Here is a 113,582-nt window from a genome sequence, read left to right as displayed (position 1 = left end):
TGAGGGCATAGAAACGGGCCTGAGCCTGTGCAGCGGCCTTCTGGAAGGCCCTGCGACGGTATGGGCTGCCCTTTCTGCCCCCGGAATGAAGGCGCTGCGCCTGCCCGAACGCCCAGGCCGGTTGATCGTCGCAACAGACGGTGATGACGCGGGCGAGAACGCGGGCCGGGTGCTGGCGAGTGCCGCCCATGCGCTGGGCTGGGATGTGTCGCTTCTGCCCGCGCCGCAGGGTCTGGACTGGAATGACGTATTGCAGGGGAGGGCCGCCGCATGACTGCGATCACCCCTCAGCCTGTCACCTTCATTCCAACCGGTGCGCCGGAACCGATCAAGGCGACCCCGTTTGTCTGGCGTGACCCTGCCGCCCTCGCGCGCAGGGAATGGCTCTATGGGCGGCATCTGATCCGCCGCTTTGTCAGCGTCACCGTCGCCCCTGGTGGCGTGGGAAAATCCTCCCTGACCATCTGCGAGGCAGTCGCAATGGCCTCGGGCCGCAACCTTCTGGGAGAATGGGTTTCGGGGCCGCTTCGGGTTTGGGTGGTGAACCTCGAAGATCCAAGGGACGAGCTTGAGCGCCGGGTGTCGGCTACCATGATTCACCACGGCATAGACGCAGAGGCGCTGGGTGGACGCCTCTTTCTGGACAGCGGGCGCGAGCGTGGGCTTTGCACCGCCACCCAGGCGCGGGACGGCGCGACCATCAACGCGCCCGAGGTTGCCGCCATCATCGCGGAAATCGAGGCACTCCAAATCGACGTGCTGATTGTAGACCCCTTCGTGTCCTCGCACCGGGTGAATGAGAACGACAACGGCGCAATTGACCTTGTGGCGAAGGAGTGGGGCCGCGTGGCCGAGCGGTGCAACTGCGCGATTGAGTTGGTCCACCACACCCGCAAGCTGGGGGGCGAGGAAGCGTCCTCGGAAAGCAGCCGGGGCGCGGTGGCGTTGCTGGGTGCTGCCCGGTCTGCCCGTGTCCTGAACCGCATGAGCGATGCGCAGAAGGCCGATGCCGGGGTTTCCTCGGACCCAAATACCTACTTCAGCATCGACCGTGACAAGGCAAACCTTGCCCCACCGGGCAAACGCGAATGGCGGCGCATGGTGTCGGTTGACCTGCCGAACGGCGATAGCGTGGGTGTGACGGAAGCCTGGGAATGGCCCGACGATTTCGAGGGGCTGAGTGCCGCCGACCTTCTGGCGGTGCAGCGCGCCATTCAGGACGCATGGAAGGCGGGCAATCCACCCCGTGCCAGCAATCAAGCCAAGAGCGATTGGGCGGGCGAAATCGTGGCCTCGGTGCTGGGGATGGATGCCGCGAAGGACAAGGCCCGGATTACCCGGATGCTGAAAACCTGGCTAGCAAGCGGGGCGCTGCGAGAGGTGCAGCACGAAGACGCCAAGAGGAACCTGCGGCCCTGCCTAGAGGTGGGCGAATGGGCAACCGAATGAACCCCACCACCCCTGAAACCGAGGTGGGGCAAGGTGAGGCAGTGGGGCACGATTCCCGACCTGCCGCACTGCCCCACCACCCCACCCCTAAAGGGGGGTGGGTGGTAGTGAGGCAAGATGCGGCTGGCCAGTCGGGTGCCCGAGGTGGGGCAATCCGCGACCGCTTGATCATCACGATTTCAACCTTCCCAACACGCCTGGAGGCAATCCTTTGACCGATGACGAAAAGCAGAATGGGGCCAATCTGCCTGTGCAGGATGAGCGAGAAATTCCGTCGGTTGCGTTCAAGCTTGAGGGCAAGAACCTGGAAATTGCCATTTCCGGCGACTACTCGCGCATCAAGGCCGGTGCGGGCAGCAGGCATGTTTCGACGGGTGTCTTGCAGCAGCTCACAAACCTTGGCTCTCACGGCAAGCGTTTTGACGAGGAAGCCACCAACTTCGCGCTTGGCTTCGTGGACTCAATGCAGCCAAGAGATGCGGCGGAAATGCTGATCCTCGCCCAGATGGCGGCAACTCATCAAGCAGTGATGATGTTTGCCCGTCGCCTGAACCATGTTGAGACCATTACTCAGCAAGACGCCGCAGAACGGGCCTACAACAAGCTCCTGCGCAGTTACGCCGCGCAAATGGACACGCTGAAGCGCTACCGCTCGAAGGGGCAGCAAGTGGTCCGGGTGGAGCGCGTCACGGTCGAAAATGGCGGGCAGGCAGTCGTCGGCAATGTGCAGCATGGTGGGAGGGCCACGGATGAAAGGTGACGACAACCCCATGAGCAAGGCCCACGCGGCCCCCAGGTGCACGGCAACATCAAAGCGGACGGGCGAGAGGTGCAAAGGGCCTTCGGTGAAAGGGTGGAGCGTGTGCCGGTTTCACGGAGCGGGCGGCGGGCATCGTTCCGGCAAGGATCACCCGACCTGGAAGCACGGAATGCGGTCGGGCGATTGGACAGAGGAACGGCAAATGCTGAGCGAGCTTGTGCGGGAGGCGAGGGAAATCGAGCAGCTATTGCGCGATTAGCCTTCAACCCATGCAAGCCGACCAATCAGAGAGTTGCAGGCCTCCTGTGCCTTAGTCATTAGCACGGTCCTTCTTGGGCATGGAGCGCAAGCCAAGCCGAAGACATTAAGGAAAAAGCCCACCAAATGTGGGTGGGCGATACAGTGACGCAGCGTGTTAAGATTAGCTTCAGAGTCAGAGGTTTGGAACCGAGTAAATCAGCCCACGCGGAACCTGCTTACCATCGACGCTGTTCAAGCAAACAGCATCAAGTCTCGCGTATTCAAGCGATTGCTTCCATTCGTCGGGCATACTTTCTTGGAAGTAAACCCGTTCTTCCTCGGTTGGCGCTTTGCAAAACGACCAAGCATCCCGAAGCCAAGGCGCTACTTCGAAAGGCACCCCAAGATACCTTCTGTCGGGGTTGGCATTCCTTAGGCGACGAAAATGCCTTGGAACGTTTGCATACAAAGGGTCGGACACCTCAGGATCTATTACCACAGCCCTGAAGCCGTCCCTGAAATCGATGAGATATGCATTGTCTGGTATTCCCGGCAGACTGAAGTAACCACCCCTGTAAAAATCATAGGTGGCAAGCCCTAGGACGCCAATCACGCCAACTGCAAAAATTCTGAAAAGCCATCTTGCCATGATCAAGTATCTGCCCTCGGTCTCTTCTGAGCCTTGTTGTCTTAGGAGTCGTGAGATGAAGTCAAGCAATCGCGGCGCGCATCACGCGTCAGCCTAAAGGCCGACGATTAATCTTACGATTCCACCCGTTAGCTCACCAAGCTCTTCATCCACCTCGTTTATCGAGGCCAGGGCAAGCGTAAAGTTATAGGCGGGCTTTATGGCGGGTAACACGTCTTAATCTACACTTTTTTCAATTATTTCAATGCCATATGGCGGATGACGGGGCCGCCATTTACTTTCTAGACGATACTGAAGGTAAGCGAAGAACTCACTCGACAGCCAAACTCGCCCCACATTTCAGCCAACACCAGCTGTCGAAGCTCGCCCGGCGCTGAACTGCGGCAAGGCCAAGTCCTGAGCGGTGCCCCCTTCGCGCAGAGGGGGGGCGTGTTTCTGTACCGGGGGTGCCTTTGGCAGGGGAGAAATCGCGCGCGCCGGTATCTCTACTCACCCCCCACGCGGGCGGGTTTCAAGATTTTTTAATCGTGGTCAGCGCCTCGCACGTAACGTGCCTAACCTTGTCGGCGGAGCGATGGGCGGGAAGCGGTCGTTCGCCCCAAGGGACATCAACATCTTCAATGCGGACCGGGCGGACGCTCAGTTCTCCCGCTCCGAGATGTTGAACTCGTGCCGCTCCCCTCTCCACCGGCGAGGTTGGGCCGTCCGCCACGAACGGCCCAGTGAGAGGACCCGCGCCCTGGCGGCGACCCGGTCGCCCTGCGGAAGCGTTCAAGCGATCAGCTCTTCCAAAGTCCTGCGCATCGGTGTCGTGGGGCGGCCGATCAGGCGGGCCAAGTCTCGGCTCTCTGTCGCCAGCGCACCCTCTGCGGCCTTCGCGTCGCTGTCGGCCAGGAGGGCGGCAAACCCTTCCGGAAGCCCGGCACCCACGAGCGCCGAGCGGTACGCGTCTTCGTCCAGGTTCACATAGGCCACGTCCTTGCCCGACAACTCGCTCAGCAGGGTCGCGTATTCGGCCATCGTGAAGGGGCTGTCGCCGCCGAGTTCGTAGGTCTTGCCTTCGTGCCCCTCTCCGGCCAGCACATTGGCCGCGGCCTCTGCGAAGTCCTGACGCGACGCGGTGGCGAAACGCCCACCGCTGGAGGCGCCAAACTGCCGTCCAAGGCTCAGTGCCTGGGTTGCCGTGCCGGCGATGTTTTCCGAATACCAGCCGTTGCGCAGGATGGCATGGGGAAGGCCGCTTTCCTTCAGCGCCGCCTCGGTCGCGATGTGTTCCTCGGCCAGTGCCATGCCGCTGCGGTCGGCGTTCAAGAGCGAGGTGTAGACAACAAAGCCAACGCCCACCGCCTTCGCCGCGTCGATGACATTCCGGTGCTGCGCCGCTCGCTTGCCGATCTCGGACGACGAGATCAGCAGCACCCGGTCGATGCCTTCAAGCGCGGCCCGCAGGCTTTGGGGGTCGTCGTAGTCGCCCCGGCGTGTCGCCACGCCCTTCGCCTCATAGATCTTGCGCGCCGCGTCGGAGCGCACGAGCGCGATGATTTCGTCCGCCGGGACGAGGGTTTTCAGGTGGTCCACGACAAGCTGGCCGAGTTGGCCGGAGGCTCCGGTCACGAGATAGGTCGCCATTTCCATTCCTTTCAGGTCTCGAATCGTTTATAGGTCTCAATTAGAGACTTAATGGTGAGCGCGAAAGGAGGCAGGTTTTTGGAACAAGGTCACATAAAGGGAACCACCCCGTGAGAGACATGTCCGACAGCAGGCTCGAGCAGTGGAGGGCACAGGGCTTCGATCCGTCCAACTGCCCGGTGCGGCAGATCCTTGACCATGTCTCGGCCAAATGGCCCGTGTTGATCCTGCTGGAGCTGGGCGACGGCCCCCGCCGGTTCAACGCGCTGTTGCGCGCGCTGCCCGATATTTCGAAGCGGATGCTCACCCAGTCCCTGCGGGACCTGGAGCGCGACGGCATCATCCTGCGCGAGGTCTTCGACACCAAGCCGCCAAGCGTCAGCTACAGCCTTACGGACATCGGGCAGGGATTTCTGCCGCGCTTGCAGGCGCTCATCGAATGGGCGGAGGGCAACATGCCCGCCATCATCACCGCACGCGCCCTGCACGACCAGGAATGACGCGTCGGCCCAGCGGACAGGGTAAGAGTCCATGGCGGTCGGATTGGTGGCCGATAAACCTGCGAAGATGATAGCCATAAGTCGCGTAAATCAAACGACTTGCCACGCTGCAAAAGTGACTTTTCGACGCCATCAGCGGAAAAGCAGCGTCTCGCCGCAGCGCACATCAACGTCAGCGATGCGAACAGGGCAATCACTGGCCAAAGAAGTCCTGGGCAAGACTTGCAGCCTTGGCTCGAGCCCAGGCCATGGATTGGCCCTTCTGCCTGCCGGGCGCATTTGATCAGGTTGCTTTACCGCGATCTGCGGCCGCCCGATAACTCGCGAACAGGTACGGCATTTGCGGCGGTTCCCTCTGCCTCCGCCTCCCCGTGAATCCACTGCGAGAACTCTCGCACCATGGGATCGTCCTTTCGAGATGCAGCATATGCAACCGAATAGATGACGAATGGCATGGTGACCGTATCAAAAAGTCGGACAAGCGCGCCGCTTTCAAGCGTGGATCGGACGACCGCATCATATGCCAGTGCGACACCCTGCCCTTGTTCGGCAGCCGTCGTCGCAAGCTCGCAGTTCGGAAATGTCGGGCCGCGTGGAAATATCGGAGGATCGATGCCGGCGGCCTCAAACCATTCGCCCCAGGCATCCATCGTCTCATCGTGCATCAGAGTCGTGCGGCAAAGGTCCCCAGACTCGTGCAACCCTTCGGATCGTATGAAGGAGGGGCTGGCCACGGGATACCGGGCAGATCGCATGAGCGGTTCGGTGACCACACCCGAGACCGCCTGGTCTGCCCATTGAATGACCACGTCCGCCGCATTCGAAGTGAAATCGGTTGATGGCGCGCCGTTTGAGACCGAGATCCGCACCCGATTCCCGAATGCCAGGCGATCAAGCCGGGGAACAAGCCAGCGGGCGGCAAAGCCAGGGGTGCAATGAACGCGAAAGGGCTTTCGTCCGACCTCTTTCACGGACCTGCTCGTCTCGTCAAAGGCATCGAGGAGGGTCGTCAGCTTCCCCGCGTAGGCGCGCCCGGTCAAGGTGAGGTCAACCCGGTTTCCGGCGCGCCGAAAGAGCGACGTGTCCAGATATTCTTCGAGGGCACGAACCTGATGGCTGACGGCAGATGCCGTGAGACAAAGCTCCTCTGAGGCCTTCTTGATACTGCCAAGTCGAGCAGCAGCCTCGAAGGCCCGCACAGCTGCGAAAGGAGGAAGCTTTCGCATCAAAGCCCGAGTTTCCGGGTCAAACCTGGTAACCACATGCGGGAAAGAGTACATGGCGGGAGCCCCACGTTCAAATACAAGTGTTGATCGCCGCAAGAGGCCCCCGCTTCCACCGGCCTCAAAACCCGGCGATACCGGGTTAGACGCCCCACCCGATTGACGAGATCGCCCCATGCCGGTGCGCCGCGCGCCCTCGGTTCTAACTTGCGGGTTTGATGTCGCAGACCAGGGCCGATGCCGGTGCATCCCCACGATTGAAGAACCAGTGCACCGTCTCGGCATCCTCGATGAAGGTCTCGCCCGCCACATGTGACGTTTCGCTACCGTCGCGCCCCTCTGTCCAGGTGCCCGTTTCCATATAGACCACGCCAGGCACCTCGGCAGCACTGTGGCGCGCGATTTGACCGCCCGGTTCGATCGTGATCCGCCGCAGGAGCAGTATGTGGCCACCGAGGCCCACCTGACGCTGCACAGAGTCCGCGGGAACGGCCCCAAGCTGTTCGACGGTAAGGCCCTTATGTTCGGTGGGAAAATGTGCATCGGCAAGGACGGGCCCGCTGCCTGCCGCCATCGCACAAATCAACGCGACCGGAATGGCTTTGATCGGATCTACGCAAGGCAAGACGCTCGTGAGCCGGAACATGTGACATCTCCTTCAATGGCTCGGTTCAACAACGTCAAAATCATCGTCTGTTACCACTGCTGCGGACAAACGTTACTTTTTCAGCCAAGCGTGAAGAAGATTCAGCCACTTTCCGGCCTGAGGCGCCGCACCTGCAGCCGGAGGCCGTTTCCGAGGTCAAGGCAGCCGCTGGCCGCATGTCGCGTCGATGGCGGCCCTGGTCCGATTGCTTGCACATGCCCTGGAGAATTCAGCGAGTTTCCGGTCGCACGCGCCGGTCAATCCTCCCGGCGAAGACGTTCGACCATCTCTGTAAAGCCGCGCGCCTCGGCGTGCTGAAGCGGTGTGACGCCATCGCGGTCGGCAAGGGTTCGGTCGGCCCCGGCAGAGAGGAGCGCATCGAGCACCGCCTGGTGATCCGGGCCGCCGTCCCCCAGCAAGACGGCTTCCATGACGGCCGTCCAGTGCAGGTTGTTTACATGATCGAGCGGTGCACCCGCGTCGATCAGGCGCCGCACCACTTCGGCATGCCCGAGATGCGCCGCAGCGATCAGCGCGGTGCCAAGATAGGGGCTCGTCACCAAGCCCGGATCGTTGCCCAGTTCGATGGCGAGCGACATCAGGTCGGGGTCGCCCGCAACCGCGGCGATCGTCACGACGTCGTAGGCCCGGTATTCGAGGGCGTTCATGTCGGCACCGGCTTTGGCCAAGGCACGCAGCGCTTCGTCTTCGGAGGCGAAGGCCGCCACATGCACGGGCGTCCGGCCCCTGGAGTCGCGGGCATCAACGTCAGCACCTTGCGCCACCAGTCGTTCAATCTCGGCGACATCGCCCTCATGGGCGGCCCGGAAGAGACCGTCATAGTCCGCGACTTCGCTCGTCGAGGGAGCGGTTTGCGCCGAGAGCGGCCCGGCAAGTCCGATGAGAAGTGCAACGATCGCAGGACGGCGCATGGGTCTGTCTTTCCTGGGGGATGAAGACGGGCCCGCGCATGACGCGCGGACCCCGTTGGCTTCACTCGGCGCCGATCGCGTCGAGACCAGCACGGGCGCAATCCGCGTCGATCGCGCCCGACGGTGCGCCGCCGACGCCGATGCCGCCAAGGAGCGCCTCACCGATCCGGATCGGCAGACCGCCGGCCTGGATCACGAGGCGCGGGTCCATGTCGCGCAGACCATCGTTGGCCGCGTTTCCGGAAATGAATTCGGCAAGTCCGGCGGTGTCCCGACCGAGACCGGCCGAGGTAAAGGCTTTGCCGGTCGCGCTTGACGCCGTGTGCGGGCCGGAATTGTCCGCCTTCAGAAGCACCTTGGTATTGCCGTCGCGGGCGACGATGGCGACGCTGACGCTGTGGCCTTCGGCGGCGCAGGCTTCGAGAGCCGCATTCGCAGCGTCACTCGCCATGGCGAGCGGCAGATAGGGGTTGGTCGGCAGGTCCTGAGCCACCGCGCCCACGGGGGCGGCAAGTGCGGCGAGCAAAGCGGTCGTTCTGAGCATGTCGGTTCTCCTTTGCTGGTGACAGGATACCACCTACGCCATCGCGGGCGCCCGCCCCATTCGTAGGTCACCCCCACGGCTCCGTAGAACTACGGAGCGCTCTCGGCCTCGATCCAAAGGCGCGTCATCTCGGCGGGCGAGGTCGTGCCCAGTTTGGCCCCGATTGCCGCACGATGGCTTTCGACCGTCCGCGGCGAGACATCGAGCGCTGCGGCGATGTCACGGGTTGCGAACCCGCGTGCCACCAGTGACAGCACTTCGCGCTCGCGTGGCGTCAGCCCAGCCAACAGCGCCATCGTTTCGCGACGCTCGGCATCGGCTTCGGCGGCGCGGTCAAGTGCGGCCTGCCCCTTCTGAATGGCATCGATGAGGTCCTGTTCGTCCACCGGTTTCGAGAGAAAGTCGATTGCTCCATTGCGGAACGCCTTTCGGCAGGCCTCGATGTCGCCGTGCCCGGAAATCACGACGGTCGGCCAGGCCACACCACTTGCCGTCAGGCGTTCCTGCAGCTTCAATCCCGAGATCGCCGGCATCCGGATATCGAGGATCAGGCAGCCCGGATCGAGCTTTGGGAGCGCCGACAGGAAATCCTCTGGGCCCGGAAAGGTCCTGACATCGATCCCCACCGTGGACAGCAGCAGAGAGAGCGCATCCCGAACCCCCGCATCGTCATCTACGAGATAGACCGGCGCGGTCATTCCGCAGCCTCCCGCGCGGTAGGGGCCAGCGGCAGGCTGATCCTGAACCGCGCGCCCTGGCGGGCATCGACCACCGTCAGATCGCCACCGGCCCGCTCGACCAGGCGATGGCTGAGCGTGAGGCCGAGCCCAGTTCCGTTCTCCCGCGTCGTCACGAAGGGCGTGAACAGCCGGACCCGAATGTCCGGCCGAATGCCGGGACCGGTGTCGCTCACCTCGGTCACTGCCATCTCGCCGTCCAGGAACGCGACGACGACGACCTCTCGCGCGCCGGCACTCTCGGCGACTGCGTCCAGGGCATTCCGCATCAGGTTGAACAGTACCTGTTCGAGTTCCACGCGATCGCCTTCGACCATCACAGGCTCCGAAGGCATCGTCAGGGAAAGGCGGGCGCCAATCTCTGCGGCTTGTCCCGCGAGAAGGGTTTCGGCCACGCGGATGCAGTTTCTGAGATCGATGAGTTCCGCTTTGCGTTCCCGCGGCCGCGTCCACGTCCGCAGGCGCTCGAGGATCGCGGAGGCGCGCCGCGTCTGTCCGACAACATCCTCGAGGATTCCCGCGACGCGTTCCACGTCGCCCCGTGCGGCCAGATGCCGGGCCGCCTGCGCCTGCGCCAGGATCGCCGTCAGAGGCTGGGTCAGTTCATGCGCAATGCCACTTGCCATTTCGCCGAGCGCGTTCACCCGGGATGCGTGGCTGAGACGGGTCTCGAGACCGCTCAATTCGGCCCGCTCTTCCGCGGCGCGGACCTTGGCACGTTGCCGCCCGATCGTGCGCAGCGCTATGGCACTCAATGCGATCAGCGCAAGGACCAAGGCCATCCGGCCCGTCGGAAGGATGTCCGAGACAGTCATGCGGATGCCGGTCCTCAGCTCAAGCGGCTGCGTACCGCTGGAAAGGGCGCGTGCGAACTGCGGCGCGCGCCCATCCCCCGCATCACCAATCAGCGGCGTGCCATCGGGAAGCGACAGCCAGCGCGTCGCCTCCGCCCGCGCCCAATAGGCGGAATCCCCGTCAAGCAGCGCCGCCGCGTCGATCACCAGAGCGAGCCCGTAGCGCGCCGCGTCGGTGTTGGGGCTGCGTTTGACGATCAGATAGTACGGGCGGTCAGAGGGATACCGCATCAGGACCGGGGCGCCGGTCGAGCGTTCGGCTGCCGCGCGGATGAGTTCCCGAAGCTCAGCCTCGCGGATACCGATTTCCAGCGCGCCGTCCCGGCCGTCGAGCGGCACGAGAGAGACGCTCACGATGCGGGGGTAGAAGCGCATGATCGCGCCCGCGACCTCGCGAAAGAGGTCGGGACGCTGCGCTGCTCCGGCCACCGCGATGGCCGAAAGCGCCGTCAGGTGCGCGTCGTGCTGGTCAACGCGTTGCGAGGCGACCGCGTGAAGACGCTCGCTCTCTGCCGTCAGCTCGGACAGTCGCGCGCTGCGCTCGACACCCGCAAGTGCCGCCAGGGCAAATCCGGACAGCAGAAGCCAAGCCATCCCTTTTGCCAGAGGGTGGCGCAAAAGGTCTCTGACAGGTTGCATTACTTCTACCAAGTATCCGATCCCGGTGCGAGCGATGCGGCCGGCGCATCATGACTTGGGACCAGCTTAACCTTTTGGCGCGGGTTTGAAATCCGTAGGACTACAGAGCCGGGTCAAAGGAGTGGCGGTATTCTGGGGGTTTGGCTCCCAGAGCGAATGTCAGCAATGCGGGGTGCAGACGAAACATTCCGGACCATGGTCGAGCGACCGCTTTGGGCCGCTCGCGAAAGGCTTCGTCGGAGCACGAGCGCGAACTACCCGTGGCTGCCCCTGCATCCGCCGTTTAGGCCATTATTGGCAATCTGTACGCATGTCCAAGCTCGTCGCCTTCGCGCCTCGCCCGTCCCGCATCTCGCCCCGTGTCCGCGCTGCCGTGAAATGCGCTAGACTAATTTGGAACGATGTGGCTGCAAGGCCCAGTGAATACGGGGGAAATCCGGAAATGTCGGGAATACCTCGAAATTGAGTATGGCTGCTGACGGAGCCGCCATACTTCAGGCCGAAACGAAAAAGACGGCACCTTTCAGGATGCCGCCCCAATTCCTGATGGTCGATTGACGATTTTCAGCCGAACTCGACCGCGCGGTCGCCGTTGGCGTCCTTGACCCGCGTGGGCAGTCCGATGCGGTTCAGAAGGCTGATGAAGGGCTTGGGATCCAGATCCTCGACGTTCGCCATCTTCCTGACGTCCCAGGTGCCGTTCGCGATCAGGATCGCGGCGGCGACGGGCGGCACGCCCGCGGTGTAGGAAATGCCCTGGCTGCCCACTTCCTCGTAGGCCTCCTTGTGGTCCGCGACGTTGTATATGAAGACCTCGGCCGGCTTGCCGTCCTTGGTCCCCTTCACGAAATCGCCGATGCAGGTCTTGCCAGTGTAGTTCGGCGCAAGGCTCGCCGGATCCGGCAGCACGGCCTTGACAACCTTCAGCGGCACGACCTCCTGCCCCTCGGCGGTCTTGACCGGCTGTTCGGACAGAAGCCCAAGGTTCTTCAGCACCGTGAAGACATTGATGTAGTGGTCACCGAACCCCATCCAGAAGCGCACGTCCGCCTGCGGATAGCGCGCGGACAGCGAATGCACCTCGTCATGGCCGGTCATGTAGGCCTTCTGCTTGCCGACCACGGGCAGGTCCCATTCCTTGCCCACCTCGAACATGGTGTTCGACTGCCACTGGCCGTTCTGCCAGGAATAGACGGTGCCGGTGAACTCGCGGAAGTTGATCTCCGGGTCGAAGTTCGTGGCAAACCACTTGCCATGCGACCCGGCGTTGATGTCCACGATGTCGATCGAGGTGATCGTGTCGAGGTATTCGTCCTCGGCCAGGCGGGCGTAGGCATTCACGACGCCGGGGTCGAAGCCCACGCCGAGGATCGCGGTGACACCGGCCTTTTCGCAAGCCTCGCGCTTCTTCCATTCGTAGTTGCCGTACCAGGGCGGCGTTTCGCAGATCTTTTCCGGATCCTCGTGGATCGCGGTGTCCATGTAGGCCACGCCCGTCTCGATGCAGGCGTCCAGCACATACATGTTCACGAAGGCAGAGCCGACGTTGATGACGATCTGGGCGCCGGTCTTGCGGATCAGATCGGCCACCGCGGCGGTGTCCATCGCGTTGACGGCATGCGCTTCGAACGTGCCCGGCACCTTCATCGCGCCCTTTTGGTGGACGCTTTCGATGATGGAGTCGCATTTCGACTTCGTGCGGCTCGCGATATGCAGATCGCCCAGCAGGTCGTTATGCTGCGCGCATTTGTGCGCAACGACCTGCGCGACGCCGCCGCCGCCGATGATAAGCACGTTCTTTTTCACTTCGGCTGTCTCCTTGTTCCCAGAGGCCAGTGGAAGGGGGGCGCGTAACACGCTCACGACAGGCTCGAGGCGTAGTCCTCGTAGCCGAATTCGCGCACCAGACGGATCTGACCGTCCAGTTCCTTGATCGCAATGGACGGCATGGTCACGCCGTTGAACCAGTTCTTCTTCACCATCGTATAGCCCGCGGCATCCGCGACCGAAATGCGGTCGCCGACCGACAGCGGCTGCTCAAAGCGCGCATCGCCGAAGATGTCGCCCGCAAGGCAAGATTTCCCGCAGACCTGGTATTCATGATCCCCCGACTGCGGCAGCTTGGCCTTTTCGCGGTAGATCAGCAGGTCCAGCATATGCGCCTCGATCGAGCTGTCGACGATGGCAAGGTCCTTGCCGTTGTTCAACAGGTCAAGCACCGTGACCTCAAGCGAGGTGGAATTGGTGATCGCCGCCTCACCCGGCTCCAGATAGACCTGAACGCCGAACTTCTCGGAAAACGCCTTCAGCCGGGCGGCAAGGTCATCGACCGGATAGCCCTCGCCGGTGAAGTGGATGCCACCGCCCAGGCTGACCCACTTCACCTTTTCCAGAAGCGGGCCGAACTCGGCCTCGATCCGCCCAAGCTGCTGATCGAACAGATCGAAGTCGCGGTTTTCGCAGTTGTAGTGGATCATGAAGCCGGAAATGCGGTCGATCACCTGCTCGATCCTGACCGGATCCCATTCGCCAAGACGCGAGAACGGCCGCGCCGGATCGGCAAGGTCGAAACCCGAGGTCGAAAAGCGCGGATTCAGTCGCAGCCCTCGCTGAATCCCGGACGACTGGTTGTCGAAGCGCTCAAGCTGGCCGACCGAGTTGAAGATGATCTTGTCGGCGTATCCGACGGCTTCCTGGATCTCGTGATCGGCCCAGGCCACGGAATAGGCATGGGTTTCCTTGCCGAACTTTTCCTTGCCGAGGCGAAGCTCGTAAAGCGACGACGACGTGGTGCCGTCCATGTGCTCCCGCATCGTGTCGAAGACCGACCAGGTCGCAAAGCACTTCAGCGCCAGAAGCGCCTTGGCCCCCGACCCCGCGCGCAGGCGGTCGATGATCTCCATGTTGCGAAGAAGCTTCGCCTTGTCGATGAGATAGAAGGGTGTCTGAATCACGGTCATCCCCCCATGCCGGCAAACGAGGCGTCGGTATAGGACCCCCCGCCTCCCGACGCAAGGCCCAGCGGCTTTGCGCCGCGACTCAAGCCCTACCGGCGCAAGGGAAAATCAGATCATCCGAATCGCGTCCTTGTTGACCGCAAGCATGTAGCCGCGGCGCGCGATGTTCTTGACCAGAAGCTCGGACACGATCTGGTTTCCAAGCGCGTCGCGCAGACGCTTGATGCGGACCGCGCCCGCGGCCTCATCGCAGTCGACGGACTTGCGGCCCGTGATCACCGCCTCGATCTCGGCCCCCGACAGCACGTCGTCGTCCATCCGCGCCTCGGCCAGTACGGCAAGCGTTTCGATCGCCGCATCGGTCAGCTTGAACTCAAGATCGTTCAGCACCACGGCCTTTTCGGTCCGGCTGATCAGAAGCGAGGACACCTGGATTCCCTGGCGCTGGATTTCCACCATGCGGCGGTTCAGCGCGACGATCATGACCAGGAAGACCAGCGCCGCGATCAGAAGCGCGGCCGCAAAGATCATCAGGATGAAAATCACGACCCGGTAGCTTGTCAGCACCTCGGAAAAGGTCGTGCCCGACTGCGCGAGGATTTCCAGAAGCCTGATCTGCTCGCCGGTCGTCAGCGCGTCGTTCTCGATGAAGATGCGTTCGACCCGCGCGTTGAAGGCGTTCGCATCAGGCAGGGAAAAGAACAGGAAGCCCGCCGCCAGCACAAGCGTGGCGACGATGCCCGCGATGCCCCAGACGACGACGCGGTTCCCCGCCTTGAGCGCCACCTGCGCGGTGTTGGGATAATCGGACACGGGGGTTGGTTCCCTGGCTAGAAATGCGTCATCCAAGGATGGCGACAATCGCCAGAAGGGTCCAGCCTTCCTTTGCCAGTTTCGGGGCCAGCGCGGCGGCCGCGGCGGACTCGGACCCGCAGGCGCTGTCGGGCAGGGTCGCCTCGCCCGCCTTCAGTTGAAGCGGATTGTCCTGCTTGGCCTTGTACTTGACCGTGCAGTCCGCGAAGGCCGGCGCCGCCGCGGTCAGGGCGGCCAGTGTGGCGAGGGAGAGTAGCGTGCGTTTCATCGGTTCGGGCCAGGTGCTGGGGTCTGTTGCGCTCAAACTGCTCTTGCGGGCGCGGTTAATCAATATCAAAGCCCGGTCATGGTTTTGTTATCGCATATCGGGCAGGCGTAATTGCCTGATCCCTTCGATCTGCGGCATCCCATCCCCATCAGCCGCGGCCACTGCGCCGCACGAGCAACGAGCATGGAGAGAGAGATGATAAATCGCATCACCACCGCCATCGCCGCCGCAGCAATTGCCATGACCTCGGCCGCCCCGGTTCACGCCGACAACAATGACGTCCTGAAACTTGCCATCGGCGCCTTGGGCGTCGGGCTTCTTGTCCACGAACTGGACAAGAAGAACAGGAAGGAAATCGAGAACGCCTCGGGCGACGAGTGGGAAAACTGGGCGCACGACGACCGCTGGCGGCACGATCGCAAGTACTTCGGCCACAGACAGCGCGGCAGGATCATTCCCGCGCAATGCATCTTTGACGGCAAGATCCGGGGGCGCTGGCGCGAAGTGGTGTCGCCGTACTGCATGCGCGAATTCGGTGCGGACCGCCGACTGCCCCGTGAATGCCGCGTCGAGGTCAAGTCGCGCGGCCAACGGCACCAGGCCTATGGGCTGCATTGTCTTGAAAAGAATGGGTACCGCGTCGCGCGATGGCGCCGCTGATCCCGACGACGAAAAAATCGAGCAGCCGGCGCGTCCCCCTTCGCGCGCAGGAACCTGGGCGGATGTTTCGGCATCCGCCCCCTTTTTTTTCGCCCCGGCTTTTTCACCCCGGCCGATTTGGGCGGGGGTGCGTTCCGTGCTATAAGACTCTGGCACATTCCGGAGGCCCGCGATGACGACGGAAATGCCACCGCGCCTTGCGGGCCGCTTCTACCTGACCGAGGGCGGCGCAGAAACGGAGCTCCTGTACAAATGGGGCTTCGATCTTCCCGAATTCGCGATGTTCACGCTCCTGGACAATTCCGGCGCCGACGCTGTGGTGCACGCGATGTACCGCCGCTACTTCGAGGTCGCGGCGCACCATGGCACCGGCATGCTGGTCGCCGCGCACGATTACAGGGCAAGCCCGGACTGGTCGGCAAAGCTTGGCTACAATCTTGATCAGCTTGCCGATTTCGAACGCCGGACGATCGCGTTCCTGGATGCCATGCGCCGCGAATACGCGGACCGCGTCAGCGACGTCTACATCGCCGGCTGCATCGGCCCGCGTGGCGACGCCTACGGAACCGGCGGCGAGATCACCGAAGACGAGGCGGAGGAATATCACGCGACCCAGCTTGCCACGCTGAAGGAAACGGTCGCCGACATGGCGGTCGCGATGACCTTCAACAACGTGCCCGAAGCGGTCGGCGTGATCCGCGCGGCCGGCCGCATCGGCATGCCGGTCGGTGTCAGCCTGACCCTGACCACCGAAGGGCGGCTGCGGTCCGGACCGACACTTGCCGAGGCGATCAAGGCCATCGACGCGCGCACGGATGGCGCGGCGCAGTGGTTCGGAATCAATTGCTCCCACCCGCTGGAGTTCGAACCCGCGATCGCCGAGCCCGGCCCCTGGCAGGATCGTCTGCGCTTTGTTCGTCCCAATGCCGCCCGCATGGAAAAAGTCGCCCTTTGCAAGCTTGGCCACCTTGAAGACGGTGATCCGGTCGAACTGGGGATGCAGATGGGCGATGTGGCGCGCCGCCTGCCCAAGGCCGACATCCTTGGTGGATGTTGCGGGACCGATGACCGGCATCTGCACGAAATCGGCCTGAACGCCGCGCCGCTGTTCAGGTCGGCCTGAGCTTTTTGCGGTTGCGCCCGCGTCAGGGAACGGCAAGTTGGGGCCATGTCGAATACCCCGGACTTTTCCTTCGAGATCGCCGCGCTTAGGCGCGGCATTGCCCGAGTCGCGGGCGTGGACGAGGCCGGGCGCGGTCCGCTTTGCGGCCCGGTGGTCGCCGCCGCGGTCCGTCTGGACCCCCGCCGAATCCCGGACGGCCTGAACGATTCGAAGGCGCTGAGCGCGGCCAGGCGCATGGCGCTTTTCGCCCGGCTCGGCGAGGTGGCAGAAGTCGCATGGGCCGAGGCCAGCGTGGCCGAAATCGACGAACTGAACATCCTGCGCGCAAGCCACCTGGCAATGGTCCGCGCGATCGCGGCCCTGCCCGGCGGGGTGGATCATGTCCTCATCGACGGCAACATGATCCCCAGGGGGCTGACGCTTGGCGCAGAAGCCGTCGTCAAGGGCGACGCACGTTCGCTTTCGATCGCCGCGGCCTCGATCGTGGCCAAGGTGGTGCGCGACCGCATCATGGTGGATTTGGCGCAACAGCACCCCGGCTACGGCTGGGAACGCAACGCCGGATACCCGACCAAGGACCACCTGGAGGCGCTCCGAGATTTAGGGGCCACCCCACACCATAGGCGTTCCTTCCGGCCCGTGCACAATATCTTGTATCAAGTGAAATCTATAACCCCTTGATTCAAAAAAGAATTTGACGGCGAATCGGTCCTGAATCATCTTCGGTAGAAAGAGAACCGGCACAAGAACGGCCGGACAACGAACGGCGAAACGCCGAAGACGAGGCAGAGATGACGATGACAAAGGCCAAGGGCGCGCAGGCGGCGCTGCCCCTCAATCAGATACTTGCGGGCGACTGCATCGAGGTGATGCGGTCCCTGCCGGAGGCGAGCGTGGATCTGATCTTCGCGGATCCGCCCTACAATCTCCAGCTTCGCGGCGACCTGCACCGGCCGGACAACTCCAAGGTCGATGCCGTGGATGACCACTGGGACCAGTTCGACAGCTTCAAGGCTTACGACAGCTTCACCCGTGAGTGGCTGGCCGCGGCACGGCGGCTTCTGAAGCCCAACGGCGCGATCTGGGTCATCGGTTCCTATCACAACGTCTTTCGCATGGGCGCGGAACTTCAGAACCAGGGCTACTGGATCCTGAACGACGTCGTCTGGCGCAAGTCGAACCCGATGCCGAACTTCCGTGGCAAACGGCTGACCAACGCACACGAGACGCTGATCTGGGCTTCGAAGTCCGAGGGCGGCAAGTACACCTTCAACTACGAGGCGCTCAAGGCGCTGAACGAAGGCGTGCAGATGCGATCGGACTGGGTCATCCCGCTGTGCACCGGCGGCGAGCGTCTCAAGGACGAACACGGAGACAAGGCGCATCCGACGCAGAAGCCCGAGGCGTTGCTTCACCGCGTCCTGGTCGGCACGACCAACCCCGGCGACGTCGTCCTGGACCCGTTCTTCGGAACCGGCACGACCGGCGCGGTGGCCAAGATGCTGGGCCGCGACTTCATCGGCATCGAGCGTGAGGCCGCCTATCGCGAGGCCGCCGAAAAGCGCATCGCCAAGATCCGCAAGTTCGACAAGGAGTCGCTTGAGACCGCGACCTCGAAGCGCGCCGAACCCCGCGTGCCCTTCGGTCAGGTCGTCGAGCGCGGCATGCTGCGCCCGGGCGAGGAGCTTTATTCCATCGGCAACCGCTTCAAGGCCAAGGTACGTGCGGACGGCACGCTGATAGGCAATGACGTCAAGGGATCCATTCATCAGGTCGGCGCGCATCTGGAAGGGGCGCCGTCGTGCAACGGCTGGACCTACTGGCACTTCAAGCGCGACGGCAAGCTCGTGCCGATCGACCTGCTGCGCCAGCAGATCCGCGCCGAGATGGACAGCACCCAGGCGCACTGACCCCGCCCCGCAGCTTCAATCCTTACCGCCGGTGCCTGTGGCCTGACCCACGGCACGATACTGCCCCGCCCGTTCACGGCGGGGCTTTTTTTGCGATCGGGAACGGGACAGGATGGCACTGATCGCCATCGTTCATCCAGGTCCGCAGATGCACATATCGACACGACATCCCGCAGCCGTCCGGGCGCTTGAGGCCGACGCGGAGGCGCTGGCCCTTGAACTGGCAGAAAAGTTGATGGCACCGCCGGTCGGGCGGCGGGCAATGACGGCCGGGATCGACCAACTCGACCGGCTGATGGCGATGGCGCGGGCGGCGCTGTCCGTCAAGCAGCGCAGGCTTGGCCAGGCGCCCTACGCCCGCGGATCCGCCGAAGCCGCCGAGGCGCAATACTGCAAGGAACTGCGCAAGCGGCTGCGCCTCTGGAAGGCGGTGCAGGACACGCTTCGCCAGATCGAAAAGCGGCGCAGCTTTCCCCTGCTTCCCGCGGAACGCAGGATCCTGGACCCCCGCGCCGCGATCGAGTCAATCACGGATGTCGCCTTTACCAGGGCCCATCGGGCGGTCAACCGGACGCCGCAGGCGCAGGCATCCGCGACGCACGGGTGCTTTGCGGACATTCCCACGCGGGTGTCGCTGTTTCTGGAAATCGCGCAGCTGGCCTACCGGCTTCTTCTGGCGCAACGTCACCCGGGCCCCGCGCGCTTTCTGGACGTCGGCTGCGGGGGCGGGATCAAGGTGGCGCTGGCGGCCCAGATGTTTCCGGTGGCGGACGGGATCGAATACGATCCGGGTTACGCCGAAAGCGCCCGACGGACGCTTCCCATACTTCGCGCCGCGCAAAGCCGCGTCTTCGAGGGCGATGCCCTGCGTTTTGAGGATTACGGCAGCTACGATGTCATCTACCTCTACCGGCCGATGCAGGACGATGACCTGCTGCGCCAGCTCGAGGAACGCATCCTGGAACAGGCACGTCCGGGCGCGATCCTGCTTGCGCCCTATGCAACGATCGAAGCCCATGGGTCGCGCTTCCAGAAGATCGCGGGCTGCGTCTATGCCGTCGGGCTGACCAGGGCCCAGGCAGAAGACCTGAAGCGGCAGACCCGGCGGATCGGCCCCCATATCGTCACGCCGGGCACGCCGCTGCCCAAGCAGATCGGCTGGCTCGCCCCCCTTTGGCGGTCGTGCGAGGCAAACGGGTTCAGCCCCGTGCATTGGGAATGATCCGGGTGCTTCAGCTTGCGCCCCTGGGCATCGGCAGCCGCCCGCGATTGTAGTCGGACCAGTCGTTGATCCCGGGGTAGAAGGCCCTGCGCCAGGCGCGCACGCGCGGGTTCATGCGCCGCCGCCATAGCGGCGGAATCATCGCCAGCGCCGTCATCGCCGGAAAGCCGAGCGGCAGTTGCGGCGCCTTTTCCGCGCCGTAGGTCTGAAGCAGGGGGAAGCGCCGGTCCGGCCTGCAGTGGTGGTCCGAGTGCCGCTGCAGGTTGATCAGCATCCAGTTCGATGCGGCATGGTCGGCGTTCCAGGAATGGTGCGGACCTACGGGTTCGTACCGGCCCTCGCCCAGATGTTCGCGCGTCAGCCCGTAATGTTCGACGTAGTTGACCAGCTCCAGCTGCCAGATCGCGACGAAAGCCTGCCACAGGAACAGCCCGAGCCCGGCCCAGCCGCCGACCAGCCACGCCGCCAGCAATGCCACCGCCTGCAGCAGGCCATAGCGCCAGAACGGGTTCGAACGGTGCCAGGTCGCGCGGTTGGCGCGGGCCAGCATCTGCCGCTCGGCCCGCCAGGCCGATGCCGGCCCTTCGCGCAGCACGCGGGGAAAGAAGCGGTGGAAGCCTTCGTTGTAGCGTGCAGTGACCGCATCGCGCGGTGTTCCGACGTAGCGGTGATGCACCAGCAAATGTTCGGTGCGGAAATGGCTGTACAGCACCAGGGCCAGCAGCAGATCGCCCAACCAGCGTTCGAGCCGGTTTTTCTGGTGCAAGAGCTCATGCGCATAGGTGATGCCGATCGAGCCGGATATCACGCCCAGACCGAAGAACAGCACGATCCGTTCCCAGATCGCCAGCGTGTCATGATGCGTGACCCACCAGATGCAGCCATAGATCGCGGCAGCTTCCATCGGAAACCACATGAGCGTGATGAGCCGATACCAGAACAGATCCCGGTCCGGCGTCTGCGTGTCGGGATTGGCGGTGTTGTGGCCAACGAAGGCGTCCAGAAGCGTGATCCCGATCCAGCCGTAGAGCGGCAGCAACACCACGGTCCAGCCGCCATGAACGGCGCCGATGGCGGCAAGCGGCAGCAGGACAAGCGATATCCAGAACGGCAGGGCGGACAAGAGGCGCGGCATGAGAGGAATCCCTGAACTTGGCGAGAGCCTAGTCGCCCCCGCGCCCGCCCTCAACTGCGGCCATCGCAGCTTGCGCAAGATCGTGGACCTTGCGCATCACCGTGGGCAAATCGGCGGGGCGGAAGTGCTCCGCGGCTACGAAATGTCCCGCAGCGGGGGCCGCGGCTGTGTCCAGCAGGGCCGAGCGCACCTCAAGCACAAGGTGAAAGTGCGTGAATGTGTGGCGCACCTCGCCCACGCGGCGCCAGTCCCCGGCGGCGGGCGGCGGGGCCTCGGCCGGGGCACGCTCAGACCAAGCGCCACCGGGCCAGCCCAGCATGCCGCCCAGAAGGCCGCGTTCGGGCCGCCGCTCAAGCAGTGCCGCACCATCGCGGCGAAACCCGGCAAAGGCGATGCCGTGGCGCGTGGGCTTAACGGGCTTGGGCGACTTGGCAGGCAGGTCGGCCGCGATTCCCAAGGCCCGCGCGCGGCACGCGGACGACAGCGGGCAGATGCTGCAGGCGGGGTTTCGCGGCGTGCAGATCGTCGCGCCCAGGTCCATCATCGCCTGCGCGTGATCCCCCGGGCGCGCCATGGGCGTCAGGTCGGCCGCGCGTTCGGTCAGTTCGCGCTTGGCTGCGGGCAGCGGTGTCGTGACCGCGAACAGGCGCGCGACCACGCGTTCCACGTTGCCGTCCACCACCGTCGCGGGCTCATCGAAAGCGATCGCCGCGATCGCAGCGGCGGTGTAGGGCCCTATTCCCGGAAGGCTGAGAAGCGCTTCGGCGGTCGCGGGAAAACGTCCGCCGTGATCGGCGGCGATGACGCGTGCGCATTTCAGCAGGTTCCGCGCCCGCGCGTAATAGCCAAGCCCCGCCCATTCGGCCATCACCTTCGCATCCTCGGCCGCGGCCAGATCCCGGACCGTGGGCCATCGATCGGTGAAGCGGCGGAAATAGTCGCGCACCGCCGCGACCGTCGTCTGCTGCAGCATGACCTCGGACAGCCAGACGCGGTAGGGATCGGGCCGCTGTCCCAGGCGTATGTCTTCGGGGCTCACGCGCCAGGGCATCACGCGGGCGTTCGCGTCGTACCAGCGCAAAAGCGCCACGCTCAACTCCTCATCACGCAAGTGTTTGCTCTCCGGCGTCGTGGGTTGTGGGCATTGCCCGGATTTCCGCCTAACATAGACCCGAGATGCCGGAAGGACAGGTATGACGGAAGCAGAAAGTACATCGCACCGACGCCGCCGCGGGTTCGAAACCGCGGGCTCCCTGCTTTCGGGCAAGATCCGCAAGCTGGGCGAAGCCCGCGGCTTTGCCGTGTCGCGGCTCCTGACGCACTGGGCAGAGATCGTCGGCCAGGATGTCGCGGCCATCGCCCTGCCGGTCAAGATCAGCTATCCGCGCGACGGGTTCGGCGCCACGCTGACGGTCCTGACCACGGGCGCCTCGGCGCCGCTTCTGCAGATGCAGCTTCCGGCGATCCGTGAAAAGGTCAACGCCTGCTACGGCTACAACGCCATTTCCCGCGTCGCGATCACCCAGACGGCCCCGACGGGTTTCGCCGAGGGGCAGGTCGCGTTCCGCCCCAAGGCAGCGGCGGCCCCCCGCCCGCCCGACCCCAAGCTTGTCGCGACCGCGCGATCGATTTCCGCCGCTGTCGGCGATGAAGGCCTGAGGGCCGCCCTTGAAGCGCTGGGAGAAAAGGTCTTATCTCGCAGCGGGAAACAGAAAGGCTGATTTCATGTCGAAAAAGATCAAGCTGGCCGCCATCGTGGCCGCGGGTGTCGCCGCCGGCGGGTGGTGGGCCATGCAGCCCGAAGCCAACCTGCCTCCGGCATTGTCCGCTGCCGCCGAGGCCCAGACGGCAACCGCCGAGTCGGAAGCCGCGCAGATCCCGGACATGGTCTTGGGTCAGGAAGATGCGCCCGTGACCGTGATCGAGTACGCCTCGTTCACCTGTCCGCACTGCCAGCACTTCCATGAAACGGCGTTTGACCAGCTGAAGACGGACTACATCGACACCGGGAAGGTCAAGTTCGTCTACCGCGAAGTCTATTTCGACAAGTTCGGCCTTTGGGCGGCGATGGTCGCGCGGTGCGGTGGCGCCGAAAAGTACTTCGGCATCTCGGACATGATCTACGACACCCAGAAGGAATGGCTGAAGGCCGAGAACGAGGCGGGCATCGCGGACAACCTGCGCAAGATCGGGCTCAAGGCGGGCATCGCGCCTGACGCACTGGACGCCTGCTTGAAGGACAACGACATGGCGCGGGCCATGGTCGCCAATTACCAGACCAACGCGACCAAAGACGACATATCCGGCACGCCGAGCTTCATCATCAACGGGCAGAAGTATTCCAACATGCCCTACGATGAGTTCAAGCAGATCCTGGACGAAAAGCTCGCGAACTGAAGATGACACCACTTGCCGGGCTGAAGGTCGTCGAGCTTGCCCGCATCCTGGCCGGTCCCTGGGCCGGCCAGACGCTTGCGGATCTGGGCGCGGACGTGATCAAGGTCGAGGCGCCCGAAGGCGACGACACGCGCCGCTGGGGCCCGCCTTTCATCGAACGGGACGGCGACCGGAGCGCCGCCTATTTCCACGCCTGCAACCGCGGCAAGCGGTCGGTCATCGCGGATTTCCGCACCGAGGAAGGCCAGGCCTTCGTCCGCGACCTGGTGCGTGACGCCGATATCGTGATCGAGAATTTCAAGGTCGGCGGCCTGAAGAAATACGGACTCGACTACGAAAGCCTGCGGGACGTGAATCCGCGGCTGATCTACTGCTCGATCACCGGGTTCGGGCAGGATGGACCCTACGCGCCCCGCGCGGGCTACGACTACATCATCCAGGGCATGGGCGGATTGATGAGCGTGACCGGCGATCCCTCGGGCCAGCCGCAGAAGGTCGGGGTCGCGGTTTCAGACATCTTCACCGGCGTCTATGCCGCGACCGCGATCCTGGCCGCGGTCCATCAGCGCACGACGACCGGAACGGGCCAGCAGATCGACATGGCGCTTCTGGACGTGACGGTCGCGATCATGGCGAACCAGGCGATGAACTACCTTGCCACCGGCAATGCGCCGGGAAGGATCGGCAACGCGCACCAGAACCTCGTGCCCTACGCGGTCTTCGACTGCGCCGACGGCTGGATCATCCTTGCGACGGGCAACGACGCGCAATACCGGCGGCTTTGCGCGATCCTGGGCGTCGCGGACCTTGCAGAGCACCCGGACTACCTGACCAACGCGGATCGCATCGCCAACCGCGCCGTGCTGACCGAGAAGCTGACCGAACGCACGAAGACATGGAACAAGGCCGATCTTCTGGCGGCTTGCGAGGCTCAGGGCGTGCCGGCCGGTCCCATAAACGACCTGTCCGAGGTCTTCGAAGACCCGCAGGTCGTGGCGCGCGGAATGCGGATCGAGCGCGATGGCGTGCCCGGCGTACGATCGCCCTTCCGGTTCTCTGGCGCGGAGCTTGCGCTGGAGCGATCTTCGCCCAAGCTTGGCGAACATGATGCCGACGTGAAGGTCAAGGGGCGCTGACGGTCGTGCGCGCCGGAAACGCGCCGCGGTCAAAGGCCCAGGGCGTCGAACCGCCGGTCGATTTCCGGCCAATCCTCGACCTCAAGCCGAACCGGCAGGGTCACGACACCGCGCCGGAAATCCTCTGGCAGCCGGACGGCATCCTTTTCCGTGGTGACCAGTTGCAGGCCACGCGCCAGTGCCTCACCCGCGAGTCGTCGCAACAGCGGCGGAGTGAAGGCCTGATGATCCTCGAGCGCCTCGGCGCGGACGATGTCCGCGCCAAGCGCGCGAAGCGTGGCGAAGAACTTTTCCGGGTATCCGATTCCGGCAAAGGCCAGGACGCGTAGCCCCTCCCAATCCATCCCCGTCGCAAGCGGCCGAAGTTGCGCGCGCACGACCGGACAGGGCGTCGCCCAGCCCCAGCGGACCCGGAACTGCGCTTGCGCGTCCGCGTCGCCGATCGAAACCACGATATCGGCGCGGCCCAGTCCGACCGGCACAGGTTCGCGAAGCGGGCCGGCGGGCAGGCAGCGGCCGTTGCCGAAGCCCCTTTGGGCGTCCACCACCACGATCGACAGGTCCTTTGCCAGCGCGGGGTTCTGCAGCCCGTCGTCCAGAAGGACAGCCTGCGCACCTGCCGCGACAGCCGCGCGCGCGCCCTCGGCCCGGTCCCGCGCGACCCAGGTCGGCACGAAGGCGGACAGAAGCAGGGGTTCGTCGCCGGTGTCGGCGGCGTTGTGGCGGCGTTCGTCCACGCGGACCGGGCCACTCAACCGCCCGCCGTATCCGCGGCTGACGACATGCGCCTGCACCCCGCGTTCGGCAAGCTTCTGCGCCAAGGCGATCACGGTCGGCGTCTTCCCGGTGCCGCCCGCATTCAGGTTACCGACACATAGCACGGGAACGCCCACGCGCGCGAAGGGGCCGCCCGACAGCCTGCGCGCGGTGGCAAGGGCGTAAAGGCGACCCAGCGGCCCCAGCAGGCGCGCGCGCCAGTCGGGCTTGTCGGGGTCGCTGAACCAGAAATCGGGCGCGGGCATCAGGCGGCCTCCTGCGCCGGGGTCCGCCTGGCGGCCAGCGTTTCCAGGATCGCCTGCGCCACGCGCTCTGTCACCTCGGCCCCGCCCGAGGTCACGGCCCAGGCGTTGTGCGCCAGAAGCGCCGCGCGGTCGGGCGACATCAGTTCGGCGATCGTGGATGTCAGGGCCTCGGGCGTCGCGGCGCAGCGCGTCGCGCGCGCCTCGGCCAGCCGTCCGTAGGCATCGGGATAGGGCGCCAGATGCGGCCCATGCACGATGGCGGAGCCAAGGGCCGCCGGCTCGAACGGGTTGCGGCCCGAGCCACCGGGCAGAAGCGTGCCGCCCATGAAGGTGAGGGGCGCCAGCCGATACCACAACCCCATTTCCCCTTCGGTGTCGGCCACATAGGCATGCACCCCCGGATCCGGCTCCTCGTCCGCCGAGCGCAGGGTCGCGACCCAACCTTCGCGGCTCAGACGCTCGACCAGGGCCGGCCCGCGCGCGGGATTTGCCGGCGAGACGATCAGGAGCATGCGATGGGCAAGGCGCAGCACATGGGCATGCGCGCCGATCACCGCCTCCTCCTCGGCTTCGGGGCAGGCGGCGGCGAACCAGACCGGCCGCGCGTTCAAGAGTTCGGCCAATACCTCGCGCTCGGCCTCGTTGCAGCTTAGGGGCTCGCTGGTTTCCTCGATCCGGCCCGCGACCTCGATCCGGCCCACCGGCGCCCCCCGCAGCCCAAGCCCCCGCGCGCTGCTGGGATCCCGCGCAAGCAGGCGCGAAAAGCGGGCAAGCAGGGATCCCGTCATGCCGCGCCGAAACCGTTGCCCCCAGGATATCTTCGGCGCCACGCTGGCGTCGACCAGCAAGAGCGGCACGCCGCGATCGTGGGTCTGAACGATCAACGCCGGCGGCAGGTCCGCCCCCGCGATCACCGCCACATCGGGCGACCAATGGTCCAGAAAGCGGCGCACATCGGGAAGCCTGTCGGGCGGCAGGAAATCGGCTGATGTGCCCTTCGGAAAGCCCTGAAGCGTGGGCGCGGCACCTTCCGCCGTCACCAGCAGGTTCAGTTTTCTGTGCTCTCGCACCAACCGAAGCGCCAGCTGTCCGAGGCTGGCCAGCGATGCCCCGTTGCCGGAATGAATCCATATCAGCGGGCCCTTTGGCCGGGCGGATCGCGACGGCCGGCTTGCTGTGTCGGCCCGCTGCGCCGCCAGCAGATAGGCCCAAAGCACGATCGAACGCCCCATTCCCGGTCCCTATGCCGCGGGTTCCGCCGGCATGACGCCGGTCCGCGACACATCGATCGGCGGGCGCGGACGCGCGGCATGACCGTGATCCGGGCAAAGGGGAACGATCACTGCCAGCGTCACCGGCTCCTGTGCGGAAACAGGGTGAAGGCCCTGGGTCATCCGGTTCTCCCTTCGGATCGGTCGCAGGCCAAACTAGAACATGCGCCTTCTGGGCTCAAGCCAAAGGCATGCCGCGAAAATCCGGCGGCGACCGCATCCAGCCTTGTTCCTTCCGAGTCCGACCCACGGAGGGCCTCAGCGGCCCCTCCAGACCGGATCGCGCTTTTCCGCGAACGCGCGCGCGCCCTCCAGTTGGTCCTCGGACGAATACAGACGGTCCACGGTCGGCATCTGCCGCTTGGTGATCCGGTTCAGCGCGTCCTGGAAGCGCATGTTCTCCGCTTCGCGGACCACTTCCTTGATCGCGGCGTAGACCAGCGGCGGGCCACTTTCCAGCAGCCTTGCCAGATCCCAGGCCTTGGTCAGAAGCGTATCGGGCGACGTGATCTCTTTCACGATGCCCCACTGCTTCGCCTCTGCCGCGTCGAACCAGCGCCCGGTCAGCAACAGGTCCATCGCCACATGATAGGGTATGCGCTTGGGCAGCTTGACCGAGGCAGCATCCGCCACGGTTCCCGACCGGATCTCGGGTAGCGCGAAGGTCGCGTTGTCTGAACACAGGATCAGGTCTGCCGACAGCGCCAGTTCAAGCCCGCCGCCGCAGCAGATGCCGTTGACCGCCGCGATCACCGGCTTGTTCAGGTTCGGCAGTTCCTGCAAGCCGCCAAAGCCACCGACGCCGTAGTCGCCATCGACCGCATCGCCATCTGCTGCCGCCTTCAGGTCCCATCCGGGACAGAAGAACTTCTCGCCCTCGGCCCGGATGATCGCCACGCGCAGGCTGTCGTCGTCGCGGAAATCCCGGAAGGTCAATCCCATGATGCGGCTTGTGGCAAGGTCGATCGCATTGGCCTTGGGACGGTCAAGCGTGACCTCAAGAATGCCGCCTTCGCGCCGTGTCCGTATCGGACCCTCCATCCGCATCTGCATCTCTGTCATCAGATCGCCTCCCTTATCAATGCGTCAACCGCCACCGCGCCCTCTTCCCGGACCAGGATGGGGTTGATTTCGATTTCCTCAAGCTCGGACCGCGCCAGCATCAGCGTGCCAAGTGCGACGGCGACATCGGCGACCGCCTCCATGTCGGCACGCGCCCTGCCCCGATAGCCGTCAAGCAGCGGCCAGAGCCGGAGCCGGCGCATCGAGGCCAGGATCTCGTCCCGACCCGCGGGAAGGACCAGCGTGACGGTGTCGGCCAGAACCTCTGCCGTCACCCCGCCAAGTCCCAGCGTAAGCGTAACGCCATAGACCGGATCGCGCCGCAGACCCAGCAGGATCTCCGCCACCGCTCCCGTCACCATTTCCTCGACCAGGTAGCCGGCCGCGCCCGGCATCTCTGGCTGATCATCCAGCGTGGCCAGGCCCAGTCTCACGGCTCCGGCCTCGGTCTTGTGTGCAAAACCGAGCCCCTTGAGCGCGTAGGGCGCAGTCAGACCCCGCGCACGGTCCCGGACCTCGGCCAGGGTCTCGCCACTGACCGAACGGGGCACCGCGATGCCGGCCCCCGCCAACAACGCCTTGCCATCGGCCTCACTCAGCATCCGGGTTTCCCGCGGTGCCGAAGCCGGCGCGGGACGCCATCCGGGGCTGCCCGCCGGCGTCATCGCCGCCTTCAATGCGCCCAAAGCTGTCTCAAGCCCCATGAGCGTTGCGACCCCGTCCTCCATCAGCGCGATCGCGCGCTCCTCGTCGAAATTCTCGGGCAAGGATGCGACCGGGAAGGCGGGCTTTCCGGTCGCCTTTCCCGCAGCGACGATGGCGTCCACCGCGGGCTGGAAAGATGACGGGTCGCAGCGGTCTGGGCGCGGCGGATCGATGATGTAGATCCCCGCATCATAGCCTTCGAGCATGGCGGTGAACACCGCCTCGGTCCGCGGGCCGTCGCCCCATATGAAGGTGTGATAGTCAAGCGGGTTCGCGATGGTCACGATCGGCCCGAGGATTTCGCCAAGGCGCTGGCGCTGTGCGTCGGTGGGCGGTTCGAACGCGTGGCCGAAGGGCGCGGCCAGATCGGCGACCAGCCCCGCCTCGCCGCCCGAGCAGGAACAGGAACAAAGCCGCGGCCCGATCTGCGGCCCGTGGACGTGGAAGATCTTCAGCACTTCCAGCAGTTCGGAAAGCGTGCTGACCTCCGCCACCCCCGCCTGCCGCAGGAAGGCCGAGGACGCGGCCCCGCCGCCGGCCAGCGAGGCCGTATGAGACGCGGCCGCGGTGCGCGAAGCCTCGGTCTTGCCCGACTTGACGCAAACGATGCCCTTCCCGGCCAGGCGTGCCGCCTCGGCCAGCGCGGCGAAGGCGGGCGCATCGTCGATGCCCTCGACATACATGCCGATCGCCGTGACCCGCTCATCCGCCAAAAGCGCGCCTGCAAGCTCTGCAAGACCGATCTGCGCAGCGTTGCCAAGGCATGCCACATAGGCGATCGGCAACCCCCGCGCCTGCATGGTGAGGTTGATCACGATGTTCGACGACTGGGACAGAAGCGCGACGCCCCGCTCCACCCGCCGTCCGCCATGCTGGTCAGGCCAAAGCAGCGCCCCGTCGAGGTAGTTGATGACGCCGTAGCAGTTCGGCCCCAGAACCGGCATGTCGCCGGCGGCCGCCACCAGCCTTTGCTGAAGCTCGGGTTCCCCCGCCTCGGTCCAGCCCGAGGCGAAGCAGATCGCGCCGCCCGCGCCGCGCGACGCCAGATCGGTCACGACCTCGACCGTCGCGTGGCGGTTGACGCCGATGAAGGTTGCGTCCGGCGCGTCGGGAAGGGCCGCGATCGACGGATATGCCCTGAGCCCGCCAATCTCGGCCTTCGTCGGGTGGATGGGCCAAACAGGCCCTTCGAAACCCATCTTCCGGCACTGGTCTATGACGTTGACGGCCCAGCCCGAGCCCAGCACGGCGATGTGGCGGGGGCGCAGAAGCCGGCTCAGATCGCGGCTCATGCCATGCGTCCCGAAAGGTGCCCGGCGCCGGGGGCCCTGCCCCCGGACCCCCGGAATATTGTTGAAAGGAAGACAAAAGAAACGCTCCGCCCCTGAAGGAGCGGAGCGCCTTCTCCTTTTGCGATCATCGGCGTCCCCGCCTGTACCGCGACCTCAGAATTGCGTGACGAGGTTAACATTCTGTTTCTTCTTCTTTTCTCAAATATCCTTGGGGGGAGCTCCGGGCGTGCCCGGAGCCGGGGGGCAAACAGCCCCCCGCCTCAGGCGCCGAAGGGACGCAGCAGTTCCCGGCTGATGATGTGGCGCTGTATCTCCGAGGTGCCTTCCCAGATCCGCTCGACGCGCGCGTCGCGCCAGATCCGCTCAAGGGGCAGTTCATCCATGAGGCCCATGCCGCCATGGATCTGGATCGCCTCGTCCGCGATATGGGCCAGGACCTCGGTCGCCTTCAGCTTGGCCATCGACATGTCGGCTTCGGTCACGGTGCCCTGATCGTATTTCCAGGCGGCTTCCCGCGTCAGCAGTTCCGCCGCCTTCAGTTCCATCGCCATGTCGGCAAGCTTGAAGGATATACCCTGGAACTTGCCGATCTTCTGGCCGAACTGTTCACGTTCGGCGGCATAGGAAATCGCGTGTCCCAGCGCGCGTTCCGCGCGCCCAAGGCAGGTCGAGGCGACCTGCAGCCGCGTGGCGCCGAGCCAGCTGTTGGCCACCTCGAACCCCTTGTGCACCTCGCCCAGGATCTGACGCTTGTTCAAGCGGCAGTCGTCGAACTCAAGCACCGCGTTCGTGTAACCCCTGTGCGAGACGTTCCGGTAGCCTTCGCGCACGGTAAAGCCCTTGGTCCCCTTGTCCACGAAGAAGGCGGTGATCTTCTTCTTCGGGCCGCGCGGCGTCTGTTCCTCGCCGGTCGCCATGAAGACGATGGCGAAGCCGGCGATGTCGGCATGACTGATGAAGTGCTTGGTCCCGTTCAGGATCCAGTCGTCGCCGTCCTGCCGCGCGGATGCCTTCATGCCGCGCAGGTCCGATCCCGCGCCGGGTTCGGTCATGGCAAGGCAGTCCCATGTCTCGCCACGGATGCAGGGATAGAGGTACTGCTCCCGCTGTTCGTCGTTGCCCGCCAGAAGGATGTTCGAAGGGCGCGCCACGCAGGTCCAGTGCAGAGCGTAGTTCGCCCGACCCAGCTCCTTTTCGTAGAGCAGCCAGGTCAGGGTATCGAGGCCCGCGCCGCCGACCTCTTCGGGCATGTTGGCGGCATAAAGTCCCGCCGCCATCGCCTTGGCCTGCAGATCCTTGACAAGTTCCATCGGCAGGTGGCCGGTGCGTTCGATCGTCAATTCGTGCGGGTAGAGTTCGTTTTCGACGAAGGCACGCGTGGTGTCGACGATCATCTGCTGTTCTTCGGTCAGGCCGAAATGCATGGGCAGTCCTTCCGGGATGGGGCGCTGGAATATCGCTAGCAGGGATTGCCCGCGGTTTTCGTGCAGCTTATGACTTCAATCATGCCGATCTGGACAAAAAACGCAGACCGTAGCCACAGGGTCCTGTTGTGGCTTTTCGAGCGTTTCTCGATGCACTGTCTGGCCAATGTGGTCGAACCGTTGCGCGCGGCCAACACGATCGCGCGGCGGCAGGTCTTCGACTGGCGCTTCGTGACCTTGGACGGGGCGGGCGTCACGTCATCCTCGGGTCTGCCGGTCCTGCCGCATTCTTCGCTGGCCGAGGCCGATCGGGCCGATGTGCTTTTCATCATGCCCAGCTACGATGCCCGTGCGCATGCGACGCCGCGTTGCCTGTCGGCGCTCCGCGAAGCGGCGGGACGGCACGGCGCCATCGCGGGGATGGACATGGGCAGCTGGCTGATGGCGCGGGCAGGGCTGCTGAAGGGTCGCCGTGCCACCATCCACTGGGACGAGATCGATGCCTTCGCCGAAACCTTTCCCGAGGTCGAGGTCGAACATCGCCGTTACGTCATCGACGGAACGCTCATGTCGTCGGGCGGGGCCATGACGGCCTTCGACCTGACCACGCGGCTTGTCGGCGACCTTCTGGGCGAGGGGATGCGGCTGGAGGTTTCGGCGCTGTTCATGTCCGCCGACGTGGAGCGCCCCGAAGAACCGCTGCGCCGCAGGCCGCGCGGGCGTCTTGTGGAATCGGCGATCGCGCTGATGCGCAAGCATGTCGAGGACCCCCTTCCCCTGCCCGAGGTCGCGCGAAAGCTGGGTGTTGGCCTGCGCGAGCTCGAGTCGCGTTTCGCTGCCGAACTTGGTGCGGGCCCGCGCAGCGTCTATCGCAGTCTGCGCCTGTCGGCGGCGCGTCGCTATGTCGAGCAGTCGACCTACCCCGTGTCCGAAATCGCACTGCGATGCGGCTACAGGGATGCCTCTGCCATGACCCGGGCCTTCTCGGCCGAGTTCGGCGTCACGCCGCGCGACCTGCGTCAGGGGCGCGGCGCCTGATCCGCCGGCCGGGCACGCGGCGTGAAGATCGCGGTGGCCGGGTCACAGTCATAGAACGCAAGCTGATGTTCCGCGTCCCGCGCCAGGCCGAGCACCGCGGCGATGATCCTGTCAGCCTCCTGATCCGAAAGGAGGTAGCTGAAGTTCAGCCGCACGAAGCCGGGCTTCAGCGTCTCCTGCCCGGACAGGATCGCCAGGCGCAGGGCTTCGGATTCTGCCTTGCCGATCCCCAGAAGGCGGTGGACATAGGGGCCCGCGCAGGCGCAGCCGCCGCGCGCCTGGATCCCGTGCAGGTCCGACAGCATCCGCGTTGCGAGTTGCTGATGGATATGGCCGCCGCGACCGTCCCGGATGCGGAACGAAAAGATCGGAAGGCGTTCGGTCATGCAATTGCCCAGGATCTCGATCCGGTCACAGCCTTTCCAGGCCGACAGCGCGCGGTCGCGCAGGGCGGCGTTGCGGGCATTGATGAAGGATTGGCCTATCGCGTCCTTCACGATGAAGGCCAGCGCGGCGCGGATGTCACCGACGACGTTCGGCGTTCCCGCCTCCTCCCGCGCTTCGACATTGCGGGCATAGTCATGCGTCTCGGGCGAGACGAAGCGAACGGTGCCGCCACCGGGCAAGGTCGGAACCGAAGCCGCGACCGCGGCGCGGCGCATCAGCAGAATGCCCGAGGCCTGCGGACCACCGATGAACTTGTGCGGCGAGGTGACGATGGCGTCGATCGCGGCATCGGCGGCGGGCGTCATCCGGATCGGCAGATAGGGCCCGCCGCCGGCATAGTCCCACACCGCCAGCGCACCGGCGGCCTTGAGTTGCCGGGTGATGCCCACGACGTCGGACAGGATGCCCGTCACGTTGGACGCAGCGGAAAAGCTGCCCACGACAAGCCCTCTGCCCGCTGCGCCCTCCAGGGCCCGCGCAAGCGCGCGCCGATCCGGGCCCCCATCCGCGTCTTCGGGAATCTCGATCACCTCGGCCCCGCTTTCGCGCCAGGGAAGGATGTTTGAGTGATGCTCATAGGGTCCGATGATCACCAACGGGCGTTCGCCGCGCCGTGCGGCGGCCGCGACACCCAGCAGATGCACCAGGCGGTTGATCCCCGCGGTCGCGCCTGACCCGGCGAAGATAACGGCCGTTTCCTCGCCCGCCCCACATAGCGCGCGGATGACCAAGCGCGCCTCGCGCCGGAGCCGGGTCATGACGCCACCGCAGTGGGACGCCTCGGTGTGGCTGTTCGAGTACCACGGCAGGACCTCTTCCATCACGAAGGTTTCCACCTGCCGGATCGCACGCCCCGAGGCGACATAGTCCGCGTAAAGCATCGCCCTGGCGCCAAAGGGGCCGTCGATCACCGTGTCCTTGCCGATGACCGCGTCATGGATCCGTGCGGGAATGGCCTCGGTGCCAAGGGTTGCGCGAAAGCGGTCGAAAGCGGTCATCGTCATGGCGGTCTCCTGTCCTGCGGCGCAATGATGCTTGCAGGGGATCGCCAAATCATCACTTGTTTGATAGGAATCCTACCTAATTTTGGGTCATATGAACGGCTTTTGGATGAAAATCGACAAGATCGACCAATCCATCCTGACCTGCATCCAGGCGGACGGTTCCCTGTCGCAACGAGAAATCGCGGATCGGGTCGGGCTGTCGCAGAATGCCTGCTGGCGGCGGATGCAGCGTCTGACGCAGGACGGGATCATCAGCGGGACCTCGGCCCGGCTGAACGCGCGGACCCTGGGGCTTGACCTGACGGTCATGGTCTTCGTCAAGACGCGAAACCATTCGCCCGAGTGGTCAAGCCGTTTTCGCGCGAAGATCGAGTCCATCCCGGAAATCGCCGAGTTTCACAGGATCGGCGGCGAGTGGGATTACTTCCTCAAGGTCGTGACGACCTCGATGGCCGGATACGATGCGGTCTACCAGCAGATGATCTCTGTCGGCGATCTCGAGACCGTAACGGGCCATTTCTCGATGGAGACAATCTTCGAGGGCCGCCCCTTGCGCATCCGCGTGACAGCCTAGCAATCGCGGTAGACATGGGCCACGGCGCGCCCGCCAGGGCCGAACCCGCGACCGGATCGCGGTTTCATGCCGCTTTCCATTGTGACGGACGTCCTGAAAGGCTAAATCGCTATCCATGAGATCCATTCGCGACATCTTCCGACCCAGGCCGCGCGTTTCCGTCATCCGGCTTCAGGGCATCATCGCCGCAGGCGCCCGTGGCAGCCTGTCGGATCACGCGCTTGCGCCCATCATCGAGCGCGCATTCCGCCGCGGCAAGCCCAGGGCGGTGGCCCTTGTCATCAACTCGCCGGGCGGCTCGCCGGTGCAATCCGCCCTGATCGCCGCACGCATCCGCCGTCTGGCGGACGAGCGCAAGATCCCCGTCCACGCCTTCGTCGAAGACGTGGCAGCCTCGGGCGGCTACTGGCTGGCAACGGCGGCCGATGACATCTGGCTGGACGCGAACTCTGTCACCGGCTCGATCGGTGTCATCTCTTCCAGCTTCGGCTTTCCAGAATTCCTGGCCCGCCACGGGATCGAGCGCCGCGTGCACACCGCCGGCGCTTCGAAAAGCTTCCTTGATCCCTTCAGCCCGGAAAAGCCCGAAGACGTGGCGCGGCTGCAAGCGATCCTTGAACCGATCCACGACGCATTCAAGGCCCAGGTGGCCAGCCGCCGGGGCGCACGGCTGCGCGAAGGGCGCGACCTGTTCACCGGGGACATCTGGGTGGGTCAGGGCGCGGTCGACGTGGGCCTGGCCGATGGGATTGCGCATGTCGTGCCGAAGCTGAAGTCGATCTACGGCGACAAGGTCAAGTTGATCCCCTACGGCGTAAAGCGCTCGATCTTTCAGCGCTTCACGGGTCAAATTGTCGGATCCGTCCTGGACGCGGCCGAGGAACGCGCGCTCTGGTCGCGCTACGGGCTTTAGGTCATGGTCAAGGTTGTCACGCTCTTCCTGATTGCGATGGCGGTCCTGGCGCTGTTCGGCCGTTTCAGGGTTCCAGGCATCCGGTCGGGCAGGGCCGGGATGCGGCGGTGCAAGGCATGCGGGCGGCCCCTGGTTGGCAAGGCCGACTGCGACTGCGGAAGGGGCACGTCATGACGATGATCGCTGGACGCGCGCTGGTGACCGGCGGGGCAAGGCGGCTGGGGCGCGACATGGCGCTTTACCTGGCCAGCCGCGGGCTGGATGTCGCCATCCACTACGCAAGTTCTGCCGCGGACGCGCAGGCCACGGCAGAGGAGGCGCGAACCTGCGGCGTCCGGGCCGAGGTCCTGCAGGCGGATCTTCTGGACGAGGCGCAGACCGAAACGCTGGTGTCCCGCGCCGTCGCCGCACTCGGGGGCGAACTCACGGTCCTGATCAACAACGCCTCGATCTTCGAATATGACAACATCCGTTCCGCGACCCGCGAAAGCTGGGACCGGCACATGGAATCGAACCTGCGGGCCCCGTTCGTCCTGACACAGCACTTTGCCAGCCAGGCGCCGCGCGCGACCGAGGGGCCGGGGGGCCGCCGGTCGGAAGCGCTGGTCGTCAACATGGTGGACCAGCGCGTCCGCAAGCTGACGCCAGAGTTCATGAGCTACACGATCGCCAAGATGGGCCTGTGGGCCTTCACCCAGACCGCGGCCAGGGCGCTGGCGCCCGATATCCGCGTGAATGCGATCGGTCCCGGATCGACGCTGCGGGGCGAACGCCAGCCGCAGGAGCAGTTCGACGGCCAGCGCGCCGCCTCGTGCCTGGAGCGCGGCGCGAACCCAGACGACATCTGCGCGGCGCTTGGATATTTCCTCGATGCGCCGGCCGTGACGGGCCAACTTCTGTGCGTGGACGGCGGGCAGCACCTTGGCTGGAAGACCCCGGACATTCGCGGAATCGGCTGAATAAACGCTGCCTGTGACCACCAGGACCCTTGACTTGTGCACGTCGCGATCCGCGGTCACACAATTGTTACGATTCTCTCAATATTTTCAGTCATTTGCATACCATTGATATTTTTATCAATATATTTCAAAGACTTAGCTTATCGCTCAAAAAATAGGCAAATAGCCGAACGGGTAACAAACTAAGGAGAATTTCCGGGTGCCGGATTATTATCACCAGACTTATCCACAGAAACCGTGGACAGGTTTTCTCTTGCACCCAAGTACGTAACATTGCAGCCGGCTAACGGAATCATGACAGATGACTGACGACCTCGACCAAGCCGCGGAGTCCCCACTGCGGGGCCATGCGGTCATCCAGTCCTACATCAAGACCCTGACGGCACAGCCGGGGGTCTATCGCATGCTGGATGCCGAGGGGCGCGTTCTTTACGTCGGCAAGGCCAGGAACCTGAAGGCGCGGGTTTCGAACTATGCGCGCCCGACCTGCCATTCCGCCCGCATCGCGCGCATGGTCCACGCCACTGCCTCGATGATGTTCCTGACCACGCGCACGGAGACCGAGGCGCTGCTGCTTGAACAGAACCTGATCAAGCAGCTGAAGCCCTACTTCAACGTGCTCTTGCGCGACGACAAGTCGTTTCCCAACATCCTCGTGTCCAAGGAAACCGACTTTTCGCAAATCAAGAAGCACCGCGGCGCGAAAAAGGAAAAGGGCAACTACTACGGCCCCTTCGCCAGCGCGGGGGCGGTGAACCGGACGCTGAACCAGCTGCAGAAGGTCTTTCTGCTGCGCAACTGTTCGGACGCCATGTTCGCCAGCCGCTCCCGGCCGTGCCTGCTTTACCAGATCAAGCGCTGTTCCGCGCCCTGCGTCGGACGCATCGGCAAGGAAGACTACGCAAACCTTGTCGCCGATGCCGAACGTTTCTTGCAGGGCAAGACAACGCAGGTCCAGGCGAAGCTCGCCGAAGAGATGGCCGCCGCGTCCCAGGAGATGGAGTTCGAACGCGCGGCGGCGCTGCGCGACCGCATCCGCGCGCTGACGCAGGTCCAGTCCGCACAGGGCATCAACCCGCGCGGCGTGGCCGAAGCCGACGTGGTCGCCCTTCACATGGAGGGGGGGCAAGCCTGCGTCCAGGTCTTCTTCATCCGGGCGAACCAGAGCTGGGGCAACCGCGACTTCTATCCCAGGACGGGATCGGGCGCGGACGAGGCCGAGGTGCTGGAAGCCTTCCTTGGCCAGTTCTACGCGGACAAGCTGCCGCCCCGGCTGATCCTGTTGTCGCATCCGATCGAGAACGCGGACCTGATGACCGAACTGCTTGGGGATCGCGCGGGACGCAAGGTGGAAATCGCCGTGCCCCAACGTGGCGAAAAGGCGGAGCTTGTCGAAAATGCCGCCCGCAACGCCCGCGAAAGCCTGGGCCGCAAGCTGAGCGAAAGCGCGGCGCAGTCGAAGCTTCTGGACGGCTTGGCAGAGGCGTTCGATCTGGATGGCCCACCCCGCCGGATCGAGGTCTACGACAACTCCCACATCCAGGGCACGAACGCCGTCGGCGGCATGATCGTCGCCGGGCCGGACGGGTTCGACAAGGGCCAGTACCGCAAGTTCAACATCAAGGGGACGGAGCTGACACCCGGGGACGACTTCGGGATGATGAAGGAGGTCCTGACCCGCCGCTTCCAGCGCCTGCTGAAAGAGGATCCCGACCGCGAGACGCCAGCCTGGCCCGACCTGATCCTGATCGACGGCGGCGCGGGCCAGGTGTCCGCGGTCCAGGAGATCATGGAGGAACTTGGCGTGGAGGATGTGCCAATGCTGGGCGTCGCCAAGGGCGTTGACCGCGACGCGGGCAAGGAAGAATTCCACCGTCCCGGAAAGCCGCCCTTCGCGCTGCCCCACAATTCGCCCGTGCTCTACTTCGTCCAGAGGCTGCGCGACGAGGCGCACCGCTGGGCCATCGGCGCGCACCGCGCCAAGCGCGCCAAGGCGGTGGGCGCGACGCCCTTGGACGAGGTTCCGGGCGTCGGCGCGACCCGCAAGCGCGCGCTGTTGCAGCATTTCGGATCGGCCAAGGCCGTCAGCCGCGCCGGCCTCGACGACCTGAAGGCCGTCGAGGGGATTTCGGAGAAGGTCGCGCAGACGGTCTACGATTTCTTCCACGCGGGGGGCTGACGGCGCCTAGCCCTGCATGTGGTCGCAGGTCACGTTCGGATTGAAGGGCATGTCCACGCCGCTGGGGTTGTCCCGGAAGATCCACACATGCTTATCGAAGTGCGGCATGAATCCATGCGCCTCGTCCCCTGCTGTCGCAGGGTCGTCTGACATGTGGTCCCAGCTCCGTCCGTTGAAAACGGGCGCCACGGTATTGCCGGCATCGGCCCATGCCTTTTCGAACACGAGGTTCTCGATCCCGACCAGCTCCAGCGACCCGTCCTCCTGCGGTTCGTAAAGCAGGATCGCGGGTGTCATGAAGTCGGTGTGCGTGCTGCCGCCATCCACCCTGTCTCCTCCTTGCGCGATCAGAAGAAGGTCGGGGCGCAGGTAGTGGATTCCCATGCTGCCAAGTTCCGCGGGCAGACCTTCATGGGCAGCGCTGATGCAGTGGCCCGACGGGTCCGGTATGAACCCTTCGGCCAGCGCGACATTCACGTCCTTGTACTTTTCCGTGGCAGCCTTGAGCGCATCGAGGTCATAGTCGTCCGCCATCACGGCCGCGGGCAGACAGGCGGCGGCCAAAGCGGCGCCGAGAAGCGTATTCGTCTTCATGGGTCCCTCCCTTTTCGGACCGCGGTCAGGCCACGGTCACGCGTCCGCATGATAACACCGACCGGTCCGGGCCAGATGCGTCGCAACGGGACGAATACGGATAATTCCGCCGATAGCATGGCAGGATTTCTACCGGGGCGGGGATCGGCGCGGCGCATTTCGCGCCCCGCGCTAAAGGTGCGTCAGGCCAGCCAATCGCGGAATTCGGAAACGACTCGCTCATAGACCGCGCGCTTGAAGGGCACGATTGCGGCGATCATCTCTTCCGCCGTCACCCAGCGCCATTCGGAAAACTCTGGATGTTCGGTTGCGATGTCGATCTGATCGTCGCGGCCCAGGTAGCGAAACAGGAACCAGCGCTGCTTCTGTCCCCGGTACTTCCCGCCCCAGACCTTGCCCAGCAGCTCTGACGGAAGTTCGTAGGTAAGCCAGTCGGCGGACTTGGCGACGAACTCCACCAGCTCGGGCGCGATGCCGGTTTCCTCCCCCAGCTCGCGAAGCGCCGCATTTCGCGGTTTTTCACCCGCGTCGATCCCGCCCTGAGGCATCTGCCAGGCGGCAATGGGGCTGTCGAAACGTTGGCCAGCAAAGATCCGACCTGCGTCGTTGATCAGCATCACCCCCACGCAGGGGCGATAGGGCAGGTTTTCGGCTTTCACGGCCTAGTTCGCCTCGGCGATGGCCGAAAGGCCCTTGAGGATGTCGATGGCGTAGGCCAGCTGATAGTCCTCCTGCCGCAGCTTCGCGGCCTGTTCGGCGTGAGCCTGTTCCTCTTCCAGAACGCGCTTTTCATCCTCGCTGACGGAATCGTTCGTCAGGCTGCCTCGAAGCGTGGCCTCGGAGCGCGAGCGGTTGGCGGTCGTGTCTTCCTCTTCCTCCGCGTTCGGCGCGACCCGGGGCTGCGCGACCAGGATGTCGGGTGCGATGCCAAGCGCCTGGATCGAGCGGCCCGAAGGCGTGTAGTAGCGGGCCGTGGTCAGACGCATCGCGCCGCTTCCACGCAGCGGGATGATCGTCTGCACCGACCCCTTGCCGAAGCTCTTGGTGCCGACGACGATGGCGCGGTGGTGGTCCTGCAGCGCGCCGGTCACGATCTCGGACGCCGAGGCGGACCCCTCGTTGATCAGCACCACGATCGGCTTGCCCTCGGCCAGGTCTCCGGGCTGGGCATTGAACCTTTCGCTGTCTTCGGGGTTGCGGCCGCGCGTCGAGACGATCTCGCCCTTGTCGAGGAACGCGTCGGACACCTCGATGGCCTGGGTCAGAAGCCCGCCCGGGTTGTTGCGCAGGTCGATGACGAAGCCGTTCACCTTGTCCATGCCGCCCGCGTCGGCGACGGATTTCTTCAGGCCCTCTTCAAGATTGGCGTAGGTCTGATCGTTGAACGTGGTCACCCGGATGACGACGGTATCGCCCTCAAGACGCGCCCTTGCGGCGGTCAGCTTGATGGTGTCGCGGATGATCGACACGTCGAACGGTTCTTCGACCTCGTCCCGAACGACGGTGATCACGATTTCCGAGCCAACCGGACCGCGCATCATGTCGACCGCATCGTCCAGCGACAGGCCCAGAACGCTTTCGCCATTCACATGTGTGATGTAGTCGCCCGCCAGGATTCCGGCTTCCGCCGCGGGGGTTCCATCCATCGGCGCCACGACCTTGATGAAGCCTTCCTCTTGCGTGACCTCGATGCCAAGGCCGCCGAACTCGCCCCTGGTCTGCACCCGCATGTCGGTAAATTCGTCTGGTGGCAGATAGCTGGAGTGGGGATCAAGCGAGGTCAGCATGCCGTTGATCGCCGCCTCGACCAGCTCGCCCGGATCGACGTCCTCGACGTATTGCGAACGGATCCGTTCGAAGATGTCGCCGAACAGGTCCAGCTGCTGATAGACCGATCCGCCCTTTTCGGCTTCCTGCGCGAAGATCGGGCCCGCGACCTGCGTGGTGAAGAGTACCCCGGCCAGCGTGCCACCCGCGACGCCCAACAGATATTTCTTCATCGGCTACTCTTCCCTTGTTTGCTCGAACCATGGCGCGGGGTCGATCGGCTCCGCATCCCGTCTCAACTCTATATAGAGCGTTTCCGGCCGCTCTGCGCCAGCCCCTTGCGCAAGGGCCGTTTCGTCTCCGCCCATCAGACCGACCGGCGCGCCCGCGTCCAGAACATCGCCGGTCTCACCATAGACCGTCGCCAATCCGGCCAGAACCAGAAGATAGCCTGCCGCGGGTTCGACTATCATCACATTTCCGTAGTCAAGCAGCGGGCCGCGATAGCGGATCGTCGCAGGCCAGGGCGTCGTGACCAGCGCGGCGGGGCGCGTGGCAATCAGCATGCCGGGACGGACGATCCCGGCGGCATCCGCCTCGCCAGCGCGGCGCAGCAGCGTTCCGACGACCGGCAATGGCAGGGTGCCCTCGGCGCTTGCGAAATCCTCCATCGGCGGGCCGATGTCGGATTGCAGCCGCGCCACGCCGCGCGCGAAACCCTCAAGCGTCTCAGCGTTCGCGACGAGGGCCTGCAACTCTTCCGGGTCCTCCAGGAAGCGCTGCGGCAGGTCCGTCCGGTCCTGCACCGCCTGGCTCAGCGCAGTCCGCGCAGCCTGCGCGGCCGACAGCCCTTCCTGCAGGGCGGAGTGCGCGCTGACCTGCAGCGCGCGCATCCTGGCGATTTCCTGCAGGTCGGCCCTCAGCTTTGCCGCTTCCGCCTCCAGCGCCGGCTGCACCGAGGTCAGGATCATGCCCGTGCGGGCCGCGGCCTCGGGCCCGTCGGGATGCAACAGCACCAGCGGACCCGGTGCCGCCTCCATCGCGGCCATCGCCGCGAGAAGCTGACCGATCGTGTCGCGCTGCGCCTCGAACGAGGCGCGGATTTCGTCTTCCCTGATCGCGGAACTGCGAAGCCCCTCGCGCAGGGCCGTCAACCCAAGCTCGTATGCACGGATGGTCTGCGTCAGCGCGGCGATTCGGTTGCGCGCGCCCTCCGCCTGATCAAGCGTCGCGATCGCCTCGCGCAGGTCTGCCGCAGCCCTTTCGGCCGTCTCGGTTGCGGTATCCGCCCACGCGGGGTGCGCCAGAAAGACGGCCGCGGCAAGGGCCCTGAGTGCAGGCATCATCTTTCGATCAGCGTCCGTCCCGTCATTTCCGGCGGCAGGGGCAGCTCCATGAGGTCCAACAGCGTCGGCGCCAGGTCTGCCAGCCGCCCGCTGCGAAGCCGCGCCCCCTTGGGGCCGCCAACCAGGATGACCGGCACGGGGTTCGTGGTGTGCGCCGTGTGCGGCCCGCCGGTTTCAGGGTCGATCATGGTTTCGCAATTGCCGTGATCGGCTGTCACGATCATCGCCCCGCCGGCCTTTTCCAGCGCGTCCAGCGCCTTGCCAAGTCCCTGGTCCACTGCCTCGACGGCCTTGATAGCGGCCTCGAGCACGCCGGTGTGACCGACCATGTCGGGGTTGGCGAAGTTGACCACGATCAGGTCGTAGCCCGCGCCGATGGCCTCTGACAGCTTGTCGGCGACTTCGGGTTCGGACATCTCGGGTTTCAGATCGTAGGTCGCGACCTTGGGCGACGGCGCCATGAAGCGTTCTTCGCCCGCCTCCGGGGCCTCCTTCCCGCCGTTCAAGAAGAAGGTCACATGGGGATATTTCTCGGTCTCGGCCAGGCGGAACTGGCGAAGGCCCTTCGCAGCGACCCAGGAGCCCAGCGTGTTGACGACCGGGCGCTTGGGATAGGCCGCGGCCATGAAGGCATCGTGCGTCCTGGAATAGTCGACCATGCCCAGCAGCGTGGCCCAATGCGGCCTTTGGCTGCGATCGAAGCCGGTGAAGTCATCCTCGCCGATGGCCAGCAGGATCTCGCGCGCGCGGTCGGCACGGAAGTTGAGGCAAAAGAAGCCGTCGCCGTCACGTGCGCCTTCGTAGCCGCCGATCACGGTCGGCTGGATGAATTCGTCCGTTTCGCTGCGCGCATAGGCGGACGCGACGGCATCGGCTGGCGTTGGTGCGGTCAGCCCGGTTGCCGCGACCATCGCCTCATAGGCGCGTTGGACACGGTCCCAGCGGTTATCGCGGTCCATCGCGAAGTAGCGCCCCGTCACAGATGCGACGCGCACCCCGGCGGGCAGCCGCGGCATCAGGTATTCGACGAAGCCGCCGGCAGAGGATGGCGCCACATCGCGACCATCGGTCACGGCGTGAAGCGCGACCGGAACCCCCGCCCCCGCCACAAGCTCGCAGGCAGCGATGACGTGGTCGATGTGACCATGCACCCCACCGTCCGATATCACGCCCATCAGATGCGCGGTTCCGCCGGTCCCCTTCAGGGTCTGCACGAACGCGCCGATCGCCGCGTTGGTGAAAAAACTGCGGTCTTCGATCGCCAGATCGATCTGGCCCAGGTCCATCGCCACGACGCGCCCCGCGCCGATATTGGTGTGGCCGACCTCGGAGTTGCCCATCTGCCCCGTCGGAAGCCCAACGTCCGGCCCGTGCGTGACAAGACGCGCATGGGGACAGGTGGCCATGATGCGGTCGAAGGCGGGCTTGCGCGCCAGGGCCACGGCATTCGCCTCGGTCTCGGCCCGAAGGCCCCAGCCATCAAGAATGCACAGCACCACGGGCTTCGGCGGGGTCATCCTGGACTCCTTCTTTCATCCTGCGCCCTTCTAGGCCGCTTGCGCGCGACGGGCAACCGCGCTTGGCGGGCGGCGGCGGCGCGAAGGTCGCCCAAGTCCACTTGCCTGTGGCCAGCGGGCGGGATTCGGCGCATGATCGCGATTTACCGGGCAAAGGAGGATGGGATGCAGGTTCTGTCTGCACGCGCCACATCATCGGCCGACGCCATCAGGACGGTCTTCGACTTCTTCAGCAAGTATCGCGAGGGCGTCGATGACAAGGACGTGCGCGCCGATCTGACCTTCGGCAACCCGCACGAAATGCCGCTGCCAGACATGGTGCGGGCGATCAAGGCGCGGATGGACCCGCAGCGCCCCGACTGGTTCGCCTACAAGACCAGCGAGGAGGAGCCGCGCGAAGTCATCGCAAAGGCGCTTGGGCAGGAAACCGGGCTGCCGTTCGAATCCGACGATATCGCGATGACCCCCGGCGCCTTCGGCGCCATCGCGCTTGCGTTTTCGCTGCTGCTCGACCCCGGCGACGAATGCATCATCCCGCTGCCCGGCTGGTTCTGCTACGCGACGACCCTGCGCGCCCGGAACGCCGTTCCGGTTCAGGTGCCGCTTGCGGAAGACACGTTCGATCTTGACATCGGGCCGATCGAGGCCGCGATATCGCGCCGGACGCGGCTGGTGGTGGTCAATACGCCCCACAACCCGACCGGCGTCATCTACAGCCGAGAGCGCCTGGCCGAGCTTGCTGCGATGCTGTCCCGCAAGTCCGCCGAACTGGGCCGGCCGATCTTCATCCTTTCGGACGAACCCTATCGGCGCATCCGCTTCGACGGGGCGGCATTCACCAGTCCGGCCGCAGTCTACCCGCATACGCTGATCGACTACAGCTACGGCAAGATCCTGCTGTCGCCGGGCCTGCGGCTGGGGTACCTGGCGATCTGTCCGACCATGCCCGAGCCCGACAGGACCACACTGCGCGAGGCCTGCGCCACGTCACAGGTAGCGGGCGGATGGTGTTTTCCCGACGCGCCGCTGCAATACGCGGTGCGAGATCTGGAGAGCATGGGCATCGACATGGACGAGCTTCAGCGCAAGCGCGACCGGATGCACGGGGCGCTGACGCAATGGGGATACCAGATGACGAAGCCCGCCGGCACGTTCTACCTCTGGGGGCGCGCGCCAAAAGGGGATGCGGCCGGATTCGCCCGCGATCTTGCTGGGCATGGCGTTTTCGTCATGCCGGGAACGCTGTTCGACCGTCCGACCGATTTCCGCATCAGCCTGACCGGCACCTTCGAGATGATCGAGGCAAGCCTTCCCGCGTTTCAGGCGGCTGCACCGGCCTGACGTTCAGACGCGGTGGTAGGGCGCGCCGGCAAGGATCGTCGCGGCGCGGTAGAGTTGTTCGGCCAGCATCACGCGCACCAGCATGTGCGGCCAGACCATCTTGCCGAAGGACAGGGAAAAATCCGCACGGTCCCGCAGGTCGGGGGCGATGCCGTCGGCGCCCCCGATGACGAAGGCCACGTCCTGCCGCCCCGCGTCGCGCCACCCCGCAAGCCGGTCGGCGAAATCCGGCGAGGTGATGGTCTGCCCGCGCTCGTCCAGAATGGCGATCACCGCGCCCTGGGGAATCGCGCGCGCCAGAAGCGCCGCTTCGGCGGCCATTCCGCCGCCTTTCCTGTCCTCGACCTCATGTTCGGCTACGGGGCCCAGGCCAAGTGGCCGCCCCGTCCGGTCGAAACGCTTGAGATAATCGTCGACAAGGTCGCGCTCGGCCCCTGACCTCAGGCGGCCGACCGCGCACAGATGCAGCCGCATCAGGCGTTGCGGGTCGCGAACCCGGCGCCAGCGGGCATCCACATCTTTTCAAGTTGATAGAACTCACGCACCTCGGGGCGGAAGACATGGACGATCACGTCCGAGGCGTCGATCAGGACCCAGTCGCCCTGCTCCTTGCCTTCGACCCGGCAGAGCCGGCCGTAATCTTCCTTGAGCCGCTCGGTCAGCTTCTCTGCGATCGCGCCGACCTGACGCGACGACCGGCCCGAGCAGATGACCATGTAATCGGCAACGCTCGACCGCCCGCGGAGATCGATCGTCACCACGTCCTCGGCCTTGTCATCATCAAGGGAAGCGAGAATCCGAGCGAGCAGTTCGTCGCTGGAAACTTCTTTGGGCAACGCCGTCATCGGCACCGCCCTTGCAGCCATACCGCCGGCTGCCGGCACTTCGGAAAACAGGACATCGTCCTCCTGGGTTGCGCGCCTGTGACGAGCCCCGGCGCCGGGCCACACTACAAAAGTAGCATCTGCAAGTTGAAATCTCAATGACACGCGGCTGATTGGCGGCAGGTTGTCACCCAGCTGCCGCAGCGCAGCGTCCGCATGCGGACGAATACTGCGCCGCCGAAGGCCAGGGGCCATCACAGGGCCTCAGCCGGCCGTGTCGGCGGCCTGGGCGGGATCGTTCAGCAGCCGGACCTCCCGCTGCGGGAAGGGGATCGAGATGCCGTGCTCCTTGAATGCATCCCACAACGCGAGATACACCGCGCCGCGGACGTTCATCAGCCCTTCGACCGGATCGGTGATCCAGAAGCGGAGCACGTAGTCCACCGAACTGTCCCCGAACCCCGTGATGTGGCAAACCGCCGGGCGGCTTGGGAGCACCCGCGCCACGCTTCTGGCGGCCTCGACGGCCAGCTTGCGGACAATGTGGGGATCGTCGCCGTAGGATGTGCCGAAGGTGATGTCGATGCGAACGAAATCGTTTGAGTGCGACCAGTTGACCACCTGTCCGGTGATCAGATCCTCGTTCGGGATCAGGAATTCCTTGCCGTCCCGCGTGACCACGCTGACATAGCGTGCGCCCAGACGCTCGATCCAGCCGAACGTATCCCCGAGCGAGATCACGTCACCCGGCTTGACCGACTTGTCCAAAAGGATGATGACGCCCGAAACCAGGTTCGAAACCACCTTCTGCAAGCCGAAGCCCAGACCGACACCGATGGCACCCGACAGGACCGCAAGGCCGGTCAGGTCGAAGCCAACTGCCTTCAACCCGATGAAGAACGCGGCACCGTAAAGCGCGATCTGAAGGAACTTTACCGCCAGCACTTGCATCGAGGGCGAGATTTCCTGGTTCCCCTCGATCCGCTTCTGCGCCTGTTCCGCCACGGCGCGGGCGCCCAGGAAGAGGACGCCGGTGACGACAAGCGCCTTGATCACCGAGAGCGCCGAGATGCGGAAATCGGCGAAGTTGACCGCGACGCTGTCGAGAAAGGTGGAAAAGCCGCCGGACAGGTCCAGGAAATAGATGACCACGAAGGCCCACATGCCCCAGGTGGCCAGACGGCGCAGGAACGGGGACCGGATCAGCCGTGCGGCAATGCTGACACCCAGCAGTGCGGTTGCAATCGTCGCGCCCAGGGCCACAAGGTAACGGTGCGAGGTGAAGATGGTCATGGATGCGATGACGGCGTTGGCGGACCAGGCCAGCAGCACGAAGAAGATCAGCTGGAGCCGCTTCTGCAGGACCAGCGCCAGCCGCAGCCGCCATTTCGGCCATCCCTCGCGGGTGCGCAACCAGTCATTGAGCCGAGGGGACGCCCATCGCCTGCCCCCCCACGCCACGAGCGCGCAGACCAAAAGGATCGCCAACTGGTTGAGCCGCGAGGGCAGCAACAGATTGCGAAACGATGCCAGAACGCCATCACGCAAGTCCGTCAGGGCCGCGATCAGGGCTTGAATCTCTGTTTCCATTCACCTCCCCCTTGCGAAAAGCATCGCACAGGGCCGGGCGCCGGGGCAAGGACGCCCCTTCACCCTTGCGGGAATTGGGACCAGGGAGTATCTGGACCCCATGAACCGTTTCTTCGACATGGATGACCGCGCGCGCCTGCCCTGGCGCTTCTACGGGTCCACCGTATCGATCCTCGCACGCGCCTGATCGGCCGTCGCGCGCGTCACCCCCTGTTTGCCCCTCGCAATGAGAGAATGCCATGTCCGGCCCGAAAACACTCTACGACAAGATCTGGGATGCCCACGTCGTCCACGAAGACGCTGACGGCACCTGCCTGCTCTACATCGACCGCCACCTCGTCCACGAGGTGACCAGCCCCCAGGCCTTCGAGGGCCTGCGGATGACAGGCCGCAATGTCCGCGCGCCGGAAAAGACGATCGCCGTGCCCGATCACAACGTCCCCACGACGCTCGACCGCGAAAAGGGGATCGAGAACGAGGAAAGCCGAATCCAGGTCGAGGCACTCGACAAGAATGCGCGTGATTTCGGCATCAACTATTACCCGGTCAACGATGTCCGCCAGGGCATTGTCCACATCGTCGGTCCCGAACAGGGCTGGACCCTGCCGGGCATGACCGTCGTCTGCGGTGACAGCCACACGGCGACCCACGGCGCCTTCGGCGCACTGGCCCACGGCATCGGCACGTCCGAGGTCGAACACGTTCTGGCGACCCAGACGCTGATCCAGAAGAAGTCGAAGAACATGAAGGTGGAGATCACGGGCAAGCTGCGCCCGGGCGTCACCGCCAAGGACATCACGCTTTCGGTGATCGGCGCGACCGGCACCGCGGGCGGAACCGGCTATGTCATCGAGTACTGCGGCGAGGCGATCCGCGACCTTTCCATGGAAGGCCGCATGACCGTCTGCAACATGGCGATCGAGGGCGGCGCGCGCGCCGGCCTGATCGCGCCGGACGAGAAGACCTTTGAATATGTCATGGGCCGTCCGCATGCACCCAAGGGCGCCCAGTGGGAAGCGGCGCTTGCCTGGTGGAAAACGCTCTTCACGGACGAGGGCGCGCATTTCGACAAGGTCGTCACGATCCGCGGCGAGGATATCGCCCCTGTCGTGACCTGGGGCACCAGCCCCGAGGACGTGCTGCCCATCACCGGCACCGTGCCCGCTGCGGAAAGCTTCACCGGCGGCAAGGTCGGCGCGGCGCAACGCAGCCTTGACTACATGGGCCTCACGCCCGGCATGAAGCTGACCGACATCAAGATCGATACCGTCTTCATCGGGTCCTGCACAAACGGCCGGATCGAGGATCTGCGCGCCGCGGCCGCGATCCTGAAGGGCAAGAAGGTCAAGGACGGCATGCGCGCCATGGTCGTGCCGGGCTCCGGCCTGGTCCGGGCGCAGGCCGAGGAAGAGGGCCTGGCCCAGATCTTCATCGACGCGGGCTTCGAATGGCGGCTTGCGGGCTGCTCGATGTGCCTGGCCATGAACCCCGACCAGCTGTCGCCGGGCGAACGCTGCGCCGCGACCTCCAACCGCAACTTCGAAGGCCGCCAGGGCCGGGGCGGTCGCACCCACCTGATGAGCCCCGCCATGGCCGCCGCCGCCGCGGTCACCGGCCACCTCACCGACGTCCGGGAGATGATGTAATGGACAAGTTCACCACGCTGACCGGCATCGCGGCGCCCATGCCGCTGGTCAACATCGACACCGACATGATCATTCCCAAGCAGTTTCTGAAGACGATCAAGCGTTCAGGACTGGGCAAGAACCTGTTCGACGAGATGCGCTACAACTCGGACGGCAGCGAGATCGCGGACTTCATCCTGAACCAGCCCGCCTACCGTGACGCCGAGATTCTGGTCGCCGGCGACAACTTCGGCTGTGGCTCGTCGCGCGAACACGCCCCGTGGGCGCTGCTGGATTTCGGGATCCGCTGTGTGGTCTCAACCAGCTTTGCCGACATTTTCTACAACAACTGCTTCAAGAACGGCATCTTGCCGGTGGTCCTGCCGCAAGAGGCAGTCGATGCGCTGATGGAAGACGCGCGCAAGGGCGCCAACGCCCGGATGACCGTCGACCTCGAGTCGCAGACGGTGACGACGTCGGACGGCCAGGCATTCGGTTTCGACATCGACCCGTTCAAGAAGCATTGCCTTCTGAACGGACTGGACGACATCGGCCTGACGCTGGAAAAGTCGGCTTCGATCGACGCCTACGAAAAGACGGCCGCGCAGTCGCGCCCCTGGGTCTGATCCCTGTTTCAAGCCGACACGAAGACCAGGGCCGCCCCACCCGGGGCGGCCTTTTTTGTGCAGACGGCCAGATTCTCGAACGCAAAATGATGCAATGCCGCACCAGTTCGGACAAGAAAAGGCCGCATTATGATCGCTATTCTGGCGTGAAGATTGCGAGCGGAGCTGAAAGTGGGCAGAAATGTGTCAATAATGAGGCAGCCCGCCACAATGGCGGGAAATACAGTGAAACAACGGGGCGGCAACGTATCGCCCCTGATCAGGTCGAGGGACTGAGCAGTGATGTCGCGGTTCACAGGCGCTTTGGCGCGCGCTGTGCTGGTGATGGGACTCATCGCCATGCCTTCGCTGATGCTGCCCGGCGTGCACCGTGACACGACCCAGATCGTTGCCCTCATCGCGATATTCGCCGCCCTTCTCACATTCTTCGAATATGTCGCGGCCTATCCCTGCGTGATCGAGTTCCGCGATGCCCCGCCGTTCAACCGACTGCGCTTCCTGTCGCTGTTCGTGACGGTATTCCTTCTGACCACGATCGTTCGCGGCCAGAACGAGCAAACGACGCTGACGCTGTTCGTCGAGGTCGTCGGCAACAGGTTGGGGGAGGTGATCGACGTCCCCTACAGTCCTGTCCGGCTCTTCGTCCTTATGCTGCCCGACGACATGAGCCTTTACCACATGATCCTCATCCGCACCGCGGCGGGGATATCCTACGCGGTGTCGCTGGTGACGCTGGTCGTCTTCGTCATCTCGTTGCGCGTGATCGGTTGGCCCGCGCGGCTTGGAACGTTCAACGTCTGGATCAACCTTCCGACCTTCGATCCGACAACGGGCGGCGACGTCGTCCGCCGCCTGCAGCGCGACGCGCGCTTCAACATCGTCCTGGGCTTCCTTCTGCCCTTCATCATTCCCGCCGGTATCCGGCTTGCCGAATCCTCGTTCGAGCCGGTGTCCCTGGAAAGCCCGCAGACGCTGATCTGGTCGATGACGGCGTGGGCGTTCCTGCCGACTTCGCTGCTGATGCGCGGCATTGCGATGGGCCGCATCGCGGGCATGATCGCGGAAAAGCGCCGCCGCTCCCAGCGGGTGCTCCAGACAGAGCTTCAGCCCGCGTGACAAGCGCGGCGGCTTGACCCCGCCCCTGCCTTTGGCTAGGCCAGCCCGGACCCTTTCCACGACTGATCCGGAGTGCACGCAGTGGCCAATCCCTCCCTCCTCATCCTGCCGGGCGACGGCATCGGGCCCGAAGTCATGGCCGAGGTCCGCAAGATCATCGACTGGTTCGGCGCCAAGCGCGGGCTGGTCTTCGACGTGTCCGAAGACCTTGTCGGCGGCGCGGCCTACGACGTGCACGGCGTCCCGCTGTCGGACGAGACGATGGCCAAGGCGCAGGAAGCCGACGCGGTCCTGCTGGGCGCCGTCGGCGGACCGAAGTACGACAAGCTCGACTTCTCGGTGAAACCGGAACGCGGCCTGCTGCGCCTGCGCAAGGAAATGGACCTTTTTTCCAACCTGCGCCCAGCCCAGTGCTTCGACGCGCTGGCGGACTTTTCCTCGCTCAAGAAGGACATCATCGCCGGCCTCGACATCATGATCGTGCGCGAACTGACCTCGGGCGTCTACTTCGGCGAGCCGCGTGGCATCTTCACCGAAGGCAACGAGCGCGTCGGCATCAACACCCAGCGCTACACCGAGAGCGAGATCGCCCGCGTGGCGCGCTCTGCCTTCGAACTGGCGCGCCGGCGGGGCAACAAGGTTTGCTCGATGGAGAAGGCCAACGTCATGGAATCCGGCATCCTCTGGCGCGAGGTGGTGCAGGAGGTCCACGACAAGGAATACCCGGATGTCGAACTTTCGCACATGTACGCCGACAACGGCGCGATGCAGCTTGTGCGCTGGCCAAAGCAGTTCGACGTGATCGTGACGGACAACCTTTTCGGCGACGTGCTGTCGGATTGCGCGGCGATGCTGACGGGGTCGCTGGGGATGCTGCCCTCGGCCTCGCTTGGCGCGCCGATGGCGAACGGCCGTCCCAAGGCCCTGTACGAGCCCGTCCACGGCTCGGCCCCCGACATCGCCGGTCAGGGCAAGGCCAACCCGATCGCCTGCGTCTTGTCCTTCGCGATGGCGCTTCGCTATTCGTTCGATCAGGGGAACGACGCGGACCGGCTTGAAAAGGCGGTCGAAAAGGTTCTGGCGGACGGTGTCCGCACCGCCGACCTGATGCAGAACGCGGGCGAAACGCCGGTGTCGACCAGCCAGATGGGCGACGCCATCATCGCGGCGCTTGACGCAAGCCTGTGATCGCAAGGACTGTGCGGAAAGGGGCGGTTTCGTGCCCCTTTCCCTTCGCGGCTTGCAAGGCGCCGATCTGACCGCCGAAGGACATGAGAGGTCAAGATCATGAGCACACATGGCGGAAACAACATGCGCGCCGCGCTTGTCATGCTGTGTGCCATGGGGGTCTTCGCCACCCACGACGTCGTCGTCAAGACGTTGGGTGCGACCTACTCTTCGATGCAGCTTCTGTTCTTCGGCTCGCTTCTGGGGTTTCCCGTCGTCGCGGTCATCCTGCTGAACGACCGGCGGCATGAAAGCCTGCGAGCCCGCCATCCGGGTTGGGTTCTGCTGCGCACCGCCTGCGCGATCGTGACCGGTGTTTCGGCGTTCTACGCGTTTTCGACGCTGCCGCTGGCTCAGGTTTACGCGATCCTTTTCTCTACGCCCCTGCTGATCACGATTCTGGCGATTCCCTTGCTGGGCGAAAAGGTGCGCCTGCGCCGCTGGCTGGCCGTCATCACCGGACTTGTGGGCGTGATGATCGTGCTCAGACCAGGGCAGTCCGAGTTTTCAAGCGGCCATCTGGCCGCACTTGTGGCAAGCATCTGCGGCGCCGCCGTGTCGGTGATCGCCCGCAAGATCGGCAAGGACGAACGCTCGGTCGTGCTCCTGCTGTATCCGATGGTCGGAAACTTCCTGGTGATGGGGGCGGCGCTTCCCTTCGTCTACGTCCCGATGCCGGTCGAGGATCTTGGCCTGATGGCGGTGATCGCCGTTTTCGGTCTTGCCGGATCCTTCCTCGTGATCCTGGCCTATCGCGAAGGGGAGGCGGTGATCGTGGCGCCGATGCAGTATTCCCAGATCCTCTGGGCCACGGCGTTCGGATACACGCTGTTCGACGAAACGCTCGACTCGGCAACCGTGCTGGGCGCGGGCGTCATCATCGCGTCCGGCATCTACATCGTCCTGCGGGAGGCGCGGCCCGGGACATCCGGCAACCGCCCGGTCCTGGAAACCCGGGGGCGGCCGGAAACCGTCACCGCACCGCGCCCCAGCATCCTGCAAACCATTCTTGCGAACCGGTCGCGGAACGCCCGCTAAGGCGATCCGAGATGCGGATCAGCCCTTGAACGCGGCGATCGACTTCACCTGCATCACCGCGAGCTTGACGATTTTGGAGCGCTTCTCATTCACCGCGTCATCGTCGCCCTCAAGACCCAACGTTCCCTGGTCGAACCCTTTGAACTTCTCGAAGTCCTTCCAGAACTTGGCGCGGTAGTTCTGCAGCTGCGCGACCGAGTTCGACACGCTGCGGCCCTGTTGCTTGATGTTCGACTCCCAGCTTTCCTTGCTGGGGCTGCGCAGGAAGGTCGCGGCACCTGTCGCGAATTTCTTGAGCGAGTCGTTCAGGAACTTGGCGGCCAGATCGTTCTTCTTCTGGATGTCCGCCTTCACCTTCTCGACCGGCTTCTCAAGATCAAGGCTCTTGCACCCGACGCGCAGCCACTCGGCCTCCTTCTGGACGGCTGCCGCTGCCTTGGCCGCGTCCTTGCCGCCGATGGCCTTGCCCAGCTTCGACTCGGCATCCTTCGCCGCCTTGATGACGTTGTCCAGTTCCTTGGCGAACGGCACAACGGTTGCAGCGTAATGCTTCTTGGCGCGATCCACCGCATCCTGAAGTTCGTCCATCGTCTTCAAGGGATTGGATGACGGATCCAGCACGGACTTGTCGATCTTCTTGAAAGCCGCCTCGGCCTTGGTCAGCGCGTCGCCAAGCCCGGTCTTGGTCAGCTTTCCGATCTTTCCCTTGGCCTTTTGCCAATCGGCATTGGTAAGTGCCTTCGGGTAGTTCAGCGAATAGATGTCGATGCCAGCCATGTTCCCTCCAAGATGAAATCCCTTGGCGAAACATGCCCGCACAACCGCCAGAGGTAAAACGGGAAATTTCACGCGTTTTTCCACCCGGGCCCAAAATCCGGCCTTTGTTCGCGATTGACCCTTGTGCCGACGGCTGAATCCGACTAAACGCCTCCCCGTCGGAGCGTAGCGCAGCCTGGTAGCGCACCTGCTTCGGGAGCAGGGGGTCGGAGGTTCGAATCCTCTCGCTCCGACCAGAATTCCCGAAATCCCCGAAGCGTATCACGAAAGCCCCACGACAAGGTCGCTTTCTGTCCAGACCTTTGCCCGTGCGCGGTTAGGTTGCGGTCGGGGAGGACCGAACATGCGCAGATTGGATCGCAAACGAGGGGAAAGCCGCACGGGCAGTCAGGGCGCACGCGCCGTGCGATACCACCACCTGTCGCATCCCTTCGCGCCGCAATCGGTCTTCTCGGACGACGCCATCGCCGGGATGCATGACACAGCACTTCGCGTTCTGGAGGAATTGGGCGTACGTTTCCTGCTGCCCGAGGCGCGCACGATCTTCGCCGCCGCCGGGGCCGTCGTCGACGAGGAAACCCAGATGGTGCGGATCGGGCGCGACATCGTGGCCAGCGCCCTTACCTCCGCCCCGCGATCAATCCGGCTTCGCGCCGCCGATGCGCGCCACGAACAGACCTATGCGCAGGGCCGCCTTCTGTTCGGCGGGTCGGGCGGATGCCCCAATGCGACGGACCGCATCCGTGGGCGCAGGCCCGGCAGCCTGTCGGACTTCGAGGATGCGCTGAAGCTGCAGCAGCATTTCGACGTCATCCACATCCTCAGCCCCTCGGCAGAGCCGCAGGACGTGCCGGTCAACCTGCGCCACTACGCGATGATGCGGTCGCAGATGATGATCGGGACGAAGCCGCTCTTCGCCTACGCGCGCGGGCGGCGGCAGGTCGCAGACAGCTTCGATCTGGTCCGGATCGGGCTGGACCTGGACGAAGCCGCCTGGAACGACGGCGTGTGGTGCAAGACCATCATCAACTCGAACTCGCCGCGCCTGATCGACGTGCCGATGGCCGAGGGCATCATCGACTTTGCCCGCGCGGGACAGCTGTCGATCATCACCCCCTTCTGCCTGGCGGGCGCGATGGCCCCCGTGACGGTCGCGGGCGCGCTGGTCCTTCAACATGCCGAGGCGCTGGCCTGCATCGCGCTGGCGCAACTGGCCAGTCCGGGCGCGCCAGTCAGCTACGGCGGATTTTCGTCGAACGTGGACATGAAATCGGGCGCGCCCGCCTTCGGCACGCCCGAGCATCTGAAGATGCAGATCGGATCTGGGCAGCTTGCGCGGCTGACCGGCTTGCCCTGGCGGTCGGCGGCTGGCTCCGCCGGCAACACGGCCGACGTGCAGGCGGCGACGGAAAACACGATGGGGCTGTGGGGCGCGCTCATGTCCAACGCCACGCTCACCGTCCATTCAGCGGGCTGGCTCGAAGGCGGTCTGACCTTCGGATACGAGAAGTTCATCCTGGACGTCGAGGCGCTTCAGACCATCGCAGAACTGTGTGAACGGCCTGACTCCGACGCCGCCGCCATGGCGTTCGACGCGATTGCCGAAGTTGCGCCGGGCGGACACTTCTTTGCGGCAGCGCACACTATGGAACGTTACGACCGGGCGTTCTATACGCCGCTTGTGGCCGACCTGAGCAATTACGGAACCTGGACGGAACACGGCGCGAAAACCGCGACAGAGCGTGCGACCGCAATCTGGCAACGCGCCCTGACCGAGTTCGAACCCCATGCCGGTTCGGCCGCGGCGGCGGACAGGCTCGCGCCGTTCATCGAAAGGCGGACGGCCCAGGGCGGGGCCGCGCCGTCGGAATAGCGCGCCCTCAAGGCGGCTGGGGCGAAAGGGAGAGCAGATTGCGTCTGGGTATTTTCGTTCTGATCCTCGGCTATGTGCTGAGCCAGTTCTATCGCGCCTTCCTTGCCGTCCTTGCCCCGGTCCTTGGCTCGGAAATCGGCGTGACCCCGGCGGATCTCGCGATATCCTCGGGGCTTTGGTTCTTTTCTTTCGCGGTGATGCAGATGCCCGTCGGCGTGGCGCTGGACCGCGTCGGACCGCGGATCACCGCCTCGGCGCTTCTGGCCCTGGGCGGCGCGGGCGGGGCACTGATCTTTGCGCTGGCCCAGGGACCGGTGGCCATCCACGCCGCGATGGTGCTGATCGGCATCGGATGTTCGCCCGTCCTGATGGCGAGCTATTTCATCTTCGCGCGCATCTACTCGCCCGCCGTCTTCGGAACGCTGGCCGGGATGATCATCGGCTTCGGCTCGCTTGGGAACATCGCGGGTTCTGCGCCGCTGGCGATGCTTGTCGCGGCGGTCGGCTGGCGCGCGGCGCTGTTCGGGCTGGCGGCGACGACGCTGGCCGTGGCGGCCACGCTGGCAATCTGCATCCGCGATCCCGAGCGCATCACTGCCGCCAACGGTCAGCGCGGATCGGTGCTGGACCTGCTGAAGCTGCCGGGCTTCTGGGCGATCCTGCCGCTGATGGCCGTGGCCTATGCGCCCGCAGCCTCGATCAGGGGCCTCTGGGCCGGCCCGATGCTGAGCGACCTCTACGGCGCCGACAGCACGCGCATCGGCACGGCCACGCTTGCGATGGGCCTGGCCATGGTGGCGGGCAACTTTGCCTACGGCCCGCTGGACCGGCTGTTCCGTACGCGCAAATGGGTCGTCTTCTGCGGCAACGTGCTGGCGGCGGTCGCGATCGCCGTTCTGGCCGCCATGCCCGACGCGGGGTTCTGGGGCGTGACGGCCTTTCTTGCCGCGCTTGGACTTTTCGGTGCGTCCTTCCCGGCGATCATGGCGCATGGGCGCGCATTCTTTCCGCCGCATCTGATCGGCCGGGGCGTGACGTTCCTGAACATGTTCGGGATCGGCGGCGCCGGCATCCTGCAATTCAGTTCGGGGTCGGTGTTCCGGATGGCTTCGGGCAACACCGCGGAAGCGGCCTATTCGGCGCTGATGATCTTCTTCCTTGCCCCCCTTGTCCTTGGGCTCGCGATCTATCTGTTCAGCCGGGAAGCCCCCGATTGAGGCTTCCGGCCCGGCACCGCCTGCGCTAGGCAGGTCGTGAAAGGAAGCGTCATGCGGATGGACACCTCCGATATCGAAGTGATCGCGCCGAACCTGAAGCGGCGCCTGTCGGGCGTCACGGCCACGATCGCGCGGCTTGTCCCGATTCAGTCGGGCATGATCGGCATCGCCGCGACAGGCCCCGGCCTGCCGTCGGACATCCCCCATCTGCCGCTATGGCGCTGCTTCGTGCTGCCGCGCGACCGGCTTCGGGTGTGGCATGCGCGGCGCAACACGGAGATGCTGCTGGGGCTTTTCCTGCGCCACATCCTGCGCCGCAGGCTGAAACTTCTGTTCACCTCCGCCTCGCAGCGCAAGCACAGCCGCTATACAAAGTGGCTGATCGGACGCATGGACAGGGTGATCGCGACCTCGCGCAAGACCGCCGCCTATCTTGACCGGCCAGCCGACGTCGTGCTGCACGGAATTGAAACCGCGGGCTTTTCCCCGCCCGCGGATCGCGCGGCGCTTCGGCGCGGCCTGGGCCTGCCCGAGAATGCGGTGATATTCGGCTGTTACGGCCGCATCCGCGCGCAGAAGGGAACCGACGCCTTCGTGGATGCGGCGATCCGCTTGCTGCGGGACCGGCCGCAGGCGGTTGCCGTCGTCATGGGCCGCGCGACGTCAGAGCACACGGCGTTTCTTGCGGGCCTTCGCGACGCCGTCGCCGCGGCGGGGCTGTCCGATCGCATCCTCTTCCCGCCCGAGGTGACGGTGGACCGGATCGCGGACTGGTACCGCGTGCTTGACCTTTACGTCGCCCCGCAACGGTGGGAGGGCTTCGGCCTGACCCCGCTTGAGGCCATGGCCTGCGGCGTTCCCGTCGTCGCCACCCGCGTCGGCGCGTTCGAGGAACTGGTCGAGGAGGGCAGGACCGGAACGCTGGTGCCCGCCGGCGATGTCCCGGCGCTGGCCCATGCCATCGCGCACTGGATCGACGACCCTGCCCGCCTGTCCGAATCTGGCCCCGCCAGCCGCGCGCACGTCCTGGCCAATCACCGGATCGAAGGAGAGGCAGAGCGTCTGGTCGCGATCTACAAGGACCTCCTGGCGCAGGATTGAAGCCGGCGCCAGGGACCCGGCACGTTGCATGACGCAGGCCCTTGGGCTACCAGAGATCAACCTTGATGGCACAGGCGTCCCGCCGGCCTCCGAACCCGCCCGAGACCGTGACCGAAGCACCGAACATCGCCAAGAAACTGCGCCGCCTGAACTACTGGATCACCGATCGCGCGATCCGCGGAGTTCTGGCGGCCCTTCGGCTGGTGCCGTTCGACACGCGCAGGACGCTTGGCGCACGCTTCGTCTCGGGCGTGGTCGCGCCGCTGGCGGGCTTTCGCAAGCGGGTCAGGGAAAACCTGGCGCTGGTCCTGCCGGAGCTGCCCGAGGCCGAGGTGAGCCGGATGATACGCGCCGTGCCCGCGAACATGGGCCGGACCATCGTGGAATTGTATTCGCCAGAGGACCTGAAGGCACGGGTGCGGGATGAACCCTTCCAGGGCCCGGGCGTCGCCGCGCTGGAACAGGCGCACCGGACGGGTCGCGGCGTGATGCTGGTGACGGGCCATATCGGGAACTACGATTCGCTGCGCGCAGCGCTGATCGCGCGCGGATATCGCGTGGGCGGGCTGTACAAGCCCATGCGCAACCCCTTCTTCAACGAACACTACGTCGCCACGATCTCGCGCATCGGGCAGCCCCTGTTTTCCCGGACCCGTCAGGGCATGGCCGCGATGGTCCGCTTCCTGCGCGAAGGCGGCATGGTGGGCGTCGTTCTGGACCAGCATACCGGCCTCGGCGAGCCGTTGATGTTCATGGGCCGCCCGGCGATGACCGGGCTTGCGGTCGCAGAGATGGCGCTGCGCTATGACGCGCTGCTTCTGCCCTGTTACGGCATCCGGCGCGATGACGGCGGTTTCACGCTGTGGTTTGACGAACCGGTCGAACCTTCCGACGCGATGACCATGACACAGGCGCTGAACGACGACCTGGAACGCCAGGTGCGCGCCCACATGGACCAGTGGCTCTGGACGCATCGGCGCTGGAAGGGCATGCGCGCCGGCGAGAAGCCGGATGACGAGCAGGCGGAGGAGGCACCTTGAACCGCCTGCGCTTCCTGATCGCACGGACACTGCGGCAAGAGGCGCCGATTTCGGCGCTGTCCGATCCGCGTCCGGCCCTCATGGCGGAACTTGCGGGAAAGCGTGTCGCCCTGGTCGGCAATGCCCGTTCCCTGGCGCAGGGTCATTCCGGCCGCGCGATCGACGCCGCGGACCTGGTCATCCGCATCAACCGCGCGCCGATGCCCGAAGCCGAAAGCCACGGCACCCGCACCGACTGGCTTGCGCTGGCGGTTCGTCCCGGCGCGGGCGATCTGGCACGGCTTGCGCCGTCCCGCATCCTGTGGATGTCGCACAAGCGAAAGCGTCTGCCCTGGGGCGTCGCCAACTCTCCCGGCTTCTATCTCTACCCGCTTGGCGACTGGACCAGGTTGCGCGACGCACTTGGCGCCCCGCCCACGACCGGACTGATGATGATCGACCTGCTGGCAACAAGCGACCTGTCCGCCCTTGACCTCTACGGTTTCGACTTCTTCGCCTCGCTTTCCCTGACCGGCAGCCGCGGCGCGGCGCAGGTCCCGCACGATTTCGCGGCGGAGAAGGCCTGGGTCGATGCCCTGATCGCCCGCGACCCGCGGATCCGGCTGACCGCTGGCTGAGACATTCGCCGCAGTGCCGCAACTTGCCCTTTCATTACGCACCGCTTTCGGCTAAGGGGCCTCGTCTTTAACGTGAGGAGACCCCAGATGGGCTACAAGGTCGTTGTCGCCGGCGCCACGGGGAATGTGGGCCGCGAAATGCTGAACATCCTCGCCGAGCGGGAATTCCCCGTCGACGAGATCGCCGCGCTTGCCAGCCGCAAGTCGCTTGGCACCGAGGTTTCGTTCGGCGACAAGACCCTCAAGACCAAGGACCTCGACACGTTCGACTTCGCCGGCTGGGACATCGCGCTGTTCGCGGTGGGATCCGAGGCCACGAAGGTCTATGCACCCAAGGCCGCCGCGGCGGGCTGCGTCGTGATCGACAACTCCTCGCTCTATCGCTACGACCCGGAGATCCCGCTGGTCGTGCCGGAAGTGAACCCGGAAGCGGTCGAGCAATACAAGAACAAGAACATCATCGCGAACCCCAACTGCTCGACCGCGCAGATGGTCGTCGCGCTGAAGCCGCTGCACGACCGCGCCCGGATCAAGCGCGTCGTGGTCTCGACCTACCAGTCCGTTTCGGGCGCGGGCAAGGCCGGCATCGACGAGCTTTGGGACCAGACCAAGTCGATCTACAACCCGACCGACGACGTCGCGCCCAAGAAGTTCACCAAGCAGATCGCCTTCAACGTCATCCCGCACATCGACGTCTTCATGGACTCCGGCGAGACCAAGGAAGAATGGAAGATGGTCGCTGAGACCAAGAAGATCCTGGACAAGTCGATCAAGGTCACCGCGACCTGCGTGCGTGTGCCCGTCTTCGTGGGCCACTCCGAGGCCATCAACCTCGAATTCGAGGATTTCCTGGATGAGGACGAGGCCCGCGACATCCTGCGCGAGGCGCCCGGCATCATGGTCGTCGACAAGCGCGAAAACGGCGGCTACATCACGCCGATCGAATGCGTTGGCGAATACGCGACCTATATCAGCCGCATCCGCCAGGACTCGACGATCGACAACGGCCTGAACCTGTGGTGCGTCAGCGACAACCTGCGCAAGGGCGCGGCGCTGAACGCCGTTCAGATCGCCGAGACGCTGGGCAACCGCTGCCTCAAGAAGGGCTGATCCTCCCGGCAAAGGGACACCCATCGGCGCCCCATGGGGCGCCGATTTCGTCTTGGCCTCAGCGTTTCTTCAGCGCGTCCATCAGCGCCGCGCCGAAGGCGCCTTGCGATGGCGCGGGACCGGTGCTCATCGGGCGCTTCGCCGCACCGGGCTTGCCGCCGCCGGGCCTCTGGCCTTCGCCGCGCAGGGCCTTGTCCTCGCGTGCGGACGTTCCGCCGTCCTTCCGCATCGTCAGCCCGATGCGCTTGCGCGGTACGTCGACCTCGGTGACACGAACCTTCACCACGTCACCGGCCTTCACGACCTCATGCGGGTCCTTGACGAAGCGGTCGGCCAGCTGGCTGACATGGACCAGACCGTCCTGGTGCACACCGATATCGACGAAGGCGCCGAAGGCCGCGACGTTCGTCACCGTGCCTTCCAGGACCATTCCGGGCTTCAGGTCCTTGATGTCCTCGACGCCTTCCGCGAAGGTCGCGGTCACGAAGCTGGGGCGCGGGTCGCGGCCGGGTTTTTCCAGTTCCGCCAGGATGTCACGCACAGTCGGCAGACCGAAGCTGCCGGTCACGAAATCCTCGGCGCGAAGCTTGCGCAGAGCGCTCGTGTCCCCCATCAGCGCGCGGATATCCCGCCCGCAGGCCTTCACGATCCTGCGCGCGACATCATAGGCTTCGGGATGGACCGCTGAGGCATCCAGAGGCTCCTCGCCTTCGCGGATGCGCAGGAAGCCCGCGCATTGCTCGAACGCCCGCGGCCCCAGCCGCGACACGTCCAGAAGTGTCTTGCGCGACCGGAAGGGCCCGTTCGCATCCCTGTGCGCGACGATGGCTTCGGCCAGTCCCGGCCCAAGGCCCGACACATGGGTCAGCAGCGCGGCCGAGGCGGTGTTCAGGTCAACACCCACCGCGTTCACGGCGTCCTCGACCACCGCCTCCAGCGATTTGGCCAGGCGGTACTGGTCGACGTCGTGCTGGTACTGGCCGACGCCGATCGACTTCGGCTCGATCTTCACCAGTTCGGCCAGCGGGTCCTGCAGGCGCCGCGCGATGGAAACCGCGCCGCGCAGCGACACGTCAAGATCGGGGAATTCCTTCGCGGCCAGTTCCGAGGCCGAATAGACCGACGCCCCCGCCTCTGACACGACGACCTTGGTCGGTGTCTGCACGCCCTTGGGCAGGCGCTTCAGCGCCTCGGCGACAAGGCGCTCGGTTTCGCGGCTGGCCGTGCCGTTGCCGATGGCGATCAGCTCGACGCCGTGCCGCGCGATCAGCGCCAGAAGCGCCGCTTCGGCCCCGACCAGATCGCTTTTGGGCGGGAAGGGATAAAGCGTGGCCGTCGCCATCAGCTTGCCGGTCGCGTCCACGACCGCTGCCTTCACGCCGGTTCGGATGCCGGGATCAAGGCCCAGCGTCGCCCGCGCGCCCGCGGGCGCGGCCAGAAGCAGGTCCTTGAGGTTCCGCGCGAACACCCCGATCGCCTCTTCATGGGCGCGGCCGCGCAGGTCCGAGAGAAGCTCGAGCATCATCGAGGTCGACAGCTTCACCCGCCAGGTCCAGCCCGCTGCGGCGCGCAGCCACTGGTCGCCCGGCAGCGTGCCGCGGGTGGCCAGCGCGGCGGCCACGATCGCCTCGGCCCGCTTGCCCCCATCCTCGCCCGCAGGGGCGATGTCGATGGTCACGACACCTTCGTTCGCCGCGCGCAGGATCGCCAGCGCGCGGTGCGACGCGATCTTCGACCAAGGCTCGGAATGGGCGAAGTAGTCGGAATACTTGGCGCCCTTCTCTTCCTGCCCCGGTACGACGCGGGCGACGATCTCCGCCTCCTTCTGCATGAAGGCACGCAGGTCGCCCAGAAGCGCCGCGTTTTCCGTCAGGCCCTCGGCCACGATGTCGCGCGCGCCCGTCAGCGCATCCTTCACGGTCGGCACCGCCTCGGTCACGTAGCCCGCCGCGAGCGTCTCGGGATCCGCGGCGCGGTCGGCCAGGATCGCCTCGGCCAGCGGTCCCAGCCCGTTTTCGCGCGCGATCATCGCCTTGGTTCGCCGCTTGGGCTTGTAGGGCAGGTAGATGTCCTCAAGCTCGGCCTTGGTCTCGGCCCTGGCGATGGCGGCGGACAGATCGTCGGTCAGCTTGCCCTGCTCGGTGATCGAAGACAGGATCGCCACCCGCCGCGCTTCAAGCTCTCGCAGGTAGTCCAGACGATCGGCCAGCTTGCGAAGCTGGGTGTCGTCTAGGCCGCCCGTCACCTCCTTGCGGTAGCGCGCGACGAAGGGAACCGTCGCGCCCCCGTCCAGAAGCTCCACCGCGGCGTTCACCTGCTGGGGCTTGGCGCCGATCTCTTCGGCGATGGTCCGGGCGATGCGCTGGCTCGTGTCCAAGGGGTCCTCCATGACTGCGGACCGTCTTCATAGCGGCGCGTCCGGCCAAGGCCAAGCCGTCAGTTCAGCGTGACCGACACCGTGGCGCCGCGGCCCTTGGCGTCGATGACCGAAAGACGGTAGAAGCCGCGCCCGCCCAGGGACAGAAGCGTTTCGCGCGCCGTCTGTCCCGTGGCCACGGGCGCACCGTTCACCAGCCAAAGGAAGGGCGCCGTGCCGTCGCGCAGACGCACCGCAAGCATGCCGTCTGGCGCTTCGATCACGGCGCCGTCGGGGGGAAAGGCTACCTTGGGATCGTCGGGCGTCGCCAGGCTGAACGCCGCTGCGCGCGGGCGGAACTGACGCAGCGGTTGCGGCAGGCGCGCGTTCGGAAGGATCAACGTGGCGGGCGGCGGAGGCGGCAGGGGATCGAAGCCCGGCTTCAGCCGTCCGAACACCTCGAACAGGATGGGCGCGGCCAGATCGCCGCCGAACGCGCCGGGGACCGGGGTGCCGTCCGCCCGCCCCATCCAGACGCCCGCCACATGCGCACCGTCGAACCCCACCGCCAGCGCGTCGCGGTGCCCGTAGCTGGTGCCGGTCTTGTAGGCCAGTCGCCCAGGTGCGCCACCTGCGGGCGGCGGCATTCGGGACAGGATGTCGGTCACCAGCCATGCGGCCTGGGCCCCAAACAGCCGTTGCGGCAGTTCCGACGCACCCCCCGGCACGGCGGACAGGCGCATGGGCCGGCCCAGCCGGGCAAGCCCCGCATAGATTTGGACAAGGTCCTGAAGGGAGATTCCTATCCCCCCAAGCGCGATGGCCAGGCCCGGTTGTCCGCCCGGCACCTCGGCCCGCGCCCCGGCGCGGCGCAGACCGGCCAGAAGGTTCGCGGGTCCGATGGCTTCGGTCAGGCTGACGACGGGAATGTTCAGCGACTGGATCAGCGCCTCGCGCACGCTCAGGCTTCCGCGGAACTGCCGGTCGAAGTTCTGCGGCTCGTAGGTACCAAAGGCGGTCGGGCGGTCGTCGATCTGGGTTTCGGGGTGCGCCAGCCCCTGATCGAAGGCGAGCGCGTAGACGAATGGCTTCAGCGTCGATCCCGGTGACCGCAGGGCGCGCGTCATGTCGACGAACCCCTGCCGCCGAGCATCGCCCCAGTCGGCGGTTCCGACCGAGGCAAGGATTTCGCCGTTGCGGTGATCGGCAACGACGATCGCGACCGATACCCGGTCACCGGCCCGGCGCGCGGCCTGTTGCGCCAGGGTTTCCAGCGCCGCCTGCAACGTCGCGTTCAGCGTTGTCCGGTGCAGCCGCGCCGAGCGGTCGGCGCGCCGCAATGCCTCGGACAGAAGCGGCGCATGATCGGGGAAGTCGCGGCGAAGCGCTGCAACACGCTCGCTTCTTGCCGCCGCGACGCGGTCCGGGGTCAGGATGCCCGCCGCTTCCATCCGCGTCAGAACGCGGTCACGCGCCTGTTCGGCGCGTGCCGCGAACCGGTCCGGGCGGCGCGCTTCGGGGCTTTGCGGGATCGCGACCAGCAACGCCGCCTGCGCGGCGGTCAGGTGCCGCGGCTCCTTGCCGAAATAGGCAAGCGAGGCGGCGCGCACCCCTTCCAGATTGCCGCCATAGGGCGCCAGCCGCAGATACAGGTCAAGGATCCCGGTCTTGGTCAGCCGCCGCTCAAGCGCCAGCGCGACGCGGATCTGGCGCAGTTTTCCGGACCAGCGCCCGGTCCCGCCGCCCTCGAGCAGACGCGCGACCTGCATGGTCAGCGTCGAGCCGCCGGAGACGATCCGTCCGTTGAACACGGCTTGCCCGGCGGCCCGGAGCATGGCCATCGGATCGACGCCGGCGTGGTCGTGAAAGCGCCGGTCCTCGTAGGCGATCAGCATCTCGGGGAACAGCGGGTCGACGGGTCCCGGTTCCAGGCGCCAGCGCCCATCCGCGACGGTGAAGGCACGCAAGAGCGCATCGTCGCGGTCACGCACCTCGACCGAGGTTTCGATCGAAAGCGGGGGCAGCGCGGTTGCCGCCACCCAGTCATCGAACCCGTCGCGCGCCAGCCCGACAGCGAACAGCATCGCGGCCGCCAGGAATGGACCGCGCGCCCTCATCTAGTCGCTCACGATGACCCGGCCCTCGTCCGATCGGGCGCGGAAATCGGGGCGGTACATGTCCTCGACCGTCGCGGCCGGCAGACGATAGTTGCCGGGCGACACGGCGCGGACGATATAGGCCAGGCGGAAGGGTCGGGACGATGTCCAGTCGACCGCCGCGAGGAACCTGTCCTGCCGGAACTCGACGGTGCGGGGGCTTTCGATGGGTTCGAGCCAGTCAAGCGCCGCGATGTCCCCGCCGCGGATCAGGTTGGGGTTGTCGATCTCGAAGCCGGCCGGCAGCGGGTCGTCGACCATCAGCCGCGCCTCGCCCCCGCCAAGGGGCGTCACCTCGATCACCGTCACAAGGCGCGTACCCTGCGCGACGCTTGAGGTGTCGGCAGGCTTGCCATCCAGATCGTACCAGCTGCGTGTGATGGCATAGCCATTGCCGCCAGCGGGCTCTGGTGCCGCGGGCACGCCAAAGACCGAAAGCGTCAGCGTCGCTTCGGCGGTGCCGGCGTTGGCGATGATCTGCGCCGGTCCGTTATCCGGCGTATCCGCCGCCATCCGGACAAGCGGGCCCGTCAGGGGCGCGCCGTTGACGGCAAAGCGGGCGCCGGTATCGGACGCCGCCAGCGCATGGGCCGCAAGCAGCGCCCAGGTCGCCTCCTGCGTCGAAAGCCGTTGGGACGACAGATGCGCCGCAACCGACTGGCCGATGGCCTCCTGGGGAACAGCCTGCGACCCCGCCTCGGCCGCAAGCGCCAGGACGGCGGCGGCATCGCGCAGCCCGGTTCCGTAGTCCGACCGCCAGATCTGCGCTTCCTGCCCCGTGCCCGCCAGGGTCTGGTTGCGCGACAGGATCTCTGCCGCCTGCCTGAACATCGCATCCGCCCGCCGCTGATCACCATAAAGGGCCAGCGCCGCGCCAAGCTGCGCTGCCGCGATCGGCGTGTCGAAGGCCGCGGCGCGAACATCGGCATAATAGCGCAAGTCCCCCGTGGCCGCAGCGCCTTCGCGGGCTAGCACCATCATCGCATAGGCATAGGGGCCGCCCCCTTCGTCGAATTCGGGCGCGTAGTTCAGCTGGTTCCTGAGATTGTCCAGCGCGTTTCGGAACGCGGCGTCAGGCACCTCATGGCCCTGCGACCTTGCGCGGCTGAGGAAATCGGTAACGAAGGCATCCAGCCACAGATCGCCCGCTTCGGGGGACCACAGCCCGAAGGCGCCGCCGGGCGCCTGGTTGACCAGGACTTGCCCGATGGCCTCTTGCACGCGCTGGCGGATGCCCGCCGGATCGCCTGCACTGTCCATCGCCGTGGCCATCTGCTCGAAATAAAGCAGAGGCATGGCCTTCGAGGTGACCTGTTCGGTGCAGCCATAAGGATAACGGTCAAGCGAGGCGAGCAGACCGGGCGCGTTGAACCGCGCCATCGGCCCCAGCGCCAAGGTCGCCCTTCCGGTTCCCGGCAGGAAGTCCGAAAAGACGTCGTCGTCCAGCGTGAATGTGGCTCCGGGGGCAAGCGCGAACTGATGCTGGCGAAGCGCCTCCGGATCGTTGGCGCGCACCGGAACCGTCAGCGACTTGACCAGCTGCCGACCGTCCGGCGTCGTCAGCGCCACGCGGATCGTCGCGTCGGTTTCCTCTGCCGGGGCAGTGATGGGAACCGAAAGCGCGGCCTTCCCCCTTTCAGCCAGATCAAGCCCGGACGGTGCGGTTCCCAGACCCAGCCCCTGGGCCGAAACATCCAGCCCCACGCGACCTGCGGGCCCCGTCGCATGAACGATTTCCAGCCGCAACGCGCTTTCATCGCCGGGCGCCAGGAAGCGTGGCAGAGAGGCGGTGACGACCACCGGGTCGCGGACCAGCACCTCCTGCTGCGCCTGGCCCACCGCCGACCGGGACCAGGCCACGGCCATCACGCGGACGGTTCCGTTGAAGGACGGCAAGGCGAACTGCGTCCGCGCGTAGCCGTCCGGACCGACCGTCAGCGGGCCGGAGAAATAGGCCACGAGCTCTTCGGTCGGGGGCGGCGCCTGCAGCCGGACCGTTCCGGCGTCGCCACCCGATCGCACCTGTCCCATCGCCCCGCTCTGGCCGTCGATCAGCCGGCCATAGACGTCGCGGATCGCCATGCCAAGGCGCTGCTGGCCAAAGTAGTGGCCCTCGGGGTCGGGCGCGCCATAGCCCGTCAGGTTCAGGATTCCCGCATCCACCGCCGCGATCGTGACCTGAGCCGTTTCGCCGGGCGCGATGCCCTCGACCCTGACCGCGACGGGAAGCGGCCCGCGCGGATCGGCCTCGGGCGCGACCTCGATCGTGGTCGCCAGCCGCCTTGGACCGGGATCCACCGGCGCATAGGACAGGCCAAGCGCACGCGCCGGCGTGCGGCCCGCCGCCACGTCCATGGGCCGAAGGACCGACGCGGTGACATAGGCGCCTGCGCCCCAGTCATCGGTCACCGGCAGGTCCACCGTGTTTTCACCCTCGGCCACCGGCACGGCCTTCATCGCGATCAAGCGGTTCGACACGACGCTGATCAGCGCCACCCCGGCCGCGCGCGGCACGATGCGGACATGCGCCGTGTCGCCCGTGCGGTATTCCCGCTGGTCCAGCGCAAGCTCCAGCGTGTCGGGCGTGCTGGCCGCATCCGCCGGAACATACCAGCCGGCGTAGAAAGCCAGGGATGACACGCTGGACCCTCCGTCGGCCGCCTCGACCACAAGCTCGTATTCGCCCCAGTCGACACGGCCCTCGATCCGGACCGGATCGCCGCCGATCTCTGCCGTGCCTTCGTCGGCCCGCGTCCGGACCGTCGACACATCCCAGTTCCACTGGCCATACAGCGAATACCACTGGTAGCGCCGCTCAAGCCGGTTCAGACGCCAGCGCACCTTCATCGCCGCGGGCGCCCCGTCCGATCCGACGGCGATCAACTGAAACTCGGCCGGCGTGCCTTGGGGCGATACGCCGTCCTTGAAGGCGGGCTTGATCCCGATGACGGGGCTGTCGGGCAGAACCAGCCGCTCGATGCTCCGCTCCACCGGCCTGCCGGACCCTTCCGTCAGGCGGATTCCATAGCGCACCGACAGCGGACGGGCCGCTTCCGGTCCCAGTTCCGGCAGCCTGAATTTGACGCTGGCCCGCCCCATCGCATCGGTCGCGCCGGGATCGGGAAGGTAATCGTAATAGATCGGAAACTCGGAATCATGGCGGCCAAAGCGGAAACCGGGATAATCCGCAAGCTCCGCGACCGAGCGGATGCGGAAGTCCCCCTCGATCGGAAGGTCGGCACCCGGCGCGCCGAACAGATAGCGCGCGTCGATCCCGATTTCGGCCCTTGCGCCAAGCGATTGCGGGCCCTCGGCCATGCTCAGGTCGAACGCGATCCGCTCGGGCAGGAAATCCTCGACCAGGAAGGACTGGGAGGCCAGTACCGGGCCCGTTTCCTCGGCCCGGGCTTCCATCCGCCAGGTCCCGCGCGCAGCGGTTTCGGCCAGATCGAACGAAACCGCCCGCCCGCCCGCGCCGGCGTCGGGCGCGACGGTGCGGGCGTATTCGACGCCGTCAGGCCGCACAAGGCGCACGGTCAGCGGCAGTCCCTCGATCGCGGCGACTTCTGCATCGCGGGCCAGGATCGTCGCATTCACCACCTCGCCGGCGCGGTAGGCGCCCCGATCGGTCGCCATAAACACGTCGACCGCCGGCGCTGCTGGCCGTCCGGCAACGCCACGGTCCGACAGGTCGAACTCGGGCTCTGTCAACGACAGATAGGAAAAGTCCTCACCGCTTTCGACCGTCACCAGCGCCGGCGCCTGCCCCCCGGAACCAGAGACCAGGGCGGCGGCAAAACCCGCATAGCCTTCCGCGTCGGTTTCGGCGATTGCCAAGACCGCGTTGGCGCGCGACACCAGCGTGACCGTGGCCCCGGCCTTGGCTGAGGCGTCATTCAGGCTGCGGGCAAAGACATGAAGCCCGTCCGCGCCTTGCATGGTGGTGAAGCCGATATCCGAAATCACGAACCACTGCGTGGCCGCGGCGATCCGGTCGGGGTCGGCGCCCGCGACTGCGGCCTGAAGCGCGTAGATCCCCGGCCCGAGATCCCGAAGCACCTGGTCAAGTGGCAGCCGCGTCGTCACGTCGCGGTTGGTCTCTGAGGGCGCGGTATCGGCCTCACCGCTCCAGACCCGGGCGGCATACTGGCTGGTAAAGTACTCTGCCGTCCAGCGGTCCAGCGGCCGACCCACGAAGTCTTCCCGGAATGCGGCGACAAGGTTGCGGTCCGAAACGCTCCACAAGGACAGCGACAGGTGCGGGGCATTGACCGTTTCGACCGGAATGCCGCTTTCGGCGGCGCGCGGCAGGATGTAGGCGCGGCCCGGAAATCGTACGGCCGGTTGCCGGTCGCGGACATAGGCCTGAATCGTCACGTCCTTCGCCAGCTTTTCTCCGTCCGCGGCCGGAAGCCCGGCGCGGAAGGTCACCGCGTAGCGCCTGCCGTGTTCAAGCCCGCTGATGCAGATGCGGTTGGCATCGCTTTCCACGGCCAACCGTGGATCGGTCAGCGCCACGAAGGGCGCGTAGTCGACACCCGCCACATCCAGGGCGCCCGCGAAGGTGGCGCAGATCCGCGCAACGGCGCTGTCGCTGTCGACGGTGTGTTCCTCGATCCGGAAGCCGTACTTCCCGACCGCCACGCCCAGCAACGCCGCCGCCTCGTCGCGGGGCTGGATACCCTGGGCGAGCCGCAGCGCGGGGATCATGTCGCGCCCGCGTCCAGCCGCCTCGAAGGCGCGCGCCAAGGTGAACAGCGCGCTGGTCTGCACCGCGGCCGAGTCCGACCTGAGATAGGCGTTGACGGCGGCGGACAATGCCCTTTGCGCGATCTGCATCCGGTCGACATCACCGGTATCTGCATAGGCGAGCAATAACTCGGCGTATTCGGTCCAGTCGGCGGCCGCGTCGGTCAGGTTCAGCGCCGCCCCCTGAAGCCGCATCGCGCCCGCGACGTCACCGCCGCGGCGGGCCTGCTCGACCGCTGCAAGGATTTCGTCGCTGCTGCGGCCGCCCGTGACATGCATCCGCGCCAGCCCGGCGGCAAGCGCAAACGCGGCGTCAAGGTCTTCATCCCGCAGTAAGGCCAGTTCATCCGCCCGACGCGATGCGCGCGCGATCACCTGCGGATCCGCCGTCAGGACCCGGCCCGACATGGCGCGGTCATAGGGCTGTTCCTCGGTCACGTCGGTCTTGAGAAAACAGGCGCGCGACCTGGCGTTGAAGGTCATGGCCCGGCACTCTGCCGTGGCAAGGCAGGCGCTTGAGCAGGACTCGATCGTCGTGTCGAAAAGCGCGTCAAGGTCCGATCCGAAAAAGTCGGTATCCGCCGTCATCACCAGCCGCCGTTCCGGAACAAGGTCCCGATCCTGCGCTTGGGCGGATGCGCCCGACAGCGAAAGCGCCGAAATGAAGATCAGCCCAGCAAGACGCATCCGAACCTCCCTTGACGAATGCGCGAAGGGTGACATGGGGCGCATGGGTTCGCAATGCGGATGCGCGCGCGAAAGGCGCGGCACAGATCCGGCAATCTGCACTTGACGCGGCATATCAGGCTGTATTCAGATTTTGGGCGAAGCCACGCAACCCATTCCGGGGGAAAGCCCATGGCCAATCCACCCACGCCAAACGCGATGACCGGCGCCGAGGCCCTGGTGCGGATGCTCGACGCCTACGAGGTGCGCCACATCTTCGGCCTGTGCGGCGACACGACGCTGCCCTTCTATGACGCGCTTTACCGGCTCGATCACAGGATTGAGCATATTCTGACCCGCGACGAACGCTCGGCCGCCTACATGGCCGACGGCTACGCCCGCGTGACAAAAAAGGTGGGCGTGTGCGAGGGGCCCTCGGGCGGGGGGGCGACCTATATCCTGCCGGGGCTGATCGAGGCCAACGAAAGCTCGGTCCCGGTGCTGGCGATCACCTCGGACGTAGGGACGCGGGCGAAGGGGCATTACCCGCTGACGGAACTGGACCAGCAGGGGCTGATGCGCCCGCTGACCAAGTTCAACACCGTGATCCAGCATGCCGACGCGGTGCCCGACGCCGTGCGCACGGCCTTCCGGACCATGACCACGGGGCGGCCGGGATCGGCGCATCTGGGACTGCCGATCGACGTTCAGCGGGATCAGGCAAACCCCGACGACATCTGGGCCGACCCGGCCCATGCCCGCTATCCGGCCTATCCCTTCGGACCCGATCCGGCAGCGGTGGAAGCCGCGCTGGACGCGATCCTCTCGGCACGGTTCCCGGTCGTGATCTGCGGCGGCGGCATCGTGCTTGCGGGGGGTGAGGCCGCCTTCGCCCGCTTCGTCGAGGCGCTGGACATCGCGGTCGCCACCACGATCTCGGGCCAAGGCAGCATCGCGGAGACGCATCCCAACTGCGTGGGTGTAGTGGGTTCCAACGGCGGGGTGCCGGCAACGCGCGAACTGGTGCAGCGGGCAGACCTTGTCATCTTCATAGGCTGCCGCGCGGGGTCGGTCACGACCGAGCTTTGGCGTTACCCCGCCAAGGGCACGCGGATCGTCCATGTCGACAGCGACCCCGAGGTTATCGGCGCATCCTACCGGACCGAGGTGGGCGTGGTCTCCGACGCACGCCTGGCGCTGGACGCGCTGAACGCGGCGCTTGAGGCGCGGGGGCCCCAAGCCGGCTTCGGCGGCGCGGCGGCGATCGCCCCCCTGAAGGCGCGCAAGTGGGAAGGCTTCCACCGCCTGTCCGGCAGCACAGAACGCCCGATCCGGCCGGAACGCACCATCGCGTCACTTCGCGCCGTGCTGGACGACGACGCCATCGTGGTCGGCGACCCCGGCACGCCCTGCCCCTACATCTCGGCCTTCTACGAGCTGCGCACGACGGGGCGCAGGCTTTTCTCAAACCGGGCCCATGGGGCGCTTGGCTATTCGCTGTCGGCGGCCGTCGGCGCCGCCGTGGGCGCGCCGGGCAAGAAGGTCGTGTCTCTGATGGGTGACGGCAGCTTCGGCTTCACCTGCGGAGAGCTGGAAACGGTGGTGCGGCTGAACCTGCCGATCACTTTCATCGTGTTTTCGAACGCCGTCTACGGATGGATCAAGGCGGGCCAGAGATCAAGCTTCGGCCAGCGCTATTTCTCGGTCGATTTCGGACGCACGGATCACCGCGCCGTGGCCGAGGCGTTCGGCGTCAGGGCCTGGCAGGTCGAGGACCCGGACCAGCTTGAGGCCACGCTGCGCGCGGCGGTGAACCATCCCGGCCCCACGCTGGTCGACATCATCAGCCAGCCCCTGAACGAGGCCGCGGCCCCGGTCAGCGAATGGATCGCGTGACCGCGGCCGGTGTCAGACGGGCGCGGGACTATAACCCTCGGACGCCGCCAGAAGGCTGCGCGTATAATCCGTTTCCGCGCGATGCGCCGCAAGCGCATCCCGCGACAGCTGCTCGACCGCGCGGCCGTGCTGCATGACGATCAAGCGCTCGCACATGTGCGAAACCACGGCGAGGTCGTGGGACACCATCAGGTAGGTAAGACCCCGTTCGGCGCGAAGACGGTCGAGCAGGTTCAGAACCTCGGCCTGGATCGAGGCGTCGAGCGCCGAGGTCGGTTCGTCCAGCAGCAGCACCCGCGGCTCGAGGATCAGCGCGCGGGCGATGGCGACGCGTTGTCGCTGCCCGCCGGAAAGCTGGTGCGGATAGCGAAAGCGGAAGCCCTCGCCAAGCCCGACATCGGCCAGCGCCTGTTCGATCCGGTCTTCCCGCCGGTCGAAGCCGTGGATGGCCAGCGGCTCGGACAGGACCCTGTCCACGGTATGGCGCGGATGCAGCGAGGCATAGGGGTCCTGGAACACCATCTGGACCTGACGGTAGAACGCGGCGGACCGGGGCGCGGACAAGGTCTGCCCGCCCATCGCGATCACGCCGGCGCTGGTTGGCGACAGACCGCAGATCGCCCTGAGCACCGTCGATTTGCCCGACCCGCTTTCGCCGACGATGCCGAAGCTTTCCCCACGGTCGACGGTGAAGCTGACGTCCCGCACCGCGCGCACGGTGTCGCCGCCGCGGCGGAACGTCACCCCCAACCCTTCGACCGACAGCATCACTTCGCCCATGCGGCATCCCTTTCCAGCGTGGGAAGCGGACGCCGCCCGCCCTCGATCTGCGGCAGGCAGTTCATCAACCCGCGGGTATAGGGATGCTGCGCCTGCCTGAGTTCCGACGCCTTCAGTTCTTCCACGACCCTGCCCGCGTACATCACCAGCACGCGATCGCAGAAGGACGACACCAGCCGCAGGTCGTGGCTGATGAAGATCAGACCCATTCCCCGATCCGCCACCAGCCGGTCAAGGATGCGGAGCACCTCGACCTGCACCGTCACATCCAGCGCCGAGGTCGGCTCATCCGCGATCAGCAGGTCGGGCTCCGTCACCAGCATCATCGCGATCATGGCACGCTGCCCCATGCCGCCCGAAAGCTCGTGCGGGTAGGCGCGGAACACGCGTTCCGGATCGCGGATCTGGACCGCCTCGAGCATGGCCAGGGCCCGGTCGCGCGCCTCGGCCCGGCTGCCCGTGTCGCCGAACTTGACCGCCTCGACGAGCTGGCGCCCGACGGTCATCACGGGGTTCAGCGAAAACTTCGGGTCCTGCATCACCATGGACATGCGCGCGCCCCTGAGGCTGCGCCAGGTCGCGGGCGTGGCGGCCCGCAGGTCGATGCCGTCAAAGTCCAGAACCTTGGCGGTGGCGCGGCCCGGCGGCGGCGTCAGCCCCAGGATTGCGCGCCCGGTCTGGCTTTTGCCCGATCCGCTTTCGCCCACGATGCCCAGCCGTTCGCGGCCCAGCGAAAAGGTGACGCCGCGCACGACCTCGGACGGCCCATGGCGGGTGGGAAAGGTCACGCGAAGATCATCGACGGTCAGAAGCGCGGTCATTTGCGGGCCTTCGGATCAAGCACGTCGCGCAGCCCGTCCCCCAGAAGGTTGAAGCCGAGCGAGACGATGAAGATCGCGGTGCCGGGAACGGTCGCGACCCACCACTGGTCGATCAGGAACCGCCGCCCCGCCGCGATCATCGCGCCCCACTCCGGCTGCGGCGGTTGTGCGCCCAGCCCAAGGAAGCCAAGTCCCGCCGCCGTCAGGATGATCCCGGCCATGTCCAGCGTGACGCGGATCACGACAGAGGACAGGCACAGCGGCGTGACATGCCCCCACAGGATGCGCGCGGAAGAAGCCCCCTGAAGCCGCGCGGCGTTGATGTAGTCGCTGTCGCGGATGGTCAGGGTCTCGGCCCGCGCAAGGCGGGCATAGGGCGGCCACGACGTGATCGCGATGGCGATGATCGCGTTCTCGATCCCCGGGCCCAGCGCCGCCACGAAGGCCAACGCAAGGATCAGCCGCGGAAAGGCCAGGAAGATGTCTGTCAGCCGCATCAGCACGGTATCGACCCAGCCGCCGAAGTAACCCGCCGTGGTGCCGACCAGCAATCCGATCGGGGTCGCGATCACGGCGACCAGAACCACGACCATCAGCGTCAGCCGCGACCCGTGGACGATCCTGCTGAAGATGTCGCGCGCCAGGTCATCGGTTCCGAAGATGTGCCCCTCGGACAACGGCGGCAGGAACCGCTCGGTCCGCAGATCGCCGCCGATGACGGGGTCATAGGGCGCGATCACGTCGGCGAAGAGCGCGACGACGACCAGTGCAAGCACGATCGCCAGACCGACCATGGCAAGCCAGTTCGAGCGGAACGAAAGCCAGGTCCGGTAGGCTTGGCCCAGGCGGGCCTGGCGGCGGGATCCGGGCTGGTCGGACAGCAGCCATTCGCGGCGTGAAAGGGCGCTCATGCCTGCCTCCGCACACGGGGATCAAGAAGAGTGTAGAGCAGGTCGGACAGCAGGTTCAGACCCACGAAGATTGCCCCGATCAGCAGCGTCGACCCCAGCACCGCGTTCATGTCCGCGTTCTGGAGCGAGTTCGTCAGATACTGGCCGAGGCCGGGCCAGGCAAAGACGGTTTCGGTCAGCACCGAGCCTTCAAGCAGGCTCGCATAGGACAGGGCGATCACCGTCACCAGCGGAACGGCCGCGTTTCGCAGGGCATGGACCCAGATGATGCGCCATTCGGGAACCCCCTTGACCCGCGCCGTCGTGACATATTCCTGCGCCAGTTCGTTGAGCATGAAGCTGCGCGTCATGCGGCTGATGTAGGCCATCGAGAAATAACCAAGAAGCGAGGCGGGCAGGATGATGTGGGAAAAGACGTTGCGGAAGGCCGCCCATTCGCCCTGCATCGCGCTGTCCAGCAGCAGAAGGCCGGTCCGGGGCGTGATGGAATACTCAAAGGCGATGTCGACCCGTCCGGGTCCTGCGACCCAGTGGAGCCTTGCGTAGAACACCAGAAGCCCAAGAAGCCCAAGCCAGAAGATCGGCGCGGAATACCCCACCAAGCCCAGCACGCGCACGACCTGGTCGGCAAGGCGCCCCTGCCGGACGGCGGCCCAGACCCCCATCGGGATCCCGGCCACGGTGCCGATCAGGATCGCGACCGTCGCCAGTTCCAGCGTGGCCGGAAAGACGCGCGCAATATCCTCGGTGATGGCGCGCTTGGTCAGGAAGCTTTGCCCGAAATCGCCGCTCAACACCTTCTGGAGGTAGATCCAGAACTGCTCGTAAAGCGGACGGTCCAGGCCCAGTTCGACGAAGACCCGATCGTATACCGACTTGGGCGCCCGGTCCCCCACGACGGCCAGAACCGGATCGACCGGAACCACCCTTCCGATGAGAAACGTGACGACCAGCAGGCCAAGGAAGGTCAGCGCGACGGTCGCCAGCAGGCGGGCAATCTTCCACAGGACACGAGGGAGGGCGCCACCGCGCCCTCCGCCGTCGGTGTCATCGCTCATGTCACTTCGTCACGTGAGCGTAGTTGTTGTCGTTGAACGACGGCCCGACGATGAAGCCATCGACGTTCGACCGCAACGCGGTGACCTCGATCTCCTGGAACATGATCACGAAGGGCGAAGTCTGCTGATGCTCGCGCTGGATCTCCCGGTACATCTCGGCCCGCTTCGCCGGATCGGACTCGAGCACGGCGGCATCCGCCATTGCCGTCATGTCGGGGATATCCCAGGCGTTGCGCCAGGCCAGCGGCTTCGAGGCGGCGTCGTCCGAGTTGTCCGGGTTGCGCGCGAAGGTGTCGGCGTTGGTGTGCGGGTCCTGGTAGTCCGGGCCCCAGCGGCCGATGTAGATGTCGTGATTGCGCGCGCGGTACTTGGTCAGCGTCTGCTGGCCGTCACCCGGGATCAGCTCCATCTGGATCCCGGCCTGCGCCATCGTCTGCTGGATCGCCTGCGCGATGCCGGTGATCTCCGGCGTGTTGCGGGTGTCCATCGTGACCGAGAACCCATCGGGAAGGCCCGCCTCGGCCAGAAGCTCCTTCGCCTTCGCCACGTCGAGCGAGAAGGGAGTGTCCTCAAGCGCGCCAAGGAAGCCGCGCGGCAGGAACGCCTGGTGCACCATCACCTTGCCCTTCATGATCGTGTCGGCGATCGCCTGATAGTCGACCAGGTACTTCATCGCCTGACGGACCTCGGGCTTGGCGAGGTTCTCGTTCTTCTGGTTCAGGCCCAGGTAGTAGATCGAGCCCTTGGGCCCTTCCTGGATCTTCAGGTCGGGATTGGCGCGCACGGCGTCGATTTCCTCGGCGGTCAGCGAGCGGGCGATGTCGATGTCGCCCTGCTCCAGCAGCAACCGCTGGGTCGCGCCTTCGGGGATGTGACGGTAGATCACGCGAGCCATCGGCGTCGGGTCGCCCGAATAGTTCGGGTTGCGCTCCATCACCACGGCCTCGTTCGCGCGCCATTCACGGATCGTGAAGGGGCCGGAACCGGCGTAGTTGGTCTTCAGCCATTCATAGCCGAAATCGCCGTTCTGCTCGTGCTCCATCACAAGCTTCTTGTCCACGACGAAGCCCACGGTCGCGGTCAGGCAGTACAGCACCAGCGTCGGCGCGTAGGGCTTGTCCATCTTGAACTGGACGGTGTCCGGCCCGGTCTGCACCACCATGTCGTCGACGTTTTCGGCGTTCAGCCCGAACTGGGTCAGGATGAAGGCAGGCGACTTGTCGAGCTTGACCGCCCGCGTCAGCGAAAACACCACGTCCTCGGCCGTGATCGGGTTTCCGCTGGCAAAGGTGCGACCGTCGCGGATCTTGAAGGTGATCGACATGCCGTCAGGCGCGACTTCCCAGCTTTCCGCGATTTTGCCGTAGATGTTCGTCACATCCGCCGGATCGTAGCCGATCAGCCCCTCGTAGGAGTTGCCGGCGATCTCGGACGCGGTGAATTCGAATATCTCGGCGGGATCGAGCGAGATGATGTCATCGATCGCCCAGGCCTGGATCAGGGTGTCGGCGGGCGTTTCCGCCTTGACCGCAGGCGCCCCCAGCAGCGCGAATACCGCGACCGTGGCAGCCAGCAAAGTGCGACTGTGTAGCATTCCTATCTCTCCGCTGTTGATTTCTTGTCTTTTGCTTCGCGCCCGTTGGCCGGGCGTCGCCGTCAAATTAACCGCTCGGTCAAATTCCAAGTCAAGGGCAATAACGGCCCGGCGACGGAAAGATGCGGTCGCGCCGTCGTCTGATCAGGCGGTGCCGGTCCTCATGCCGGCACGGATCGCCGCCAGCCCGGCAAGCGCCATCGACGCGCCGTCCGCCGTCTCGGCCACGATTCCGACTTCGGCAAGGCCCCGGACGTAGGCATCCAGGATATCGCCCGTGCCGATGACCGCGACCTGCTGGCCCAGCCAGTAGGGCCGCATCGCCGCAAGCTCGGCCCCGATCAGAAGGCCCGACAACCGCGCACGCGCCGTTGCGGGGGCAATGCCGCGCAGCAGCCCTTCCGCGCGGATCGAGAAAAGCTCGGATGCAAGCCTTTCCGGCCGTGACAGCGTCTGTCCCACCGCCTCGGCGAATGCGCCGTCGTCACGGCCCGCGCGTTCGGGGTCCCGAAGCAGCGCGGCATGGCTCGAAAGGCAGGCGAAAAGCTCGCCCGTCATGGCGGTGCGGAAGCTCACCACCTCGCGCGCCGAGACATGGACCCATTTGGTCGTGATTCCCGCCAGGCACAGGACGCCGTCGAAATCCGGGTTGCCGGCCAGAAATCCGGCGATCCGGGTCTCTTCGCCGCGCATGACCTCGGCCGGGCGCTCCTGCGACAGACCTGGAACGACCCACACCTGAATGCGCGGGTCGCTTGCGGGCGCAGCGACCAGATCGGCCGCGGGGTCCAGGGCCACTGGCACCTTGCGGAAGGGCGTCTCGATCCAGCCGTCGCGCGCGCCAAGCGCACCGCAGGCCAGGACAGGGGTCGTGCCGCCAGGCCGAAGCCAGTCGCCGATCAGGGCAAGAAGTGCTGCTTCATGGGATTGCGGACCTGCCGAAGCAACTTCGCGCGTCTCGCGGCGGCCCACGATGCCTTTGGCGCCCAAGGCAACGGCGGCAATGCGGTCGGCCTGCCAGTCCACCGCGATCCAGTCCACCATGGCGCTGCTAACCGTCTGCGTCATCCCCTTGCCACCCCATCGCCACCGACCTGATAATCCTGCGCGGATGCAAGCACGCGACGGGGCACGAGGTCCATGGGCAGGACCGCAATCGAGCTGGCACAGTGACTTGTTTGCCAAGGCCGCCATCCCCGCTGCCGGCGAACCGGAGAATGCACGGCGTCGCGATCTTGCCCTTCCGAAGTTCCGGCTGATACGTTTCGCCAACCGTCCGAGACATCCGCCCCGCAAGCCCCCAAAGGGCGCGCGGGCGTCTCCATGGACGGAAAAACGGCCGGGCGAAACGGTCGGGGGAAACGGTCGGGGGAAACGGAGCGTCGGGAATGATCGACAAGCTGGAAATGTTTCTGGCCGTTGCGAAGGAAGGCCACTTCGGCCGCGCCGCGGCCAGCCTCGGCATCGCGCAGCCCACGCTTTCGACCGGGATCAGGCAGCTTGAGGACCAACTGGGCGTGCAGCTCATATTCCGCGGGTCCCGCTATGGTGGCCTGACGCCCGAGGGTCAGCGCGCGTTGATCTGGGCGCGCCAGATCGTCGGCGATGCCCGCCAGCTGCGCGACGAGATGCGCCATTCCCGCGACGGACTGACGGGACAACTGCGCATCGCCGCGATTCCGACCGCGCTGACATGGACCGCGAAGTTGACCACCCGCTTCGGGGAAAAGCACCCGAACGTGCGTTTCACGATCCTGTCGCGCACCTCGATCGAGATCCTGTCGATGCTTGAAAACCTGGATATCGACGCGGGCATCTCCTACCTCGACAATGAGCCGACCGGACGGGTCAGCACCGAGCCGCTTTACAACGAGCGTTACATGGTGGTCTGCAACGCCGCCTCGCCGTTCGCGGGCCGGGACAGCGTTGGCTGGGAGGAACTGGAAGGTCAGCGGCTTTGCCTTCTGACGCCGGACATGCAGAACCGCCGCATCATCAACCGCCACTTCGAAGAGGCCGGGATTTCCCCCGAAGCGCGGATCGAATCGAATTCCACGGTCGTTCTGGTGGCCAACGTACTGAACGGCGGTTGGATCACGGTCCTGCCCGATGACATGGCGACCTTCCTCGCGGCGGGCAAGCCGCTTCACGTGATTCCGCTTGCCGGCACCCGGCGCGATCACACCGTGGGACTTGTCGCACCCTATCGCGAGCCGCACACGCCGGTGCTGCGGGCGTTGCTGTCAGAGGCGCGCCGCCTGTCCGAGGTCTAGCACCCGCCGTTTCGCTGGGCGCAAGACAGGTTTGTGCGCCGGGGGCTTGCCTTGCCACGCCATGATGGCCAACATGGATCTCAGGGAGGAAACAACCTGTGGATACACAAGGAGTTTCCAATGGAACGCACCGCCGGCCTCGCAGCCACTCATCGTCCTTCCAACCTTCTTCGCACCATCGCTGCGCCGTTCAGGGCGATCGGTCTTTTTCTTGTCGCGATGGCCGAGGCCGGGCCACGCATGGAGGCTATCCGCCGCGTGAACGCGATGACCGACGAACAGCTTGCGGCAAAGGGCCTGACCCGCGAAGGGGAAGTGCGCCGGATCTTCCGGGACCGCTTCTACGTCTGAGCATTCGGGCGGCCGGGCGCTTCGCAATCCGAACGCCGGCGATCCCGCCCCTTCACCGGGCGGGAGTGCGGCACATGGCGATTTATCTTGCCCCGCGCCTGGTGTAGTCAGGGCCCATGCCCTCTGCTCCACGTCCTCCCCTGCCGCTGCTTCCCCTGCCGCTGCGCAATGGCCGCGTCCACGAAGCCTGCGGACCTGGCGCCATGGGCTTTGCCGCCGCGATCTGCGCGCAGGGCGCGGGGCAGATCCTCTGGATCCGCGAAGCCTGGCGGTCCGAAACGCTCAACCCCACGGGCCTTGGCCTGTTCTTCGACCCGCACCGGCTGCTCTGGGCCTCGGTCACGACCCAGACGGATGCGCTGGCCGTCGCCGAAGAGGCGCTGAAGGACGGGGCGATTCTCCTGGTGGTGATCGAGCTTACCAATGCGCTTGACCTGCGCGAAGGGCGGCGCCTGCAGCTTGCGGCCAAGGCAGGCCAGACCACCGGGCTTTGCCTGATCCCGGAGGGCATGGGCAGCAACGCGGCCGAAACCCGCTGGTACTGCGCGCCGCTTGCCGGGGACGGGCGGATGGACTCGACTCTCATGCGGTGGGCGCTTATCAAGAACAAATCGGGAACATTGGGGACCTGGGATGTTCGATGGGATCACGCGGCGCGTCGTCTCGATGTGGTTTCCCCGGCTGGCGAGCGACCGGGTTCTGCGCCTGCGCCCGATTGAGGCGCCCTTCGCGCTGACCTTGCGCCGGAACAACACCGAACGGATTCACTGCCTGAACGCCAGGGCCGAGGAAATGGGCCTGCACCGCGGGATGCCCTTCGCCGATGCCCGTGCCTTCTGCCCCGACCTGCACAGCGCCCCGGCCCATCCCGCGCGTGACGCCCGCTTCCTGGCCATGCTGCGCCGCTGGGCCACGCGCTACTGCCCCTGGGTGGGGTTCGAGGCAGAGGACGGGCTGGTTCTGGACATCACCGGATCGGCCCATCTTTTCGGCGGCGAGACGGCGATGCTGGGCGACATGCACGCGCGGCTGACCCGCGCGGGACTGACGGTGCGGCTGGGGCTGGGGGCCACGCGCGGGGCCGCCTGGGCCTTTGCCCATTTCGGCGGGACAGCCGTGCATGCGGGGGCGGACAGGGACGCGCTTGGCCGCCTGCCCGTCGCGGCCCTGCGGCTTGAGGCCGAAACGGTCACCGCGCTGGAGCGGTTGGGGCTGCGCACCATCGCCGACCTGGCGGCCGCACCGCGCGCGCCCGTGACCCGGCGCTTCGGCCCCGGCGTCCTGATGCGGCTGGACCAGGCGCTTGGCGCCCTGCCGGAACAGATCACCCCCGAAACCGAGCCACCCCATTACGGCGTCCGCCTGACCCTGCCCGAACCGATCGGGCTGGTCGGCGACGTGATGGCGGGCGCAGGGCGTCTGGTCGAACGGCTCTGCGCCCGGCTCAAGGAAAACGCGGCCGGTGCGCGCGTCCTGTGCCTCACGCTGCGCCGGGTCGATCAGGCGAGCCAGCAGGTGGAACTGCGGCTGGCCAGCGCCATGCGCGACCCCGCCCGCATCCTGCCGCTGTTCGAGCGCGGGGTCGGCGCGGCCGACGCGGGCTTCGGCATCGACCAGATGCGGCTTGAGGCGACGGTGATCGAACCCCTTGCGCCCGAACAGCTGGGCGCGGTCCCCAGCCGGAAGGGGGCGGGCGGCGACCGGCTGGAGGACCTGATCACCCGCATCGGCACGCGCATCGGGCTGGAGAACGTCCGCCGCTTCCTGCCCGCCGACAGCCATATTCCCGAACGCGGCTTCCTGGTCGCGCCTGCCGCCTGGTCCCGCCCCGAAGGCGCCTGGACCCTGCTGCGCCCGCGCCCGCCGATCCTGTTCCGGCCCGAGCCGATCGCGGGCACCGGCCCCCGCCCGCCCGGACAGTTCCGCTGGCGAAGGATGAGCTTCGAGACCGCCATGGCGACCGGACCCGAGCGCATCGCCCCGGAATGGTGGCTTGACGACGAGGGCTGGCGCACGGGCGTGCGCGACTACTGGCACGTCCAGACCCGGCAGGGCCGGCGGCTTTGGCTGTTCCACACGCCGCAGGCGCCGGGCTGGTTCGTGCAGGGGGAATTCGCATGACCCGCAGGACCGCCGCCCTTCGCCCGCACAACCGGCCCGGCTATGCCGAGCTGTGCGTCACCACCAACTTCACCTTCCTGACCGGCGCCTCCCACCCCGAAGAGATGGTCGTGCGCGCCGCCGAACTGGGACTTGACGCCATCGCCATCACCGACCGCAATTCCCTGGCCGGCGTGGTGCGGGCCTGGTCCGCGCTGAAGGAGTTGCGGCGCGAGGCCGAAGAGGCGCTGCGCATCCGCTCGCAGCACCGCATCGACAGTTGCTCCCGCCAGGAGGTCGGCCAGCCGCAGGACATCGCCCGGCCAGCCGCCCCACGCCTGCCCCGCCTGATCGTGGGCTGCCGGCTGGTCCTGACCGACAGCCCGGTCGAATGGATCGCGCTGCCCACCGACCGCCCGGCCTATCACCGGCTGTGCCGGCTGCTGACGCTGGGCAAGCGGCGGACGGAAAAAGGGGCCTGCCTTCTGAACCTTCCCGATCTGCTGGAGGGCTGCCGGGGCATGATCCTGATCGCCCTGCCGCCGCCCGACATGGCGGCCGGGGCCCTGTCCCGTGTCGCGCGTCCGGTCCAGGCCATGCGGCGGCGCTATCCCGACCATGTCTTCCTGGGCGCGGCCCCGCGCTATGACGGCTCGGACCAGGCCTGGTTCGACGCCTGCGCGGCGCTGGCCCTGCGCGTCTCGGCGCCGATGGTGGCGGTGGGCGACGTCCTGATGCACCGCGCCGGGCGGCGGCAACTGGCCGACGTGCTGACCTGCCTGCGCGAGGGCTGCACCATCGACCAGATCGGCACACGGGCCCTGCCCAACGCCGAACGGCGGCTGAAGGGGGCCGAGGACATGGCGCGGCTTTACCGCAACCACCTGGCCGCGGTGCGCCGCACGCAGGAGATCGCGGGGCGGTGCAGCTTCGACCTGGGCGAGCTCAGCTATGAATACCCCGACGAGATTGCGGACGGCGAGACCCCGCAGGCGCGGCTGGAACGGCTGGCGGCCGAGGGGCTGGCCCGGCGCTGCCCGGCGGGCATCCCGGACCGCTACCACGCGCTGGCGGAAAAGGAGCTGCGCCTGGTCCGTGACCTGGGCTTCGCCGCCTATTTCCTGACCGTCCACGACATCGTGTCCCATGCCCGCTCGATCGGGATCCTGTGCCAGGGGCGCGGATCGGCAGCCAATTCGATCCTGTGCTGGGCGCTTGGCATCACCGACGTGTCGCCTGACATGATCAGCATGGTCTTCGAACGCTTCGTGTCGAAATACCGCGGCGAGCCGCCCGACATCGACGTGGATTTCGAACATGAGCGGCGCGAGGAGATCATCCAGTGGATCTACCGGAAATACGGCCGCCACCGCGCCGGGCTTTGCGCCACCGTGATCCACTTCCGATCCCGCGCCGCGATCCGCGAGGTGGGCAAGGTCATGGGCCTGTCGCAGGACGTGACGGCGGGCCTTGCGGGCCAGATCTGGGGCATGTCGAACGGCGGCGCCGACCCCGAGCGCATCCGCGAACTGGGCCTTGACCCGACCGACCGCAGGCTTGCCCAGACCATCCGCCTGATCGGAGAGATCATCGGCTTCCCCCGCCACCTGTCGCAGCATGTCGGCGGCTTCGTCATCACCCGCGGCCGCCTGGACGAACTTTGCCCGATCGAGAACGCGGCGATGGAGGACCGCACCGTCATCGAATGGGACAAGGACGACATCGACGCGCTTGGCATCCTCAAGGTCGATGTGTTGTCCTTGGGGATGCTGACCTGCATCCGCAAGGCCTTCGACCTGCTGCGCGCACACGAGAAGACAGAGCTTTCCATCGCGACGATCCCGCAGGAGGACCCCGACACCTACGACATGCTGTGCGTGGCGGACGCGGTCGGCGTCTTCCAGGTGGAAAGCCGGGCGCAGATGAATTTCCTGCCCCGGATGCGGCCGCGCACCTTCTACGACCTGGTGATCGAGGTCGCGATCGTCCGCCCCGGCCCGATCCAGGGCGGCATGGTGCAGCCCTATATCCGCCGCCGCCAGGGGCACGAGACGGTCAGCTTCCCCTCGAAACCGCTGGAAGGGGTGTTGGGCAAGACGCTGGGCGTGCCGTTGTTCCAGGAACAGGCGATGCAGATCGCCGTGGTCGCCGCGGGCTTCACCGCCGAGGAAGCCGACCGCCTGCGCCGGTCGCTGGCGTCTTTCCGGCGCATGGGCACGATCGGTACCTTCCGCGACAAGTTCATCGCCGGGATGCTGGCCAACGGCTACACGCCCGAATTCGCCGAGCGCTGCTTTTCCCAGATCGAGGGTTTCGCCGACTACGGTTTCCCAGAAAGCCATGCCGCGGCCTTCGCGATGCTGACCTATGTCTCCTCCTGGCTGAAGCGGCACCACCCGGCTGTCTTCGCCTGCGCGCTTCTGAACTCGCAGCCGATGGGGTTCTACGCGCCGGCACAGATCGTGCGGGACGCGCGCGAACACGGGATCGAGCTGCGCCCTGTCTGCGCCAACCGCAGCGGCTGGGACAACCAGCTGGAACGGCGCCCCGACGGGGCCCTGGCGCTAAGGCTGGGCTTCCGCCAGATCCGGGGCATGAGGGAGGATGACGCGCGCTGGATCGTTGCGGCGCGCGGCAACGGCTTTCCCGACCCCGAAAGCCTGTGGCTGCGCGCGGGCGTGTCGCCCGCCGTGCTGGAGCGGCTGGCAGAGGCCGACGCCTTTTCCGGCATGGGCCTGACCCGGCGCGACGCGCTTTGGCAGGTCCGCGCGATCCGGGCGCCCGCGCCCCTGCCGCTGTTCGCCGACCCGATTGACGGCGAGGGTCTGCGTGAGCCGCAGGTCGATCTGCCCGCCATGCACCTGGGCGAGGAGGTGGTGGAGGATTACGTGGCGCTGCGCCTGTCACTGCGCGCCCATCCGATGGAGCTTCTGCGCAGCTCCCTTCCCGGCCTGACCCCGCATGTGGAACTGATGACCGCGCCGCCCCGGGCGCTGTCCGTCTGCGGTCTGGTCATCACCCGCCAGCGCCCAGGCACGGCCTCTGGCGTGATCTTCCTGACGCTGGAGGATGAAACCGGCGTGTCGAACGTCGTCGTCTGGCCCAAGGTCTACGAGCGATTCCGCCGGGCGGTGATGGGTGGGCGGCTTCTGCGGGTCAGCGGGCGGCTTGAGCGCGCGGGCATCGTCGTGCACCTGATCGCAGACCGGATCGAGGACCTGTCGCACCGGCTTTCGGACCTTGGGCATCCGATGGACGAGGCGGTGGGGCTCACCCAGCCCCAGGCCGACGACGCCCCCCGTCCCCCGCGCCATCCCCCCCGCGCCCGACACCCGCGCGAACAGGCCAAGCAGCTGTTCCCCAGCCGTGATTTCCACTGAGCCGGCGGCCTCGGCAAGATCGCCCCGCACATGGCGCGGCCGCGATTGGCCGCCGCAAGGCCGATGCAGGAGTTCCAGGCTGACCCTCGGCGGCCATCGCCCGCGCCCCCGCGCGAATGGCTTGGCACCTCGCAGGTTGCCTAAAGCCGCGATCCGCCCTATCAGGCGGTCAGCGAACATGGACCCGGGTGCGATCCCCGGGTGGCTCTTCCGGCCGCCGATCCGCCGGACAACCTGGACAAGCCCGCCTGAACAGGACGGAACGCGCACCCCGGCACCTCGTGCTGCCGGTCAGGAAACATCACCATGATCTCAATAGACGCCTATCGGACCCAGTGGTTCGGCAACATCCGCGGCGATCTCATGTCGGGGCTCGTCGTGGCCCTGGCCCTGATCCCCGAAGCCATCGCCTTTTCGATCATCGCGGGCGTGGATCCGAAGGTCGGACTTTATGCCAGCTTCTCGATCGCCGTTCTGACCGCGCTGACAGGCGGGCGGCCGGGCATGATCTCGGCCGCGACCGCGGCAACCGCCGTGCTGATGGTGACGCTGGTCAGGGACCACGGCCTGCAATACCTGCTGGCGGCGACGGTGCTGACGGGCGTCATCCAGATCGCGATGGGCCTTCTGAAGCTGGGTTTCGTCATGCGCTACGTCTCAAGATCGGTGATGACCGGCTTCGTGAACGCGCTTGCGATCCTGATCTTCATGGCGCAGCTTCCGGAACTGGACCCGGGTCGCGTCACGTGGCTGACCTATGCGCTGGTCGCGGCGGGCCTGGCCATCATCTACCTGTTCCCGCTGCTGACGCGGGCGGTCCCCTCGCCCCTGATAACGATCATCGTGCTGACGGTCCTGACGATCGCCTTCGGCTGGGATGTGCGCACCGTGGGCGACATGGGCGCGCTGCCCGACACGTTGCCGATGTTCCTGGTCCCGCAGGTTCCCCCCACGCTGGAAACGCTGCTGATCATCCTTCCCTATTCCCTGGCGATCGCGGTCGTGGGGCTTCTGGAAAGCCTGATGACGCAGAACCTGGTCGACGACCTGACCGACACCAAGTCCGACCGCAACCAGGAGTGCATCGGCCAGGGCATCGCCAATGCCGCAACCGGCTTCATCGGCGGCATGGCGGGCTGCGCGATGATCGGGCAAAGCATGATCAACGTGAAGTCAGGCGGGCGGGGACGGCTTTCCTCGTTCACCGCGGGCGCGGTGCTACTGATCCTTGTCGTGTTCCTGGGCGACTGGGTGGCGCGCATTCCGATGCCCGCCCTCGTGGCGATCATGATCATGGTCTCGGTCGGCACCTTTTCGTGGTCGTCGATCAAGAACCTCAGGACGCATCCGCGGTCGTCCTCGATCGTGATGATCGCGACCGTGGCCAGCGTCGTCTACACCCACAACCTGGCGATCGGCGTTCTGGTGGGGGTGCTGCTGTCGGGCATCTTCTTCGCCGGCAAGATCGCGCAGCTCTTCAATGTCAGCACGTCGATCTCGGATGACGGGCGCGAACGCACATATGTCGTCCGGGGCCAGTTGTTCTACGGCTCGGTCGAGGATTTCATGGATGCCTTCGACTTCAAGGAAGCGCTGGACCGCGTCGTGATCGACGTTTCCGCCGCACATATCTGGGACATATCCAGCGTGCAGGCGCTCGACATGGCCGTGCTGAAGTTCCGTCGTGACGGGGCCGAGGTCCAGGTGATCGGAATGAACGAGGCCTCCGAAACACTCGTCGACCGGCTTGCGGTCCACGACAAGCCGGGCGCGGCCGACGCGTTGATGGCACACTAAGGGGGATGGACATGACACAGCAAGCGGACAAGATCGTCGTGCTCGTCGATGGATCGGTCTATGCGGCCAGCCTTTGCGACCATGCCGCCTGGATATCTGGCCGCACCGGCGCGCCCGTGGAGCTGATCCACGTGCTGGGGCGCCGCGAAACCTCGGCGACGCAGGATCATTCCGGCGCGATCGCACTGGGGGCCCGCACGGCACTGCTGGAGGAACTGGCAGAGCTTGACGCGCAGCGCGCGAAGCTGATCAGCCATCGCGGCCGCGCCATCCTGGACGACGCCCGCGCCATCCTGGAAAAGGCCGGCGTGACCGAGATCACCACCCGGCTGCGCCATGGCGACGTGGTCGAGGCCGTGGCCGAGGTCGAGCGCGACGCGCGGGTCATCATGATCGGCAAGCGGGGCGAGGCTGCGGATTTCGCGCGCGGCCATCTTGGGTCGAACCTCGAGCGGATCGTCCGCGCCAGCCACAAGCCGGTCTTCGTCGCCTCTCGCGCGTTCAGGCCGATCGCGAAGGTGCTGGTCGCCTACGACGGCGGCACCTCGGCCATGAAGGCCGTCGATCACATCGCCCGAAGCCCCCTGTTCCGCGGCCTGCAGGTTCACGTGGCGACGGTGGGGCCGGACACGGGGGAGGCAAGGAAAGGCCTGGCGGACGCGGCCGCCCTGCTAGATGCCAGTGGGATCGAAGCTGAAACCCTGATCCTGCAAGGTCAGCCCGAAACCGCCCTGGGCAAGCTGGTCGACGAGGCCGGGTTCGATCTTCTGGTCATGGGCGCCTACGGCCACAGCCGAATCCGAAGCCTGATAATCGGTTCGACCACGACCGAGATGATTCGTTCCTGCAAGGTACCGGTCGTCCTGATCCGGTGATGCAGGCGCCTTGCCTCGGGCCCTGACGGTCCGGGGATCGCAGGCTTACCACGGCGTTGCGCCCTGCTTGGCCCAGACATCGGTGAAGTTGTCGCGGTTCGGCATGACGACAGCCGGCAGAGTCTGCGCGTTCATGGCCTCGGCCTCGCCGATCACGCCATTGCGATACAGGATGAAGGCCGCAAGCGCGTAGGCCTCGTCATTCGTCAGCGACTTGGGCGCGTCGATGGGCATGGCCCTGCGGATGTAATCGAACAGCGTCGTTGCGTAGGGCCAGTAGCGGCCCGCCGGCTTCGCCCAGATGTCGTTCGGCCCCACCGGAGGCGTGACGGGTCCCTCCACACCCGTTGCGCCGTGGCAGGCAGCGCATTTCCCGTCGTAGATGCCGGCGCCCACCGCTGCCGTGCCGCCACCTTCGGGCAACCCCCGGCCATCGGGCATCGCGTAGCTTGCGTACCAGGGGATCTCTTCGGCCGAAAGCGCCTGGCCAAGCCCCGGGCCTTCGGCCCAGGCGCCGTTCGCGCAGAACAGAACCGCAGCGGCGGGGATAAGCTTACGCATAGACATTTTGCACCATCCCTTCTGCCGTGATCTGCCATGCCTGGATCGCGTTGTTGTGCAGGAAATTCGAGGGGTCGTAGCGGGCTTTCCAATCCGACCGGGTGGGCTGCACGGCCCCCGTCAAGTCCTCGGCCCGGCTCATGAGAAGGGTCGGTGCCCCCTCCCAATGCCAGGGCAGGCGGAAGCGCGTCGTCGCGCGGGACAGCACCGGCTGAACCAGTTCAGCCTCGGCCCAGCTTGCGCCGCCGTCGGCCGAGATCTCGACCTTGCGGATGGGTCCGGCCCCGGACCAGGCAAGCCCCGAGATTTCGTAGAAACCGTTGCCCGTCATGGTCATCGTCGACGACGGATGCGTGATGATGGATTTCACGCCCATTCCGAACGTGAATTCCACCGAGGTGCCGTCAGCCAGCAGTTCAGTATATTCGCCGGATTCGTCCTTGGTATGCGCGGGGGCGTCCGTCGCCCAGAGGCTGGTGAGCCACTTGACGTTCATGTTGCCCTCGAAGCCCGGCACCAGAAGGCGCATGGGATAGCCCTGCTCGGGTCTGACACGCTCCCCGTTCTGGTAAAGCGCGAGGATCGCGTCATCCATGAGCTTCTCGATCGGGATTGAACGGGCAAGGCTTGGTCCGTCGTTGCCGACGGCGACCACCCAGCGCCCCTCGGGCTTCACGCCCGCTTCGTCCAGAAGCACGCTCATGGGAATGCCGGTCCATTCGCTGTTCGAAAGAAGCCCGTGCAGGACATCGCACCCCGCCTGCATCGGCTCGGGCATGATCGCATTGAAAAGGCTGTTGCCCGCGCACTCAAGGAAGTGGGTTTCCGTCACCATCGGGTAACGCCCCAGAGAGTCGAGGTCGAACTTCAGCGGCCGATCGACCAGGCCATGAATCATCAGGCGGTGCTGATCCGGGTCGACGTCCGGCCGCCCGCCATGGTGAAGCTCGTAGTGCAGGCCGCTTGGCGTGATCGTTCCGCGAAGCTTCTGATGGGGCGTTCCCGAAATGCTGAAGCTGGGCGCGACCTCCTTGTAGGGTTCGATGATGGCGCGCTGGACATCCGCCTCCTGTTCCGCCGGCATGCCATATCCACGGGCGCGCGCGCCGGCCACCTTGACCCAGTCGGGGATCAGGGGATCGGCCCGCGCGCCCTTGGGTATCGTCAGCCCGGCGAAGGTCGCGCCGCCCCCGATCGCGGCGGCACGAAGCAGCGACCGCCTGTTCATCAGGCCGCCGCCCGCGACGTAGTCGAGCGCTGTTGGATTGAAGGAAGAATGTGTCATGGTCCGGTCCCTCTCGCTGCCAGAAAGCGCTGCTCGGTCGGGCCTCGGACTGCGGGCATCAAGCCGCATTGGGCAAAGACTACCACAAACGGCCGATTGCTCATACCCCCGGACCAGTCCCGGGGGGGCGGGGCATGGACTGTTCAGGAAACCGGGATTTGCGCGGCAGCTCGGTCTACCAGACGTCCGGGTCTATTCCCTGCGCTTCGAGAACCGCGAACTTCTCTTGCAGGAAACGCTGAAAAGGCCGCTCGCGGTAGGCCCCGCCCGCGACGTATTCGAGGCCGGACAGGTGGTGAAAGGGCTTGAAGTAGCCGGGAAGCCGAAATGCTTCACCCGCGCCAAAACCGGTCGCGCCGGCACTGTCGGGCGGAAACAGGATCTGGGTCGGAGTGAAATTCACATACCACTTCCGCGCGAGATCCCGTTCCTCAAGCTCCTCGCCGTCGAAATCCAGAACTTGTCGCGCGCCCCAAAGGTCTAGCTGCAGGACGTGATAATTGGCTTCGATGAAGCTCCTGATCTCGGCGCGCTCGAAATTGACATGGTGAAGTTCGCGGCAATAGGGACAGCCACGCTGCTCGAACAGGACGATCAGACCCTTCCCCTCGGCAGCGGCATCGTCCAGATCGCTTCCCAGTTCCAGGAAGCTGTCCAGAAAGAACGGCTGCTTGTGAAGGCCGTCATCGCCCAGGACCGGTTGAGCCCCCGCGCGCGTCGCCGGCGCCGCCGCCGCGGCCGCCAGATATAGAAACAGGTCGCGTCGCCTCATCGCACGAACCCCCAGCTGGATGAGGCAATGGTAGCACGTTTTCGGGCTTTCGCGAGGGGTGCCGACCCGAAGCCGGCACCGCGATACCATCAGCTGGTGCCTTCACCATCGCCGCGTGTTCGCTATTGTTCCGTCAGTGCGCTGCCGACGATGCGCGGCCGCTTCCCTGCCCGAAGGAGATCGCCATGACCTCGTCCCCCTGCCCTCCGCTCAGCGATGAAGACTGGCCGGACCAGCTGCGGGACATGCGCGAAGGTTTCGCAGGTTCGTTGAATGTCTACCGCACCATGGCGCACAACCCCGCGCTCTTGCGGGCCTGGTCTCCGCTGCGCCAGCATGTCGTGCGCGACAGCGCCCTTGGGCCCGAAAGGTCCGAGGTCGTGATCCTGCGGACGGCGCATCGGCTGGGCGCGCCCTACGAATGGGCCCATCACGTCAGCCGCGCCCGCAAGCTGGGCTTTTCCGACGCCCGTATCGCCGCCCTTGCCGGTCAGCCAGAGGGCGAGGACGCGCCGATCGCCAGCGCGGTCGACGCGCTGCTGGACACGCACCGGTTGCCTGCCGCGCTTGAAGCCGAGTTGGCCGCGATCATTGGACGGAAGGGGGTCATCGACCTGATCGCCACAGTCGGCTTCTATTCGATCCTTGGCTACCTGGTCATGAGCTACAGTACACCGCTGGACGACGACATCGCCGAGGAACTGGCGCGCACGCCGCTTCAACCGGGCCCGCAGCCATGACCTGGGCCAGGCAGTTGGACGCCCTCAGTAGATATACGCACCGCTAAGCTTGCGGGCACGGTCCACGGCCTCAAGCCCCTGTTGGGCGGCTGCGTTCCCCGCCGTTGCGATGGCGGCCAGCAATGTCTCGATCACAAGCATCACCGCGACAAGCGACGGATAGTAGTGCGGGCTGGCGGTTGGCGCGAGAAAGACCGTGTCCGCGTGGCTTGCCAAGGGCGCGCTTGGCCGATCCGTAATCGCATAGACGCTTGCCCCACGGTCGCGCGCGAACTTCGCGGCGTCGACCGTCTGGCGCGCATAGGGCGCGAGCGAGAGCGCAAGCAGAACATCCCGGGGGCCGATGCTCGCAATCGTTTCGGTTGCCGGCTTGTCGCCCGATGAGGCCAGGATCATGCCCGCCGCCGCCATGTCGCCGGACGACTTGATCAGCCCCGCAAGCCAGTGCATCGACCCGCTGCCGATTATGAATGTCCGCTCCGCCTGGTGAACCGCGCGCGCGAACGCTTCGACCGCGGCGGGATCCAGAAGCTTCAGTGTCTGCTTCAGATTCCGGTTTGCGGACTCGGCGATCTCTTCGCGCAGCCGCGCCTCTGCCCCCTTCGAAAAGGAGGAGCGCAGGGCGTTCACCCGCGGGCCGAAGCCCCGCTCAAGCAGTTGGCGCTGGAACTCGGACCGGAAATCCTCGTAGGAGGCATAGCCGATCTTGCGGGCAAGCCGCAGCATGGTGGGCGATGTCACACCGCAGGCGGTGGAAATGGTGCGCATGGAATCCAGCGCGATGCGATCGGGATTGTCCAGCGCATAGCCTGCGGCCTTGGCCATCTTGCCCGGAAGCGAGGGCAAAGCTTCTTTCAGCAGCTTGATCGGGTCATTCATGTTAACCTCGGGTCGCATCCAGGCAATTCGACTCTGCACCGGTTTTCGAGATGTAGCAATTGCTATGAAGATTGGTTGAATGTAGCGTCCGGAACATGTTGCCGCGCGGCGATTCTTCGACACGGCGTTTCGCAGCTTTTGCGACGAGCCGGCGCGGGGCAAGAGATGCTTTGATAAACCGTCAGGGAGGCTAAACAAATGAAAAGATTGATGGGCGCCGCAGCGGCGATCGCCATGGTGGCCGCGTTCTCCACCGCCGCGCAAGCTGACAAGCTGGACGACATCAAGGCCGCGGGCAAGATCGTGGTCGGTGTGAAGCAGGACTACAAGCCCTGGGGTTACCTGACCTCGGACGGCGAGCTCACGGGGCTTGAGATCGATCTTGCCAAGGACGTTGCCAGCCGTCTGGGCGTCGAGGCGGAGCTTGTGCCCGTGGTCGCTTCGAACCGCATGGAGTTCCTCCAGCAGGGCCGCATCGACCTGATCATCGCAACCATGGGCGACAACCCCGAGCGCCGCGAGGTCGTGGGCATGATCGAGCCGAACTACTACGCCGGCGGCACGAACGTCATCGCCCCGAAGGCGGCTGGCCTGAAGGAATGGGAAGACATCCGCGGCAAGGACGTCTGCGCGCTGCAGGGGTCGTACTACAACAAGCGCGTGACCCAGCTTTACGGTCCGAACCTTGTCGCCTTCGCCGGCATCCCCGAAGCGACCTCGGCGCTGACCAACGGCAGCTGCGTGGCCTTCCTCTACGACAACACCTGGATCGAGTCGCAGCTGGCATCGGACCCGCAGTGGGCCGATTACGAAATGCCCTTCGTGACCGAGGACCCGCAGGCCTGGTCGATCGCGGTGCCGCTTGAGGATCTGGACCAGCCCTACGGCCAGCTGATGAGCGAGATCGTGACCGACTGGCACAAGACCGGCTACCTGATCGAGCGCAACGCGGCCAACGGCATCGCGCCGAGCCCGTTCCTGCAGGAACAGCACGACAAGCTCCAGTAAGGCTTGGCAGACACTGACCCCGAGCCGGCGCCAGCAATAGCGCCGGCTCGGACCATTTGCGGGGAATGGCATGGACTCTGTGCTCGATTGGCTCCGACCGGATTGGTTCTTCGATCTTTCGGTCGTTCAGGACGACTACAACCGCGGACGGTATCTGGCCGGGCTGTGGATGACGGCCAAGCTGTCGACGCTTTGCATCCTGCTTTCGCTCGTCGTGGGCGTCGTGGGCGCCGCGGCGCAGGGCGCCCGCAGTCGGACATTGCGCGTGCTGGTCGGCTTCTTCGTCGCCTTCTTCCGCAACACGCCGCCGCTTGTTCAGCTCTACTTCTTCTACTTCGCCATCGGCACCATCCTGCGCGTAACCGGTGAAAACGGATTGCCCCAACCGCTGGTCAGCAACTTCGGCTGGGCGCTGATCTCGCTTTCGCTGTTCGCCGGAGCAATGAATGTCGAGATCTTCCGCTCGGGGATCGAAGCCGTGCCGAAGGCGACGATCGAGGCGGCCGAGGCGTTGGGATACACCCGCCTTCAGACCTACCGCTACATCGTGCTGCCGCTGGCTGTTCGCATCTCCATGTCCGCGCTTGGCACCAACCTCGTGAACCTCGTCAAGACGACGACGCTCGCCTACGCGATCGCGGTTCCCGAACTGCTCTACGTGGCCGCCCAGATATGGTCCGAGGATCTGAACGTCCGGGAGATGATGAACGTCCTTCTGTTCTCCTACGTCGGCATCGTCGCCGTGCTCGTCTGGGTCCTGCATCGGTGGGAAAAGGCGCTGCGCATCCCGGGTTATGGAGGCTGAGATGAAGACCCTTTCGAACCACGCCCCCGTGAAGGGACATCTTCCGGTGCTTTTGCCGGTGCGCCGGGTCCTGCTGTCCGATATTCCCTTGCAAGATCGCCTGTTCAACGTCTGGACCGCCGCGGCGCTGCTTCTCGCCTTTGTGGCGGCGGCGGTCGGTCCATCCTTTGCCCAGGCCGAGGCGGCCCCGGCACGTTCGATCGCGGCGATCCTGCTGGAGTGGACGCCGTCGCTTGCCCTTGCCTTCGGCTTCAATGTCCTGATCTCCATCTTCGCGATGGCGATCGGGACGGTCATGGGCGTCGGGCTTGGGATCCTGCAGGTCTCGCCGACCGCCGCTGTCCGCAAGACCGCTTGGGTCGTGACGCAGTTCTTCCGAAATTCGCCGTGGCTTGTGCTTCTGTTCTACTGCATCCTGCTGATCCCGTTCAAAGTCTCGCTCTTCGGCGTGTCCGTGCCGTTCCCCGGCTGGATCAAGGCGGTGATCGGCCTGTCGCTGCCAGTCATGGCCTACATGTCGGAATTCATGCGCGGCGCCATCCTCTCGATACCGACGGGCCAGTGGGAATCCGCAAGCTCGCTCGGCTTCAGCCGGGGCCAGACCATGCGGGAAATCATCCTGCCGCAGACGGTGAAGCGCGTGCTTCCGCCCTGGATGAACCTTTACGCGGTGCTGACCATGGCCACGCCGCTGGTCTCGATCGTGGGCGTCAACGAAGTCATGAGCGTGACCCGCGCCGCGCTAAGCGCGGAAGGCCGCGTCGATCTTCTGATCCCGATGTACCTCTACATCCTCTGCTGGTTTTTCATCTACTGCTACCCGATCAGCGCCCTCACCAGTCGTCTCGAACGCCGGTTCGCGGTCAAACTTTGAAGGAGAACGGGCCCATGAGCTGGACACCCGACCAACCGATCGTCTCGATCAAGGATGTTCACAAGTCCTTCGGACCCGTGGAGGTCCTGCGCGGCATCAGCATGGATGTGATGAAGGGCGAAGTCGTCTGCATCATTGGACCGTCCGGGTCCGGAAAGTCGACGCTGATCCGCTGCATCAACGCGCTGAACGACATCCAGAGCGGCTCGATCACCGTCGAGGGCCAGGAAGTGCATGACCCCAAGCTCGACAAGCTTGCGCTGCGCAAGAAGGTCGGGATGGTCTTCCAGCAGTACAACCTGTTCCCGCACAAGACCGCGCTGCAGAACGTCATGATGGCGCCGATCAAGGTGTTGAAGCAGAACCGCGCCGACGTCGAGGTGCGCGCCCGCGCCCTGCTCAAGAAGGTGCGCCTGGAGGGCAAGGAGGACAGCTATCCCGGAGAGCTTTCGGGCGGCCAGCAGCAGCGCGTCGCGATCGCCCGATCGCTCGCAATGAACCCCGACGTGATGCTTTTCGACGAGGTCACGGCCGCGCTTGACCCGGAAACCGTGAAAGAGGTCCTGGTCACGATCAAGGACCTTGCCGCGGACGGCATGACCTGCATCCTTGTCACGCACGAGATGGGTTTCGCGCGCGAGATCGCGGATCGCGTCTATTTCACGGACAAGGGCGTGATCGTGGAATACGGGCCGCCCGCGACGTTCTTCGAACAGGCCAAGGACCCGCGCACGCGTCAGTTCCTCAGCCAGATCCTCTGAAGTGCCGCCAGATGCGCAGCGAGTTTGACAGCATCGGCGGCGTCGAGGTTCCGAAGGACGCGCTCTACGGGTCCAACACGGCGCGCGGTGTCGAGAATTTTGCCGGCCTCGGACGCCCCTTGGGCGAATACAGGAACCTTGTCGCCGCGATGGCCCGCGTTAAGCGGGCGGCGGCAATGGCCAACCTGGCTGTCGGCGCGATCGAGCCGCGCCTTGCCGATGCCATCTGCCGCGCCTGCGACGAGATCGCCGAGGGCCGCTACGATGACCAGTTCGTCGTGCCGCTTGCCGAGGGGTCCGGCGGCACGTCGATCAACATGAACATCAACGAGGTCATTGCCAACCGCGCCGGAGCGTTGCTGGGTGATGCGCCGGGCAGCTACGCCTCGGTGCATCCCAACGATCACGTCAACCTGGGCCAATCGACCAATGACGTGGTTCCCACTGCGATCAAGCTTGGCTGCATCCTTGCCTCTGCCCCGCTGTTCCTGGCGGGTGAAACCCTGGTGGCCGCGTTTCGGGCCAAGGCGGACGAGTACCGAGAGGTTCTGCGGGTCGGCCGGACCTGCATGCAGGCGGCGCAGCCGATGACCTATGGCCAGCTTTTCGACGGCCACGCCGCCAGCGTTCTGCGGGCCGTGGGTGCGGTGCGAAAGGCCTGCGACGACCTTGCCGTCGTGCCGATGGGCGGGACCGCCATCGGCACCGGCCTTGGAGCGGCGCCGGGCTATGGGGACGCAATCGCGGGCGCGCTTACCGACGTCTTCGGGTTTCCGGTATCGCGCGCGGAAAACGCGTTCGACGGAATGGCCTCGGCCGATGGCTTCGTGCGCCTCTCGTCGGAATTGCGCAATCTTTCCTCGGTTGCGGCCAAGATCGCGGCAGACCTTGTCATTCTGGGAAGCGACGGCCCGTCGGGCCTGGGGGAGGTCATGCTTCCCGCGGTTCAACCCGGTTCCTCGATCATGGCAGGCAAGGTCAACCCGGTCATCTGCATGGCGGTACAGCAGGTGGCGTTCGCGATCCACGGGCACGACGCCACTGTGGCGCTGGCCGCCCAGGCCGGCCAGATGGAGATCAACCACTTCGAACCGGTGATGGCGCAAGCGCTTTTCGAATCCCTAAGTCTTGTCACGAGGGGATGCGAGCTGTTCGCAAAACGCTGCATTTGCGGGCTGAAGGTGGATACCGAGCGTTCCTACCAGAATCTCGCAGCCTCGTTCGCGGTCTCGACGGTCTTTCTGCGCCGGCTCGGATATGCGCGGGTCGCGAAGCTGGCCAAGCAGGCGCAGGCGATCGGCGCGCGTCTGACCGATCTTGCCGTCACCGAGGGCTTGCTGTCGGAATCGGAACTGCGCGAGGTGCTTCGGACCGCGGCCCATGGCCGTGTCGATGAGGAACGTCACAGCATACGGTCGTGACCAAGCGCCTTGTCAGCGATGCCACGATGCCCTTCAAGCCTGCTGCCCTGGCGTCAAGCAAGGCTCAGCCTCGCCATCCTTCCGCCATCCACGGCATGAACCCGACCCGTCATCAATGCGGCACCTTGGCACAATCGCGCAGACGCGCCCAGCAAGCGGGGCCGAAACAAGTCACGCGAGCGGCGGACGCGCGTCGCCAAGGTATCTCACGAGCCCGGCATCACGGCCGATCGTTCCCGCCCGGCTTGAAAGGTTCGGCATAGGACATCTGCGCGGCGTTTCCGACAAAGGAAGAAACGGCGCTCATTCCCTTCAAAAGCACGATCGGAAGCAGAACGAGGGCGATGGCGCCGGCGCCCCACCTGACCACCGCAGCCTTTCTTTTGCGGGGCCTTTCCGATCGCGGGATGCGCGCGTTCGCCGCCTTGACCTGCGCGCCGCGAACCGTATCCGCATAGGCACCCGAGAATGTGAGTGTGCTGTAGAGATCGCCAAACATCTTGCTGCTCCTCTCCCGGGCTCAAGGCCGAACGCCCTTGCCCGACAGCAGCAATCGTACCGGGCGCCCGTCTTGCCACCGTGAAACGCGGCGTGAATCCGGGGGCCCAAAACATTGCCGCACGTGATTTTGTCGTTAATAATCTTCGGACAGCGCAAATCTGGCCCAAGGCGGACGGGCATGTATCGATTGACACTCTCTGGCGCGTTTTCGCTCACCGATTCAGAAGGCGCCCAGGTTCAATTGAAATCCCGCAAGGCAAAGGCGCTTCTGGCCTATCTGGCGCAATCGCCCGGAAGGCCCAGGAGCCGGGAGGAAATCGTTGCGCTGCTCTGGTCCGACCGGGGCGCGGCACAGGCGCGGGCATCGCTCAGGCAAACCCTCTCCACGTTGCGAAAGGAACTGGGGGAACATGGCGCCGCGATCCTGCGCATAGATGCGGACAGTGTCGCGCTTGAGGCCGCGAGGGTGGCTGTAGACCCAAACGGGGGCGAGGACTTCCTGGCGGGGCTGCACGTCAACGACCCCGCGTTCGACGACTGGGTGCGCGACATGCGTCTTGCGCCGCATGACGGCACGGCGCAGACGCCCGCGTCCGGATCCGGGCTTGACCATGACAGACCCTATGTCGCGGTTCTTCCCTTCGCCAACCTGTCCGGAGACCCCGACCAACAGTATTTTGCGGACGGCATCACCGAGGACATCATCGCCGAGCTGTCACGCTTTCAGTCGCTCTGGGTGATTGGCCGCAGCTCGTCTTTCGATTTCTCGAAGCTCGACAGCGCCGAACGGGACGCGGGCCGAAGTCTTGGCGTCAGCTACATCGTCGAAGGAAGCGTGCGCAAGGCGGGCGACCAGGTGCGCGTCGCGGCGCAATTGATGGATGCCAGTGACGGCCTGCGCATCTGGGCCGATCGCTACGACCGCAAGCTGGAGGACATATTCGTGGTCCAGGACGAGGTCGTGGCCGCGGTCGTGGCAAAGCTTGGACTTAGCCTTGATGGCCGGGAAACCACACTCGCCCGACGTCGCCCCCCGAACAAGCTGAGCGGCTACGATCTGCTTCTTCGCGCCCGCTCGGCCTGGTGGCACGGCGACGACAGGGCCGCATACGATCTTGCGCGCAGATCGGTCGAGGCCGATCCCGGTTCTGCTGCCGCACATGCCTATTTTTCGCTTCAGCATGCCTATCAGTTCTTCACGGGATCAGTCGGGCTATCGCTGGACGAAATCGCGGAAAATTGCCGTGTCCATGCCGAGGCCGCGCTGGCACTGGATGACACGGATCCGATCGTTCACGCCTATGCAAGCATGGCGTTCGGCTTCTCGCCGCTTGCCGCCAAGGAGCGGGGACTGAAACATATCGAGATCGCCAGCACACTCAATCCGCACGACTGCGAGATCATGCTTTTTCACGCCTGGCAACTTGCCTTCGCGGGCGAACCGCAAGAGGCGCTGATCCTGCTTGCGAAGGCCAGCAAGCTCAATCCGCTTGGCGGGTTCATGATATCAGGCTGCTACGCCGACACGCTTTACATCAACCGCGACTACGACGGCGCGCTGGAAAGCTACAAGGGGCTGGCGGACCCGCCACCGGGCGTCGTCGCCGTTTTCGTCGCAAGCCTTGCGCAGCTGGGCAGGATAGATGAGGCGAAAGCCCTTCTCTCAAAGCTGGAAAGCGTTGCGGCGGGCGGCTTCAAGGCCGACCAGTACGCGCGTGCGCAGTTTGTCAGCTGCCTTCGCAAGGAAGACAAGGATAACTGGCGGCGTGGCTTCGCGCTTGCAGGCGTCACGTTCTAGGCGACGGTCCCCGCAGCGGCGGCACCGCGGTTCATTCCGCCGGCTGGTGTTCGCACGACCTGAGTAGCCGCAGAGGGCAAGGTCCCGCCTTGGGTTCATAGAAATCACGTTCCGGCGACCGATTGCCCGCGGCGCCTTGGTGGGCTTCCAACAATTCTGCAACATTTGCCGCAAATCCTTGATGCGAGGTGGTGCGGAAGGAGAAACGACATGAAGCGGCCGATCCTGATTTCGCTTGCGCTCCTTTTGTCCGCCACGGCTTCGGCCGCGCAGGACATGCGGCTATTCTCGATCGGGACCGGTGGCACGGGCGCCACCTATTATCCGCTAGGAGGGACGATCGCGAATGCGATCTCCAACCCGCCGGGATCGCGCCCCTGCGACGAAGGCGGAAGCTGCGGTGTCGCCGGGCTGATCGCGGTTGCGCAAAGCTCGAAGGGATCCGTCGACAACGTGCGGGGGATCGTATCGGGGCGCTTCGACTCGGGGTTTTCGCAATCCGACGTCGCCTACTGGGCCTATTCCGGGACCGGGATGTTCGAGGGGGAGCCGCCGCTTGAGAACCTCAGGATCATCGCGGCGCTCTATCCCGAGCACATTCAGTTGATCGCGCGGACGGACGCGCGGATCGAAACGGTGGCGGGGTTGCGCGGCAAACGCGTCTCGCTCGACGAAAAGGGATCGGGAAGTTATGCCAACGCGCTTGAGATCCTCAAGTTCCACGGGCTGACCGAGGGCGATATCGAGGCGCATTACCTGAAGTCCGTGCCCGCGGCGGAAGCGATCATCGCGGATGAGATCGACGCCTTCTTCATCACTGCGGGCTATCCGACCAACGCGATCATCGAACTGGCCGAGCGCGCCGACATCACGCTGGTCCCGATCGGTGGCGAGAATGCGGACATGATCGTCGAAGCCTTTCCCTTCTACAGCCGCGATACCGTTCCAGCGGGGATCTACTCCGGTATCGGAGCCACCGAAACGCTTGCCGTCGGCGCGCAGTGGCTGACCAGCGCCGAGGCCGATCCTGAACTGATCCATGCGATCACTGAGGCGCTCTGGAACGAAAAGAGCCGAACCTTGCTGGATGTCGGGCATTCGAAAGGCGCCGAAGTCACCTTGGAAACCGCCCTCGACGGGCTTGCCATCCCATTGCATGAGGGTGCCGCGCGGTTCTACCGGGCAGCCGGACTGTTGGACTGATCCCGCCGATGACGGCCGCCAGCGAAATCGCAGCAGCAGCCCCGGTGGCCGGAAGCCGGTCGACGGGCAGCCTGCGGCGGCGGCTTCTTGCCGCCTTCGTCGGGCTCAGCGCGCTTGTCGTCATAGCCGCGGCCATCGCGGTATTCTCGCTCTGGCTCAACCGCCAGAGCCATGACCGCATCGCAAACCAGGCGATCCCGATCGCGACGACGGCGCTCGACCTGACCCGAGTCGCACAGGAGATCGTCGAAACTGTCCCCGACCTGGCCTCTGCCCCCTCCGCCCAGGCACAGGCCGAGCTGAACTCGGCGCTTGTCACCCGCGTGGATCAGCTTGACGCGCTTCTGGACGAGATGTCGGGATACGACCTCGAAGCCAGAAGCGTCTCGGCCATAGAAAGATCGGCCTCGCTTTTTGCAGCGAATATCGACGCCATCAACAGGATGGTCAGCGCCAGGATCGCTGTTGAATCCACACTCGACAAGCAGGTTGCAACAGGACGCGAGGCGGTGGAAGGCATCCGTGTCCTGCTGGATGGCTACACCGAGGATCAGGCCGAGGGCTTGGCGCGCGTTCTGGCGGCGGACCCTCTGATAATCAAGCAAAGGCTTCGGCTGCTGAGGGCGCGGTCCGAGGCCGACGGCATCGGACTGTTGCTTGAAACCTTCGCGAGCCGCGATATGGGTGAGGCGACACGAAACGCCCAGAGCGGTATGGCCATCCTGCGGGCCGCGGTGGAGGACCTTGCCCCGGCCGACCGGGACGTGCTGACCGCGAAGCTGTCGGTGCTTGATGATGTTCTGACCGGCGCCGACAGTTTGGCCAGCCAGACGGCGTTCCGTCAGCAGCTTTCCGCCGCAGCCGATCAGGCGCTCAGGGAAAACTCCGACCTGGGCGCGCGCTTCGGCGCGGCGGTCGATCGCATGGTGAACGCCGCCAAAGGCGATGTCGCCGCCGCCAACCAGCACGCGGCGAAAGTCCAGCGGACGGCCTTCTGGCTGCTTCTCTCGGTGGTCCGTGCCACGATCGCCTCTTCGGTCCTGATCGTGCGGTTCTACGTTCAGAAGAACATCCTGGCACGGTTGAAGGCGCTCACCGAGTCGATGATGGCCATCGCCGGCGGCAATCTTTCGGCGACGATCCCCGAGCCCACGGGCGACGAGTTGGGCTCGATGGCCGCCGCGCTCAACGTCTTCCGAAACACCGCGGTCGAAGTCCGCGACTCGAACCTGCGAGAGATCCGGGAGACGCGGAGCCGCCTTTATCACGCCATCGAGAACATCCAGGAAGGGTTCGCCCTTTTCGACAAGGACGATGCCCTGACGCTTGCCAACGCGCAGTTCTCTGCGCTGCTGCTTTGCAACGAAGGCATCGTCGCGACAGGGACGATCTTTGGCGAGGTCCTGATGCGGATGCAGGAAACGGGCGTGCCGGCGCACGCGCCCTCCGACTGGCTGTCAGAGGCGCATGCCTACCACAGGAACCCGGAGGGAACGCAGATATGGGAACTGGTGGATGATCGCTGGATCGGCCTGACCGAACGGCGGACGGACGACGGCGGGCGCGTCGTGGTCGTGACCGACCTGACCGCCATCAAGCGGCACGAGAAGGAGCTTGACGCGCTGGTGGAACAGCTTCGCCGCGCCAGCGACGCCAAGTCGAGCTTCATCGCCAACGTCAGCCACGAATTGCGCACCCCGCTGACCGCCGTGCTCGCAGCGTTGCGGATACGGAACCAACGCCTACGCGCGTGGTTTCGACCGCAGTTTCGTGAACGGTGACCGATGCGTCGGCGGCCGGATCGAGCTTGCCTACGATGTCCTTCGCCCCGATCTTCGGGACGCGCGCCTTGACGCGACGCAGATGTTTCTTGGTCTGGACGGCGGCCGCGTCTGGGACAACGCAAACCCGGTCCTGCCCGCGACCAGCGACGGTTGGAGCAGTGTTTCCGCCGGCCTGCGTGTCCTGAGGGGCGAAGTCTTGGCCGAGGTTCTGGTATCGCGGATCCTTGACGAGCCCGTCGGAGCGTTCACGCAGTCCCGGTCAAGGCTATGGCTCAGGGTCGCCGCACGGTTTTAGGAACGCAAGTGGACCTGATAGGGGCAACCGCCCGGTGTTCAAGTCCGACTTTCTTTTCGTCCGGTCGCCGCCATAGTTTGCGACACTGCCCGCACCGCTTATTGCTGCTGAGCTTGGCGGGCTGCGTCTAGTCTTGCAGGTCTTCCGGCAGGAGCACATCGGGAATGTTCTGGTAGGAGACGGGCCTGAGGAAGCGGCGGATGGAGAGGGTCCCGACGGAGGTTGCGCCGAAATTGGTGGAGGCGGGGTATGGGCCGCCATGGACCATCGCGTCGGCGACCTCGACGCCGGTGGGGAAGCCGTTGGCAAGCACCCGGCCGGCCTTGCGCTCAAGCACCGGCATGAGCTTGCGGCCCAGTTCGGTATCGTCCGCATCCATGTGCAGGGTGCAGGTCAGCTGTCCCTGAAGGCTCTTGGCTACCGTCACCATCTCGTCGGCGTCTGCCACGGTGACGATCAGGCCGAGCGGACCGAAGACCTCTTCGCCCAATGCGTGATTTGCCAGCCAGTCCTTTCCGGTGGTCACGAAAAGATAGGGGGTTGCATTGCGAAGGTCGCAGGTCGAGGTCAGAAGCTCTCGCACGCCGGTCGATCCGGCGATCCGGTCGCGCCCGGCGCGGTAGGCAGAGGCGATGCCCAAGGTCAGCATGGTCTGCGACGGGGTTGGCTTCAGCTCGCTGGCCGCGGACGCCGAAAACGCCTCGGCCTCGGGGCCTTCGATCACCACCGCGATGCCGGGATTGGTGCAGAACTGCCCCGCCCCCATGGTCAGCGATCCGGCCCAGCCCTTTGCGATCTGCCCGCCCCGAGCCCTGAGGGCTTCGGGCAGCAGGAACATCGGGTTGACGGAGCCAAGCTCTCCGAAGAAGGGGATCGGTTCGGGACGCGCGGCGCAGAGATCGAAGAGCGCCCGCCCGCCCGCAAGCGAGCCGGTGAAGCCGACCGCCTTGATCCGGGGATGCTGCACCAGCGCCTGACCGACCTCGCGCTTGCCGCCCTGGATCAGGCTGAAGGTGCCGGGATGGACACCGCATGTGCCGATGGCGGCATGGATTGCCTCGGCGACGATTTCGCCGGTGCCGGGATGGGCCGAATGGCCCTTCACGACGACCGGGCAGCCAGCGGCGAGCGCGGCGGCGGTGTCGCCGCCGGCGGTGGAAAAGGCGAGCGGGAAGTTCGAGGCGCCGAACACCGCGACCGGGCCGATCGGTCGCTGCACGAGCTTGAGGTCGGGGCGCGGCAGCGGCTGGCGGTCTGGCAGCGCCGGATCATGGCGCCGGTCGAGATAGTCGCCCTTGAGGATATGGGCGGCGAAGAGTCTCAGCTGCCCGGTGGTCCGCCCGCGCTCGCCCTGAAGCCGGGCCTCCGGCAGGCCGGTTTCCTGGCTGCCGATCTCGGTGATCGCCTCTGCCCGCGCCTCGATCTCGTCGGCGATGGCATTGAGGAACGCCGCCCGCGCCTCACGGGTGGAATAGCTGTAGGACCAGAACGCCTCCTCCGCGGCCTCGCAGGCCCGGTCGACAAGCTCTACCGTCCCCGCCGAGAACGCATGCGCCTCCCCGTGCGCAGGCTCTGAGTGGAACACCGCCCCGCCCCCGATCCATTCGCCGCCAATCAGGTGCTTGCCAGAGGGTGTAAATGTCATGCTGTTCTCCTTACCGGCCCGTCTTCTGGCGCCAGTCTTCGTATTTCTTCTGGTTCTCTTCCTTGGTGCAGGGATAGAGACCGATGATGGGGGCGCCTGCCATGACCTCTTCGAGCACGAAATCCTCGAAGCTTTCCATGCCCGAGCAGACTTCGGCGATCTCGTCGGCGAGATGCGCGGGGATCACCATGACCCCGTCGCGGTCACCGACCAGCACGTCACCAGGAAACACCGCCACGTCGCCGCAGGCAATCGGCACGTTGATGTCCAGCGCCTCGTGCAGCGTCAGGTTCGTGGGCGCCGAGGGCCGCGCGCAATAGGCCGGCATGTCAAGCTTGCCGATGCCATGCGCGTCACGGAAGCCGCCGTCGGACACGACGCCCGCACAGCCCCGCACCGCCAGCCGCGTCACCAGGATCGAGCCTGCAGTGGCGGCGCGGGCGTCCTTGCGGGCATCCATGACCAGAACATGGCCGGGCGGGCAGGTTTCGACCGCGACGCGTTGCGGATGATCGGCGTTGCGGAAGACCTCGAGCGGGTTGCGGTCTTCGCGCGCGGGGATGTAGCGCAGGGTGAAGGCCTGGCCGACCATGTTGTCATCCTTCGGCGCGACCGGCGCCACGCCCTGGATGAACTGGTTGCGCAGCCCGCGCTTGTAGAGCTGCGTCGCAATCGAGGCGGTGGAGACCCGCTTCAGCTTTGCGCGGGTGTCCTCGGAAAGGATGTAGTCGGTCATGAGGGGCCTCAGAAGATGTCGGGTTCTCCGGCCGTGCGGCCGAAATCGGTCTGCAGGAAATCGAAGTCGCAACCCTTGTCAGCCTGCGTGACATGGCGCGAGAACATGTAGCCCCAGCCACGCTCGAAGCGCGGTTCCGGCGGGGTCCATTCGGCACGACGGCGGGCAAGCTCGTCCTCGTCCACCAGCATGTCAAGCCGGCGGGCATCCAGGTCGAGCCGCACCATGTCGCCGGTCCGAAGCAGCGCCAGCGGGCCGCCGACGAAGGATTCGGGGGCCACATGGAGCACGCAGGCGCCATAGGAGGTGCCCGACATCCGCGCGTCGGAAATCCGCAGCATGTCGCGGTGGCCCTGCTTCAGCAGCGCCTTCGGGATCGGCAGCATGCCCCATTCGGGGAATCCCGGCCCGCCCTGTGGCCCAGCATTGCGCAACACCATCACAGTGTCGGGCGTGATCTGCAGATCCTCGTCGTCCACGGCCTTCTTCATGTCCGGGTAGTTGTCGAAGACAAGTGCCGGACCTTCGTGGCGGTAGTATTTCGGATCGCAGGCGGCGGGCTTGATCACCGCGCCGTCCGGGCAGAGATTGCCGCGCAGCACGGCAAGCGAGCCTTCCTTGTAGACCGGGTTCGACAGCGGACGGATCACGTCGTCGTTGTAGACCTCGGCGCCCTCGAGGTTCTCGCCCATGGTCTTGCCGGTTACCGTCAGACAACCGGTGTCAAGCCGCTCTTCGATCTGCTTCATCAGCGCGCGCAGACCACCCGCGTAAAAGAAATCCTCCATCAGGTAGTCCTTGCCCGAGGGGCGGACGTTGGCGATCAGCGGCGTCGTGCGCCCGAGCGCGTCCAGGTCATCGAGCGCCAGATCGACGCCCGCGCGTCGCGCCATCGCGATCAGATGGACGACGGCATTGGTCGAACATCCCGTGGCCATTGCGACGATCGCAGCGTTGCGGCAGGCGCCCTCGGTGATGATCCGGTCGGGCGTGAGGTCTTCCCAGACCATCTCGACGATGCGCCGCCCGCATTCGGCCGACATCCGCTGATGATTGGCATCCACGGCCGGGATAGAAGAGGCGCCGGGCAGCGTCAGCCCCATGGCGTCCGCAATCGCGGTCATGGTTGAGGCCGTGCCCATCGTCATGCAGGTGCCTGCGGATCGCGCGATGCCGCCCTGCACGCCCAGCCATTCGGCGTCCGAGATGTTGCCCGCGCGCCGTTCGTCCCAGTACTTCCAGGCGTCCGACCCCGACCCCAGGATCTTGCCCGCGTAGTTGCCGCGCAGCATCGGGCCTGCGGGCAGGTAGATCATCGGCACCCCCGCCGAGATCGCGCCCATCACCAGCCCCGGCGTGGTCTTGTCGCATCCGCCCATCAACACGACACCGTCCAGGGGATGGGCACGGATCATCTCCTCGGTCTCCATCGCAAGCATGTTGCGATAAAGCATCGAGGTGGGTTTCAGGTAGCTTTCATCCAGTGACAGCGCCGGCATCTCGAGGCCCAGCCCGCCGGCCTGAAGCACACCGCGCTTGACGTCCTGGACACGCTCGCGGAAATGCGCGTGGCAGGTGTTCAACTCGGACCAGGTGTTCAGGATGCCGATCAGCGGCCTGTCGCGGAAATCCTGCTCGGCGTAGCCCAGCTGCATCATGCGGCTGCGGTGGCCGAAGCTGCGCAGGTCATCGGGTGCGAACCAGCGGGCAGAGCGGAGGTCTTTGGGGTCTTTGCGGGTCATTCGTTCATCCGGTCAAAGCAAAGGTCAGCCACATGAGGAACGCGGTCAGCACAAGCCCGAAGACCTCGGGCCAGTTGCCGAACTCGTGCTTGTCGAGCGCTTCCTCGGTCGCGAATTCGGGGGCAGAGATGTCTTCGTCCTGATGGGTCAGCTTGTCATTGGTCATGACATCAACTCCTCATTCCAAGATCGATGGCAGCCAGAGGGCGAGTTGCGGAAAGAACAGCACAAGGAACAGCCCGATCGCCTGCAGCGCCATGAAGGGCAGGACCGCCGCGAAGATGTGCTGAAGCTCGATCCCCTTTGGCGCAACCGATTTCAGGAAGAAGCAGGCCGGGCCGAAGGGCGGCGACAGGTAGTAGATCTGGATGTTCATGGCGAAGAGCACGCCGAACCAGACCGGGTCGAAGCCAAGATCGATGACAACCGGGGCGAAGATCGGCACCGTGATGAAGATGATCGCGATCCATTCCAGGAACGTGCCAAGAACCATCACGATCAGCATCATCACGATGATCACCGTCAGCGGTGCCACGTCGAGGCTGGTCAGCATGCCGCGCAGGAAGTCGCCGCCGCCGATGCGGTTGTAAATACCGATCAGCGACACCGCGCCCAGCACCAGCCAGATGATCGAGCCGACGGTCAGCACGGTCTGGCGCATGGCGTCGCGTGCCATCCTCCAGGAAAGTTCCCGCCGCAGCCCCGCGACCACGACAGCACCCACCGCGCCGATCGCAGCGGCCTCGGTTACCGTCGCCACGCCAGAGTAGATCACGCCAAGCACCGCGCCGATCAGAAGACCGGGCAGGATGACGCCCGACAGGAAGGTCAGCCGCTTGAGGAACGGCAGCCCGGTTTCCGGGATGTCGTAGATCGGCGCCATCGCGGGGTTAAGCCGGACGCGCACCAGGATGTAGGTGATATAGAGCGATGCGAGTATCAGCCCAGGCACGACCGAAGCCGCGAAGAGCTTGGTGATCGACACCTGCGCCGCGAGCCCGTAGATGATAAGCACGACCGATGGCGGGATCAGGGTGGCTAGCGCGCCGGCTGCACAGATGATGCCGATCGACAGCTTCTTGTCATAGCCGAGGCGCAGCATCTGCGGCAGCGCGATCAGGCCCAACATCACGATTTCGCCGCCCATGATCCCCGACATCGCCGCCAGCACCACGGCAACGATGCAGGTCTGCACCCCGACCGAGCCGCGGAAGCGGCCGCCGAGGATGGCCATGGAGTCGAACAGCGACTTGGCGATTCCGGATCGTTCAAGCACGTTCGCCATGAAGACGAAGAACGGCACCGCGATCAGTTCGTACTTGTGCAACACCTCGCTGACGTTCGCCCCGACGATGAAGAACCCGGCGCGCGGCCCGAAGTACAGGATCGCGGTCGCCAGCGACACCGTCAGCGTGGTGATCCCAAGGGGAACGCCGATCGCCATCAGCGCCAGAAGCGAGGCGACGATCAGAAGTGTAATGATCTCAATGCCCACCGGAGACGTCTCCCTCGGTCTTTTGCGCCCAGCGGATGATGTTCGCCGCAAGCTGCGCCATGTAGAGAAGGCAGCCGATCACGATCAGGACCTTGAAGATCGTGGGCTGGATCGAATTGAAGGCGGTGCCCGAGTATTCCGTACGACCAAGCACCTTGGCCGCAGGCCCCCAGAGCGCCATTGTCAGAACCAGGACAGCGCCGAAGGCGACGATCATCTGGAAAAGGCGGAACAGGTGCCAGACGCGCGGCCCGACGACCAGTTCAAGCATCGTGATCGAGATGTGGCGATGGCGCTCGGTGACGTAGCCCACCGACAGGACCCAGGCGCTTGCGCAAAGCGTCATTGCCAGTTCGGTGGACCAGACGGTCGGACTGTCGAAGCCGTAGCGCATCACGACCTCCAGGGCCGATATGATCACGCAGGCGAAAAAAAGGACTGAACAACCCCGTCCGATGAAGACGCTCACGCTGTCCATGGCATCGGAATAGCGGGCCAGAAGGCGTTGCATCGCTTCCCCCGGGCGAATGTGGCGTGGCCCGCCCCGCCGGAAGCGGCGGGGCGGATCCGTATCGGCGAACTTACTTGAACAGGCCGATTTCGGTCATGTAGGCGATGTTGGCGTCAAGCGCCTCTTTCGCCAGTTCCGACTTCTTGGCGTATTCTTCCCACTGCTGGCGGGCGACCTCACGCAGCTGATCGCGGTCTTCCTGCGCCCAGTCGATCACTTCGATCTTGTCACCAGCATCGTCGCGTGCGGCCAACTCGGCGTCCTGCTTCGCGACCTCTTCGGCCATGGCATACATCGCGTCATACCACCAGGTGCGCAGCGCCGTCTGGTCCTCGGCCGAAAGGCTTTCCCACTTTTCCTTGTTCAGAGTGAACTGCATCGACGGCATCGAGTGGATGCCCGGATAAAGCGGGTACGGAGCGACATCGTGCAGACCCGTTGCGTCGTTGTTCACATAGGCCGAGGCGTCGGCGGCATCGACGATGCCCTTTTCCAGCGCACCGAACACTTCCGAGAACGGGATCGACACCGGCGAAGCGCCGGCAGCCTCGAACACCGCGGCGGCCAGGCCTTCGGGCGAACGGATCTTCTTGCCGACCAGGTCCTCGAACGTGCGGATCGGGGTCCGGGCGGGAAGCGCCTCGCGGGAATAGGGGCCGCAGGCGATGACATGCACTTCGCCGCCCGTCACGCTGTCGGCGGCCTTCTGCATCATCGCCTCGCCGCCGCCGTCCTTGCAGAAGCCAAGCATCTGCTGGGGGGTGTCGTAGCCCGAGATCAGGTCGCCAAGGATCGCGTAGGCGGGCTCAAGTCCCGAGAAGTAGTTCACCGAAGTGAAGTCGCCGTCCAGAACGCCAGCCGCGACGGCTTCGGGCGTTTCCTTGGCCGGAACGACAGAGCCGTTCGGCGTCAGCACGATCTCGATCCGGCCCCCGGTCATCTCGCCGATCTTGGGCAGCCAGTTTTCGGTCAGATACTGCGTGGAGAAGTCGCCCGCGTTGAAAGAGGTCTGGATGTTGAGCGTTTCGGCCGCGGCGAAACCTGCGGTCATGGAAACGGACGCCGCCAGCAGAGCGGTCGCTGTAAGTTTCATTGGATCCTCCCAATCTATGTCGCGCGGGTCCCATTCCCGCTCAATTGATACACTAATATATTAGTGCATCGACGGCAAGCCTGTAGTAGCATCAGTCTCAACAAGCGAAACGAAACGGTTAAGAGCATTGTAAATGAACAAGAACGCGCTTGATGTCCTCTCACCGCTTCCGACCGATCCGGCGGAACTCGTCCGCGGGCAGCTTCGCAAGACAAGCGTGAGCCAGCAGATTCACGAGGCACTCCGCCACCGAATCCTGGCGCTGGAACTTGCTCCGGGCGAGAATATCTCGCGCAACGAGATCGCGATCTACTATGGCGTCAGCCAGACGCCCGTGCGTGACGCACTGATGAAGCTTGAGGAAGAAGGGCTCATCGACATCTTCCCCCAGTCCAAGACCGAGGTGTCGCGAATTGACGTCGCGCAGGCACGCGAAACCCAATTCCTTCGCATGTCTCTCGAAATCGAGATCGTGAAAAGGTTGGCCGCCGCGAACGGCCCCGATCGGATCACCGCGGCCCGCGCGGTACTCGCGCGGCAACGCGCTGCCCATGAAGCCGGCGATCTTGCCTATTTCGCGGATCTCGACCGCGCTTTTCACAAGGAGCTTTTCAAGGCCGTGGGCGTCGCAAATCTCTGGGAACTGATCACCGAGCGGTCAGGCCACATCGATCGGCTCCGAAAGCTCAATCTCCCCGACCCGGGCAAGGCGACCGAGATTCTGGATTGCCATGGGCGCATACTCGAGGCGATCGCACAAGGAAGTCCGGAACAAGCCGAGAATTTCGTACGCGAACATCTTTCCGGGACCCTGGCGCAAGTCGAACAGATCATGGCCCGGCACCCTGCGTATTTTTGACCAACCGCGTCGCAGGTGTGGAATGCGCCTTTCTGCCTAGACAGGTCGTGCGGCCCGTTCCGACGGCTCAGCGGCATAAACATCGCGGCAACGATCCCGGCTCAGAGAGCCGAGGGCCAGTTGAAGCCGTGTCGCATTGCGGGCGCTGTCGACGAAGGCCGGCAACAACCGCCTCGACCTCCAACTGCTCTCAGGTGCAGGGAAGCAACTTTCTGGACCTGGCCACGGGGGGAGTGGGCAAAACATGGAGGTCATGCGGCTGCTCCTTGGTACGCGGCGGCGAGCCGACTCTGGCCACCGTATATTCAAGCATTCCGATCAAGATAGGGTCTCGATTGTCTTTGAAGGAGTAGACCTCGACCAGATGAAGGCCATACTCGGATCGTCAGAGGCCGCAGCGGGCAAGGCCAAACACACTGCTATAGATCCAATCGAATTATACGTAGAGGTTGAGGGCGGCGCCTGAGCCTCTGAACGGGGCCAAGATTATGTGGAAGGCTCAGCGCCACCGGTGGGTAATCGGCCCAGAGCGACCGTTGACCACCGGCCTTCTCCGCCGCGTTTCGGTCCGTGAGACCGGACTTTCGCTGCAACTGAGAAATTTGGGATCGGTCGGATTCACACAATGCGGACATAGCTGCCATTCTCGCAGCTTGAAGTTGGTCCGCCCTTGCGCTGCTTTCGACCGTCTAGAATTTTCAGATGCAGCTCGGAATCCGATAACCTGCTAGGGGGCGATATTTGCGTTCAAGTGGAAGAAGTTGCCCGGATCATACTTGCGCTTGACCTCCCTGAGACGCTTGAGATTGTCGCCGAAGGACGGCTCCATGATCGCCTCGTCTCCTTCTGACACATAATTGGCGTAGGCCATGCCGGACGAATAGGGCTCCATCGCATCTGTCGCATTGCGCGCCCAAGCGATCTGCTCCTCGTCATCCTTGGCGTCCTGCCACATCGGCATGACGCCCAGAAGATAGTCCCATCCTCGGGATGCCAGGGCATTATCGTTAGCGTCCCTGTGGAGCGTTGCTCCCGCAGTATGTTCAATAAGAAGAGCCGAGCCGGGTATCGTCATTCCCTCAGCCTGTCTGACGATCTCATCGATTGCGGCATCGGACAGGTTCTCTAGATAGGCGGATTTCCAATAGTTCCGACTTCCGGGGGCGTAGGCTTCGTCAAGCATCGCTTGCATGGCAGGGAACGGCATCTCGCCAATCTCAACCATCAAAGGTTCGCCAAGCTTGGTTAGCGGCTCGATTGCCTTCTTCCCGGCCTCCTTGTCGTCCCCGATCCAGCAGGGAACCAGTGCAGTGAGAGGCGTGCCGTCCGGTCCCCAGATGAAACCGGCATAGACCGTCAGATCTTCGGGCGCGTTCATTGTAAAGTCCCGATAGCCGCGCAGAACTTGCGCCCCGGCGTCCCGGGCATAAGCGATCAGCCCACCGACAACCGTCGCCAGATCATATGCCCTGAACAGGAAAGACGTCACCACGCCAAAATTGCCGCCGCCGCCCCGCACGCCCCAGAAGAGATCGGCATTCTCCTCCGCGCTTGCGGTCAGAACGCCTCCCTCCGCTGTCACAATCTCCATTTCGATCACGTTATCGCAAGAAGCGCCGCGCTTTCGTGACTGCCACCCGAACCCACCGCCTGTCACAAGGCCGCCGATGCCAGTTTGAGACACGACGCCAAGGGGCACCGCCAATCCGAAAATATGCGTCTCGCGATCAACATCCCCGAGCAGAGCACCCCCTTGGGCACGCACCGTCTTCGCAACCGGATCGACGTACACGCTGCGCATTCGAGACAGATCAATCATCAGTCCGCCATCGCAGACGGCCCGACCTCCCACGTTGTGCCCACCCCCGCGCACGGAGACTTCGATATCATGCTTGCGCGCCCATTTTACGGCAGCGGCAACGTCAGCGGTGCCAGAGCAGCGCAAGATCGCACCAGGATGTCTGTCAATGAGCGCATTCCATATGCGTCTGACTTCTTCATAGGCGCCGTCGCTTGGCGTCAACACGTCGCCCCTTGTTGAGGAGCGAAGTTCATCAATGCCGTCAGAAATCACTGCTTGGTTGATGTTCATGTCATTTGCCCCCTTTTTATCAACCCAATCATAGCAAAAAACAGCGATCGAAGCATCTCAGACATCTGGAGAGGATTGGGCTCTCACCCGACCTTCTCCGCAAGCGCACATGTGCATGCCAAGCTGAGATGCCAACGTCCATGCGCTTGAGCACAAACCCGCATAACGCTTCCCGCCATACTTGCTCCGGGATGCGTTGCAGGACTGTGTGCAACGCTTGTTCATCTTAAAATCATCTACAACGCATGATCTTCCCTGAAACTTTTCCCTGCCTGAACACGTGACTTCGCTACTGAACTT

General features: G+C 65.4%; 100 protein-coding genes, 1 tRNA gene and 1 other annotated feature (1 of these 102 cut by a window edge). Of the genes, 49 read left to right on the top strand and 52 right to left on the bottom strand.

Going from position 1 to position 113,582, the window contains the following annotated elements; genetic code table 11:
• The 3 genes from OEW28_RS02870 to OEW28_RS02860 all read left to right on the top strand — a co-directional run.
• A protein-coding gene (locus OEW28_RS02870) for a toprim domain-containing protein (protein WP_263733209.1) crosses the window boundary here: on the top strand, nt 1-274 show its final stretch. The gene continues 587 nt to the left of window position 1, outside the view; only the last 274 of its 861 coding nucleotides appear in the window; its start codon lies off the left edge, out of view; it ends in the stop codon at nt 272-274.
• A complete protein-coding gene (locus OEW28_RS02865) occupies nt 271-1,449 on the top strand; it encodes an AAA family ATPase (RefSeq protein WP_263733208.1) in 1,179 nt (392 codons plus the stop codon). Before OEW28_RS02870 ends, OEW28_RS02865 begins: the two co-directional genes overlap by 4 nt.
• Before the next feature lie 211 nt (nt 1,450-1,660).
• Nucleotides 1,661-2,209, top strand: a complete 549-nt coding sequence (locus OEW28_RS02860; RefSeq protein WP_263733207.1) for a hypothetical protein — start codon at nt 1,661-1,663, stop codon at nt 2,207-2,209.
• Between the two features lie 433 nt (nt 2,210-2,642).
• Here OEW28_RS02860 and OEW28_RS02855 read toward each other — a convergent pair whose 3' ends face one another.
• Nucleotides 2,643-3,167, bottom strand: a complete 525-nt coding sequence (locus OEW28_RS02855; RefSeq protein ID WP_263733206.1) for a hypothetical protein — start codon at nt 3,165-3,167, stop codon at nt 2,643-2,645.
• Nucleotides 3,168-3,869: 702 nt separating this feature from the next.
• Nucleotides 3,870-4,727 carry an SDR family oxidoreductase gene (locus tag OEW28_RS02850; RefSeq protein WP_263733205.1) on the bottom strand — a complete coding sequence of 286 codons (858 nt, stop codon included), beginning with the start codon at nt 4,725-4,727 and terminating at the stop codon, nt 3,870-3,872.
• 119 nt (nt 4,728-4,846) lie between these two features.
• Here OEW28_RS02850 and OEW28_RS02845 point away from each other — a divergent pair, with 119 nt between their 5' ends.
• Nucleotides 4,847-5,227, top strand: coding sequence for a winged helix-turn-helix transcriptional regulator (locus OEW28_RS02845; RefSeq protein WP_263734361.1), 381 nt, complete (start codon nt 4,847-4,849; stop codon nt 5,225-5,227).
• A gap of 293 nt (nt 5,228-5,520) precedes the next feature.
• On the opposite strand, the gene OEW28_RS02840 is transcribed toward OEW28_RS02845, so the two are convergent.
• The 10 genes from OEW28_RS02840 to OEW28_RS02795 all read right to left on the bottom strand — a co-directional run bounded on the left by OEW28_RS02840 (nt 5,521) and on the right by OEW28_RS02795 (nt 14,840).
• Nucleotides 5,521-6,549 (bottom strand): LysR substrate-binding domain-containing protein, encoded by a 1,029-nt coding sequence (locus OEW28_RS02840; RefSeq protein WP_263733204.1) that lies wholly within the window; start codon nt 6,547-6,549, stop codon nt 5,521-5,523.
• 103 nt (nt 6,550-6,652) lie between these two features.
• The gene (locus OEW28_RS02835; RefSeq protein WP_263733203.1) at nt 6,653-7,096 is read right to left on the bottom strand and encodes a cupin domain-containing protein; all 444 of its coding nucleotides are present in this window, start codon (nt 7,094-7,096) and stop codon (nt 6,653-6,655) included.
• A 257-nt stretch (nt 7,097-7,353) separates the two neighbouring features.
• A complete protein-coding gene (locus tag OEW28_RS02830; protein WP_263733202.1) occupies nt 7,354-8,028 on the bottom strand; it encodes an ankyrin repeat domain-containing protein in 675 nt (224 codons plus the stop codon).
• A gap of 61 nt (nt 8,029-8,089) precedes the next feature.
• On the bottom strand, nt 8,090-8,572 hold the full coding sequence (locus tag OEW28_RS02825; protein WP_263733201.1) for a GlcG/HbpS family heme-binding protein: 483 nt from the start codon (nt 8,570-8,572) through the stop codon (nt 8,090-8,092).
• Nucleotides 8,573-8,661: 89 nt separating this feature from the next.
• Complete coding sequence (locus OEW28_RS02820; RefSeq protein WP_263733200.1) at nt 8,662-9,270, bottom strand: response regulator transcription factor; 609 nt, start codon at nt 9,268-9,270, stop codon at nt 8,662-8,664.
• Nucleotides 9,267-10,757, bottom strand: coding sequence for a sensor histidine kinase (locus tag OEW28_RS02815; protein ID WP_263733199.1), 1,491 nt, complete (start codon nt 10,755-10,757; stop codon nt 9,267-9,269). The genes OEW28_RS02820 and OEW28_RS02815 overlap by 4 nt, the downstream gene beginning before the upstream one ends.
• A gap of 609 nt (nt 10,758-11,366) precedes the next feature.
• Nucleotides 11,367-12,608 (bottom strand): saccharopine dehydrogenase family protein, encoded by a 1,242-nt coding sequence (locus tag OEW28_RS02810; RefSeq protein WP_263733198.1) that lies wholly within the window; start codon nt 12,606-12,608, stop codon nt 11,367-11,369.
• A gap of 53 nt (nt 12,609-12,661) precedes the next feature.
• Nucleotides 12,662-13,756, bottom strand: a complete 1,095-nt coding sequence (gene nspC, locus OEW28_RS02805; protein ID WP_263734360.1) for a carboxynorspermidine decarboxylase — start codon at nt 13,754-13,756, stop codon at nt 12,662-12,664.
• 111 nt (nt 13,757-13,867) lie between these two features.
• Nucleotides 13,868-14,572 (bottom strand): winged helix-turn-helix domain-containing protein, encoded by a 705-nt coding sequence (locus tag OEW28_RS02800; protein WP_263733197.1) that lies wholly within the window; start codon nt 14,570-14,572, stop codon nt 13,868-13,870.
• Nucleotides 14,573-14,600: 28 nt separating this feature from the next.
• Complete coding sequence (locus OEW28_RS02795; RefSeq protein ID WP_263733196.1) at nt 14,601-14,840, bottom strand: hypothetical protein; 240 nt, start codon at nt 14,838-14,840, stop codon at nt 14,601-14,603.
• A gap of 195 nt (nt 14,841-15,035) precedes the next feature.
• On the opposite strand from OEW28_RS02795, the gene OEW28_RS02790 reads away from it, so the two are divergent.
• The 5 genes from OEW28_RS02790 to OEW28_RS02770 all read left to right on the top strand — a co-directional run bounded on the left by OEW28_RS02790 (nt 15,036) and on the right by OEW28_RS02770 (nt 19,755).
• Nucleotides 15,036-15,500: a hypothetical protein gene (locus OEW28_RS02790; protein WP_263733195.1), complete on the top strand. Its 465-nt coding sequence runs from the start codon at nt 15,036-15,038 to the stop codon at nt 15,498-15,500.
• Nucleotides 15,501-15,672: 172 nt separating this feature from the next.
• Nucleotides 15,673-16,623 carry a homocysteine S-methyltransferase family protein gene (locus tag OEW28_RS02785; RefSeq protein WP_263733194.1) on the top strand — a complete coding sequence of 317 codons (951 nt, stop codon included), beginning with the start codon at nt 15,673-15,675 and terminating at the stop codon, nt 16,621-16,623.
• A gap of 45 nt (nt 16,624-16,668) precedes the next feature.
• The gene (locus OEW28_RS02780; protein ID WP_263733193.1) at nt 16,669-17,304 is read left to right on the top strand and encodes a ribonuclease HII; all 636 of its coding nucleotides are present in this window, start codon (nt 16,669-16,671) and stop codon (nt 17,302-17,304) included.
• Between the two features lie 110 nt (nt 17,305-17,414).
• Nucleotides 17,415-18,533 (top strand): site-specific DNA-methyltransferase, encoded by a 1,119-nt coding sequence (locus OEW28_RS02775; RefSeq protein ID WP_263733192.1) that lies wholly within the window; start codon nt 17,415-17,417, stop codon nt 18,531-18,533.
• 112 nt (nt 18,534-18,645) lie between these two features.
• A complete protein-coding gene (locus OEW28_RS02770) occupies nt 18,646-19,755 on the top strand; it encodes a class I SAM-dependent methyltransferase (protein ID WP_263733191.1) in 1,110 nt (369 codons plus the stop codon).
• Between the two features lie 10 nt (nt 19,756-19,765).
• On the opposite strand, the gene OEW28_RS02765 is transcribed toward OEW28_RS02770, so the two are convergent.
• Complete coding sequence (locus tag OEW28_RS02765) at nt 19,766-20,890, bottom strand: alkane 1-monooxygenase (RefSeq protein ID WP_263733190.1); 1,125 nt, start codon at nt 20,888-20,890, stop codon at nt 19,766-19,768.
• A 28-nt stretch (nt 20,891-20,918) separates the two neighbouring features.
• A complete protein-coding gene (mutY, locus tag OEW28_RS02760) occupies nt 20,919-21,986 on the bottom strand; it encodes an A/G-specific adenine glycosylase (RefSeq protein ID WP_263734359.1) in 1,068 nt (355 codons plus the stop codon).
• 97 nt (nt 21,987-22,083) lie between these two features.
• Here mutY and OEW28_RS02755 point away from each other — a divergent pair, with 97 nt between their 5' ends.
• The 3 genes from OEW28_RS02755 to OEW28_RS02745 are packed head-to-tail and all read left to right on the top strand — an operon-like array spanning nt 22,084 to nt 24,423.
• Nucleotides 22,084-22,611, top strand: a complete 528-nt coding sequence (locus tag OEW28_RS02755; protein ID WP_263733189.1) for a DUF721 domain-containing protein — start codon at nt 22,084-22,086, stop codon at nt 22,609-22,611.
• Nucleotides 22,612-22,615: 4 nt separating this feature from the next.
• A complete protein-coding gene (locus tag OEW28_RS02750; protein ID WP_263733188.1) occupies nt 22,616-23,287 on the top strand; it encodes a DsbA family protein in 672 nt (223 codons plus the stop codon).
• Between the two features lie 2 nt (nt 23,288-23,289).
• Nucleotides 23,290-24,423 (top strand): CaiB/BaiF CoA transferase family protein, encoded by a 1,134-nt coding sequence (locus tag OEW28_RS02745; RefSeq protein WP_263733187.1) that lies wholly within the window; start codon nt 23,290-23,292, stop codon nt 24,421-24,423.
• Between the two features lie 29 nt (nt 24,424-24,452).
• Here the strand turns inward: OEW28_RS02745 and lpxK are convergent, their stop codons facing one another.
• The 6 genes from lpxK to OEW28_RS02715 all read right to left on the bottom strand — a co-directional run bounded on the left by lpxK (nt 24,453) and on the right by OEW28_RS02715 (nt 31,199).
• Nucleotides 24,453-25,445, bottom strand: a complete 993-nt coding sequence (gene lpxK / locus OEW28_RS02740) for a tetraacyldisaccharide 4'-kinase (RefSeq protein WP_263733186.1) — start codon at nt 25,443-25,445, stop codon at nt 24,453-24,455.
• Nucleotides 25,445-26,677 carry a 3-deoxy-D-manno-octulosonic acid transferase gene (locus tag OEW28_RS02735; protein ID WP_263733185.1) on the bottom strand — a complete coding sequence of 411 codons (1,233 nt, stop codon included), beginning with the start codon at nt 26,675-26,677 and terminating at the stop codon, nt 25,445-25,447. Before OEW28_RS02735 ends, lpxK begins: the two co-directional genes overlap by 1 nt.
• 9 nt (nt 26,678-26,686) lie before the next feature.
• Complete coding sequence (locus OEW28_RS02730) at nt 26,687-26,839, bottom strand: hypothetical protein (protein WP_263733184.1); 153 nt, start codon at nt 26,837-26,839, stop codon at nt 26,687-26,689.
• A 135-nt stretch (nt 26,840-26,974) separates the two neighbouring features.
• Nucleotides 26,975-27,757, bottom strand: a complete 783-nt coding sequence (locus OEW28_RS02725) for a carnitinyl-CoA dehydratase (protein ID WP_263734358.1) — start codon at nt 27,755-27,757, stop codon at nt 26,975-26,977.
• Between the two features lie 20 nt (nt 27,758-27,777).
• A complete protein-coding gene (locus OEW28_RS02720) occupies nt 27,778-29,775 on the bottom strand; it encodes an acetate--CoA ligase family protein (RefSeq protein WP_263733183.1) in 1,998 nt (665 codons plus the stop codon).
• 260 nt (nt 29,776-30,035) lie between these two features.
• A complete protein-coding gene (locus OEW28_RS02715) occupies nt 30,036-31,199 on the bottom strand; it encodes an acyl-CoA dehydrogenase family protein (RefSeq protein ID WP_263733182.1) in 1,164 nt (387 codons plus the stop codon).
• A gap of 81 nt (nt 31,200-31,280) precedes the next feature.
• Between OEW28_RS02715 and OEW28_RS02710 the strand changes: the two genes are divergently transcribed.
• Nucleotides 31,281-32,237 carry a GlxA family transcriptional regulator gene (locus tag OEW28_RS02710; RefSeq protein ID WP_263733181.1) on the top strand — a complete coding sequence of 319 codons (957 nt, stop codon included), beginning with the start codon at nt 31,281-31,283 and terminating at the stop codon, nt 32,235-32,237.
• Here the strand turns inward: OEW28_RS02710 and OEW28_RS02705 are convergent.
• Nucleotides 32,219-33,682 carry an aminotransferase class V-fold PLP-dependent enzyme gene (locus tag OEW28_RS02705; RefSeq protein WP_412174788.1) on the bottom strand — a complete coding sequence of 488 codons (1,464 nt, stop codon included), beginning with the start codon at nt 33,680-33,682 and terminating at the stop codon, nt 32,219-32,221. The genes OEW28_RS02710 and OEW28_RS02705 overlap by 19 nt on opposite strands.
• Nucleotides 33,683-33,794: 112 nt before the next feature.
• Here OEW28_RS02705 and OEW28_RS02700 point away from each other — a divergent pair, with 112 nt between their 5' ends.
• From OEW28_RS02700 to uvrC, 4 genes are all read left to right on the top strand, one after another.
• Entirely contained in the window at nt 33,795-34,262 is a 468-nt protein-coding gene (locus tag OEW28_RS02700; protein WP_263733179.1) for an Lrp/AsnC family transcriptional regulator, read from the top strand.
• Between the two features lie 115 nt (nt 34,263-34,377).
• Entirely contained in the window at nt 34,378-35,175 is a 798-nt protein-coding gene (locus OEW28_RS02695; protein ID WP_263733178.1) for a S49 family peptidase, read from the top strand.
• Nucleotides 35,176-35,345: 170 nt separating this feature from the next.
• A complete protein-coding gene (locus OEW28_RS02690) occupies nt 35,346-36,134 on the top strand; it encodes an SDR family oxidoreductase (RefSeq protein ID WP_263733177.1) in 789 nt (262 codons plus the stop codon).
• Between the two features lie 301 nt (nt 36,135-36,435).
• Nucleotides 36,436-38,313 carry an excinuclease ABC subunit UvrC gene (gene uvrC / locus OEW28_RS02685; protein ID WP_263733176.1) on the top strand — a complete coding sequence of 626 codons (1,878 nt, stop codon included), beginning with the start codon at nt 36,436-36,438 and terminating at the stop codon, nt 38,311-38,313.
• Between the two features lie 6 nt (nt 38,314-38,319).
• On the opposite strand, the gene OEW28_RS02680 is transcribed toward uvrC, so the two are convergent.
• The 5 genes from OEW28_RS02680 to gpmI all read right to left on the bottom strand — a co-directional run bounded on the left by OEW28_RS02680 (nt 38,320) and on the right by gpmI (nt 43,537).
• Nucleotides 38,320-38,907 carry a hypothetical protein gene (locus OEW28_RS02680; RefSeq protein ID WP_263733175.1) on the bottom strand — a complete coding sequence of 196 codons (588 nt, stop codon included), beginning with the start codon at nt 38,905-38,907 and terminating at the stop codon, nt 38,320-38,322.
• Nucleotides 38,908-39,089: 182 nt separating this feature from the next.
• Nucleotides 39,090-39,566 (bottom strand): RNA pyrophosphohydrolase, encoded by a 477-nt coding sequence (locus OEW28_RS02675; protein ID WP_263733174.1) that lies wholly within the window; start codon nt 39,564-39,566, stop codon nt 39,090-39,092.
• 3 nt (nt 39,567-39,569) lie between these two features.
• Nucleotides 39,570-40,907 carry a S41 family peptidase gene (locus tag OEW28_RS02670; RefSeq protein WP_263733173.1) on the bottom strand — a complete coding sequence of 446 codons (1,338 nt, stop codon included), beginning with the start codon at nt 40,905-40,907 and terminating at the stop codon, nt 39,570-39,572.
• A gap of 3 nt (nt 40,908-40,910) precedes the next feature.
• A complete protein-coding gene (locus OEW28_RS02665; protein ID WP_263733172.1) occupies nt 40,911-42,017 on the bottom strand; it encodes a murein hydrolase activator EnvC family protein in 1,107 nt (368 codons plus the stop codon).
• On the bottom strand, nt 42,017-43,537 hold the full coding sequence (gpmI, locus tag OEW28_RS02660; RefSeq protein WP_263733171.1) for a 2,3-bisphosphoglycerate-independent phosphoglycerate mutase: 1,521 nt from the start codon (nt 43,535-43,537) through the stop codon (nt 42,017-42,019). The genes OEW28_RS02665 and gpmI overlap by 1 nt, the downstream gene beginning before the upstream one ends.
• A gap of 165 nt (nt 43,538-43,702) precedes the next feature.
• Here gpmI and OEW28_RS02655 point away from each other — a divergent pair, with 165 nt between their 5' ends.
• On the top strand, nt 43,703-44,878 hold the full coding sequence (locus OEW28_RS02655; RefSeq protein WP_263733170.1) for an aminotransferase class I/II-fold pyridoxal phosphate-dependent enzyme: 1,176 nt from the start codon (nt 43,703-43,705) through the stop codon (nt 44,876-44,878).
• Between the two features lie 3 nt (nt 44,879-44,881).
• Here the strand turns inward: OEW28_RS02655 and rlmH are convergent, their stop codons facing one another.
• The 3 genes from rlmH to OEW28_RS02640 form a co-directional block, all read right to left on the bottom strand.
• Nucleotides 44,882-45,352 carry a 23S rRNA (pseudouridine(1915)-N(3))-methyltransferase RlmH gene (gene rlmH / locus OEW28_RS02650; protein WP_263733169.1) on the bottom strand — a complete coding sequence of 157 codons (471 nt, stop codon included), beginning with the start codon at nt 45,350-45,352 and terminating at the stop codon, nt 44,882-44,884.
• Nucleotides 45,352-45,744: a ribosome silencing factor gene (rsfS, locus tag OEW28_RS02645; RefSeq protein WP_263733168.1), complete on the bottom strand. Its 393-nt coding sequence runs from the start codon at nt 45,742-45,744 to the stop codon at nt 45,352-45,354. Before rsfS ends, rlmH begins: the two co-directional genes overlap by 1 nt.
• A 222-nt stretch (nt 45,745-45,966) precedes the next feature.
• Nucleotides 45,967-47,292: a mechanosensitive ion channel family protein gene (locus OEW28_RS02640; protein WP_263733167.1), complete on the bottom strand. Its 1,326-nt coding sequence runs from the start codon at nt 47,290-47,292 to the stop codon at nt 45,967-45,969.
• 239 nt (nt 47,293-47,531) lie between these two features.
• Here OEW28_RS02640 and leuC point away from each other — a divergent pair, with 239 nt between their 5' ends.
• The 5 genes from leuC (at nt 47,532) to OEW28_RS02615 (ending at nt 52,924) form a co-directional block, all read left to right on the top strand.
• On the top strand, nt 47,532-48,938 hold the full coding sequence (gene leuC / locus OEW28_RS02635; protein ID WP_263733166.1) for a 3-isopropylmalate dehydratase large subunit: 1,407 nt from the start codon (nt 47,532-47,534) through the stop codon (nt 48,936-48,938).
• Complete coding sequence (leuD, locus tag OEW28_RS02630; protein ID WP_263733165.1) at nt 48,938-49,543, top strand: 3-isopropylmalate dehydratase small subunit; 606 nt, start codon at nt 48,938-48,940, stop codon at nt 49,541-49,543. The genes leuC and leuD overlap by 1 nt, the downstream gene beginning before the upstream one ends.
• Nucleotides 49,544-49,825: 282 nt before the next feature.
• Nucleotides 49,826-50,659, top strand: a complete 834-nt coding sequence (locus OEW28_RS02625) for a hypothetical protein (RefSeq protein ID WP_263733164.1) — start codon at nt 49,826-49,828, stop codon at nt 50,657-50,659.
• Between the two features lie 81 nt (nt 50,660-50,740).
• On the top strand, nt 50,741-51,847 hold the full coding sequence (gene leuB, locus OEW28_RS02620) for a 3-isopropylmalate dehydrogenase (protein WP_263733163.1): 1,107 nt from the start codon (nt 50,741-50,743) through the stop codon (nt 51,845-51,847).
• Nucleotides 51,848-51,946: 99 nt separating this feature from the next.
• Entirely contained in the window at nt 51,947-52,924 is a 978-nt protein-coding gene (locus OEW28_RS02615; protein ID WP_263733162.1) for a DMT family transporter, read from the top strand.
• An 18-nt stretch (nt 52,925-52,942) separates the two neighbouring features.
• On the opposite strand, the gene OEW28_RS02610 is transcribed toward OEW28_RS02615, so the two are convergent.
• Nucleotides 52,943-53,701, bottom strand: coding sequence for a hypothetical protein (locus OEW28_RS02610; protein ID WP_263733161.1), 759 nt, complete (start codon nt 53,699-53,701; stop codon nt 52,943-52,945).
• 159 nt (nt 53,702-53,860) lie between these two features.
• On the opposite strand from OEW28_RS02610, the gene OEW28_RS02605 reads away from it, so the two are divergent.
• From OEW28_RS02605 to OEW28_RS02575, 7 genes are all read left to right on the top strand, one after another.
• Nucleotides 53,861-53,937: transfer RNA gene (locus tag OEW28_RS02605), tRNA-Pro, on the top strand.
• A 107-nt stretch (nt 53,938-54,044) separates the two neighbouring features.
• On the top strand, nt 54,045-55,574 hold the full coding sequence (locus OEW28_RS02600) for a trimethylamine methyltransferase family protein (RefSeq protein WP_263733160.1): 1,530 nt from the start codon (nt 54,045-54,047) through the stop codon (nt 55,572-55,574).
• 38 nt (nt 55,575-55,612) lie between these two features.
• A complete protein-coding gene (locus tag OEW28_RS02595) occupies nt 55,613-56,791 on the top strand; it encodes an MFS transporter (protein WP_263733159.1) in 1,179 nt (392 codons plus the stop codon).
• 51 nt (nt 56,792-56,842) lie between these two features.
• Complete coding sequence (locus OEW28_RS02590; protein WP_263733158.1) at nt 56,843-57,892, top strand: glycosyltransferase family 4 protein; 1,050 nt, start codon at nt 56,843-56,845, stop codon at nt 57,890-57,892.
• A 65-nt stretch (nt 57,893-57,957) separates the two neighbouring features.
• Entirely contained in the window at nt 57,958-58,932 is a 975-nt protein-coding gene (locus OEW28_RS02585; RefSeq protein ID WP_263733157.1) for a lysophospholipid acyltransferase family protein, read from the top strand.
• The gene (locus OEW28_RS02580; RefSeq protein WP_263733156.1) at nt 58,929-59,549 is read left to right on the top strand and encodes a glycosyltransferase family 29 protein; all 621 of its coding nucleotides are present in this window, start codon (nt 58,929-58,931) and stop codon (nt 59,547-59,549) included. Before OEW28_RS02585 ends, OEW28_RS02580 begins: the two co-directional genes overlap by 4 nt.
• Before the next feature lie 87 nt (nt 59,550-59,636).
• Nucleotides 59,637-60,659: an aspartate-semialdehyde dehydrogenase gene (locus tag OEW28_RS02575; protein ID WP_263733155.1), complete on the top strand. Its 1,023-nt coding sequence runs from the start codon at nt 59,637-59,639 to the stop codon at nt 60,657-60,659.
• 58 nt (nt 60,660-60,717) lie between these two features.
• On the opposite strand, the gene OEW28_RS02570 is transcribed toward OEW28_RS02575, so the two are convergent.
• From OEW28_RS02570 to OEW28_RS02560, 3 genes are read right to left on the bottom strand one after another with little or no spacing between them, the layout of a single operon-like run.
• The gene (locus OEW28_RS02570; RefSeq protein ID WP_318527510.1) at nt 60,718-63,036 is read right to left on the bottom strand and encodes a Tex family protein; all 2,319 of its coding nucleotides are present in this window, start codon (nt 63,034-63,036) and stop codon (nt 60,718-60,720) included.
• A 59-nt stretch (nt 63,037-63,095) separates the two neighbouring features.
• A complete protein-coding gene (pbpC, locus tag OEW28_RS02565; RefSeq protein WP_263733153.1) occupies nt 63,096-65,132 on the bottom strand; it encodes a penicillin-binding protein 1C in 2,037 nt (678 codons plus the stop codon).
• Nucleotides 65,133-70,607: an alpha-2-macroglobulin family protein gene (locus tag OEW28_RS02560; RefSeq protein ID WP_263733152.1), complete on the bottom strand. Its 5,475-nt coding sequence runs from the start codon at nt 70,605-70,607 to the stop codon at nt 65,133-65,135. It lies immediately after the preceding gene.
• Nucleotides 70,608-70,778: 171 nt separating this feature from the next.
• Between OEW28_RS02560 and OEW28_RS02555 the strand changes: the two genes are divergently transcribed.
• On the top strand, nt 70,779-72,482 hold the full coding sequence (locus OEW28_RS02555; RefSeq protein WP_263733151.1) for a thiamine pyrophosphate-binding protein: 1,704 nt from the start codon (nt 70,779-70,781) through the stop codon (nt 72,480-72,482).
• A gap of 12 nt (nt 72,483-72,494) precedes the next feature.
• Here the strand turns inward: OEW28_RS02555 and OEW28_RS02550 are convergent, their stop codons facing one another.
• From OEW28_RS02550 to OEW28_RS02525, 6 genes are all read right to left on the bottom strand, one after another.
• Entirely contained in the window at nt 72,495-73,250 is a 756-nt protein-coding gene (locus tag OEW28_RS02550; protein WP_263734357.1) for an ABC transporter ATP-binding protein, read from the bottom strand.
• The gene (locus tag OEW28_RS02545) at nt 73,250-74,083 is read right to left on the bottom strand and encodes an ABC transporter ATP-binding protein (protein ID WP_263733150.1); all 834 of its coding nucleotides are present in this window, start codon (nt 74,081-74,083) and stop codon (nt 73,250-73,252) included. Before OEW28_RS02545 ends, OEW28_RS02550 begins: the two co-directional genes overlap by 1 nt.
• Entirely contained in the window at nt 74,080-74,994 is a 915-nt protein-coding gene (locus OEW28_RS02540; protein WP_263733149.1) for an ABC transporter permease, read from the bottom strand. Before OEW28_RS02540 ends, OEW28_RS02545 begins: the two co-directional genes overlap by 4 nt.
• Nucleotides 74,991-76,052 (bottom strand): ABC transporter permease, encoded by a 1,062-nt coding sequence (locus OEW28_RS02535; RefSeq protein WP_263733148.1) that lies wholly within the window; start codon nt 76,050-76,052, stop codon nt 74,991-74,993. The genes OEW28_RS02540 and OEW28_RS02535 overlap by 4 nt, the downstream gene beginning before the upstream one ends.
• Nucleotide 76,053: 1 nt before the next feature.
• The gene (locus OEW28_RS02530) at nt 76,054-77,646 is read right to left on the bottom strand and encodes an ABC transporter substrate-binding protein (protein ID WP_263733147.1); all 1,593 of its coding nucleotides are present in this window, start codon (nt 77,644-77,646) and stop codon (nt 76,054-76,056) included.
• A 144-nt stretch (nt 77,647-77,790) separates the two neighbouring features.
• Nucleotides 77,791-78,714, bottom strand: coding sequence for a 2-dehydro-3-deoxygalactonokinase (locus OEW28_RS02525; protein WP_263733146.1), 924 nt, complete (start codon nt 78,712-78,714; stop codon nt 77,791-77,793).
• Between the two features lie 320 nt (nt 78,715-79,034).
• Here OEW28_RS02525 and OEW28_RS02520 point away from each other — a divergent pair, with 320 nt between their 5' ends.
• The 7 genes from OEW28_RS02520 (at nt 79,035) to OEW28_RS02490 (ending at nt 88,422) form a co-directional block, all read left to right on the top strand.
• Nucleotides 79,035-79,919: a LysR family transcriptional regulator gene (locus tag OEW28_RS02520; protein ID WP_263733145.1), complete on the top strand. Its 885-nt coding sequence runs from the start codon at nt 79,035-79,037 to the stop codon at nt 79,917-79,919.
• A gap of 120 nt (nt 79,920-80,039) precedes the next feature.
• Nucleotides 80,040-80,270, top strand: a complete 231-nt coding sequence (locus OEW28_RS02515) for a DUF1127 domain-containing protein (RefSeq protein ID WP_263733144.1) — start codon at nt 80,040-80,042, stop codon at nt 80,268-80,270.
• Nucleotides 80,271-80,386: 116 nt separating this feature from the next.
• Nucleotides 80,387-80,989, top strand: a complete 603-nt coding sequence (locus OEW28_RS02510; protein ID WP_263733143.1) for an ImuA family protein — start codon at nt 80,387-80,389, stop codon at nt 80,987-80,989.
• Nucleotides 80,904-82,391: a Y-family DNA polymerase gene (locus OEW28_RS02505; protein ID WP_263733142.1), complete on the top strand. Its 1,488-nt coding sequence runs from the start codon at nt 80,904-80,906 to the stop codon at nt 82,389-82,391. Before OEW28_RS02510 ends, OEW28_RS02505 begins: the two co-directional genes overlap by 86 nt.
• Nucleotides 82,388-85,750 carry an error-prone DNA polymerase gene (locus tag OEW28_RS02500; protein WP_263733141.1) on the top strand — a complete coding sequence of 1,121 codons (3,363 nt, stop codon included), beginning with the start codon at nt 82,388-82,390 and terminating at the stop codon, nt 85,748-85,750. Before OEW28_RS02505 ends, OEW28_RS02500 begins: the two co-directional genes overlap by 4 nt.
• A gap of 177 nt (nt 85,751-85,927) precedes the next feature.
• Nucleotides 85,928-85,985 (top strand) — a sequence feature (sul1 is cis-regulatory element that is thought to sense ions involved in sulfur or methionine metabolism; They are found in Alphaproteobacteria).
• 71 nt (nt 85,986-86,056) lie between these two features.
• On the top strand, nt 86,057-87,547 hold the full coding sequence (locus OEW28_RS02495) for a SulP family inorganic anion transporter (RefSeq protein WP_263733140.1): 1,491 nt from the start codon (nt 86,057-86,059) through the stop codon (nt 87,545-87,547).
• Nucleotides 87,548-87,558: 11 nt separating this feature from the next.
• On the top strand, nt 87,559-88,422 hold the full coding sequence (locus OEW28_RS02490; RefSeq protein ID WP_412174772.1) for a universal stress protein: 864 nt from the start codon (nt 87,559-87,561) through the stop codon (nt 88,420-88,422).
• Between the two features lie 45 nt (nt 88,423-88,467).
• Here the strand turns inward: OEW28_RS02490 and OEW28_RS02485 are convergent, their stop codons facing one another.
• The 3 genes from OEW28_RS02485 to OEW28_RS02475 all read right to left on the bottom strand — a co-directional run bounded on the left by OEW28_RS02485 (nt 88,468) and on the right by OEW28_RS02475 (nt 91,040).
• Nucleotides 88,468-88,989: a c-type cytochrome gene (locus OEW28_RS02485; protein WP_263733138.1), complete on the bottom strand. Its 522-nt coding sequence runs from the start codon at nt 88,987-88,989 to the stop codon at nt 88,468-88,470.
• Nucleotides 88,976-90,268: a sulfite dehydrogenase gene (gene soxC / locus OEW28_RS02480; protein ID WP_263733137.1), complete on the bottom strand. Its 1,293-nt coding sequence runs from the start codon at nt 90,266-90,268 to the stop codon at nt 88,976-88,978. The genes OEW28_RS02485 and soxC overlap by 14 nt, the downstream gene beginning before the upstream one ends.
• 175 nt (nt 90,269-90,443) lie before the next feature.
• Complete coding sequence (locus OEW28_RS02475; protein ID WP_263733136.1) at nt 90,444-91,040, bottom strand: thioredoxin family protein; 597 nt, start codon at nt 91,038-91,040, stop codon at nt 90,444-90,446.
• Between the two features lie 185 nt (nt 91,041-91,225).
• Here OEW28_RS02475 and OEW28_RS02470 point away from each other — a divergent pair, with 185 nt between their 5' ends.
• On the top strand, nt 91,226-91,780 hold the full coding sequence (locus OEW28_RS02470) for a carboxymuconolactone decarboxylase family protein (RefSeq protein ID WP_263733135.1): 555 nt from the start codon (nt 91,226-91,228) through the stop codon (nt 91,778-91,780).
• Nucleotides 91,781-91,804: 24 nt separating this feature from the next.
• Here the strand turns inward: OEW28_RS02470 and OEW28_RS02465 are convergent, their stop codons facing one another.
• Nucleotides 91,805-92,659, bottom strand: a complete 855-nt coding sequence (locus OEW28_RS02465; protein ID WP_263733134.1) for a MurR/RpiR family transcriptional regulator — start codon at nt 92,657-92,659, stop codon at nt 91,805-91,807.
• Nucleotides 92,660-92,857: 198 nt separating this feature from the next.
• On the opposite strand from OEW28_RS02465, the gene OEW28_RS02460 reads away from it, so the two are divergent.
• From OEW28_RS02460 to OEW28_RS02440, 5 genes are all read left to right on the top strand, one after another.
• The gene (locus tag OEW28_RS02460; protein WP_263733133.1) at nt 92,858-93,667 is read left to right on the top strand and encodes a transporter substrate-binding domain-containing protein; all 810 of its coding nucleotides are present in this window, start codon (nt 92,858-92,860) and stop codon (nt 93,665-93,667) included.
• Nucleotides 93,668-93,737: 70 nt separating this feature from the next.
• On the top strand, nt 93,738-94,472 hold the full coding sequence (locus OEW28_RS02455) for an amino acid ABC transporter permease (protein ID WP_263733132.1): 735 nt from the start codon (nt 93,738-93,740) through the stop codon (nt 94,470-94,472).
• A 1-nt stretch (nt 94,473) separates the two neighbouring features.
• Complete coding sequence (locus tag OEW28_RS02450; protein ID WP_263733131.1) at nt 94,474-95,346, top strand: amino acid ABC transporter permease; 873 nt, start codon at nt 94,474-94,476, stop codon at nt 95,344-95,346.
• 14 nt (nt 95,347-95,360) lie between these two features.
• Nucleotides 95,361-96,107 carry an amino acid ABC transporter ATP-binding protein gene (locus OEW28_RS02445; protein ID WP_318527484.1) on the top strand — a complete coding sequence of 249 codons (747 nt, stop codon included), beginning with the start codon at nt 95,361-95,363 and terminating at the stop codon, nt 96,105-96,107.
• 11 nt (nt 96,108-96,118) lie between these two features.
• Nucleotides 96,119-97,528, top strand: a complete 1,410-nt coding sequence (locus tag OEW28_RS02440; RefSeq protein WP_263733130.1) for an aspartate ammonia-lyase — start codon at nt 96,119-96,121, stop codon at nt 97,526-97,528.
• A gap of 220 nt (nt 97,529-97,748) precedes the next feature.
• Here OEW28_RS02440 and OEW28_RS02435 read toward each other — a convergent pair whose 3' ends face one another.
• A complete protein-coding gene (locus OEW28_RS02435; RefSeq protein WP_263733129.1) occupies nt 97,749-98,027 on the bottom strand; it encodes a hypothetical protein in 279 nt (92 codons plus the stop codon).
• A gap of 243 nt (nt 98,028-98,270) precedes the next feature.
• On the opposite strand from OEW28_RS02435, the gene OEW28_RS02430 reads away from it, so the two are divergent.
• From OEW28_RS02430 to OEW28_RS02415, 4 genes are all read left to right on the top strand, one after another.
• Nucleotides 98,271-99,827: a winged helix-turn-helix domain-containing protein gene (locus tag OEW28_RS02430; RefSeq protein WP_263733128.1), complete on the top strand. Its 1,557-nt coding sequence runs from the start codon at nt 98,271-98,273 to the stop codon at nt 99,825-99,827.
• Nucleotides 99,828-100,037: 210 nt separating this feature from the next.
• Nucleotides 100,038-101,030 (top strand): TAXI family TRAP transporter solute-binding subunit, encoded by a 993-nt coding sequence (locus OEW28_RS02425; protein WP_263733127.1) that lies wholly within the window; start codon nt 100,038-100,040, stop codon nt 101,028-101,030.
• Between the two features lie 8 nt (nt 101,031-101,038).
• On the top strand, nt 101,039-102,811 hold the full coding sequence (locus tag OEW28_RS02420) for a PAS-domain containing protein (RefSeq protein ID WP_263733126.1): 1,773 nt from the start codon (nt 101,039-101,041) through the stop codon (nt 102,809-102,811).
• The gene (locus OEW28_RS02415; RefSeq protein WP_263733125.1) at nt 102,801-103,109 is read left to right on the top strand and encodes a hypothetical protein; all 309 of its coding nucleotides are present in this window, start codon (nt 102,801-102,803) and stop codon (nt 103,107-103,109) included. The genes OEW28_RS02420 and OEW28_RS02415 overlap by 11 nt, the downstream gene beginning before the upstream one ends.
• A gap of 127 nt (nt 103,110-103,236) precedes the next feature.
• Here OEW28_RS02415 and OEW28_RS02410 read toward each other — a convergent pair whose 3' ends face one another.
• The 7 genes from OEW28_RS02410 to dctP form a co-directional block, all read right to left on the bottom strand.
• On the bottom strand, nt 103,237-104,754 hold the full coding sequence (locus tag OEW28_RS02410; protein WP_263733124.1) for an aldehyde dehydrogenase (NADP(+)): 1,518 nt from the start codon (nt 104,752-104,754) through the stop codon (nt 103,237-103,239).
• A gap of 10 nt (nt 104,755-104,764) precedes the next feature.
• A complete protein-coding gene (locus OEW28_RS02405; protein ID WP_263733123.1) occupies nt 104,765-105,490 on the bottom strand; it encodes a ribonuclease activity regulator RraA in 726 nt (241 codons plus the stop codon).
• Between the two features lie 8 nt (nt 105,491-105,498).
• Nucleotides 105,499-107,232: an L-arabinonate dehydratase gene (gene araD / locus OEW28_RS02400; protein WP_263733122.1), complete on the bottom strand. Its 1,734-nt coding sequence runs from the start codon at nt 107,230-107,232 to the stop codon at nt 105,499-105,501.
• A 4-nt stretch (nt 107,233-107,236) separates the two neighbouring features.
• On the bottom strand, nt 107,237-107,398 hold the full coding sequence (locus tag OEW28_RS02395; protein ID WP_263733121.1) for a hypothetical protein: 162 nt from the start codon (nt 107,396-107,398) through the stop codon (nt 107,237-107,239).
• A 12-nt stretch (nt 107,399-107,410) separates the two neighbouring features.
• Nucleotides 107,411-108,727 carry a TRAP transporter large permease gene (locus OEW28_RS02390; protein ID WP_263733120.1) on the bottom strand — a complete coding sequence of 439 codons (1,317 nt, stop codon included), beginning with the start codon at nt 108,725-108,727 and terminating at the stop codon, nt 107,411-107,413.
• Nucleotides 108,717-109,238 (bottom strand): TRAP transporter small permease subunit, encoded by a 522-nt coding sequence (locus tag OEW28_RS02385; RefSeq protein ID WP_263733119.1) that lies wholly within the window; start codon nt 109,236-109,238, stop codon nt 108,717-108,719. Before OEW28_RS02385 ends, OEW28_RS02390 begins: the two co-directional genes overlap by 11 nt.
• 70 nt (nt 109,239-109,308) lie before the next feature.
• On the bottom strand, nt 109,309-110,331 hold the full coding sequence (gene dctP / locus OEW28_RS02380; RefSeq protein ID WP_263733118.1) for a TRAP transporter substrate-binding protein DctP: 1,023 nt from the start codon (nt 110,329-110,331) through the stop codon (nt 109,309-109,311).
• 133 nt (nt 110,332-110,464) lie between these two features.
• Between dctP and OEW28_RS02375 the strand changes: the two genes are divergently transcribed.
• The gene (locus OEW28_RS02375) at nt 110,465-111,190 is read left to right on the top strand and encodes a GntR family transcriptional regulator (protein WP_263733117.1); all 726 of its coding nucleotides are present in this window, start codon (nt 110,465-110,467) and stop codon (nt 111,188-111,190) included.
• Nucleotides 111,191-111,917: 727 nt separating this feature from the next.
• Here the strand turns inward: OEW28_RS02375 and OEW28_RS02370 are convergent.
• A complete protein-coding gene (locus OEW28_RS02370) occupies nt 111,918-113,282 on the bottom strand; it encodes an FAD-binding oxidoreductase (RefSeq protein ID WP_263733116.1) in 1,365 nt (454 codons plus the stop codon).
• Nucleotides 113,283-113,582 lie beyond the last annotated feature (300 nt).

It is taken from the genome of Albidovulum marisflavi (assembly GCF_025751435.1).
GTDB lineage: Bacteria > Pseudomonadota > Alphaproteobacteria > Rhodobacterales > Rhodobacteraceae > Albidovulum > Albidovulum marisflavi.
The sequence above is the reverse complement of the archived record's forward strand: the minus strand, read 5'-3'. Positions and strand labels throughout refer to the sequence as shown.

What these genes read in the sequence shown, in the direction of transcription:
- OEW28_RS02865 (WP_263733208.1), top strand. Translation starts at nt 271, where the DNA reads ATGACTGCGATCACCCCTCAGCCTGTCACCTTCATTCCAACCGGTGCG.
- OEW28_RS02850 (WP_263733205.1), bottom strand. Translation starts at nt 4,727, where the DNA reads ATGGCGACCTATCTCGTGACCGGAGCCTCCGGCCAACTCGGCCAGCTT.
- OEW28_RS02845 (WP_263734361.1), top strand. Translation starts at nt 4,847, where the DNA reads ATGTCCGACAGCAGGCTCGAGCAGTGGAGGGCACAGGGCTTCGATCCG.
- OEW28_RS02835 (WP_263733203.1), bottom strand. Translation starts at nt 7,096, where the DNA reads ATGTTCCGGCTCACGAGCGTCTTGCCTTGCGTAGATCCGATCAAAGCC.
- OEW28_RS02830 (WP_263733202.1), bottom strand. Translation starts at nt 8,028, where the DNA reads ATGCGCCGTCCTGCGATCGTTGCACTTCTCATCGGACTTGCCGGGCCG.
- OEW28_RS02825 (WP_263733201.1), bottom strand. Translation starts at nt 8,572, where the DNA reads ATGCTCAGAACGACCGCTTTGCTCGCCGCACTTGCCGCCCCCGTGGGC.
- OEW28_RS02820 (WP_263733200.1), bottom strand. Translation starts at nt 9,270, where the DNA reads ATGACCGCGCCGGTCTATCTCGTAGATGACGATGCGGGGGTTCGGGAT.
- OEW28_RS02815 (WP_263733199.1), bottom strand. Translation starts at nt 10,757, where the DNA reads ATGGCTTGGCTTCTGCTGTCCGGATTTGCCCTGGCGGCACTTGCGGGT.
- OEW28_RS02795 (WP_263733196.1), bottom strand. Translation starts at nt 14,840, where the DNA reads ATGAAACGCACGCTACTCTCCCTCGCCACACTGGCCGCCCTGACCGCG.
- OEW28_RS02790 (WP_263733195.1), top strand. Translation starts at nt 15,036, where the DNA reads ATGATAAATCGCATCACCACCGCCATCGCCGCCGCAGCAATTGCCATG.
- OEW28_RS02785 (WP_263733194.1), top strand. Translation starts at nt 15,673, where the DNA reads ATGACGACGGAAATGCCACCGCGCCTTGCGGGCCGCTTCTACCTGACC.
- OEW28_RS02780 (WP_263733193.1), top strand. Translation starts at nt 16,669, where the DNA reads ATGTCGAATACCCCGGACTTTTCCTTCGAGATCGCCGCGCTTAGGCGC.
- OEW28_RS02775 (WP_263733192.1), top strand. Translation starts at nt 17,415, where the DNA reads ATGACGATGACAAAGGCCAAGGGCGCGCAGGCGGCGCTGCCCCTCAAT.
- OEW28_RS02770 (WP_263733191.1), top strand. Translation starts at nt 18,646, where the DNA reads ATGGCACTGATCGCCATCGTTCATCCAGGTCCGCAGATGCACATATCG.
- OEW28_RS02765 (WP_263733190.1), bottom strand. Translation starts at nt 20,890, where the DNA reads ATGCCGCGCCTCTTGTCCGCCCTGCCGTTCTGGATATCGCTTGTCCTG.
- OEW28_RS02755 (WP_263733189.1), top strand. Translation starts at nt 22,084, where the DNA reads ATGACGGAAGCAGAAAGTACATCGCACCGACGCCGCCGCGGGTTCGAA.
- OEW28_RS02750 (WP_263733188.1), top strand. Translation starts at nt 22,616, where the DNA reads ATGTCGAAAAAGATCAAGCTGGCCGCCATCGTGGCCGCGGGTGTCGCC.
- OEW28_RS02745 (WP_263733187.1), top strand. Translation starts at nt 23,290, where the DNA reads ATGACACCACTTGCCGGGCTGAAGGTCGTCGAGCTTGCCCGCATCCTG.
- lpxK (WP_263733186.1), bottom strand. Translation starts at nt 25,445, where the DNA reads ATGCCCGCGCCCGATTTCTGGTTCAGCGACCCCGACAAGCCCGACTGG.
- OEW28_RS02735 (WP_263733185.1), bottom strand. Translation starts at nt 26,677, where the DNA reads ATGGGGCGTTCGATCGTGCTTTGGGCCTATCTGCTGGCGGCGCAGCGG.
- OEW28_RS02730 (WP_263733184.1), bottom strand. Translation starts at nt 26,839, where the DNA reads ATGACCCAGGGCCTTCACCCTGTTTCCGCACAGGAGCCGGTGACGCTG.
- OEW28_RS02725 (WP_263734358.1), bottom strand. Translation starts at nt 27,757, where the DNA reads ATGGAGGGTCCGATACGGACACGGCGCGAAGGCGGCATTCTTGAGGTC.
- OEW28_RS02720 (WP_263733183.1), bottom strand. Translation starts at nt 29,775, where the DNA reads ATGAGCCGCGATCTGAGCCGGCTTCTGCGCCCCCGCCACATCGCCGTG.
- OEW28_RS02715 (WP_263733182.1), bottom strand. Translation starts at nt 31,199, where the DNA reads ATGCATTTCGGCCTGACCGAAGAACAGCAGATGATCGTCGACACCACG.
- OEW28_RS02710 (WP_263733181.1), top strand. Translation starts at nt 31,281, where the DNA reads ATGCCGATCTGGACAAAAAACGCAGACCGTAGCCACAGGGTCCTGTTG.
- OEW28_RS02705 (WP_412174788.1), bottom strand. Translation starts at nt 33,682, where the DNA reads ATGACCGCTTTCGACCGCTTTCGCGCAACCCTTGGCACCGAGGCCATT.
- OEW28_RS02700 (WP_263733179.1), top strand. Translation starts at nt 33,795, where the DNA reads ATGAAAATCGACAAGATCGACCAATCCATCCTGACCTGCATCCAGGCG.
- OEW28_RS02695 (WP_263733178.1), top strand. Translation starts at nt 34,378, where the DNA reads ATGAGATCCATTCGCGACATCTTCCGACCCAGGCCGCGCGTTTCCGTC.
- OEW28_RS02690 (WP_263733177.1), top strand. Translation starts at nt 35,346, where the DNA reads ATGACGATGATCGCTGGACGCGCGCTGGTGACCGGCGGGGCAAGGCGG.
- uvrC (WP_263733176.1), top strand. Translation starts at nt 36,436, where the DNA reads ATGACTGACGACCTCGACCAAGCCGCGGAGTCCCCACTGCGGGGCCAT.
- OEW28_RS02680 (WP_263733175.1), bottom strand. Translation starts at nt 38,907, where the DNA reads ATGAAGACGAATACGCTTCTCGGCGCCGCTTTGGCCGCCGCCTGTCTG.
- OEW28_RS02670 (WP_263733173.1), bottom strand. Translation starts at nt 40,907, where the DNA reads ATGAAGAAATATCTGTTGGGCGTCGCGGGTGGCACGCTGGCCGGGGTA.
- OEW28_RS02665 (WP_263733172.1), bottom strand. Translation starts at nt 42,017, where the DNA reads ATGCCTGCACTCAGGGCCCTTGCCGCGGCCGTCTTTCTGGCGCACCCC.
- gpmI (WP_263733171.1), bottom strand. Translation starts at nt 43,537, where the DNA reads ATGACCCCGCCGAAGCCCGTGGTGCTGTGCATTCTTGATGGCTGGGGC.
- OEW28_RS02655 (WP_263733170.1), top strand. Translation starts at nt 43,703, where the DNA reads ATGCAGGTTCTGTCTGCACGCGCCACATCATCGGCCGACGCCATCAGG.
- rlmH (WP_263733169.1), bottom strand. Translation starts at nt 45,352, where the DNA reads ATGCGGCTGCATCTGTGCGCGGTCGGCCGCCTGAGGTCAGGGGCCGAG.
- rsfS (WP_263733168.1), bottom strand. Translation starts at nt 45,744, where the DNA reads ATGGCTGCAAGGGCGGTGCCGATGACGGCGTTGCCCAAAGAAGTTTCC.
- OEW28_RS02640 (WP_263733167.1), bottom strand. Translation starts at nt 47,292, where the DNA reads ATGGAAACAGAGATTCAAGCCCTGATCGCGGCCCTGACGGACTTGCGT.
- leuC (WP_263733166.1), top strand. Translation starts at nt 47,532, where the DNA reads ATGTCCGGCCCGAAAACACTCTACGACAAGATCTGGGATGCCCACGTC.
- leuD (WP_263733165.1), top strand. Translation starts at nt 48,938, where the DNA reads ATGGACAAGTTCACCACGCTGACCGGCATCGCGGCGCCCATGCCGCTG.
- OEW28_RS02625 (WP_263733164.1), top strand. Translation starts at nt 49,826, where the DNA reads ATGTCGCGGTTCACAGGCGCTTTGGCGCGCGCTGTGCTGGTGATGGGA.
- OEW28_RS02615 (WP_263733162.1), top strand. Translation starts at nt 51,947, where the DNA reads ATGAGCACACATGGCGGAAACAACATGCGCGCCGCGCTTGTCATGCTG.
- OEW28_RS02610 (WP_263733161.1), bottom strand. Translation starts at nt 53,701, where the DNA reads ATGGCTGGCATCGACATCTATTCGCTGAACTACCCGAAGGCACTTACC.
- OEW28_RS02600 (WP_263733160.1), top strand. Translation starts at nt 54,045, where the DNA reads ATGCGCAGATTGGATCGCAAACGAGGGGAAAGCCGCACGGGCAGTCAG.
- OEW28_RS02590 (WP_263733158.1), top strand. Translation starts at nt 56,843, where the DNA reads ATGCGGATGGACACCTCCGATATCGAAGTGATCGCGCCGAACCTGAAG.
- OEW28_RS02585 (WP_263733157.1), top strand. Translation starts at nt 57,958, where the DNA reads ATGGCACAGGCGTCCCGCCGGCCTCCGAACCCGCCCGAGACCGTGACC.
- OEW28_RS02575 (WP_263733155.1), top strand. Translation starts at nt 59,637, where the DNA reads ATGGGCTACAAGGTCGTTGTCGCCGGCGCCACGGGGAATGTGGGCCGC.
- pbpC (WP_263733153.1), bottom strand. Translation starts at nt 65,132, where the DNA reads ATGAGGGCGCGCGGTCCATTCCTGGCGGCCGCGATGCTGTTCGCTGTC.
- OEW28_RS02560 (WP_263733152.1), bottom strand. Translation starts at nt 70,607, where the DNA reads ATGCGTCTTGCTGGGCTGATCTTCATTTCGGCGCTTTCGCTGTCGGGC.
- OEW28_RS02555 (WP_263733151.1), top strand. Translation starts at nt 70,779, where the DNA reads ATGGCCAATCCACCCACGCCAAACGCGATGACCGGCGCCGAGGCCCTG.
- OEW28_RS02550 (WP_263734357.1), bottom strand. Translation starts at nt 73,250, where the DNA reads ATGCTGTCGGTCGAAGGGTTGGGGGTGACGTTCCGCCGCGGCGGCGAC.
- OEW28_RS02545 (WP_263733150.1), bottom strand. Translation starts at nt 74,083, where the DNA reads ATGACCGCGCTTCTGACCGTCGATGATCTTCGCGTGACCTTTCCCACC.
- OEW28_RS02540 (WP_263733149.1), bottom strand. Translation starts at nt 74,994, where the DNA reads ATGAGCGCCCTTTCACGCCGCGAATGGCTGCTGTCCGACCAGCCCGGA.
- OEW28_RS02535 (WP_263733148.1), bottom strand. Translation starts at nt 76,052, where the DNA reads ATGAGCGATGACACCGACGGCGGAGGGCGCGGTGGCGCCCTCCCTCGT.
- OEW28_RS02530 (WP_263733147.1), bottom strand. Translation starts at nt 77,646, where the DNA reads ATGCTACACAGTCGCACTTTGCTGGCTGCCACGGTCGCGGTATTCGCG.
- OEW28_RS02525 (WP_263733146.1), bottom strand. Translation starts at nt 78,714, where the DNA reads ATGACGCAGACGGTTAGCAGCGCCATGGTGGACTGGATCGCGGTGGAC.
- OEW28_RS02520 (WP_263733145.1), top strand. Translation starts at nt 79,035, where the DNA reads ATGATCGACAAGCTGGAAATGTTTCTGGCCGTTGCGAAGGAAGGCCAC.
- OEW28_RS02515 (WP_263733144.1), top strand. Translation starts at nt 80,040, where the DNA reads ATGGAACGCACCGCCGGCCTCGCAGCCACTCATCGTCCTTCCAACCTT.
- OEW28_RS02510 (WP_263733143.1), top strand. Translation starts at nt 80,387, where the DNA reads ATGCCCTCTGCTCCACGTCCTCCCCTGCCGCTGCTTCCCCTGCCGCTG.
- OEW28_RS02505 (WP_263733142.1), top strand. Translation starts at nt 80,904, where the DNA reads ATGTTCGATGGGATCACGCGGCGCGTCGTCTCGATGTGGTTTCCCCGG.
- OEW28_RS02500 (WP_263733141.1), top strand. Translation starts at nt 82,388, where the DNA reads ATGACCCGCAGGACCGCCGCCCTTCGCCCGCACAACCGGCCCGGCTAT.
- OEW28_RS02495 (WP_263733140.1), top strand. Translation starts at nt 86,057, where the DNA reads ATGATCTCAATAGACGCCTATCGGACCCAGTGGTTCGGCAACATCCGC.
- OEW28_RS02490 (WP_412174772.1), top strand. Translation starts at nt 87,559, where the DNA reads ATGACACAGCAAGCGGACAAGATCGTCGTGCTCGTCGATGGATCGGTC.
- OEW28_RS02485 (WP_263733138.1), bottom strand. Translation starts at nt 88,989, where the DNA reads ATGTCTATGCGTAAGCTTATCCCCGCCGCTGCGGTTCTGTTCTGCGCG.
- soxC (WP_263733137.1), bottom strand. Translation starts at nt 90,268, where the DNA reads ATGACACATTCTTCCTTCAATCCAACAGCGCTCGACTACGTCGCGGGC.
- OEW28_RS02475 (WP_263733136.1), bottom strand. Translation starts at nt 91,040, where the DNA reads ATGAGGCGACGCGACCTGTTTCTATATCTGGCGGCCGCGGCGGCGGCG.
- OEW28_RS02470 (WP_263733135.1), top strand. Translation starts at nt 91,226, where the DNA reads ATGACCTCGTCCCCCTGCCCTCCGCTCAGCGATGAAGACTGGCCGGAC.
- OEW28_RS02465 (WP_263733134.1), bottom strand. Translation starts at nt 92,659, where the DNA reads ATGAATGACCCGATCAAGCTGCTGAAAGAAGCTTTGCCCTCGCTTCCG.
- OEW28_RS02460 (WP_263733133.1), top strand. Translation starts at nt 92,858, where the DNA reads ATGAAAAGATTGATGGGCGCCGCAGCGGCGATCGCCATGGTGGCCGCG.
- OEW28_RS02455 (WP_263733132.1), top strand. Translation starts at nt 93,738, where the DNA reads ATGGACTCTGTGCTCGATTGGCTCCGACCGGATTGGTTCTTCGATCTT.
- OEW28_RS02450 (WP_263733131.1), top strand. Translation starts at nt 94,474, where the DNA reads ATGAAGACCCTTTCGAACCACGCCCCCGTGAAGGGACATCTTCCGGTG.
- OEW28_RS02445 (WP_318527484.1), top strand. Translation starts at nt 95,361, where the DNA reads ATGAGCTGGACACCCGACCAACCGATCGTCTCGATCAAGGATGTTCAC.
- OEW28_RS02440 (WP_263733130.1), top strand. Translation starts at nt 96,119, where the DNA reads ATGCGCAGCGAGTTTGACAGCATCGGCGGCGTCGAGGTTCCGAAGGAC.
- OEW28_RS02435 (WP_263733129.1), bottom strand. Translation starts at nt 98,027, where the DNA reads ATGTTTGGCGATCTCTACAGCACACTCACATTCTCGGGTGCCTATGCG.
- OEW28_RS02425 (WP_263733127.1), top strand. Translation starts at nt 100,038, where the DNA reads ATGAAGCGGCCGATCCTGATTTCGCTTGCGCTCCTTTTGTCCGCCACG.
- OEW28_RS02420 (WP_263733126.1), top strand. Translation starts at nt 101,039, where the DNA reads ATGACGGCCGCCAGCGAAATCGCAGCAGCAGCCCCGGTGGCCGGAAGC.
- OEW28_RS02410 (WP_263733124.1), bottom strand. Translation starts at nt 104,754, where the DNA reads ATGACATTTACACCCTCTGGCAAGCACCTGATTGGCGGCGAATGGATC.
- OEW28_RS02405 (WP_263733123.1), bottom strand. Translation starts at nt 105,490, where the DNA reads ATGACCGACTACATCCTTTCCGAGGACACCCGCGCAAAGCTGAAGCGG.
- araD (WP_263733122.1), bottom strand. Translation starts at nt 107,232, where the DNA reads ATGACCCGCAAAGACCCCAAAGACCTCCGCTCTGCCCGCTGGTTCGCA.
- OEW28_RS02395 (WP_263733121.1), bottom strand. Translation starts at nt 107,398, where the DNA reads ATGACCAATGACAAGCTGACCCATCAGGACGAAGACATCTCTGCCCCC.
- OEW28_RS02385 (WP_263733119.1), bottom strand. Translation starts at nt 109,238, where the DNA reads ATGCAACGCCTTCTGGCCCGCTATTCCGATGCCATGGACAGCGTGAGC.
- dctP (WP_263733118.1), bottom strand. Translation starts at nt 110,331, where the DNA reads ATGAAACTTACAGCGACCGCTCTGCTGGCGGCGTCCGTTTCCATGACC.
- OEW28_RS02375 (WP_263733117.1), top strand. Translation starts at nt 110,465, where the DNA reads ATGAACAAGAACGCGCTTGATGTCCTCTCACCGCTTCCGACCGATCCG.
- OEW28_RS02370 (WP_263733116.1), bottom strand. Translation starts at nt 113,282, where the DNA reads ATGAACATCAACCAAGCAGTGATTTCTGACGGCATTGATGAACTTCGC.